The sequence below is a fragment of the Gordonia hydrophobica NBRC 16057 genome (assembly GCF_001592365.1).
Classification (GTDB): domain Bacteria; phylum Actinomycetota; class Actinomycetes; order Mycobacteriales; family Mycobacteriaceae; genus Gordonia; species Gordonia hydrophobica.
On the sequence record NZ_BCWU01000013.1, the window covers coordinates 1 to 113,860 of the forward strand.

Genomic DNA, 113,860 nt, shown 5'->3' on the forward strand with positions numbered 1-113,860 from the left:
GATGTGGCGGTGGTGTGGGCCAACACCGATCTGGAGGAGGGGGCGCGCGGGATTCGCGGGTTCGTCGTGCCGACGGATACGCCGGGGTTCTCGGCGCCGGAGATTCACGCCAAGATGTCGTTGCGGGCGTCGGTGACCTCGGAGTTGGTGTTGCAGGATTTGCGGTTGCCGGAGTCGGCGATGCTGCCGAAGGCGGCGGGGCTGCGGGGGCCGTTGAGCTGTTTGAACGAGGCGCGGTTCGGCATCATCTTCGGTGCGATCGGTGCGGCGCGTGATTGTTTGGAGACGGCGGTGGATTATGCGGCGACGCGGTTGGTGTTCGATAAGCCGTTGGCGTCGTATCAGCTGACGCAGGCCAAGCTGGCCGATATGGCGTTGGAGGTGGGCAAGGGTCACCTGCTGGCATACCAGCTCGGCCGTCGTAAGGATGCCGGTGAGGTGGAGCCGGCTCAGGTGAGTTTGGGCAAGCTGAACAACACGCGTGAGGCGATCAAGATCGCTCGTGAGTGCCGCACGATTCTCGGTGCCAACGGCATCACATTGGAGTACCCGGTCATCCGGCACGCCAACAACCTCGAGTCTGTTCTGACATATGAGGGCACGTCGGAGGTTCACCAGTTGCAGATCGGCCGTGCGCTGACCGGCGAATCCGCCTTCCGGTGAGCGGCGCCCTCGAGGGGCTGGTGATCGCCGACTTCGGTCGAGTGCTCGCCGGCCCGTATGCGACCATGCTGCTCGCCGACCTCGGCGCCGAGGTGATCAAGATCGAGCGGCCCGGCATGGGCGACGACACGCGGTCGTGGGGGCCGCCGTTCGCCGGTGACCAGGCCACCTACTTCCAAGCGGTGAACCGCAACAAGGACTCGGTGGCCTGGGATCTGCGGGACGCCGACGATCTGGTTCAGGCTCGCGCCCTCGCCTCCCGCGCCGACGTAGTGGTCGAGAACTTTCTGCCCGGCACGATGGATCGGCTCGGACTCGGGTACGACGACATCGCCGCCGCGAACCCCGGCGTGGTCTACTGCTCGATCACCGGGTTCGGCGGACACAACGACCTTCCGGGATACGACCTCCTGGTGCAGGCCGTCGGCGGGTTGATGAGCATCACCGGATCGTCGCCCGATGAGCCGACCAAGGTCGGAGTGGCGTTGGTCGACATCGTCACCGGCCTGCATGCCGGCCTGGGGATCCTGGCCGCGCTGCGCCACCGTGACCGGACGGGAGAGGGGCAACGGGTCGAGGTGAACCTGCTGTCGTCGCTGCTGTCGGCTCTCGCGAACCAGGCGTCCGGGTACGTCGGCGCAGGCGTGGTGCCGCGGGCGATGGGCAACCGGCACCCCAGCATCGCGCCGTACGAACTGGTGCCCACCGCCGACCGCGACCTCGCCCTGGCCGTCGGCAACGACCGCCAGTTCGGTTCGCTCGTCGCCGAGCTCGGGGCCGCCGAATTGGCGGACGATCCGCGTTTCGCGACGAACACCGAACGAGTGGCCAACCGGGAGGTGCTGCTGAGCACGTTGACCGAACTGCTCGCCGCAGACACCGCGGATGGCTGGTTCGCCAGACTCACGGCCGTGGGCGTCCCGTGCGGTCCGGTCAACGACATCGGTGAGGCGTTCGCGCTGGCGGAGCGACTGGGTTTGAACCCGGTCGCGCAGATCGACGACCCGCGCCGCGACGGCCCGGTCGCGACCGTCGCCAATCCGATCCGGCTCTCCGCGACGCCGCCGACCTACCGGTCCGCGCCGCCGCGGCTGGGCGAGTAGGCGCTGCCGCACCACTTCTCGTCGTCTCGCACCACTTCCAGTTCCCGCTCTTCGTCGCGACCAAGTGCGGGAGCCACAAGTGGTGCGACTCGGCGGGAAGTGGTGCGGCCTGGTTCAGCGCAGTCTCGCACCCGGGCCAGGACTGGCGCGCACGTCGCGCTGCTGCACGACGTGCCCCTCGTCGCACACGACGGCCGCGCGGACCGGCGCGCCGCAGCCCCGGTGGTGTATCTCGATGGCCGGGCCGTCTGCGCTGGGGCGATGCGCGTCGCCCCAGCGCAGCATGGAGACGAAGATCGGTTGCAGGTCCAGACCCGCGTCGGTGAGCCGGTACTCCTTGCGCCGGCGACTCCCCGGCTCCTGATACTCGCGGGAGACGAGAATCCCGTGTGCGACCAGCTTGCGCAGTCGATCCGAGAGCACGGAGTCGGAGACACCGGTGTGCTCTTTGATCTGGTCGAATCGGCGGACGCCGTTGAAGATCTCGCGCAGCACGATGCCGCTCCAGCGGTCGCCGATCACCTCGATGGTGCGCTGGACCGAGCAGTTGTCGGTGTCGTAGGCGAGCCAATCCATGGCCTGATCGTATCTGACTTCTGTATTGACAGTCAGCGAGTCGACCATCTAACTTTTGAATTAGAAGTCAGTAGGACTGACCAGAGACCACGAGGAGACGGACCATGGCCGACACTGCGAGCATTCCCAAAACCGAGAGCGAGTTCCTGGCGACGCTGGGATTCGAGATCACCGAGGCCACGGGCACGGCCCTCACCGGGTACATCGACCTGAACGAACGTCACTTCACGCCGTGGGGCGTCGTGCACGGCGGCGTGTACGCGACGATCGTCGAGACGGCGGGCAGCATCGCAGGCAGCCTCGCCGTCGCCGATCGCGGTCAGTTCGCCGTCGGACTGAACAATTCCACCGATTTCCTGCGCGCCTCGACCGGCTGCCGGGCGCGGGTGGTCGCCGAGCCGATCATTCAGGGTCGCACCCAGCAACTGTGGCTGGTCGAGATCACTGACGAGGGCACCGGCAAGGACCTCGCGCGAGGTCAACTGCGCCTGCAGAACGTCGCCCTGCCGAAACAGGACTGACGCCGGATCGACGCCTGTGCGACCATCGGTGTCGTGGTCGACTATCTGGTCCCGGACTGGGCCAACGCGGCATTGCTGATCATCGACGTGCAGAACGACTTCGTCGGTGGTCCCGCAGCGGTCGCCGGGACCCGCGAGGTGATCCCGGCGATCGCCGACACCGCCGCCGAATTCCGCAGGCTCGGTCGTCCGATCGTCCACGTGGTGCGGTCGTACCGGCCCGGTGAGAGCGACGTCGACCTGTTGCGGCGGACTGCGATCGAAGCGGGCGACGCCGTCGTCGCGCCGGGAACTCCAGGCGCCGAGATCCCGATCGAGCTGCTGCCCGGCGACGTCGAGTACGACTGGGACTCGCTGCGTTTCGGTGCCGTCCAGGAGATCGGCGACACCGAGTTCATCCTCTATAAGCCGCGGTGGTCGGCGTTCTTCCGCACGCCGCTCGACTCACTCCTCGGCGATCACGACGTCACCACCGTGGTCGTCGTCGGATGCAATCTGCCGAACTGCCCGCGGGCGAGTCTCACCGAGGCCTCCGAACTGGACTACCGCACCGTGCTCGTCACGGATGCGACGTCGCAGGCCACCGCAGAGCGGGTCGCCGACCTCGGCCTCATCGGCGTGCAGATGCGGACATCGGCGCAGACGGTGCAGGCGATGGCGGCGGAGGAACTGCTCGGCGAGGCCGAGTCGCTGTGGGTGTCGGGGCTGGAGTCGCTCGACGATGACTCTCCCGTCGACCTCGACGTTCCCAGCGGATGCGGAGACTGGACGATCCGGGAACTCGTCGACCACGTCGCAGGCGGCGGCGAACGGTATCGGATTCTGCTCGACGGCGGCAGTGCCGAGGACACGGCGGCCACCCGCGGCCTCGATTACGTTGGCGACGATCCGATCGGAACGTTCTGGGAACACGAGCATCGGTTGCGGGAGTCCGCTGAACGCGTCGACCTGTCGAGGCTGGTCGACCACCGCGCGGGCAAGCGCAGCGGAGCCGAGCTGATGGTGCTGCGGATCCTGGAGTTGACCGTCCACAGCAAGGACCTCGCGGACGCGTTGGGGACGCCGTGGCGTCCCGGCGACGAGCTGACCGACTTCCTGCTGCGCGAAGCGGCGGAGGTGGTGGATCAGATGCGGGACCTCGGCCACATCGGTCCGGTGATGCCGACTGGGTCCGAGGCGGCCGCCGCCGACCGGCTCCTCGCCTTCGTCGGTCGTGCCTGACCGATACGCTGACCCGATGTCCTCCGATTCCCAGCCGACGGCTCCCGAGCACCCCGCCGAGCCCACGCGCTTCCGGCTGGCCTACGTCCCCGGCGTCATGCCCGCGAAATGGGTCCGGAAGTGGGAGGAACGCTTCACCGACATCCGCCTCGACCTCACGTCGTGCTCCGTCGCCGACAGCGCTGTGCTCGTGCGGAACCGCGGTGCCGACGCGGTCGTCACCCGGATGCCGCGAGCGCTCGACCTGGGCGATCCCGGGCCGCACCACGTGATCGAGTTGTACGAGGAGACGACGGTGGTCGTCGTCCCGAAGGATCACTACCTCACGCTCGCCGACGACCTCAGCGTCGACGACCTCGCCGACGAGAAGTTTCTCCTGCCCCTCGACGACGTCCTCGACTGGGCGATGCCGCCCGGCACCGTTCTGGAGCATCGTCCCGAGACGGTCGCCGCCGCCGTCGAACTCGTCGCCGCAGGCATGGGCCTGGTGGCCGTGCCGCAGTCGCTCGCACGTTTGCATCATCGCCGCGATCTGGTCTACCGGCCGCTGCGCGATGCCCCGACCAGCCGCGTGGTCCTGCTGTGGCCGTCGCCCACCACCGACCTGGCCGACGAGTTCGTCGGGATCGTCCGCGGTCGGCGCGCGGGCTCATCCCGCGGTCGCGATCAGCAGCAGCCGAAGCGGACCGCAAAGGAGAAGGCGGCGGCGAAGCGCGCCAACCGGGAGGCCGCGGGCAAGGTTCCGGGCAAGAACTTCGGCAAGGGCGCGCGGCGCGGGAGACGGTAGGGCTCTCAGTAGTCGCGCCAGACCAGCGATCCATCGGAATCGGCCTGGCAGGTCGCGATGCTGTCGGTCTGAGCGATCCGCGCCCGCGCACCGGGTTCACTGCATGCGGACCCGCGTTCGACCGCAGGACGAGATTGATGGGTGAGATCAGTCCATGCGCCGTTCATCGCACTGCAGTAGAGCGTGCCCGACGAATTGTGCTGGTTGAACTGATCGGGCCCGCACGGCTGGCCTTCGTACGGTTCCGGCGTGGTCGGAACCGTCGCAGTGACAGGCTCCTCGGTCGGGGTGGTCTCCACTACCTCCGCCTCCACTGCCTCCGTGGGTGTCGGAGTGGGACTGGTTGTCGTCCGCGTGATCGTGGTGGTCCGCTGCGGAGTCGACGAGGCCGCAACCGGCACGGCCGAATCGTTCTTGCCGGAGAGGTAGACCACGCTGCCGGCGATCGCGATCGCGCCGAAGACACAGGCGGCCGTCAGCAACGAGAGCCACAGCGTGCGGTGAGAGCGAGGTTCTTTCGCTCGTTGCTGCGTCGGCGCCTTCAGCGTCTGCGCATACGAGAACGAGGCGGGCGCGACGCCGTTCATCGCGTCCGACAGTGCGGAGACGAATTCGGCGCAGGTCTGATAGCGGTCGTCTGGGTTCTTGGCGAGGACTCGAGCGAATACCGGATCCAACGCAGCGGGCAGTGACGGCAAGACCTGCGAGACGGCGGGCGCCGGGTGGTTCAGATGCCCGGACATCAGTGACGTCATCGACTTCCCGATAAACGGCGCCTGGCCAGTGATGAGGTGAAAGGCGGTGCAGCCGAGCGAGTAGATGTCCGACCGGTTGTCGACGACGTCGCCCTCGATCGCCTCCGGGCTGATGTACGCCATGGTCCCGACAGTCACTCCGGTCGACGTCAGCGAGGTGGCCTCCTCGGCGGCCTTGGCGATCCCGAAATCGGCCAACTTCACCGCTTCGACGACGGGCTCGTCGGCACTCGTGTCGAGCGTGACCAAGAGGTTCGCGGGCTTCACGTCACGGTGCGTGATCTGCTGTTTGCGCCACGCGTGGTCGAGCGCGGATCCGGCGCCCTCAACGAGCGTGAGTGCCAGCGGCAACGGCAGCGGTCCGTTCGACTCGACGAGTTGCCCGGCATCGGTTCCCTCGACGAACTCCATCGTTATCCACAGTCGGTCGTCGTACTCGCCACGGTCGTACAGGGTGACGATGTTCGGGTGCGACAGCTGTGCCAGCAGGTCGGCCTCTCGTTGGAACCGGGCCTTGAAGTCGTCGTTGCGAGACACGCCCGTATCGAGCAGCTTCAGTGCATCGCGACGCGGCAGACGGGGGTGCTCCACCAGGAACACCTGACCCATGCCGCCTGCGCCGAGCTGCCTCATGACTCGGTACCCGGCGATCTCGGTGATGCTCATGAACTGCCCGTTCCTCTTGAACCGAATGTTGGAGACAGTGTTTCACGGGTGGTGGCGGCACTAGCCTGGGGATCGGACAGCTTAGGAGGCGCAGTGAAGATCGCGATCGAACCCATGCCGGACGACGCCCTTGTCGAGGCGGTGACGAATGCGGGGAGCGTCGTCGTTCCGACGGCCGATGCGGATGCGTTGGTCTGGATCGGCGGGCCGGCCGGTTTTCCACCGCTGCCCGACACGGTCCGCTGGGTGGCGCTCGCGACGGCGGGCATCGAGAAGTTCGTCGCCGCCGGAGTCTTCGACGACCGTCGGCTGTGGACCAACGCTTCCGGGTTCTATGCGGCGGGCGTCGCCGAACACGCCCTCGCTCTGCTCTTGGCGGGCCTGCGGCAGATCAACACCGCAGTGCTCGACCACTGGGCCAAAGAGCGGATCGACCCCGCGGTCCGGACCCTGCGCGGTGCGACCGTCGCAATCGTCGGCGCAGGTGGGATCGGCCGCGAGTTGACGCCGCTGCTGACTGCGTGCGGCGCGCGGGTGATCGCGGTGAATCGGAGCGGGCGCAGTGTTCCCGGTGCAGATCAGACCTTGCCCGCCGATCGCACCGACGAGGTGTGGGCGCTCGCCGATCACGTGGTCCTGGCGGCTCCCGCCACCGCAGAGACGCAGCACCTCATCAACAGCGACACTCTCGCGAAACTGCATCCGCACACCTGGATCGTGAACGTGGCGCGCGGCCCGCTGATCGATCAGACTGCACTGCATCGCGCGCTGGTCGACGGCACGATCGCGGGTGCGGCGCTCGACGTGACCGATCCGGAACCGCTGCCGCTCGACGATCCGCTGTGGTCGCTGCCGAACGTCATCATCACGCCGCACGTCGCGAACCCGGCGTCCGGTCTGACCCGCGAGATGGCGCCGTTCCTCGCAGAGAACATCCGACGATTCGAGGCGGGGGAGGAGTTGCTCGCCGTCGTGACTCCGGGTGCCGGGTATTAGCTGGTGCGTGTCTCAGAAGCAGTGACTGAGGGTGGCACTCAGAGATGGAGTGCCAGGCAGTCTCTGCACTCTTTGAGGTGAACGATCGTGCCGGGGTAGTCTTTTGGGCAGTAGACAATGCTCATCGAGAGGAGCTGCCATGACCACTGAATTGCTGCAACGTATCGCTGCTTGGCGCAGCCTCAGTGATGATGAGCAGGTTCGACAGCTACGACAGCGTGTGGTCAGTGAAGTCGTCGGCAACATGCGCATGGAAGGGCAACCTGTCTCGGAAGCGTGGGAGGTTCGTGCGCGACTAAGCGCATGATCTTGAGTTCGCAGTGACTGAACCGGAATCGACGCGCACGTTCGACACGCTTCAGGGCGAAGTTACGTATGACCGGCTCAATGATCTGATCGCTGACCCGTACCGTGTGACGTTGGACGAAGTTTTGGATGGTAGCTTCGATGACCAGCCGCTTTCGGTGGATTTGCTGCGCGAATTGCACCGTCGGTTTGTCGAACCAGTCATGCCGGGGCTCGCGGGGGTCTGGCGTTCTGAACGAGTCGCAGTCGGCTACCACGAGCCGCCGCACGTCCATCCATTCAAGGATTTCAACGGGCGGACCGTCCGACTATTCTGCTGGTTCGTAGCGGTGCGGCACTTCAAGCTCCCCGTGGGGCATACCTGGGTGGAGGCCGGTACTCCCGAAGACACTGCCTACAGAGCTGCGCTAAGGGAATTCGACGACCACCGAAACCCCATTCCAATGAAGGACTTTTGGATCGCGAACCGACTGCAGTAAGACAGTTGGTTGCTCGTGATCTACTACGTCGGCCGCGGCATCGCGCTTGCGGTACTGCCGTTGCTCCTCAGTGCGGACACGACGCCGGGCATCTGGGTGTTCATCCTGTTCTACGGACTGGGTCGCGACCCGGCATTCTTCACCGCGGCCGCACTCTGCGTCCTGGCCGCCGGGTTGTGTCGGGTGGTACCGAGAGCGCGGGTTCAGCCGTCCGTCGCACTCACCCGCGACGAGAGTTCGGCGAGCGCCTCGCCGCGGACCAGCGTGTCCGGTCCAGCCCGCCAGCAGGCGGACAACGTGTCATAGCCGACGGCTCGGACCGCGGCATGGCGAGGCCAGTAGTCACGCGCCCAGGCGGGCTCGTCGTTCGCGCTGTCGGTGGCGGCGAGCTCGGACTCCAGCAGCTGCCACTGCAGATCGCGGCGTCGAGCACGCATCGTCGGCGTGGACGGCACCTGATCGGCCGCGGTCTGCAGCACCTCGACGCAGGCGGTGCGCGCCGCGTCGTCCGCGGCACGGAGCGTGCGACGGTGGATCCGGGCGAACATCAGCGATGCCATCGCGACCGCCAATCCCACCCCCAGCACGGTCTCGGCGGCGCGGGATCCCATCTGCTCGAGCAGCGGACGGTCCGGGGCGCCCATCAGGAGTGCGAGGGGCGTGATGAAGGTGACCGCCAGCGCATAGTTGGTCGTCACCGTCAGCTCGATCATGACGTTCAGCACGGCGAGCACGATGATCAACGCGACGGTGTGCAGATCGAGCGCGTGCAGGACGGCGAAGATCGCGAGCCCGATGAACGTGCCCACCACCCGCTGCGCTCCGCGCACCGCACCGCGGACTCGGTCCGGGCCCATCTGGAGAACCAGCACCGCGCCGAGGATCGCCCAGTCGGGCCGACCCAGGCCCGCGACCACGGAGATGCCGCCTGCCAGGAGTGCGGCGATCGTCGCGCGCATCGCGGTGACCGCCGGATGGCTGTCGAGTCGCGCGGCGGACCGCAACCGATAGCCGATGCCGGGGCGCGGCAACGGAGCGATGAACTCGTCCGACGCGGCGTCGTGCACCTGATTGTGCGACCGCCACAGTCGGTGCGCGAGTTCGCTGTCGGTCTGCGAGGCGTCGTGCAGCACCGACCACGCGGTCAGCGTCGACGCGGCGACACCGTGCCTGCGCGACGGCTCGCGATTGTCGGCGAGGAACTGTTCGATCTCCGCCAGCGCGGCCTCGGTGATGGCGGTCTCCGGCCCGCGCGGGCGCCACAGCGCGGGGGCTATGCTGACGACGAGCGAGGCCACCGCACCTGCGGCGGTGTAGATCACCAGGAGCCCGACGGAGAGCCCGGCGCGTCCGACGAGGACGGCGACGCCGCCGGCCAGGACCAGGAAGAACGGACCGGGCGGGCCGAGGCGCAGGGCGTTGACGACGAACACGCCGACGGCGGCCAGCGCGCCCAACGCGGCGACCGACACCAGTTCGCGCGGCACGGAGGCGTCGGGGCCCACCCAGTGCCCGAGGAGACCGAAGACGGCGACGACGAGGATCAGCAGCACACCCGCGGTCGAGATGGTCTTCCAGCGGATGCGATAGGGGCGGCGTTCGCCGAACAGCACGGCGAAACTGCCGAGTGCGGCGAGCACCGCATTGCTCCGTGCGTCGCAGGCCAGCAGGATCAAGGCGGGGATCAGAAACGCGAGTCCGGCGCGCATCGCGGGCGCCCACCGCCCGCGCACCGACGGGCGTCCCAGCAGCAGAGCCGAGACCGACGGGCGCGCGGGTGGGACGAGCGGATCGTTGCTCATCGGCGCGCCACCAGATGCACCTCGGGAAAACGGTGGTCGGCGTCCGGTCGACTGACGGTCCGCCAGAGTTCCTGGAAACCCGCTGTCGTCACGGCCTCGGCGAGGGCCTGCGGATGCCAGCGCCACGCCTTCGCGACAGTGTGGTCGAACTCGTGGACGCCGGGCTCGTCGGACGATTGCGCGGCGACGAGCAGCGTCGCGCCGATCGGCAGGCGGTTCGCCCACTCGGCGAGGATCTCGCGGACTCGCGCCGGCGGCACGTGAATCAGACTGAAGCGGGCGACGATCCCGCGCACTGCGCCGAGATCGAGTCCGTTCAGCGCCGCGTCGCCGTGGCTCACCGACAGGTGCGGGTACTTGTCACGGGCGATCGCCGCCATGCCCGTGCTCGGCTCCACCCCGCGGACCGTCAGTCCGCGGTCGGCGAGGTGAGCGGCGACGCCGCCGGTGCCGCACCCCACGTCGATCACGAGTGCGGAATGATCCGATGCTGCGACGGCGTCGGCGAAGGCGTCGACGACGCGACGTTCCAGCGGGGTCGTGAACGGGTCGGGAAACGTCCGGTCGTACAGATCGGCGAGGGCGTCGTACCCGGGCTGTGTCGTCACGGGATCTATTGTGCCGAGCGGCGGGCGATTCGGACGAGTTCGGCGGCCGGACCCTGCAGCGTTCGCGGCGGCCGCCACACGGCGCGCAGTTCACGTCGCAGGTTCAGACCGTCGACGTGGACCACGCGCAGTTCGCCGCTCCGCGCCGACTCGGCGACGGCGAGCGTGCTGAGAACGGCCGGACCGACGCCGCCTGCGACGGCGGTGCGGATGGCGGCGCTGCTGCCGAGTTCGAGAACGGGCGTGGCGCGTTCCAGGTCGCCGAGGGCGTTCTCGAGCGTGGTGCGGGTGCCTGATCCGGGTTCGCGTTCCAGCAGCGGTGTGGCAGCGAGTTCGGCGACGTCGATCGGGCGGCGGCGCCGTGCCCACTTGTGTCCCGGTGGGACGATCACGACCAGTTGATCGCGTGCGACCACCGCGCTGTGCAGGCCGCGCGGCACCGTGGGGCTCTCGACGAAGCCGACGTCGCAGGTTCCGGCCGACACGGTCTCGAAGACCTCGGTGGAGTTGCGCATCCGCAGGTGCACGGTGGTGCCCGCGTGCTCGGAACGGAAGGTGCCGAGCCAGAGCGGCATCAGATGTTCGGCGACGGTCATCGACGCGTCGACGGTGATCTCGGCGGCGGTGTCACCGTGCAGGCCTGCCGCGACCGTCAGCATCTCCTGCCCGCTCTCGACGATTCGGCGCGCGAAGTGCACCAACACGGTGCCGTCGGGGGTCAGGCGGGAGCCGGTCGTCACGCGTTCGAGCAGTCGGACGCCGAGTTGGCGTTCCAGGCGACCGATGGCGCGCGACGCGTTCGGTTGCGCGGTCCCGAGTGCGCGGGCGGCCGCGCTGAGGCTGCCATGGTCGTCGACGCCGACGAGCAGCTGCAGCGCACCGAGGTCGAGCGATCGGAGGTCCACTTCGCGAGATTACCCCGTCCGCACTTGTGGTCAGATCAGAACGTCGGTTCGCACGGATATATCCGAATGATATGTCCCCATGTCGGATGTCCGGGTTCTGATCGGGGGTGATCGCGGCGAACCTTGATGCATGACCCAATCGCTGAAGCGCAGGACCCACTCGGACGGCGAGTCGCCGGCTCGCCGCCGGCTCGGTGGCATCGCGCCCGGCCTCGCCGTCTGCGGAGCCATCGCGCTCACCGCGACCGGCATCAACTACCTGGCGCCCGCCGTCAGCCCGCTCCTTCTGGCGATCGTCATCGCGGCGGTCGTCGCGAACCTCGTCCCCGTTCCCGCAGTCTGCGGTCCTGGAGTCACGTTCTCGGCCAAGGTGCTGCTGCGTATCGGCGTCGCACTTCTCGGCTTGCAGCTGGTGCTCGGTGATGTTCTCGGTCTCGGATTCGGCGTGCTGCTGGTGGTCGTCGCGATCGTCGTCGGCGGCATCACCGCTGGTCTGCTGATCGGCAAGGCTCTCGGCATCCCCTATGCGCGGCGATTGTTGATCTCCTGCGGCATGTCGATCTGTGGCGCGGCCGCGGTCGCCGGTGTTGAGGGCGTGACCAAGGCGGATGAGGAGGACACCGCCACCGCTGTCGGCACCGTCGTCCTCTTCGGCACCCTGATGATCCCGGTGATCCCGCTCGCCTCGAATGCGATGGGGCTGTCGGAGGAGACCGCGGGGATGTGGGCCGGCGGCTCGATCCACGAGGTGGCTCAGGTGGTCGCCGCGGGCGGCATGATCGGCACCTCCGCGCTGACCCTCGCGGTGGTCGTGAAACTGGCTCGCGTGATGATGTTGGCGCCGATCGTCACCGTGCTCAGCATCCGGCAGCGTCGGCTCACCGGCGATGCGGGCAAGCGTCCCCCGATCGTTCCGATGTTCGTCATCGGGTTCATCGCCTGCGCGATCCTGCGCTCGGTCGGCATCCTTCCCGACGGGATCATCTCCGCGGGCAAGGTGGCACAGACGGTCCTCCTGACGGTCGCGATGTCCGCCCTTGGGCTCGGTGTCCGACTGCAGGTGATGCGCCGCGTGGGCTGGCGCCCGTTTGTTCAGGCCGCAGCCACCACGGCCGTGGTCGCGGGCATCGCCCTCGGCGGTGTGCTGATCGCCGGCTGACACAGCGAAAAGATCTCGGCTCCCGAACCGCCCTCACAGGGTGGTTCGGGAGCCGAGATCTTTCGGTCAGTCGAAGTCCGCGCCGACCTTCGGTGGCGAGGCGTCGAGCACCTTGGCCTCCTGGTCGGTGAAGACCCGGGAGCGAGACAGGAACCGCACGCCTTCGGGAGCTTCGAGGGAGAACCCGGCGCCACGGCCGGGAACCACGTCGAGGATCAGTTGCGTGTGCTTCCACACTTCGTACTGGTCGCCGTTGATCCAGATGCGCACCGCAGGCAGCGGGTCGGGCAGTCCGACCTCACCGAGGAGCACATCGCGCTGCCCGATCCGGTACTCGCCGACCGGGTAGCACATGGGAGCGGAGCCGTCGCAGCAGCCGCCCGACTGATGGATCATGAGCCCGCCGTGAAGCTCCGACAGCTTGGTCAGGAGCTCCACGGCGGAGTCTTCGGCAACCACGCGAGCGACGGTGCCTTGGTCAGTCATCGCACGCCGGCTTAGAAGAAGCCTTTGGCGCTCTGGGCGTAGCCCACGAGCAGGTTCTTGGTCTGCTGGTAGTGGCTGAGCATCATCAGGTGGTTCTCGCGACCGACACCGGACTGCTTGTAGCCGCCGAACGCTGCGTGCGCCGGGTAGTCGTGGTAGGTGTTCGTCCACACACGACCGGCCTGGATGTCGCGACCGGCGCGGTAGGCGACGGCGCCGTTGCGGCTCCAGACACCGGCACCGAGACCGTAGAGGGTGTCGTTGGCGATGGAGAGTGCGTCGTCGTAGTCGGTGAACGACGTGGTCGCCAGCACCGGTCCGAAGATCTCCTCCTGGAAGATGCGCATGTTGTTGGTGCCGTCGAAGACGGTCGGCTGGATGTAGAAGCCGCCGGAGAGGTCGCCGCCGAGGTCGGCGGGCTCACCGCCGGTCAGCACCTTGGCGCCCTCCTGCTTACCGATCTCCAGGTACGACTTGATCTTCTCCCACTGGTCGCTGCTGGCCTGCGCACCCATCATGGTTTCGGTGTCGAGCGGGTTGCCCTGCTTGATCGCGGCGACGCGGGCGACGGCGCGCTCGAGGAACTCGTCGTAGATGCTGCCCTGGACCAGTGCGCGGCTCGGGCAGGTGCAGACCTCGCCCTGGTTGAGCGCGAACATCGAGAAGCCTTCGAGTGCGCGGTCGAGGAAGCCGTCGTCGCTGGCCATGACGTCCTCGAAGAAGACGTTGGGGCTCTTGCCGCCGAGCTCCAGGGTGACCGGGATCAGGTTCTCCGACGCGTACTGCATGATCAGGCGGCCGGTGGTGGTCTCACCGGTGAACGCGATCTTGCGGATGCGGTTGCTCGACGCGAGCGGCTTGCCCGCCTCGACGCCGAAGCCGTTGACGATGTTGAGGACGCCGTCGGGGAGCAGGTCGCCGATGAGGCTGATCAGGTACAGGATCGACGCCGGGGTCTGCTCGGCGGGCTTCATCACGATCGCGTTGCCCGCGGCGAGAGCGGGGGCCAGCTTCCAGGTGGCCATGAGGATCGGGAAGTTCCACGGGATGATCTGGCCGACGACACCCAGCGGCTCGTGGAAGTGGTAGGCGACGGTGTCCTTGTCGATTTCGGAGATGCCGCCCTCTTGCGCACGGATGGCGCCGGCGAAGTAGCGGAAGTGGTCGATCGCGAGGGGGATGTCGGCGGCGAGGGTCTCGCGGACGGCCTTGCCGTTCTCCCAGCTCTCGGCGACCGCGATCTTCTCGAGGTTCTCCTCCATGCGATCGGCGATCTTGTTCAGTACCGCGGCGCGCTCGGCGACGGAGGTCTTGCCCCAGGCGGGGGCGGCGGCGTGGGCGGCGTCGAGGGCGAGGTCGATGTCCTCGTGGGTCGAGCGGGCGACCTCGCAGAAGGTCTTGCCGTCGATCGGCGACGGGTTCTCGAAGTACTGGCCCTTGACCGGGGCGGTCCACTTGCCGCCGATCCAGTTGTCGTAGCGGGACTGGTAGCTCATCAGCGAGCCGTCGGCTCCGGGCTTGGCGAAGACAGTCATGGTGCGCTCCTTTGCGAGTTCACTTCAATCGGTGAGGTGAATCACACACTAGGGTAAGCGTGGTTGCAGTCACGTTGCATCGGAACTGCGGGGCCTGTCTGCGCCGGTCACACGCTATCTGCGGGGTACTCCGAATCGGCGATCGAGGAGCCGGACGCGGCCCTCGGCGACGGCCCGTTGCGGGTGGCTCGCCGGAAGGCGGTGAGCGAGGGCGTTCCACGCGGTGATGTCGTCGCGGCCGTGGGGCGAGGCGACCCAGATGCTGAGCGCGGCGATGTCGCCTTTGCCGAACATCCGGGAGCGGAGATCTTCGCGCACCTCGTCGAACAATTCGACGACGCCGGGGGCGAGCGACTCGGCCAGGAGACCGCCCCGGCCCAGCGCTCGGATGGTGCCGGAGAGGTCGCCCGCGGCGATGGACTGGCGGAGGTCGTCGAGGTCGGAGCCGAGCTCGACGGTGAGCCGATAGGGGCGCGAGGCCACCACATCGCCGAGATCGCGGCGCAGGCGGGAGATCTCTGCGCGCACCGTCACCGCGCCGAGCCCCTCGTCGGAGAGCATGGTCGCCAGTTGTTCGGTGCCGAGTCCCTCCGGATAACTCTGCAGCAGCAGGAGGATCTCGGCGTGCCGCGGCGACAGCGGTCGGGGAGGGGCGGCGCCGTCGTGCCACTGCGCAGGCCCGTCGCGCAAGACGGTGAGCCGCGTGCCCGATGCCGCAGTGAAGGTCTCCGGTGCTGCGAGGTCGACGGCGCGTGACTGCAGTTCGCGTTCCACCGCGGCCACGACCGACCGGACCGCGGCGAGCGCGAACGGCGCGGCGGCGGCAGGCCCGCCGGTCACATCGATCACGCCGAGGAGTTCGCCCGACGTCGGATCGTGGACGGGGGCCGCGGCACAGTTCCATTTCTGGACGGAGGAGTTGAAGTGCTCGGGGCCGATGATCTGCACGCCCCGATTCATCGCGAGGGCCAGGCCGGGTGCGTTGGTGCCGACGGCGTCCTCGCTCCACACCGAGCCTTCAACGAAGTTGATGCGGGCGGCGGCATCGCGCGCGGTGGTGTCGCCCTCCACCCACAGCAGTCGCCCGCGGTTGTCGGTCATCGCGATCACCGCACCGGTGCCGGAGATGTCGTCGAGCATGAGCGACTGCACCAGTGGACGCACCGACGCGAGCCGATGCCCGGTGCGGTAGACGTCGAAATCGGCATCGGACATCGGGCCGGTCTCGCTACCCTGCTCCACATCCTGCGGATTGACGCCGCGGTTGCGGGAGCGTTCCCACGACTCGCGGACCAGGGAGCGCACGGAATCGTCCTCTGGAATCGTGCCCTCGAGGAACTCCTCATAGGCACGACGAACTTGAGACGACACGGTGGTGCCTGCCCTCATCACGTCCCTCTCGACCCGTTGCGCCCGACCTGATTTCTCGGCCGTACCTCTCGATTGTGCCTGGGTAATGTGACCTGGGCAACGACGGTCCCGGAATGAGCGCGTCCTGTCAGCGGCCGGTCACGAGTGCGCACACCCATGACAGACGTCATGCCCAAGTCGTGACATCCGCTCTGGGCGAGCGGTCCGCTCCGGCGGAAAAGTAATGGACATGACGCAGACAGATCCGACGCGGCGGCGCCGCGCAGCAACTCCGATCACCTCGGTTCCGGCCATCGCACTCACCGATCTCACCAAGTCGTTCCACCCCTCGAAGGGCTCCACCGTCCAGGCCGTCGCCGGGCTGAACCTGCAGGTGGAACCCGGTGAGGTGGTCGCCTTCCTCGGCCCGAACGGCGCCGGAAAGACCACCACCATCGACATGATCCTCGGTCTCACCTCACCGGACTCGGGCAGTGCCACCGTGTTCGGTATGCCGCCGCGCGCCGCGGCCCGCGCCGGCCGGATCGCCGCGGTGATGCAGACCGGCGGTCTGCTCGACGACTTCACCGTCACCGAGACCGTCTCGACCATCGCCGCGATGCACGGACGCACCGCCGACATCCCCGAGGTGATGGCCCGCGCTGACATCGCCGACCTCGGCGACCGGAAGGTCTCCCGGTGCTCCGGCGGCGAGCAGCAGCGGCTGAAGTTCGCGCTCGCACTGCTCCCGGACCCCGACTTGATCGTGCTCGACGAGCCCACCGCGGGCATGGACGTGGAGTCCCGTCGGACGTTCTGGGCGGCGATGCGCGCCGACGCCCAGAACGGTCGGACCGTCCTGTTCGCCACGCACTACTTGGAAGAGGCCGACTCGTTCGCCGACCGCATCGTCATGATGGCGCACGGCGGGGTGGTGGCCGACGGTTCCACCGCCGACATCCGCGCCCGCGCCAGCCGTCGCATCGTCTCCGCGGTGCTCGACGACGACGCCCTCCCCGGACTGCATCGCGTGTTCCCCGAACTGCAGGTCACCGAACGCCGCGGCGGGCGGATCTACCTGTCGCTCGCCGACTCCGACACCCTCGCCCGGCATCTGCTCACCAGCACCCGCGCCCGTGACGTGGAGATCGCCAGTCACAACCTCGAAGACGCCTTCGTGGCGCTCACCACCGACCACTGATCCGACCGGCCCGCTCGGCGAGGCGGTGGCTGCGGTGCTTGCTGCACTGCGTCCCTCGCTCGATCCGCGGGAGTTCTCGAAAGGTACTGCCATGACCATGCATCCCACTCTCAGCGCCGCAGGCGTCTCCACCGTGTATCTCCGCAACGACATCCGCCGCGTCCTTCGCAACCGGCGCGCCATGATCTTCACCATCGCCATGCCTGCCCTGCTGTACCTGGTCTTCGGCGCCACCCAGAACAGCAGCGACCAGGTCGGCGACGGCAACGTCGCGTTCTACGTCCTCGTCGGCATGGCGTTGTACGGCGCCGTGCTCGCCGCCGCGTCGAATGCCGCCGCCGTCTCCATCGAGCAGCAGGCCGGCTGGACTCGGACACTGATGATGACGCCGCTGCGCCCCTCCGGTTACGTCGCGACCAAAGTCGCACTCGCCCTCACCATGAGCGCGCTGCCGGTAGTGCTGCTGGCCGTCGTCGGCCTCCTGTCCGGCGCTCGCGCCACCGCCGGGATCTGGATCGCGTGCCTGCTGCTGGCCTGGCTCGGGTCGGCGTTGTTCGCCGCGCTCGGCCTCGCGCTCGGCAGCGTCCTCAAGTCCGACGGCGCCATGCAGGTCCTCGGCGGCGCGATGGCGCTGCTCGCGTTCGCAGGTAACGTCTTCGTCCCGCTGAACGGCGTCATGCTCCGCATAGCGGAGTTCACCCCGATGTTCGGCGTCGTCTCGTTGGCGCGGTATCCGCTCGACGGCGGCGTCACGGTCTACGGCACCCAGATCTCGCTGTGGGTGATCATCGCGAACACCGCCTTCTGGGCCATCGCCTTCGCGGTTGCGGCAAGCTACTTCTACAACCGCAGCACGCGCAGGCAGTGACTGCGCCCGCCATCTCGGAGGAACCCATGATCCCAGCGCCCGCCCCCACCACGTCGCCGTGGCGAGGCGGGCGCTGGCTGTTCGGTGCGGTGTGGCTGCTGTTCATGGCGTATCCGATCATCGGCGTCGTGACCGCCGACGCAGGCTGGGGCGTGAAGGGGATCCTCCTGGCCCTGCTCGGCATCTTCATCATCGTCTACGTCCTGTTGTGCGTGCACGCGATGTTCACCGCGCCCGTCCGAGCCGCATCGCGCAATCTCGCGATCGCCGCGTTGACGCTGATCGGCGTCGCGCTCCTGCCGGTCCTGCACACCGAGGCCTTCGCGATCTCGCCCTTCGTGATGGCTGCCGTCGCCTTCGCCGCGCCGTGGCGCACCCGCTACGCGCTGGCCGCAGTGGTGGCGATCGTCGCTTCGGCGATCCTCGTTCCCGAATTCTTCGGGTGGGGCATCGACACCGGATTCCTGGTGGTGATGGTCGTCGTGGGTCTCACCATGGGCTTCACCCGGGTGATGCGCGACGGCGAGCGGGAGCGCGATCAGGCGGCGCAACGGCAGCGCGACCTGAACGCGCAGCTGGCGGTGGTTGCCGAACGCGAACGGGTGGCGCGCGACGTCCATGACATCCTCGGGCACTCGTTGACCGTCATCACGGTGAAATCCGAGCTCGCGGGCCGCCTCGTCGACCTGGACCCGGAACGCGCCAAGACCGAGATCGCCGAGCTCAACGCCTTGGCGCGGGAGGCGCTGGCCGAAGTGCGTTCGACGGTCGGCAGCCTGCAGACGCCCGAACTCCCCAGCGTCGTCGCCTCCGCCGCGAGCGCGTTGAGGGCCGCGGGCATCGAGGCGCACCTGCCCGATCCCGACGAGGACGTCGGCGCCAATGCGACGCTCTTCGCGTGGGTGCTGCGCGAGGCGGTCACGAACGTGGTGCGGCACAGCGGTGCCACGCGCTGTGACGTGACGCTGACGCCCGACCGGATCGCCGTCGTCGACGACGGTCACGGCTCACCGCTGCTGACCTACGGCAATGGGCTTCGCGGGTTGGCGGAGCGGGTCGGCGCGTGTGGCGGACGGCTGGCCGTGGAGTCCGACGCCCGCGGAACGACGGTGACCGCGACGGTGTCGTCGTAGTGACGCGGTAGTTTCGAACGACGACAAGGAGGCCCGTGGAAACCATCAAGCTGTTGCTGGCCGACGATCAAGCGCTGGTCCGCGGGGCTCTCGCCGCACTGTTGGATCTGGAGCCCGACCTCAGCGTCGTCGCGCAGGTGGGGCGGGGAGACGAGGTGGTCGACGCCGCCCGGGCCAGCGGCGCGCAGGTCTGCCTCCTGGACATCGAGATGCCGGGGGCCGACGGCATCGACGCCGCCGGACGGGTGTCGCGGGAACTGCCGGGCGTGCGGTCGTTGATCGTCACGACCTTCGGCCGCCCCGGATACCTGCGGCGCGCCGTCGACGCGGGCGCCAGCGGGTTCGTCGTCAAGGACACGCCCGCGGCCGAACTCGCGGACGCCGTCCGACGCGTCCACGCCGGACTCCGTGTCATCGACCCGACGCTGGCCACCGAAAGTCTGACCAGCGGCGACAGCCCGCTGACTCCGCGAGAGGCCGAGGTGCTCGGGGCTGCGCTCTCGGGTGCGACGGTCGCCGCCGTCGCTCGGCAGGTGCATCTGTCGGCGGGAACGGTGCGGAACCACCTGTCGTCGGCCATCGGCAAGACCGGCGCGTCGACCCGAGCCGAGGCCGCCCGCATCGCCCATGAACGGGGCTGGATCTGACCGTGCGCACCGGTGGCCGCGTCCCCGCACTCACCGGCATCCGCACCGTGGCCGCGCTGGCCGTCTGCCTGACGCACGCCGCGTACTGGACCGGCCACTACACGGACGACTATCTCGGGCGTCTGCTGTCGCGGTTCGAGGTCGGCGTCGCGATCTTCTTCGTCCTCTCCGGATACCTGTTGTTCTCGCCGTGGGTCCGTGCCCTGCACGACGCGCGTGGCGACCGTCCCGCCGCGTATCCGCCGCTGCGCCGCTACGCGTGGCATCGCGTCCGCCGCATCGTGCCCGCGTACTGGATCACGGTGATCGGCGTCTACGTGATCTTCCTGTTCCGCGACGACGTCTCCGATTTCGGCCAGGGCTGGGCGGGACTGTTGCGCAATCTCACCTTCACGCAGGTCTATGGGCTCGGGCATCTGCACACCGGGCTCACCCAGATGTGGAGCATGGCGGCCGAGGTCGCGTACTACGTGGCGCTGCCCGCCGTCGCCTGGCCGATCGCCGCCGTCGCCTGCCGCGGCCGGTGGCGGCCCGACCTCCTGCTCGTCTGTCTCGGCGGGCTGCTGCTGGTGTCGCCGATCTGGACGATCGCGGTCCACGGTTCTGCCGGCGTCGACCTCACGGCCCGCTTGTGGCCGCCGGCGTTCGCGAGTTGGTTCGTCGGCGGCATGATCCTCGCCGTGCTGGCGCGGCTGGTCACCCGGTGGCCCGCCTGGCCGAGTGTCGTCGTGGCCGTCGTGGCCTTCCTCATCACCGGCGGCGCCGTCGCAGGCGAGGCGACCATCGTCCCCGACGACGCCGGTGCCGCCGTCGTCAAGCACGGGCTGTACCTGGTGATCGCGGTCGGTCTGGTGGCGCCGCTGACGATCGCGGACGACGATCCGTGGGCACGCCTGTGCGGCAGTCGCCCGATGGTGTGGTTCGGCGAGATCTCCTACGAGTTCTTCCTGGTCCATGTCATGGTGCTCGAGTTGGTGATGGACTTGCTCGGCTACTCCGTCTTCACCGGTTCCACGCTCGCCGCGTTCGCGACCACCACCGCGATCAGCATCCCGGTGGCGTGGGCGTTGCATCGCATCACTGCACCGTTGTGGCGGAATTCTCCAGCGACTTCTGTCGGGACCCGCAGGTAAGATCAGGACATGACCTCACCGCAACGCTCAGTCTCGGCCGCCGACCTTCGGCAGTGGACGACCGACGCGCGGGTACCGGGTCAACCGATCGAGCTGTCCGACACGGCGTGCATCCTCATCGCCGCCGGCTATCTCGCACCGACCGCGCGGGCGACAGTGGTCCGGCGGGTTTCGCAGGGTCTGCCGATGGCGGCGGCGCCGCAGGGGTTCAGTGAACTCCGCCGCGTGCAGCGCGGCATTCTGCACGCCGAGCGCAAGCTCACCTCCACGATGGTTCCGGGGTTCGTCGCACCGATCCTCCGGTCACGACTGAGCGGCCTCACGCGCCGACGCGACGAGGCGCATCGCGCGGTGGTGACCGGCAAGGGCGTCTACCCGTCGGGGCTGCGAGCCGTTCGCCGGGAACGCCGCGAGAACGTCTACCTCGAGATCGGAGAACGCGAACAACTGTTCGCGGGCCTGCTGTGCACGCCCGTCGCCAACCTGTCGACGTCAGGCGCGCGGTGGGCGGGCACCGATGCCTTCGACAAGGTCGCGGGCGTCGTCGACAAGGTCGCCGGACGTGCCAGCCGTCGACAGGTGGAGCACTGGGCCGACGAGGTCTTCGGCACGGCGCCCACCACGCAGGACTCGTCGCGCGGCTCGTCGTTCGCGGACGGCTACGAGACGCTCCTGTTCGTCGCGGGCCACTACTACGAGCGGGTCCGGTCCAATCCCGCATGGTTGTCGGACCACTTCGAGATGCAGCGGGTGCAGGTGAATCTCCACGCCGAACTGGCGGAGATCGCGTCCGACGTGGTCGCGCTGCGAGCACTGCGGGTGGATCTGGACCGAGCGCGCGCCAACGGCGGCTTCGATCCAGGATTCGTCGCGCACATCGCCGAGCGTGAAGAAGCGCTGCGCCCGGTGTGGAGCGAGTTGATCGACCGCGTGCACGCTCTCGTCGAGATCAGCGCGACCGTCGAGTCGGCCGCCGTGGAACTCCAACTGCTCAACGAGTTCGATCGGGCGACCACCATCGACGCCCGCATCGACCACCTGCTCTCGCGCTCGGGCGATCGTGAGCTGTCCGCCGACCACTCGCGACGACTGTCGCAGCAGGTGCGCAGCGGGGAAGAACAGCTCCGGATCTATCGTGACGTGCTGCAGGGAAACATCGCTCAGCTCGGTGCCGCGCCGGCGCAATTGCCGGACAAGTACCAGCCCTGACGGGCGCCGTCAGAGTCGCCGGGCCCCCGGCCCTTCCCGGCCCAGGACGTCGTCCGGATTGGTGTAGGGACACGACGTCAGCGACAGACACCCGCAGCCGATGCAGTTCGAGAGGTTGTCGCGCAACGCGACCAACCGGTCGATGCGAGCGTTGAGGTCCTCGCGCCAGTCTCGCGCCAAACGCGCCCAGTCGTGTTTGTCGGGCGGGTCGTCGTGCGGAAGGTCGTCGAGCGCCGCCTTGATCTGGGTCAATGAGATGCCCAGCGACTGAGAGGCGCGGATGAAGGCGATGAGACGCAGGGTGTCGCGCCGGTATTCGCGACGATCGCCGGACGTGCGGCGGCTCTGGATCAGACCGATCTTCTCGTAGTAGTGCAACGTCGAGACCGCGACGCCGGCGCGCTGTGCGATCTCGCCCGGCTTGAGCCACGGGAGGTCGGCGGGGATCTCGGTCACCGTGCTCCGTCCCCGCGGCTCCACTCCCGCAGGTAGTTCTTCTCGCCGTCGGACAGTCGACGCAGCGTGTGCTTCTCGACGTCGACGACGGCCATCTGGGTGCTCGCGACGCACGCCGGGCGGGAGCCGTGGTCGGCGGTCGCACTGAAGATCTCGTAGCCGATGGTGAAGTCCACCGACCGGAAGGTGGTGATCCACATGCCGACGCGGATCGGGGAGTCCTCGTGCCGCAGCTGCGCGTGATAGCGGATGTCGACGTGGACGATCATCGCGCTCGTGATCAGCGGGGCGTACTCCTCGCCCGCGCTGAGCAGCCACTGGATGCGGGCCTCCTCCATCAGGGTGACCATCCGCGCGTGATTGATGTGGCCGAACGCATCCATGTCCGACCATCGCACGGGCACGTCGGCGACGAACGCGTAGTGGTGGTCGGCGTGCGCTGCGGGCGTGGTCGGCATGTCCCGATCTTAGGGCGACGGCGCACCGGCAGGCCGCAGAGCAGGGCTTTCCGGCGTTCTTTCAGGAAAGTGCGTTCTGTACCGGGGAGTTAACACACCGCACAGCTTCGGGGGCTATCCTTGTCGCCCATGTGGTCTGAACGTATGGCACGCCGGTTGGTGTGGATGGGATCTGCGATGGCGGCAGCGGGGCTGCTGGTATCGACAGTGCAGGCACCGGCCGAGGCTGCTCCGCGCGGCGCCCACGTGGTGGCGGAGAAGGTCCGCAGCATCCATCGAGTCGACCTCATGATCAAATCGCCGGCGATGGCCGACCCGGTGCCGGTCACCGTCCTCTCGCCCGGCGGCACGGCGCCGCGCCCGACCGTCTATCTGCTCGACGGCGCCGACGGTGGCGCCACGGTGAGCGACTGGATCACCAAGGGCGGGGCCGAGCGGTTCTTCGCCGGTCGGAACGTCAACGTGGTCCTGCCCGCAGGCGGAGCCGGCAGCTTCTACACGAACTGGGTCGCGCGCGACCAGAAGCTCGGCAAGCCGCAGTGGGAGACCTTCCTGACTGACGATCTTCCGACGCTGATCGACAGCAGGTTCCACGGGTCGGGCAACAACGCGGTGATGGGCCTGTCGATGGGCGGCCAGTCGGCCTTCGCGCTGGCCACGCGGAACCCGAAGCTGTACCGCGGTGTCGCGTCGATGAGCGGCTGCCCGGACATCACCGGTGACGCCAACGTCGCCTATGTGCGTGCGACGGTCGCCAAGTCCGGCGCCGACCCGAACAAGATGTGGGGCGCCCCGGGCTCGGCCAACTGGCGGGCGCACGATCCGGCCAGCAACTTGAATGCATTGCGCGGCAAGGCGCTGTTCCTCGCGTCCGGCACCGGTGCGGTGGGTCCGCAGGACTTGACGCAGAAGCGCGACCCGAAGGACGGGCCCGAAGACGTGCAGATCGCCGCCGGATCGGGCCTGGAGATGGGTGCGTACCGCTGCTCGGTCGAGTTCGCGGCCCGCCTGCAGTCGAAGAACATCCCGTTCACCAGTGGTTTCCGGTTGATAGGAACTCACTCGTGGACCTACTGGAAGCAGGATCTGCCCAGGGCCTGGGACGCCATCAGCCCGTCGCTGTAGACACGCCGATTCTCGGTTCCTGAACCGACCGGAGAGGGCGGTTCAGGAGCCGAATTTTTTCGGTGTGTTCACCTTCGCTGCGACCACGCCTCAGCGAACGCGAGGAACGCGTCGTTCTCACCCGGATGGGTGATCGTGACGCGGACGCCGTCGCCCGCGAACGGTCGAACGATCACGCCCGCGTCGGCGCAGGCGGCGGCGAACGGTCCGGCGTCGTCGCCGAGCATCAACCACACGAAATTGGCTTGCGAATCCGCCAGGCGGTACCCGAGGTCGCGCAAGCGGGCCGTGACGCGCTCGCGTTCGGCGACGACGGCGTCGGTCCGGGCGAGCAGTTCGTCCCGGGCATGCAGGGAGGCGACGGCGGCGGCCTGGGCCAGGCTGTTCACGGTGAACGGGACGTGGACCTTGTTCAGTGCGGCGATCACCTCGGGGTCGCCGACCGCGTAGCCGACGCGGAGACCTGCGAGACCGTACGCCTTCGAGAAGGTCCGCAGCACCACCACGTTCGCGAACTCGCGGCGCAACTCGACGGCGTCGTACGCGTAGGGCTCGGAGAGCCGCGTGTACTCGATGTAGGCCTCGTCGAGCGCCACGACGATGTCCGACGGCACTGCTCGGAGGAAGTCGCGCAGGGCCTGCGCCTCCACGACCGTGCCGGTGGGGTTGTTGGGGTTGCACACGAAGATCAGGCGCGTGCGGTCGGTGATCGCCGCGGCCATCGCCTTGAGGTCGTGCACGGCGTCGCCGGTGAGCGGAACCTGGACGGGCGTCGCACCCACCACCTGGGTGGCGACCGGATACATCTCGAACGACCGCCAGCCGAACAGCACCTCGTCGCCGGGCCGGGCGGTGACGGTGATCAGGTTCTGACAGAGGATCACCGATCCGCAGCCCACCTGTACCTCCGCGGGCGTCACGCCGAGATTCTTCGCGAGCTCGTCGGTCAGCGCCACCATCCCGTTGTCGGGGTACCGGTTGGCGGTGGCGGCGGCCTCGGCGATCGCGGTCGCCACGCTCGGTAGCGGAGGCTCGGTCACCTCGTTGCTGGCGAGCTTGATCGCGCCCGGGAACGTCTTGCCGGGAACGTAGACGGGCAGGGTGTCCAAGTCGGGACGGATTCGCATGCTCACCCCTACAAATGTACGTCTGACCTGCAGTGCATGGGACATCCGGTCACCGATTTGCATCCTGCTGTTCATGCTGTGTAATGTTTTGCCCCGGCGGTCGAAAAGGACTCCACCAGGGAGGCGTGCCAGAGCGGCCGAATGGGACTCACTGCTAATGAGTTGTCTCATGAAAATGGGACCGGAGGTTCAAATCCTCTCGCCTCCGCCGACCGGGGCACGCACCCGGTATAATTGAAGAAGTGCGGATCGCAAGATCCACTACGCGCCCGTAGCTCAACGGATAGAGCATCTGACTACGGATCAGAAGGTTTGGGGTTCGAATCCCTACGGGCGCACCAGAAGACGCGAGTCAGGAACTTTCCTGACTCGCGTTTCTCGTTGTGTGGTGCGGCTCGACGCGAAGTGGTGCGTCACGGCCTTTAACCCTCACTGCGAGCGTGGTTGTGGTCGCACTGGGCGCGGGCTGAGAGTGTTGCGTGCAGAGGCCAGATCATCACTCGCGGGCGGGCGCGGCAGCAGTTCGTCGCGGCTTCGCTGCCAGCATCAGCGTTGCGGCGCACAGCATGACGGCGACCATCGCCAGCCACGGTGCGGCGCGCCCGAGTGCGGTGTCTCCGGCGGCGTCGACGATGATGCCCAGCAGCGACGAGGCCGGGAGGACCATCATGCCCGCGATGGACGCGTAGACGCCGTAATAGGAGCCGAGGAAGCGCTCGCCGGCGAGGACCGGAACGGCGGCGCGTGCGGTGGGAGACGCGATCATCTGCCCGAGCGCCATCAGCAGGACGAAGCTCGCGGTGCCGATGATGACGGGAACCGCTCCGCCGACCGCGGCGCCGATCGCTGCCGCTGAGAGCCCCACGGCGGAGACCACCAGCCCGGTGGCGAGCGCGACGCGCAGGCGGAGTCGGCCGGCCCAGGAGGCGACGCGCAGCTGCCCCACGACCACCGCGAGCGACGACGCCGCCATGAGCACGCCGAGTGGCGCCTGACTGCCCCATCCGCGCTCCAACTCCAACGGGAGCAGCAGATAGAGCTGGTTGTAGGCCACCAACTGCACGCTCATCACCAGCGCGAAGCCGAGGAAGATCCGGTTGTGGAGGATCTCCGACAGTCCCGCGACGAGCGGCCCACCCGCGTGCGCGGGCGGTTCGGCCGGGAGCCACCGCAGGTGAGCGAGTCCGATGAACACGAAGACGACGGCGCCGGTGACGGCGACGATCGTGAAGTCGGTCTGGAGGAGCACGGCGCCGATCAGCGGGCCGGTGAAGGCGCCGATCTGGCCGAACGCGGTGAACAGCGCGAAGCCGTCGAGGCGGCTCGTCGAACCGTCGGGCGAACCGGTGTTGCGGGCGAGCGCCGCTTCGACGGCAGGGGAGAACAGCGCTCCCGCGAACCCGGTCAGCGCCGCGCCGACGGCGACGCCGGCCACCGATTGGGTGAGGCCGAGCATCAGCAGGCCGACGATGCGGACGGCGCACCCGGCGAGCACGGTCGGCCGGGTGCCGATGCGGTCGGCGATGGTGCCGCCGACGAAGAACAGGCCCTGCTGGGATACCGTCCGCAGGCCGAGGACGGCGCCGACGACCGCCGTCGCCTGGCCGAGATCAGAGCTCAGGTGCACCGACAGGTAGGGCAGCACCATGAAGAAGCCGACGTTGAACGCCAACTGAGTGAGGACGAGGAGTCGGACGACGGGGGTGGCGTCGGAGAACCCCTGGATCAGATGGGGGCGGCGGAACGCCATGCTCAGTTCGCGTCGGCGGGCAGGAATCGGATGGTGAGGCCATCGTCGTCGGTCACCTTGGCACGGACCTGGTAGACATCGGCGATCAGGTCGGGCGTGAGCACCTCGCGCGGCGTGCCCGCAGCGACCAGTCGCCCCTCGCGCATCACCATCACCCGATCACAGAACATCGCGGCCAGATTCAGATCGTGGATTGCGACGATCGACGTCACCGGCAGTCTCGTCACCAACGTCATCAACTCCAACTGGTGGTGGATGTCCAGATGGTTGGTCGGCTCGTCGAGCAGGAGTTCTCGGGGTTCCTGGGCGAGCGCGCGGGCGATTTGGACGCGTTGCCGCTCACCGCCGGACAACTGATGCCACAGGCGCTCGCACTTGTCCGTGAGCCCGGTGTGGGCGAGGGCGGACGCGACGGCCCGGTCGTCGGCGGTGCGGTCGGCGCCGAACGTGCCCCGGTGGGGAATCCTGCCGAGGCGAACCACTTCGGCGACGCTGACGTCGACGTCGGTGTCGGCGTGCTGCGAGACGACGGCGACGGCGCGGGCGACGTCGCGTCGCTTGAGCGAGGCGAGTTCGTCGCCGTCGAGCCCGACCGTGCCGGACGTCGGCTTCGCGAACCCGGCGAGCAGGCGGATCAGCGACGACTTTCCGGACCCGTTGGGGCCCAGCAGTCCGATGGTCTGTCCGGGTTCGGGCTGGACGCTCACACCGTCGACGACGAGGTTGCCGCCACGGTTCCAGGTGACTCGATCAGCGTGGAGCGTCATGCGCGTCCCCTCCTCGAGAACATGATCGCGATGAACGCGGGAACGCCGACCAGCGCCGTCCCGACGCCGAGGGGCAGGGGAGTGGGATGGAACGCGACCCGCGAGAGCGCGTCGACCCAGACCAGGAAGATGGCGCCGAGCAGCGCGCTGACGGGGACCAGTCGGCCGTGGCCGGGGCCGACGAGGAAGCGTGCGGCGTGCGGCAGCACCAGGCCGACGAAGCCGACGGCGCCTGCCACGCTGACGAGTGCGGCGGTGATCAGCGCCGTCAGGACGAGCAGAGCGGCGCGGACGCGCGTGACGGGGATGCCGAGCGACGCGGCCACCTCGTCGCCGAAGGTGAACGCGTCGAGCGCGTGCGCCGACGCCCAGCAGCAGGCGAGGCCGATCACCGCGACGATCGCGGTCAGCCAGGCGTCGTCCCAGCGCACGCCTTCGAGCGAGCCGAGGAGCCAGAACATGACACCGCGGGTCTCGTCGGAATCGGCGAACGCGAAGATGACGAACGAGGTGAGCGCCGAGAACAGCTGGGTCATGGCGACGCCGGCGAGGATCACCCGATCGGTGCTTCCGCCTGCGACCTTCGCCAGGAACAGCACGGCGCCGAAGGCCACCAGCGCGCCGATGAAGGCGCCGCCGGACATGCCGATCGCGGCGCTCCCGAGTCCCAGGACGCCGATGACGACGGCACCGGTCGACGCGCCCGACGAGATGCCGAGCAGGAACGGGTCGGCCAACGGGTTCCGCAGAAGCGACTGCAGGATGACGCCGCACACGGCGAGTCCGCCGCCGACCGCGGCGGCCACCACCGACCGCGGCATGCGGTCCTCCCAGACGATGACGTCCTTGTACGCGAAGACGTCGATGTCGGTGAGGTGCAGGTGGTTGGTGAGGATGTCGCGGACGTTGATCAGCGTGATTCCCTCACCGCCCAGCGATACCGCGGCGAGTGCGGAGACGCACAGTCCCACGATGCCGAGGACGAGCAACGACGCGGTCCGGCCCCGCGACGGGGCCGCGGGGCCGGACTGCGTTGCGGTGACCGTCACGCCGGATTCTGCGAGAGCCACGCGGCGAGCTTCTCGATGCCGTCGACCATGCGGATCGACGGGTTCATCTCGGCACCGTGCAGGGCGACGTACTGCTGCTTCTGCACGGCAGGCATCACCTTGGTGACCGGATCGCTCTCGAGGAAGGTCTTCTTCTCGGCGAGGAGGTCACCGGGGAACCGGGCGCGCTGCAGATCACCGAGGACCAGCACCTGCGGATTGCGCTGTACGACGGCGCTCCACGTGGTGGCGGGCCAGTCGTCGTCGAGGTCGGAGAAGACGTTCTCGGTGCCGACCGTGGTGGCGATGAGCTGCGCGGAGCCGAGCCCGCCCGCGATGTACGGGGTCTTGGTGTCCGCGAACCAGAATGCGACGGTACGGCCGTCCTGCTTCACCTTCTCGGTGGCTGCGGCCGTCCGCGACTTCAGCTCGTCGACCAGTTGCTGTCCGCGCTCGGGAACGTCGAAGATCTGCGACAGCTCGGAGATCTCCTGGTACAGCGAGTCGATAGTCAGCGGCTTGGTGCGGGTACCGCCGCCGTTGATGACATTGGAGCCTTCGCAGTCCGTCGGCGAGAGATAGGTCTCGACGTCGGTCTCGGCGAGCCGCTCGCGGGTGGCGACGCCGCCCTCCTTCTTGAAGTGGCGGCCGAACGATGCGGTCACGAAGTCGGGGTTGGTGCCCATCACCACCTCGTAGGTGGGGGCGTTGTCGGCGAGACGTTTGACAGTCGAGTTGGCCTCGGCGAGGGACTCGAGCACCGGGTCGGTCCACGAAGCGGTGCCCTGGATGCGGTCGGCCAGTCCGAGCGACAGCAGGATCTCGGTGGATCCCTGGTCGAGCGACACCACGCGCTGCGGCGCTTCGGTGAACGTCTGCGAGGTGCCGCAGTTCTCGATCGTCAGGGGGTACGACGTGGTGCCTTCGCCGGCCGCGGCGGCTGCGGAGTCGTCGACCTTCTCCGACTCGCCGCAGGCGGCGAGTGCGCTGACGGCCAACAGGGCGACGACGGCCGAACCGGCCAGACGTGTGCGCAGTGACATGGGGGTCCTAACTGATCGCGAGTGCACCTCGGACGCCGACCGGAGTCCGAATGAGACAAGGCTTACCTATGACTTTGAATGGTAAACCGCGTGAACGCGACTGGCCGAATCCGGGTCGTGCGATCTGCGTGACATCGCGGCGATGGTGTCAGAGCCGCCGCAGCACTGCGACGGCGCGTTCCACCAGCGCGGACGCCGGGCTCGCGATCCATGCGGCCGCCAGCTCGATGGAGGTCTCCGGCAGCAGCGGGACGTAGGCGGCGCCCGGGATGCCGAGGGCGGCGGTCGGTTCGGGCACGATCGCCACGCCGAGTCCGGACGCGACCATCGTGACGAGGGTCGACGTCTCGGCGACCTCGTGGCGGACGTGCGGGGAGAATCCGGCGTCGGCGCACATCTCCATGATCACCCCGTTGAGCATCGATCGACCGTGCCCGGCGTGCACGATGAAATCGTCGCGTCGCAGTGCGCCGACGTCGACGCTGTGGAGTCGGGCGACCGGATGGGTATCGGGCACGAGGGCGATGAGACGATCGCGGCGGACCGGCTCCACGATGACCCGCGGGGCGGTGATCGGCGGGCGCAGGAGGGCGAGGTCGATCGTTCCCGACTCCAGCGCGGCGAGTTGGGCGGGTACCAGCATCTCGCCGCGGATGTGGAAGTCGACATCGGGGAGTTCGTCCCGCAGCGTGCGGATCAGCTGGGGAAAGATGGAGTAGGTCGCCGAGCCGACGCAGCCGATCGAGAGCGACCCGATGGTGCCGTCGGCCACCCGCTGCGCCTGATCGCCTGCGGCGTCGACCGCGTCGAGGATCTCGCGGACCCGCTCCAGGTAGACGGCGCCTGCGGCGGTGAGCTCCACCTGACGCGTGGTGCGCGTGAACAGCTCGACGCCCAACTCCTCCTCGAGTTGCTTGATCTGCGCGGACAGCGGGGGCTGTGCCATCTGCAGGCGTGCCGCCGCGCGACGGAAGTGCAGCTCTTCGGCGACGACGCGAAAGTACCGCAGGTGTCGTAGTTCCACATTGATACTGTATCGGTGTCAGTTGATGTGAAATATGTACTTCCCTGTATAGGTTTTCATTCCTACGCTGAATACATGGCATCTCCCGCAGGCATCTCCGGCTCCGACATCGTCATCTGCTCTCCGCTCCGCACTCCCGTCGGACGCATGGGAGGTGCGTTCTCGAAGCTCACGGTCAACACTCTCGCGACCGACCTGCTCCGTGAACTCGCCAGTCGGACCGGCCTGGGGGAGCACGACATCGACGACGTCATCTTGGGACAGGGCTACGCGAACGGCGAGTCGCCCGCACTCGGTCGGATCGCCGCGCTCGACGCGGGTCTGGGAGTCGGCGTGCCCGGCACCCAGATCGACCGACGGTGCGGATCGGGCCTGCAGGCGATCCTCTCCGGTGCGGCACACGTCGCCAGCGGCGGAGCCGATCTGGTGGTTGCAGGCGGAGCCGAGTCGATGTCGAACGTGGAGCACTACGCACTCGGCCTGCGCACCGGCGTCGGCCAAGGCGCCGTCGAACTGCGCGACCGTCTCGACCGCGGACGCCTGACCGCGGGCGGCGACTCGCATCCCGTCCCCGGCGGGATGATCGAGACCGCAGAGAACCTGCGCGCGAAGTACGGACTGACGCGTGAGGCGCAGGACCGGTTGTCCGCCGAATCGCATCGCCGGGCGCTCGACGCCATCGCCGCTGGTCGGTTCGCCGACGAGATCGTCCCGGTCACCGTGCCCGGTGGGCGCAAGAGCCCCGACGTCGTCGTCGACACCGATGAGCACCCGCGACCGGGCACCACGGTCGAATCCCTGGGCAGACTGCGCGCGATCCGATCGAAGATCGATCCGGACTCGACCGTCACCGCGGGCAACGCCTCCGGTCAGAACGACGGCGCCGCCATGGTCGTCGTCACCACCCTCGCCGAGGCGGAACGCCGGGGACTGGACCCCGTGCTCGCGTTGCGGTCGTGGGCGGTCACCGGCTGCGAACCCGCTCAGATGGGCATCGGACCGGTGTCGGCCACCGCCAAGGCGCTCGATCGTGCTGGGCTGACGCTCGACGACCTGGACCTCATCGAACTCAACGAGGCGTTCGCCGCACAGGTTCTCGCCGTGCTCGCCGAATGGCGGATCGACGCCGACGACCCCCGACTGAATCCCAACGGATCCGGCATCTCCCTGGGGCATCCGATCGGTGCCACCGGCGCCCGCCTCGTCGTCACTGCGGCGCACGAGGCCCGTCGGCGCCAGGCGGCGAACGTGCTCGTCACCATGTGCATCGGCGGCGGGCAGGGCCTCGCGGGCGTCTTCCAGGCCGTCCGATGAGCGCGATCGACGTCCACGCGGTGGTCGCCGGCGACCGCGACAAGCCCGCCGTGGTGCTGTCGAACTCGCTGGGATCCACGCACCGGATGTGGGATGCGCAGGTCGACGCCCTCGCCGAGCACTTCCTGGTGGTCCGCTACGACACCCGCGGGCACGGGAACAGCCCCGTCCCAGCCGGTCCCTACGCGATCGACGACCTCGCCGACGACGTCGTCGACCTGCTCGACGGTCTCGGGATCGAGCGCGCGCACTTCGTCGGACTCTCCCTGGGCGGCATGACGGGCATGCGGCTGGCGGCACGGAACCCGGACCGGGTGAACCGTCTCGGTCTGCTCTGCACCGCTGCCGTGATGGGACCGGCGCAGAACTGGACCGATCGGGCATCCGCGGTCCGCGCGAACGGTGTCTCCGCCATCGCCGAAGCCGTCGTCAGCCGCTGGTTCGCACCCGGTTACCTCGACGCTCGCCCCGACGAGAAGGCCTATTACGAGTCGATGGTCGCGGCCACCCCGGACGAGGGATACGCGGGATGCTGCGAGGCCATCGCGGTCATGGACCAGGTGGCCGATCTTCCGTCCATCACGGCGCCGACCCTCGCGATCGCGGGCGCCGACGATCCGGCGACCGGCCCCGACGTGCTCGCCACGATCGCGGACGGTGTGGTCGACGGCCGCCTGCTCGTGGTGCCCGACGCCGCCCACATGGCGAATGCGCAGCATCCGGAGGTCGTGACTCCCGCGATCCTGGAACACCTCCTGGGCTGAGTGCTGCGGTGCGTCGACGGCGCTGATTCTGGCACCATCGAACCCAAGGCAACTTCTCGGGAGGCAACGTGGTGGACCGGTCAACGCCGTCGACGCCGGACTACCGGCCGCCGCTCGCCGTCGGCCAGGTGTACCCGGCGCTGGGCTACAGCGCTGACGGCGCACCGATGTTCACCTACGACGACCGCGAGCGGGTCCTCGCCGGACCACAACCTGCGCCTCCGCCGCCACCGCCCGTCGCGCCTCCGACCGCTCCTCCGGAGCCGCCGAACCGCTGGAATCTTGCGATCGGCCTCGCGTCGGTCGTCGTCCTGGTGCTTCTGGTGGCGGTCGGTGTCAAGACGTTCGGGGGCCACGACGACGCCCCGGTCAGCCGCGCCGACCCGCCTGCGACGCAATCCACCGACGACCCCTACCTGGAGGGGCTCCCGTCACAGCCGGAGTCGTCGGTTCCGCGTGATCCGGAAGTCGGACAGCGACCGGGACAGACCGGCTCCGCGACGGTGGTCTACCGGGTGGAGTCCGGTCCGGCGACGCTCCTGTACTTCGAGGGCGACCGCATCCGGATGGACAAGAACACTTCCGGGACCTGGACGAAGACGGTCCGCGGCAGCCAGACCACACTGCTGCGAGTGAGCGTGATCCTCTCGACCGACGACCCGGCGAGCTGCTCCATCACCGTCGACGGCAAGACCGTCGTCTCGGAGTCGAGCGAGACCGCGGCCACCTCCGGTCTGCTGACCTGTCAGTTCCGCGGCTGAGCGCCCGCCCGACGATCCACCCCGCCGTCGGCCGGAATTCCGACTACCGTGGTCGTCGTGAACACCTTCGACGCGTCGTCGGTCGATACCGACGTGAAAGCGATGCTCACCTGGCGCAACGCCGACGGTGACCGGCTTGAGCAGGTCCGGCTCAACACCAGCGGCGCGCGTGTGCGCGCCTACGGTCGTATCGTGGCGGCGGCGACTGCCGACTGTGAGGCCTACTCGGCGTCGTACGAGTTCGTCACCACCGACCGGGGCGTCACCCGACGGCTCTCGGTGCGTCTGCTGCGCGCCGGTGGGGAGAGCTCACTCGACATCAGCCGCGACATGGACGGCCGGTGGATGGTGCAGACTCCGACCAGCACCGTCCGCAGTGATTTCGACGGCGCCGAGGTGATCGACCTGGCGCTCTCCCCGTTCTTCAAGGGGGTGCCGATCCGGCGGTTCGGGATCGTCGACGGCGCCGTCCGCGACGACGTCACCGTGGTGACTCTGCGACTTCCGGACTGCGAGATCGACTCGGTGCCGATGAGCTACGCCGGACTCGGCGAGGGCCGCGTCCGCATCACCGATCCCACCGGGTCCGTCGAGTTGACGGTCGACGACGCCGGTGTGGTGCGCGACTACGACGGGATCGCCGCACTCCTCTGAGACGGGTGTTCAGGGCATCCAGACCCGGGCCTGATGCGCCTGGCGGCGCAACTGCTCGGCCCAATCGTCCTCGCCGACGCGTACTCCGGTGATCGGCTCCGGCGCCGCCCCGGCGATCGCCTCGTACTTGAGTCGCGCGCGGTGGCCGGCGTCGACGAGCACCGCGACGCTTCCGTGATCGCGCAACGCATCGCGTGCGGCCACGAGGCGGTCGATGGTCTCGCTCAACGTGTTGAGCAGCGAGATCGAGTTCGCTTCGAGCATGGCGCGCTGCAGATCCGGTGCGGTGCCTGCCACCCGGGTGCCGTCGCGGAAGCTGCCCGCGGCCAGCCGCAGGGCCAGATCACTCTCGCCCGCGCCGACCGCCGCGGTCACCGCAGCGGTCAGGTGCGGATTGTGCGAGATCGCCGCTGCGGCGCGGTCGTGTGCGTCGTTCGCGGCGGGCACGACGTACGCGCCGGTCGAGCGAGCCACGCCGGCGACGGCCAGCCAGTCGTCCGCGTCGGTGTCGTCGTGCGTGGTCACCATCCACATCGCGCCCTCGAACAGTGACGGGTCGGTGGCGGCCCACCCCGACTGCGAGGTGCCCGCCATCGGATGTCCGCCCACGTATCGGCCGGTCGGATGAATCCGGTCGATGAGGACGGCGACCTGTTCTTTGACGCTGACGACATCGGTCAGCAGGCAGGCGGGCGCGGTGTCGCGGACGGCCTCGATCATCGTCTCCAGTGCGGTGAACGGGGTGGCGAGCACGATGATCGCGTCCTGTTCCGCGGCCTGGCGGAGGACGGCGTCGAGGTCGGCGGAGGCGGTGTAGCCGTCGGCCACCGCCGCGTCGACGGTCGCCGTCGAACGGTTGTAGCCGAAGGCCGGGAGCCCGGTGTCGGCGAGTCGCCTCAGGAGCGAGCCGCCGATCAAGCCGAGACCGAGTACGCAGACGGGACGAGATGCTGGAGCAGACACGGATTCAGCGTGGCACATCACGGACTATTCGACTTGGGAGAGTCCCGAAAACCGGCTACCGTGGCGGGCATGGCGAAGCCCGGTGCGCAGAGCGATTACGACGATGTCGATGGTTTTGCAGTCGCGGTGGTCCGCGAGGAGACCGGGTGGCGGGTGACCGCGCTGAAGCCGTCGGCGCTCGACAGTCTGGATGACGCGGAACTCCAACTCCGTGAGTTGCGCGCGGCGGGCGCACTCTTCGGCCTTCTCGACGTGGACGACGAATTCTTCGTGATCGTCCGTCCCTCCCCGTCGGGCGCGCAACTCCTGCTGTCCGATGCGACCGCGGCCATCGACTACGACGTCGCCGCCGACGTCCTGGACGCCCTGCACGTGGAGATCCCGGACATCGATCCCGACGAGCTCGACGACGTCGATCCCTGGGAGGAGGGCGACCTCGCGATCCTCTCCGATCTCGGTCTTCCCGACGCCGTGCTCAGCATCATCGTCGGCGACACCGACCTCTACGCCGACGAGCAGCTCGGCATGATCGCGGCGCGCCTGGGCTTCTCCGACGAGTTGTCCGCGGTGCTCGACAAGCTCGGTCGCTGACACCGCCGATGGCGCGTCCGGATCGCGGTGCCGTCGACCGCGACGCCGAGGCGATGATGACCGTCGCGTTGGAGGCGGCTCGCTCGGCCCCCGTCGACGATGTGCCGATCGGTGCGGTGGTGTTCGGTCCCGACGGGACCGAACTCGCGCGTGGAGCCAATCGGCGCGAGGCCGACGGCGATCCCACCGCGCACGCGGAGATCCTGGCGCTGCGGGCGGCGACCGCGGTGCACGGCGACGGGTGGCGGCTGTCGGGCTGCACTCTCGTCGTGACGGTGGAGCCCTGCACCATGTGCGCGGGCGCGATCGGTCTCGCGCGGGTCTCGCGCGTCGTGTTCGGGGCGTGGGAGCCCAAGACTGGCGCCGTGGGATCGCTGTGGGACGTGCTCCGAGACGACCGTCAGGTGCACCGTCCGGAGGTGCTGGCGGGAGTCCGCGAAGCCGAGTGCGCCGCGCTGGTCCGCGACTTCTTCGCCGGCCGTCGGGGACAACCCTGAACTCTGCCCTGAATCCGCCGATTCCTCCGGCTTCTGCCCTCGCCGGGACGCGCGGACTGTGGCAGCCTCGAAGGGGCAGACGCCGTCTGCCCAGATGCTGCGGGATGAGGGAAGAGCAATGTCGGATCCGATGGAGAAGATCAGCGAAGTGGTCGACACGTTCGCGCGCAAGGTCGACGAGTTCGCCAGCAGCGAGCAGGTCACCGGCGCCGTCGAGAACGCCAAGGCCAAACTGACCGAGATCGCGAACAACGAGAACGTCACCGGCGCCGTCGACACGGCGAAGGGCAAGTTCTCGGAGGTCGCGAACAATGAGCACGTCGCGGGTGTCGTCGGCACCGCGAAGGAGAAGTTGACCGAGTTCACGACCAACGAGAACGTCCAGAAGGCAGTCGGTGCGGCGACCGCCAAGATCGACGAGATCGCCGCCAAGCTGTCCGGTCGCTGAATCACGTTGAAATAAGCGCTGACCTGCCGATTTCGTACTGATGACCCACTGCGGTACAGTTTTCCGCGGTGGCGTGTCCGAGCGGCCGAAGGTGCAGCACTCGAAATGCTGTGTGCGGTGACCCCGTACCGAGGGTTCAAATCCCTCCGCCACCGCCGAGGGCCCCGACCTGCAGTGCAGGTCGGGGCCTTGTCCAATTCTCCGGCGTCCAATTCTCCGGCGTCCAATTCGCCGGCGTCGGCGGTTCGGTCGTTTTCGCGGCGACGTTCGACGAATTCCCGATCATCCGCCGGCCGATCGGGTTTACCGTTGTCGACTATGGACATCCGGAAGCGCGCCATCACGGCCGTCGCCGTCGCCGCGATCGGTCTCCCCCTGCTCGGTGCGTGCTCCGAGAACCCCGGCGAGCCGGCGAGCACGTCGACAGCCACCGTCTCGCAGTCGGAGTCCGCCGCGCCGACCGGTCAAGCGCTCGATCTGGCCACCAACCCGGTCTCGGTGAGCCTGGATCGGGCGATCGCCGTCGCAGGCAGGGAGTTCGCGGGCAAACCGGTCTCGGTCCGGTTGCAGCGGTTGACCGGGGCGCCGCAGTACCAGGTCACCCTGGTCTCCGACACGCAGGAGGCGGAGATCGACATCGACGCCGACACCGGTGAAGTGCGCGGCAACGACGTCGACCCGCTCGAGAAGGACGACTTCTCGGACGGTGCCGAGCCGTTGACGACGAACGGCCTGGTTCATGCCTCCGTCGCCATGGACGCGGCCACGAAAGCGCTGCCGGGCGCCGTCTCCGAATGGGAGTTGAAACGGCGCGGCAACCGGATCGTCTACGAGATCAGCGTCGACACCACGGCGCCGGACGACGACGTGCTCGTCGACGCTCGGTCGGGCAAAGTCCTCACCGTCGACTGATCCTCGGTCCAGCGGAGCGCGCCGGCGCCGTCAGTGCTCGATAGAGAAGGAGCTCCGGCGCCGATGAACCTCGATCGCCAGGGTCACCAGGCGATCGATGAGATCGGGGTACTCGATGCCGGTGGCCTCCCACATCTTCGGGTACATCGACGCGGGCGTGAAGCCGGGAATCGTGTTGACCTCGTTGAGCAGCCAGCCGCGACCGTCCTCCTCGTAGAAGAAGTCGACACGGGCCATGCCGGTGCAGCGGAGTGCGACGAATGCGTCGGCGGCGTACTCGCGGACCTGCGTGATCGCGTCGTCCGACAGTTTGGCGGGGATCATCAGTTCGGCGTTGCCGGTGACGTACTTGTCCTCGTAGTCGTAGAAGTCGCTGCCGGGCTTCACTTCGCCGGGGAGCGACGCGTCGGGCGCGGTGTTTCCCAGCACCGCCACTTCCACCTCGCGGCCGTTCACGGCTTCCTCGATGACGATGACGTCGTCGTACCGCAGGGCCAGGTTGAGGGCGGAGTCGAGCTCGTCGATGGTCGCGGCGCGGCTGACACCGACCGACGAGCCCATGTTCGCGGGTTTGACGAACACCGGGAAGCCCAGGTGATCGGCGACGTCGGTGAGGATCTGGCGGGCGTCGGTGACGCCGTCGCGGAAGGTCAGCCACTTGCACTGCGGGATGTTCGCGCGCGCGGCGATCTCCTTCGCCATCGCCTTGTCCATGCACAGTGCCGACGACAGCACACCGCAGCCGACGTATGGGAGTTTGAACAGCTCGAACATGCCCTGGACGGTGCCGTCCTCGCCGTGCGGACCGTGCAGGAGGGGAAAGACGACGGTCAGATCGTCGGGCTCTCCGCTGAGGACGTCGAGCGGTGCGACGGCGGGCCCGTCGATGTCGAGGCTGTTCGGCAGTTCGGCGCCGGCCGCGAGGGCCTCGGCCATCGCGTCGTTGCGGTGCCACACACCGCGCTTGTCGATGCCGACCGGAATCAGTCGGTACTTGGACCGATCGGCGGCGGCTAAGACATGGGCGGCGCTCACTCGGGAGACATCGTGTTCGGCGGATACACCGCCATAGAGGACTACGAGCCGGATGAGGGGGGTGCTCATGGGTGCAACGATACGTCCTTGCTTGTAGCGTTGTTTGCCGTGCGTCTCCTAGCAAGCCAGATAGCCGCCGCGACCGGCGGAACCCTCCACGGACCGGATGTCTCGGTCGATTCCGCGAGCATCGACTCGCGGACGGTGCGCGAGCGTCAATTGTTCGTGCCGATCGTCGCCGCGCGCGACGGCCACGACTTCATCGCGTCCGCGGTGGCGGCGGGAGCGCCCGTCTACCTGACCGATCGTGCCCCCGATCCGGCGGTCGCGGCGACGGCCGTGCAGGTCGCCGACACCGCCGAGGCGCTCGCCGATCTCGGTCGACACGTGCGCGCCGGGGTGCCGGGCAGCGTCGTCGGCGTCACCGGATCGGTCGGCAAGACCTCCACCAAAGACCTGCTCGCCGGCGTCCTCGCCACCACCTTCCGCACCGCGGCCAGCGAGAAGTCGTTCAACAACGAGCTCGGTCTGCCGCTGACCCTCCTGGGTGCGCCCGGCGATACCGAGGCCGTCGTCCTGGAGATGGGGGCACGCGGCATCGGACACATCGCGCAGTTGTGCTCCATCGCGTCACCGACCGTCGGTGTCCTGACTCGGGTGGAGGCTGTCCACCTGGAGATGTTCGGCAGTCTCGACGACGTCGCACAGGCGAAGGGCGAGTTGGTCGAATCGCTTCCGGCCGACGGTCTGGCCGTGCTGAACGCCGATCACGCGGTCGTCGCGGCGATGGCGTCACGGACGTCGGCGCGCGTGCTGACCTACGGGCTCGCCGGCGGCACCGACGTGCGCGCCACCGAGGTGGTGCTCGACGACGAGCTCCGCGCGAGCTTCGTCCTCCACAGCCCCTGGGGCAGCACCCCCGTCCGGCTCGGCGCCCGCGGCGAGCATCAGGTGGGCAATGCGCTCGCCGCCGCTGCGGCAGGCGGCGGGGTGGGCGTGTCGATCGAGAAGATCGCCGACGGGCTGCTCGGCGCCGACCTGTCCGGGCTACGCATGGAGATGAGCACCACCGCGGGCGGCGCCACCGTGATCAACGATGCGTACAACGCGAATCCCACCTCGATGGGTGCCGGGCTGTCGGCGCTCGCCCGGCTCGACGCGCGTCGCCGGTTCGCGGTGCTCGGGACGATGGCCGAGCTCGGCGCCGACAGCGACGCCGAGCACCGCGGCGTCGCGCAGCAGGCGCGCGAGCTGGGCATCGAGGTGATCGCGGTCGATGAGCCCGCCTACGGCGACGGCGTGCAGCATGTGACCGGCATCGACGGCGCCGTCGACGCCCTCGGGACGCTCGGCGACGGCGACGCCGTCCTCGTCAAGGGAAGCCGGGTCGCAGAACTGGAACGCGTCGTCGACGCGTTGAGCTGAGCCGGCCCGGCCGAGACCTTCCCGCTACTGGACCATGAGGGCGAAGGCCTGACTGCCCTTGGTACAGCGTGCCATCTCGCCCGCGGTGTTCGAGGGGCCGCAGTCCCAGCCGGAGACGGTCTGCGGAGCGCCGGTCGCGATCAGCGGTCCGTACTCCTTGGCGATGCTCTTGGCGACGTCGCAGGTCAGATCACCTTCGACGATGTGGATGTACAGCGCACCGTCGGGGCCCTTGGTGGCGCCGCATGTCTTGTCGCCGTCGCTGGTGGTCGATTCGTCGGTCTGGACGGCGGTCGTGCTGGACCGTGGTTTCGGCCCACCGACGACGGGCACGCTGGAATCGCTCGGCGGTGTCATGACGGCGGGTGTCGAGCCGTCGTTGGACGACGCGGCTTCGTTCTCCGAACCGCAGGCGGTACCGGCGAGGGCGATCGAGGCGCCGAAAAGGACGGTCGCGGCCAGTTTCATCGTGCGAGTCATGGTTCAACGCTAACGAATTTGAGCAGTCCCGCACACTGCTGGGACAATCGCAGCCGTGACTTCCAGCCTTTTCACTCCGCGCGCCACCCTCGACGGCACGGCCGGTCGGACCGGAACCATCACCACCCCGCACGGCGAGATCGCGACGCCTGCATTCGTCCCGGTCGGGACCAAGGCCACCGTCAAGACGGTGCTTCCGGAGTCGGTCGCCGCGCTCGGCGCGCAGGCGGTGCTCGCCAACGCCTATCACCTGTACCTGCAGCCGGGGCCGGAGATCGTCGACGAGGCGGGCGGTCTGGGGCGGTTCATGAACTGGCCGGGACCCACCTACACCGACAGCGGCGGCTTCCAGGTGATGTCGCTGGGCGTGGGATTCAAGAAGGTCATCTCGATGGACGCCGTCGGACCGCAAGACGACGGGAAGATCGCTGACGGCAAGGAGCGGCTGGCCGACGTCGACGACGACGGCGTCACCTTCAAATCGCATCTGGACGGCTCCATGCACCGCTTCACCCCCGAGGTGTCGATGCAGATCCAGCATCAGCTCGGCGCCGACATCATCTTCGCGTTCGACGAACTCACCACGTTGATGAACACCCGCGGCTACCAGGAGTCGTCGCTGGAGCGGACCCGGCAGTGGGCCATCCGGTGCCTGGCCGAGCACAACCGGCTGTCGTGCGAGCGCAGCCACCGGCCGCAGCAGGCGCTGTGGGGTGTCGTGCAGGGAGCGCAGTACGAGGATCTGCGACGTAAGGCCACCCGCGATCTCGTCGAACTGAGCCGCATCGACCGCGAGAACGGCGGCAAGGGTTTCGGTGGCTACGGCATCGGCGGTGCGCTGGAGAAGTCGAATCTGGGTACGATCGTCGGCTGGGTCACCGATGAACTGCCCGACGACGCCCCGCGTCACCTGCTCGGCATCAGCGAGCCCGACGACATCTTCACCGCCATCGAGAACGGCGCCGACACCTTCGACTGCGTCTCGCCGACGCGGGTGGCCCGCAACGGGGCCATCTACTCGTTCGACGGCCGCTACAACATCACCAACCGCAAGTACCGCAACGATTTCGGGCCGCTCGACGCCGAACTCGACAACTACTCGACGCAGTACACCCGCGCATACTTGCATCACCTGTTCAAGGCGAAGGAAGGGCTGGCGTCGACTCTCGCGACGCTGCACAATCTGTCGTTCACGATCACTCTCGTCGACCGCGCCCGCGCCGCGATCGAAGACGGCACCTACTTCGAGTACCGCGACGACTTCCTGGCCCGCTACTACGCGGGGAGCCGATAGCACCGTCGCGACTCCGCGTCGATCAAACAACGGTGTTCCTGGTGACGGACATACCGTCACCAGGAACACTGTTGATAAGTCATCGGATTCGCCGAAATCATCCACATGCGCCCTGACCCTTCACCGCGCGCAGCGGGCCGGCGCCAGACTCGTCTCCATGGGGGCTCCAGACACCGCTTTCGCGCGGTTGCGTTACCTACTCACTAGACAGTCGGGCGTCGTCGCGCGCGAGCAGGTCTTGGCGTGCGGGTTCGATTCCGCGTTCATCCGACGCAGACTCGACCGCCGCGAGTGGCTGCGGATCTACCCGGGCGTCTACATCACGCACACCGGACCGCTCACCTGGACACAGCGCGCGTGGAGCGTCGTTCTTCATGCCGAGCCTGCGGCACTCAGTCACGGGTCGGCGTTGCGGGCGGCCGCAGGCAGGCCGGACGCCTTCGACGACGCCGGCCCGATCCACGTCACCATCGCGTCGGGTCGACGCTTCCTCGCCAAGGAGGGGATGGTGCTGCACCACCGTGCGAATCTGGTCGACGACGCACTGATGAACACTGCGCCGCCGCGCGTGCGCGTGGAGGAGGCCGTCCTCGACCTCGCCGCGGAGGCAACCACCGAACTCGGAATGATCTCGGCGCTGGCCGACCCGGTCCAGGCCCGCCTGACGACGGCCGACCGACTCCTCGGCGCACTCGCCCGACGTTCCCGCATCCGACACCGCAGCGCGATCAGCGACATTCTGATCGACGTCCGCGACGGCTCCTGCTCGACGCTGGAACATCGATTCCTGACGCGTGTGGAACGACCGCACGGACTGCCCGCGCCGGCGCGGCAGACGCCGACCGGAGTCGGCCGCCCAGGACGTCGCGATCTCGAGTACCCCGAGTTCGGGCTGATCGTCGAACTCGACGGGCGACTCTTCCACGACAACGCCCTGGCCCGTGCTCTCGACATGGAGCGTGACCTGGACGCGAACGCCTTCGCAGACAAGGACAGTGTCCGACTCTGCTGGGTCCAAGCCGCCGAACGATCCTGCACGACGGCACTCAAGCTCGGCGTCGTGCTGCGGCGGCACGGATGGACCGGACATCCCCACCCGTGCACATCGCCCGACTGTGCCGTCCGCAATCAACAGTGTTCCCAGTGACGGACATACCGTCACCAGGAACACTGCTGATTCCTAGCTCCGAACACTAGTATTGAAAACATCTTAATAACTGCAAACTAAGTAATTTCCTATTCCTATTCACGGCGATAGTGTGATGCACAACGCACAACTCGACGTGGAAGGGAGAGGTCATGCTCGTGGCGCCGACGGCGGTGGTGCTGGCCACCACTTCGGGAGACCTGCAGCCCGCGCGGACGCAGGCGCAGAACTGGCGGTCGGCCGAGATCGCAGTTGCCCAACGCGACCTGACCGACCTCGCTCTCGACGACCTCGCGACCACCGCAGACCAGACGGGCGAGCACAGCTTCGCCCGCGCGGTCTCCGCGGTTCGCGCGGCGCGCATCGGCGACTTCGCGGCCGTCCCGCACATCGACGCGGGCGTCGAGATCCTGCGGACCTTCCTGCAGCACGAGATGATCGACGGCTGGCTGTACATCCGCGAGTCCGACGGATACCTGCACCCCTACCTGGTGACCGCCATCGTGATGGAGCACGCCGACCGCACCCGCGGCGCGCGGATCAAGATCACCACCGAAGCCGACAATCCGACGGTCAAACGGCCGTCGCGCGCTCCCCGCCTCCTCTACTTCGACGAGACCGAAGTGGTCGGCAAGACTCCTGCCGACATCCTCACCGCGGGCGGTGCGTACAAGGAGACCGCGGCCCTGCGCGCCGAGTACGATGCGCGCCGGGCCGCCTTCCAGACCGCCATCGACGACGGTTTCGGGCAGCAGTACCTGTTCACCGGCCGGGCTCTGCGCACCGACGACTACCGTTCGCCCAACGCCCGCACCGACCGCAAGGTGGTGCACGACGTCGCCCCCGACGAGATCGCACCGCTCCGCGCAGTGGCCGCGTCGGTCCTGTGGCCCGCTGCCGAGTTCGGTCCGATCCCGGTCATCACCGCCGTCCGCGTGTTCGACCTCGCCGCGCAGGACTTCCTCGACGTCAACACCGGCGATCTGCAGCCCTACCGCTACGACCGCGACCTTCAGGACAAGCTGGTCCTGCCGCCCGAACACAGTGAGCTCCTCGACATCCTGACCACCGACATCTCGGTGTTCACCGGCGACATCATCGACGGGAAGTCGGCGGGGAACGTCATCCTCGCCAAAGGGCGCCCCGGCGTCGGCAAGACGCTCACCGCCGAGGTCTACGCCGAAGTGATCGGTCGTCCGCTCTACTCGATCCACTCCGGCTCGCTCGGCATCACACCCGAATCGGTCCGCAAGAACCTGGAGATCATCTTCGACCGCGCCAAGCGCTGGGAAGCGGTCCTCCTCCTCGACGAGGCCGACGTCTTCGTCGCCGAGCGCGGTTTCGAGCTGAGCCAGAACGCCATCGTCGCCGAATTCCTCCGCACCCTCGAGTACTACGACGGCCTGCTGTTCCTCACCACCAACCGCGTCGACGGCGTCGACGAGGCGATCCTCGCGCGCTGCGCCGCCGTCATCGAATATCACGTCCCGGACAGCGCGTCCGCGCGCCGCGTCTGGCAGATCCTGGCCGCGGGCAACGGCATCGAGCTCGACGACGAACTGCTCGACGAGCTGGTCGCGGGCTTCCCGGAGATCACCCCTCGCGACATCAAGATGCTGCTCCGGTTGGCCCTCCGGATGGCTGCGCACCGCGGCGTCGCACTGAGCCCCGAGGTCTTCGCGAGCAGCGCGACGTTCCGCGGAATCACCTTCCTGCCGCCCGACCGGCGGTGACCGACCCCGCCGCGCCGGCAGCCACGTCGCGGCACCTCCCACCAGAGAAAGAAGCACCCCATGACCGACACCAGCTTCCACGCAGAAGTCACGGCCAAGGCCGCCGACTCGGGCGCCAATGCGTCGGCGCAGTTCCGTGAGCGGATGGCCGACGCCGGCGGTCGTTCCGGCGTCGTCGACACCGCCCGCGTCGACTTCCTGGCCTCGAAGGTCGTCAAGTCGCTCAACGACATCGTGCTCGAGGAGAAAGTCAGCTACGACGAGTACAACGCTCTCAAGGCGTGGCTGATCAAGGTCGGCGAGGACGGCGAATGGCCGCTGTTCCTCGACGTGTGGTTGGAGCACTCGGTGGAGGAGGTCGCCAGCGAGCACCGCGAGGGCAGCAAGGGCACCATCGAGGGCCCGTACTACATTCCGAATGCGCCGGAACTGCCGTGGAACGGCACCATCCCCATGCGCGACGGTGAGCCGGGCACCCCGCTGGTCTTCCAAGGTCAGGTGCGCGCCGTCGACGGCCGTCCGCTGGGCGGCGCACGCCTGGAGATGTGGCATGCCGACGACCTGGGCTTCTACTCCCAGTTCGCGCCGGGACTGCCCGAGTGGAATCTGCGCGGCACCTGGATCGCCGACGACCAGGGCCGCTTCGAGATCCACACCATGCGTCCGGCGCCCTACCAGATCCCGACCGAGGGCGCGTGCGGTCAGCTGATCTCCGCCGCGGGTTGGCACGCCTGGCGTCCCGCCCACCTGCACTTCAAGATCTCGGCCCCGGGCCACGAGCTGATCACCGCGCAGCTGTACTTCCCCGGCGACCCGCACAACGACGACGACATCGCGTCCGCGGTCAAGCCGGAGTTGATGCTCGACCCGCGGGAGAACCCGGACGCCGACGGCTTCATCGCGGACTACGACTTCGTCCTCGACCCGGAAAAGTAGTGAGCCGAGTTCATGACTGATCTGGAAATCGCCTCCGTCGAGGCGATCCCGTACTCCATCCCGTACCGAAAGCCGCTGCGCTTCGCGTCGGGTGAAGTGACTCATGCCGAGCACGTGTTGATTCGTGTTCGCACCCGGGGCGGGCTGGTCGGTGTCGCCGACGCCCCGCCGCGGCCGTTCACCTACGGTGAGACGCAGGCCGGGGTGATCGCGGTGGTCGAGTCGCTGTTCGCCCCGCAGATCGTGGGAGTCGACGCCGACCGTCGCGACCTGATTCGTCAGCGACTCCACCGCACCGTCGGGAACCCCGTTGCGAAGGCGGCGATCGACATGGCGTTGTGGGACGTGCTCGGGCAAGCCTGGTCGATGCCGGTGCATCGCCTGCTCGGCGGCTTCACCGACACGCTGCGGGTGAGCCACATGCTCGGCTTCGACACTCCCGAGGCGATGGTCACCGAGGCCAACCGGATGCGCGACGTCTACGGCATCACCACGTTCAAGGTGAAGGTGGGACGCCGCCCGATCGACGCCGACGTCGAGGTGGTCCGTGCCCTGCGACAGACCCTCGGCGACAAGGCTGAACTGTACGTCGACGGCAATCGGGGATGGACGCCGTCGGAGTCGGCGCGAGCACTGGAACAACTCTCCGACGTCGGCCTGACGCTGGCCGAGGAACTCTGTCCGGCCGACGACGTCCTCGGCCGCCGCTGGCTGGTGAACCGCTGTTCGGTTCCGTTCGTCGCCGACGAATCGGTGTCGACACCCGCCGAGGTGACGCGCGAGCTGCTCGGCGGTTCGGCGACGGCGATCTCCATCAAGACGGCACGGACCGGCTTCAGCGGGTCGAAGGAGATTTTGCACCTGGCGACCGGACTGGGCGTGGAAGTGGTGATGGGCAATCAGATCGACGGCCAACTCGGGACCGCCTGCACCGTGGCGTTCGGCGCCGCGCACGAGGCCACGAGCAGCCGTGCCGGAGAGCTCTCGAACTTCTTGGACATGTCCGACGATCTGCTCACCGAGCCGCTCGAGATCATCGACGGTCACCTCACCGCGCGCACCGGCCCGGGCCTCGGCGTCACCGTCGATCCGGACAAGCTCGCGCACTATCGCACCGACAACTGAACCGAAAGGCTGGTCAGCAGACAATGCCCCTGTACGCCGTACGCATGGACGTCGCGATTCCCGACGGCCTCGACCCGCAGCTCGTCGCGGACACCATCGCCCGCGAGAAGGCCTACAGCCAGGAGATCCAGCGCGGCGGGGAGTGGCCGCACATCTGGCGCTGTGTCGGGGAGTACTCGAACATCTCGATCTTCGACGTCGCCGACAACGAACGCCTGCACGAGATCCTGTGGGGCCTCCCGCTGTTCAAGTGGATGACCTGCGAGGTCACGGCACTGGCGACGCACCCGTCAGACATCAACGCTTGACCGAGGCGGGGCGGGGCACGAAGATCCACGGCTCCCTCGGCAGCCGTTCCGGGCTGAACCGCTCCTGCAGGACGGGCATCGTCACGCGCTCGCCCTCCGCCGCCAGTCCCAGCGACGCCGCGATCACCGACAGCACGCCGCCGGCGTCGACGCCCTGCGCAGCGAGGTCGGCCATCGTCACGGCGCCGTCACGTTTGGCCAGGCGCGCACCGTCGCGATTGAGCACCATCGGGACATGCGCGTACTCCGGCGGGCGGTGCCCGAGCAGGGTCGCGAGATAGGCCTGTCGCGGGGCCGAGGTCAGCAGGTCGTCGCCGCGGACCACCTGGTCGATGCCTGCGGCGGCGTCGTCGACCACCACCGCCAGGTTGTACGCGGGCGTGCCGTCGTTCCGGACGAGGACGAAGTCGTCGACGTCGCCGGTGAACTCACCGTGGAGTCGGTCGTGCACGGTGAACGACGCGACGTCCGCCCGCAGCCTGATCGCGGCCGGCCGTTCGGTGTGACGGCGTGCCCGCTGCGCCGCGGTCAATTCGCGACAGGTTCCCGGATACGCACCCTGCGGGGCGTGTGGAGCGCTGGGCGCCTCGAGGATCTCGCGGCGGGTGCAGAAACACTCGAACGTGGTTCCTGCGCTGACCATCTCGTCGATCACCGAGCGGTAGGCGTCGCGACGACGGGACTGGTAGTGGACCGGCTCGTCCCAGGTGAGACCGAGGGCGCGCAGATCGGCGAGTTGGCGGACGTCCGCTCCGGGCTGCACGCGATCGAGATCTTCCATCCGCATCACGAAACCGCGGTCCGTCGCCGTGGCGAACAGCCGGGCGAGGACCGCGGTGCGGAGGTTCCCGATGTGCAGATCGCCCGAGGGCGACGGCGCGAAGCGACCGGAACCAGGCAGCGGAGGCATGCCCTACACGGTAGTGTCGGCAGGCTTCTGGTCGGCGGGCCGGTAGCCGCGTCGGGTGCTTTCGGGGCGCACCATGAACATGACTGCGATCACGCCGACGAGCATGACGGCGGCGGGCAGCAGCAACGACTGCGCCATCGCCGTGGAGAACGGATCCACCAGGAACGACGGGAGAGTCCCCGTGCCGACGGCGTCGGTGCTGCCGCTTCCCGCGGGCATGTTGGCCTCGAGCCGGGACTGCATGGCTGCGGCGATCGCCGCGGATCCGAGGACGGAGCCGATCTGGCGCGTCGTGTTGTAGATGCCTGCCCCGGCGCCGGCCTGTCGCGGGGGCAGGTTGCGGGTCGCGGTCGTGGCCAACGGCCCCCACATTCCTGCGTTCGCGATGCCCATGAGTGCGGCCGGAAGCAGGAACATCCAGATCGGTGTGTCGGCGTTCGTCATCGACGCGTACCAGAACAGCGTGGCGCTGTAGAGCCCCAGCCCGGGGACCAGGAGGTAGCGCGGATCGGTGCGGTCCAGCAGTTTGCCCGCGAGGGGCGCCAGGACGCCGGCGAGGACCGCCATCGGGATCAACAGGAGTGCGGACTCGGTGGGCGTGAGCCCCCGCGCCACTTGAATGAAGAACATCATCGGCAGGGTCATGCTGGTGACGGCGAAACCGACGACGGCGATCCCCGCGTTGGAGAGGGAGAAGTTCCGATCGCGGAACAGTTCCAGCGGGACCAGCGGTTCGCTGGTGGTCCGCGACTGCTGCCAGAGGAAGAACGCCATGACGGCGACGCCGCCGACCACCATCGCCCACACCCAGGTGGACCAGTCGTACTTCTCGCCCTCCTGCAGACCGAAGACGAGGAGGAACATCGCGACCGTGCTCATGGCGACTCCGACCATGTCGAATCGGTGCGGGTGAGTCTCCAGCCGCGGGACCAGTCGCCAGGCGGCGACGAAGCCGATGACGCCGACCGGCACGTTGATGATGAAGATCCATTCCCAGCCCGCGTGATCGACGAGCAGGCCGCCCGCGAGCGGACCGACCAGCATCGCCACGCCGGCGACCGACCCCCACAGTCCCATGGCGGCGCCGCGCTGGTGGGCGGGGAAGGTTCGGGTGATGACAGCCATCGTCTGCGGGGTGACGAGTGCGGCGCCGAGGCCCTGCACCGCGCGGAAGGCGACGAGCATGACCAGGGAGTTCGAGAGCCCGCAGCCCAGTGAGGCGAGGGTGAAGACCGTGATGCCGATCAGGTACATGGTGCGTGGACCGAACCGGTCGCCGAGGCGGCCGGTGATGAGCAGCGGTACCGCATAGGTCAGCAGGTACGCGCTCGTCACCCAGACCACGTTGTCGAGGTTGTTGGTGTCGGGATCGAGCGCGGACTTGATGGCGGGGTTGGCGACCGACACGATCGTCGTGTCGACGAGGACCATGAAGAAGCCGATGACCAGCGCCCAAAGGGCGGGCCAGGGGTTCTTGGGGAGTTCGGGCGCTCCGGTCGGGGGCGCGGAGGAGTCGGAGGTCATGAGCGAGTACCCGTCGGGTCGTCGGTGCGGTGGGCGGTCGGTGGTGCGTCGGAGACACCCCAGACGAAGTCCGGATCGGCCAACCGATCCAGCAGGGCGTCGATCCAGTGCAGGTCGGTGGCGATGAGGTGGCTCTGTCGGTCCACTTCGATGAGAAACTGCTCGGGCACGCCGCGTTCGAGCGCGTCGGCGAGGCCGTCGCGGTGCCGGTCGAGGTCGGCGGCCAGGGCGGTGCGACGCCGGGTGAGGAGTTCGGTCACCTCGTCCCGATCCAGGTTGTGCGCCTCGGCGAGGGCGATGCGGAACTGTGCGGGATGAGTGTCGAGCGGGAGTTGGGTGCGGACCCAGTCGACGACGGCGTCGCGGCCGGCGTCGGTCAGCGTGTACGTGGTGCGTTCTGGACGGTTCCCGTCGCGGTCGACGCCCACCTCGTCGACCAGTTTCTGCTCGTGAAGCCGGCCGACGGTGTGATAGAGGGTCCCGTTGGTGATCGAGACCATGCGGTCGTCGCGCCGTTTCCGCAGCAGTCGCGACATCTCGTAGGGATGCATGTCGCCCTCCCTCAGGAGGGCGAGCACCATCACGCCGAGCGGCGTCAGACGCAGCGAATTAGTCGGCATCAAATACTCCATGTCATATAGTCCATATGGACTATAAGGCCGCCGATTCGACGGGTCAACAGTCGATTCACGCCGTCCCGGACACGATCACCGTGCGCGGCGCACCGGGCTGCTTCGAGTCGGCCGCCCGTTCTCCAATCGACCGGTGAAGTACTGACGCCCGGCGGGCTCGGCAACGGTCACCTCGTACCAGCCGTCCCGCACCGCCGTGGCCGTGATGTCGACGCCGTTCAGCACGACCGTGCGCGCAGAATGGTCGAGCACCAGGCGGGCGCTGGATCCCTCGGGCGCGAACGTGAGGTCACGCAAGAACCGGTCGGGACCGGTCACGACGACGTGGGAGGTGGTCCGCGGCAGCCGAACCTTCGTTCTGTCGGTGACGGTGTAGTGCTCGGCGCGGCCGTCGTAGAAGACGGCGAAGACCGCGGCTCGGGACCCCTCGTTGACCAGGTTCAGGACGCCGGCCGCGACGTGCGCGGAGAGTCGGTACGGCGTGGGCAGTGCCACCGCGGAGCCGGTCTCCTGCTCCGGAAACGGGCCGCCCGGCTGGGCGGTCCAGCGCTCGTCGAACGACGGCGCCGGACCCGGCTGAGCCGGCAGACGGAGGCCGTCGGAACGGTTGAAGTCGAAGGCCGACACCAGATCCCCGCACACTCGGCGACGCCAACGGGAGATGTTGGGACAGCGGACGCCGGTCACGCGCTCCAGGAAGCGGACCACGGACGTGTGGTCGAAGACCTCGGACGAGACGTGTCCGCCGACGGTCCACGGCGAGACGATCGTCATCGGGACGCGGAATCCCAGGCCCATCGGTTTGTCGTCCCACCACTCGTCGGGCTCACCACGCGGCGGCAGCGGCGGCACCACGTGATCGAAGTAGCCGTCGAACTCGTCGTAGTTCAGCAGGACCGCGGTCTTGGCCCACACTCGCGGGTTGGCGGCGAGCGCGTCCAGCAACCGATAGGTCAGCGTCGAGGACTGGACGGGCGACGACGCCGACGGATGCTCGGAATCGGCGGCGGAGGCCACGATCCACGAGACGGTGGGGAGCCGATTGTTCTCGACGTCGTCGCGGAACCGCGAGACCAGGGTGCCGGGTTCGCTGCGGTAGAGGCCGCGCCGATACAGGCTCCGCTCGTGCACGGGCAGGTTCTGGGCCGCCGCATGGACTTCCGCGGCCGCGCGCTGCTGCCAGACGTTGGTGCGGTAGCGACCGGCGTCGACCTGTCCGCGCCGGAGCAGCTTCTCGTAGAACCCGGTCAGATCGGTGCCGGGCTGGTTCGCCATCGTCAGGACCGTCGACCCGATGGTTCGGAAGCGCGCGAAGAAGTCGAGGTTGTTGTCGGTGTAGTTGTCCCATTCCTGATAGACGCGCCAGCTGACGCCCGCGTCCTGCAGGCTCTCCGCATAGCTGGTCCAGGCGAAGCCGGGGTGGGCGGAGTCGTAGGCGTCGTTGCCGACGACCCGCGGCCCGGTCGGCTCGAAGCCGCTGGTCCCGGAGAACAGATAGTTGCGGTTGGGGCACGTGGAGGTGGGGCTCGACGCGAAGTAGCCGTCGCACACGGTGAACGTCTCGGCGAGCGCGAACTGGAAGGCGATGTCGCTGCGGTCGTAGCAGGCCATCGCGGCCGGGCCCTTGGCGTCGATCCAGCGATCGCACCGCCCGTCGTTCAACGCCTCGTGCCCGTCGGGCCACGAGTGGGGGAGGGATGCGATGTACTCGACCGAGAGATCGCCCCGGTTCGCGGCGTCCCGAACCCGGTACGGATGGATGCCGTCCTGGTTGAACACACCCGGCTTCGCCGAGTTGTCGGCGAACCCGCGGACCCCGCGCAGAGTGCCGAAGTAGTGGTCGAACGAGCGGTTCTCCTGCATCAGGATCACCACGTGCTCCACGTCGCGCAGACCGCTCGCCGGGCGTCCCTGCGACACGGCCGACAGCAGCGACGGCGGCAGCAGCGTCACGGCGCCCGCCGTCCCGGCGGCACCGGCGGCGAGGCCGAGGAAGTGCCTGCGGGAGAGCGGAGAGACGTCTCGGGGAGCGGTGGCCATGAGAGGCGAAGATAGGAGCTGAGGGTGTCAGCACAGTTACGCCGGAGTGGCCGCGGCAGGAGGGCTCTGTGAATGCCCCGGCGCATGTCGTGGCGGCGTCTGCCGCGGCCGCAGGAAGACGAGGTCAGCGCGCCGATGCGAGGCGCTCGGCGACGATCAACCGGGCGGCGTCGCCCGCGGTGATGCTCTTCGACGCGGCCGTCTCCAGGACATGACCCGCGCGTTCGCGCAGCGCCTCGACCTTGGCCGTCAACTGCGTGGCGGTCCAGTCCTGCTGTTCGCTGAAGGCCTGGATCACGCCGCCCGCGTTGGCGATGTAGTCCGGAACCCAGACCACGCCGCGGGCACCCAGGACGTGCTCGACGTCGGGCGTCACGAGCTGGTTGTTGGCGGCGCCGCAGATGATCGCTGCGGCGGTCTCGCGTGCGAGGGCGTCGCTGACGGTGCCGCCCATCGCGCACGGGGCGTAGACGTCGAGCGGCGCGCAGCGCACATCGTCGACGATCGTCGCCTGCGGGAAGCGTGCGGCGAAGGCGTCGCGGGCCCGAGCGTACGGATCGGCGGCCAGCACGGTGGCGCCCGCGGCCAGGAGCAGTGCGGTCAATTGCGTGCCGACCTTCCCGACCCCTTCGACGCCGACCACGCGGCCGGACAGATCGGCGGTACCCCAGACGCGTTCGGCGGCGGCGAGCAGCGAGCTGAAGACGCCCAACGCCGTCATCGGCGCGGTGTCGCCGCACCCACCGTTGGCGACGGTCTTCGAGGCGACGTACGCGGTGCCCTCGCCGATCAGATCCATGTCCTCGGAGGTGGTGCCGACGTCGCCCGCGGTGATGTACCGACCGCCGAGGGTGTCGACGAAGCGGCCGTACGCGCGGAGCAGTTCGGGGGTCTTGTCGACGGCGGGGTCGCCGATGATGACGGCCTTGCCGCCGCCCAGATCCAGACCGGCCGCCGCCGATTTGAAGGTCATCCCGCGGGAGAGGCGCAGGACGTCACCGAGGGCGTCCGCCTCGGCCGCATACGGGTAGAACCGGGTGCCGCCGAGCGCCGGACCGAGGGTGGTGTTGTGGATGGCGATGATCGCGCGGAGCCCGGTGTCGGCGTCGCGGCAGAACACCACCTGCTCGTGCGGCGGGTCGATCGTCATGTCGGGGTGTGAGAAGACGCTGGTGAGATCGGCGGCGATGCCGGTGGTGTCTGCGATGGTCATGGGATTCCTCCTTCGGTGAGCGTGGCCGGGCTGATCGAGTGCCCGCGAACGCAGTGACTGGGTGTCGAGAACGGGGATCGAGTCAGCGGATGGGGGTGGTGTCGATGCCGAGCTCGCCGAGGCGGGCGCGGTAGCGGTCGATGTTGCGGAGTTTCACGTCCTCGTAGCCGACCACCAGCTCGGGGGCGCTCGCCACCTCGACCGACCGGGCGTAGCCGGCGTCGCCGAGGTCGTTGAGCAGGCCGTCGATCAGCTCGCGGTAGTGGGCGAGCAGTCGGCGTTCGATCTTGCGGACCTCGGCGCGACCGAACGGGTCGAATGCGGTGCCGCGCAGGAACTTGCCCTTGGCGAGGACCCGGAGGGCGACGTGCGAGCGGGGTCCGAAGCCGATCTTCTTCTCCCGTCCCATCGCTCGCAGCACCGGCGGGTGCAGCTGGTAGGTGAGATTCGACGCGCCCGGTACCTCGGCGGCCACCGAGTCGAGGAACGCCGTGTCGGTCAGCATGCGCGCGACCTCGTACTCGTCCTTGTAGGCGGTCAGGCGGTGCAGGTTCTCCGCGACGGCCTCGGACAGTTCGGTGCTGTCGGTGACGGCGCGCTCGCGGCGCCACACCCGCTCGATGTCGCGGACGTACGCGGCAGCGGCGCGCTCACCCGAGTGTGCCATCAGTTGTGCGGCACGCCGCTCCACGAGATCGCGGACCGTGCCGACCAGCGGACTGCCGACGAACAGATGCGTCGGGACCTCGGAGTCGCTGCGGGTGGCGATGGTGGACGAGACCGTGGCCGCCGCGAACGCGGTCGGATCGGCGACCGCGACGCGGCCCCACCGGAACGCCTCCTGATTGGCGGTGACCGCCACGCCGTTGAGCGCGATCGCCTCTTCGATCGACGCCGCCGGGATCGGCAGCGCCCCGCTCTGGAATGCGGCGCCGACCAGGAGGAAGTTGGCGGTGGCTGTGTGGCCGAAGAGAGCGTCTGCGGCCGCGGCGGCGTCGAACGACACCAGCTGTCGGGCGCGCGCACCCACGCGACTGAGGAGGTCGGCGTCCGCCGGGTAGGCGACGTTGCGGTCGTAGACCATCTCGCCGGTCGCGGTGCGGCTGGTGGAGGCCACGGTGACGGTGCGCTCCGGGTCGGCGACGCCGACATGCTTGCCGTCGGCGGCCGTGAGCAGATCGAAGGCGAGGACGCAGTCGGCTCCCGTGGGGCTGACTCGGTTCGACCCCGCCGCCAGGGAGGAGTCGGCGGTCAACCGCAGGTGTGAGGTGACCGGGCCGGCCTTCTGGCTCAGACCGGTCTGGTCGAGGCCCTCCACGTGCAGGCCGGCGCGGAGTGCGGCGGTGCCGAGCACCTGGTTGACGGTGACGATGCCGGTGCCGCCGATGCCCGCGAGGAAGATGTTGTGGGTGTCGGTCAGCGCGGCGAACTCGGGGTCGTCGACGAGGGGAGCCTTCGGGGCCTCCTTCTTCGGCAACTGCGCGCCCTCCTCGGGGAGTTCCACGGTGACGAACGCGGGGCAGTCGCCGTCCAGGCAGGTGTAGTCGGTGTTGCAGCTGGTCTGGTCGATGCGGGTCTTGCGGCCGAACTCGGTCTCGACGGGCTGGACCGACAGACAGTTCGACTTCACACCGCAGTCCCCGCATCCCTCACACGCGGCTTCGTTGATGATGACGCGGGTGCGACGGGTCGGCAGGGTGCCGCGCTTGCGCTTGCGGCGTGCCTCGGCCGCGCACTGCTGGTCGTAGATGAGCACGGTGACGCCCTCGATGTCGCGCAGCAGGCGCTGGGCCTCGTCGAGGCGGTCGCGGTCCCAGAGCAGGACGCCATCGGCCAGCGAACCCTTCGGGTGCCGCTCGGGCTCCTCGGCGCAGACGATGATCCGGGCGACGCCCTCGGCGGCCAGCTTGTGCGTCAGCTGCGGGACGGTGAGCCCGCCCTCGGCGTCCTGCGCGCCGGTCATGGCGACGGCGGCGTTGAACAGGATCTTGTAGGTGATGTTGACACCCGCGGCCACGCACGCCTGGACGGCCAGCTGACCGGAGTGAAAGTAGGTGCCGTCTCCGACGTTCTGGAAGATGTGCTTGACGTCGGTGTAGGGCGCCTGGCCGATCCACTGCGCGCCTTCCCCGCCCATCTGGGTGAGGCCGGTGACTTGGGAGTCGGTGCGCGAACTCATGGTGACGAGCGTGTGACAGCCGATGCCGCCGCCGGCGAGGGAGCCGTCCGGGACCGCCGTGGATCGGTTGTGCGGGCAGCCCGAGCAGAAGTAGGCGGTGCGCTTGGTCTCGAGGAGGGTGATGGCCGGGGGCGGCGGCTTCGGGATGGCGACGGCGACGCGACCCTCGAGGACGTGGCGCAGGGTGCGCAGCAGCCGTGCGGCGGTCAGCTCGCCGTCGGCGGGGACCAGCGGTCGGCGCTGCTCGTCGCGCTTCCCGAGGATGCGCGGAGCGTTCGCGGTGCCGTACAGCACATCCACCACCTGCGATTCCACGAACGAGGTCTTGTCCTCGATCACCAGGACCGTCTCGACGCCGTCGGCCAGTCGTCGCACCTTCTCGGCACCGAGGGGATACGGCATCCCGACCCGCAGAATGCGGATGCCTGCGCGGAGCAGGTCGTCGTCGTGCAGGCCGAGTTCCGAGAGACTCTGGCGCAGTGAGTCGTAGGCGGTACCGACGGCGACGATGCCGAGCCACGCGTCGTCGGGGTTCACCTCGATGGCGTCGACCTCGCTGAGCGCGGTCATCTGCTGCACCATCTCCCACCGCGGACCGTAGAGATCGGCCTCGGCGAGGACGCTGTCCGGCGGGGCGGCCATCACTCGCTGGCGGTAGGTCCACGGGCGGCCCTCCCACTCGAGGGCGGGGACCTCGACGCGGACGTCGGTGAAGTCACGGTTCAGGGTCCACAGGCCGTCGCACACGTCGGCGACCAGCTTCATCGCCGGCCACGTGCCCGATGCGCGGGACAATTCGATGCCGAAGATGCCGAAGGCGATGACTTCCTCGGCATTGCGCGGGAACAAGACCGGCATCGACAATGCGGCGAGCGAGCGCTCGCTGGCAGCGGGCACGGTGGACGACTTCGCGGCGGGGTCGTCGCCGACCAGGGCCAGCGCGCCGCCCTTCGGGTGCGCGCCGTACATGGCGGCGTGACGGAAGGCGTCGCTGGCGCGGTCCAGACCGGGGCCCTTGCCGTACCAGACGCCGACGACGCCGTCGTGCGTCCGCGCGCCCTTCGGGAGTTCCTGCTGGCTGCCCCAGACCGACGTCGCGCCGAGCTCCTCGTTGAGGCCGGGAACGAAGGTGATGGCATGGGCGGCGAGATCGGGAACCTCGCCGAAGACCTTGTCGACGGCGGCGAGCGGGCTGCCCTGGTACCCCGAGACGAACGACGCGACGTTGCGGCCGATGCGTCGCTCGCGTTCGTGGTTCTCCACCAGCATGCGGGCGACGGCCTGCACGCCGGTCAGCAGAACGGGGCCGGAGTCAGGGCGGTACTTGTCAGTCAGGTCGAACTTCTGCGCCTGCGGGTCGGCGACGGAGGTCATGTGGTCCACCAATCTGTCATCTCGCGGTGTGAGGCTGATCACCGGGTGCTGATGGTTAAATGGTGGCTGTGGGTTGCAAGGTGGTCAATTGAACGCTCTGCAACTGATCAATCTGATCAGTAAGTGACGTGGATCTCTCTGTGGGGTGACGGAAATGCTCAGCATCGACGAGTTGGACGTGGAGTTGTTGACACTGTTGGAGCGTGATGCGCGGCAGGGGGTGGCCGGGCTGGCGTCGACGCTCGGGATCTCTCGCAACACCGTGCAGTCGCGGATTCGCCGACTCGAGGACGGCGGATTGATCTCGGGCTACCGACCGCAGATCGACCTCGCCGAGGCGGGCCTGGTGGTCCAGGCCTTCGTCGCCTTGGAGACCGAGCAGGGATCGCTGCGGACCATCGCCGAGGCGGTCACCGAGATTCCGCAGGTCATCGAAGTGCACACCCTCACTGGTCGAGAGGATCTGCTGGTTCGGGTAGCGACGGCGACGCAGCCCGAGTTGCTCACGCTGATCGAGGGGATCGTCGGCTTCCCCGGGGTCATTCACTCCACCACCTGGCTCACCCTGACCACCCCGCTGCCGCACCGGACGGTGCCTGCGCTCGCCGAGACGGCGAAGGGGACGGGGTGGGGGCGGTCGACGGCACCCGGTGCCGGTGGTGCACGATGACGGAATGTCGGTGATCAATCACGATGAGCGAGACGCGCGATCCTTCGTCCTCCTGTGGTTCTGCAGGCTGATCGTCAAGACTCTGCTGCGCTTCATCCCGATCTCGGAGGGGCTGCTGCGCAGGCTCGCGATGTTCGACGAGTGGGCGGGCCGCGACCGCCGAACGATCCGCGGAGTGACGATCGAGAAGTCGGTGATCGCCGACGCTCCCGTCGAGCGGATCACGCCGACGCTGATCGACGACCCGCGCACGGTGGTGCTGTACCTGCACGGCGGGGCCTTCATCGCCTGCGGACTCAACACGCATCGCGCGGTGGCGAGTGAGGTGGCCCGGGATCTGCGCGCCCCGCTGGTGAACGTCGACTACCGCCAGTGCCCGCAGGCAGGCGTCGGCACCTCGATCCACGATGCCTACGCCGTGTACCGCGAACTCCGCGCGGCAGACGATGTCGACACGGTCGTCGTCGCAGGCGATTCGGCCGGCGGATACCTGGCCGCGAAGATCGTCGACTACGCCGCCCGGGACGGCATCGCCGGGCCGGACGCCTACATCGGTTTCTCGCCGCTGCTGAACCTCGCGCCGGACGCGGAGCGTTCCAGCAGGCACGACGCCATGCTCCCGGTGGAACGGCTGGAAGAGCTTCGTCCGTTCTACGACCGGGGTCCCGAACCGCTCGACGGCGCACTCGACGCCACTGCGGACGTCGTCGCCCAGCACTTCCCGCCCGCGATCCTCGTCTGCGCCGCGGACGAAGCTCTGGAGAAGGACGCTCGGGACCTGAGCGCCGCTCTCGATCGATTCGGCGTCCCCAACGAGATTCACCTGTATGCGGGGCAGATCCACGCCTTCCCCGCTGCCGCAACCGGCTCGCGGCAGGGCAAGAACGCGGTCCGGATCGCCACCGGCTTCGTGCGAAAGTCGTTGGACGCCTCCGGTCAGGCCGACGCCGCCTCGGCGTGAGCCGGGTCGCTGCTGTCGGCGGCTGTCATCGGGAGTTGTGGTGCTCTCCGGGAGCGCGTGATCGCCGGGGTCGTTGCCATCCCGCGGCTGGTCGGGAACGATGAACGGGTGGACCTCCCCGTGAATCCGCCCGTGCAGCCGATGCTCGCCAAGGCAGTCACCGTTGTGCCGGACCAACCCGCGGACGGGCCGGTGTGGTCGTACGAGCCGAAATGGGACGGCTTCCGGGCGTTGATCTTTCGCGACGGCGACGAGGTCGTGATGGCGTCGCGCGGTGGCAAGGATCTGGCGCGCTACTTCCCCGAGTTGGTCGATGCGGCGCGTACATCGTTGCCGGACCGCGTGGTCCTCGACGGTGAGGTGGCGGTCGCGAGGCCGGTCGCCGGTGTGAATCGGCTGGACTGGGACTCGCTGTCGCAGCGCATCCATCCGGCGGCGTCGCGCATCGCGAAGCTGGCAGCGGAGACGCCTGCGGTCTTCATCGGCTTCGATGCGCTCGCGACGGGCACGCTGGATCTGACCGGCGAGACGTTCGACGTGCGTCGCCGCGCGTTGGTCGAGGCGGCCGCGGGCGTCGACGATCCGCGGATTCAGGTCAGTCGGGTCACGCAAGACGCGGAGCAGGCCGTCGCCTGGTTCACCGAGTTCGAGGGGGCCGGACTCGACGGCGTCGTCGGGAAACGGCTCGACGGCCACTATGTCCCCGGCAAGCGGGAGATGGTGAAGATCAAGCACAAGCGGACGGCGGACTGCGTGGTGATCGGCTACCGCGTGCACAAGTCGGGGACCGGCCTCGGGTCCATGCTGCTCGGTCTGTACGCCGACGGCGAGCTGCGAATGGTCGGTGGATCGAGTGCGTTCGCCGATAAGAAGCGGATCGAGTTGCAGGAGATGTTCGAGCCGATGCGCCTCGACCCCGACACCGTGGCGCAGGGTGGGGTGAGTCGGTGGCGAAGTGCCGGCAGCGCGGAATGGATCCCGATCCGGCCCGAGCTCGTCGCGGAGTTCGCGTACGACCAGATGGAGAGCAGCCGGTTCCGGCACACCGTGAAGTTCGTGCGCTGGCGGCCGGACCGTGATCCCGAGAGCTGCGGCTACGACCAGCTCGACGTACCGCTGACCTACGATGTGTACGACGTTCTCGAGACGGGAGAGGCCGACGATGCCTCCTAAGCCCAAGCCGGTGATGCTCGACGTCGACGGCGTGGAGTGCAAGCTCAGCAACCCGGACAAGATCTACTTCCCCGAACTCGGCGAGAACGGCGGGCGTAAGGGCGATCTCGTTGACTACTACCGGACGATGGCGTTGGCAGGGCCGCTGATGCAGGCGCTCGCGGGGCGCCCGACGTTTCTGCAGCGCTTTCCGGACGGGGCCGAGGGTGAGCAGATCTATCAGAAGCATCTGCCGAAGTATCACCCCGATCATGTGCAGTCGACGAAGATCGTCTTCCCCTCGAAGCGGTCGGGGCAGGCGTTCTGCCCGCGGATTCCCGCCGACGTGGTGTGGGCTGCCAATCTCGGGACCTTCACGTTTCACACCTGGCCGACGCTCGCGGGTGAAACCAACGGTCTGGAGACCGACAACGACCATCCGGAGCAGTTGCGGATCGATTTGGATCCGCCGGAGGGGAAGTCGTTCGACGATGTCCGCCGCGTCGCACTGGATCTCCTCAAGCCGTTCCTCGACGAGATCGGCATGACGGGTTTCGCGAAGACGTCGGGGAGTCGTGGGGTGCATGTCTTTGTGCCGATTCGGCCGGAGTGGGATTTCATCGCCACCCGGCGGGCGGTGATCGCGCTCGGCCGTGAGTTGGAGCGGCGCGCCCCGGATGCGGTGACCACCTCGTGGTGGAAGGAGGAACGCGGCGACCGGATCTTCATCGACTACAACCAGAACGCCCGAGATCGGTCGATGGCGTCGCCGTACTCGGCGCGCAAGTCGGCGCGTGCGCGGGTCTCCACGCCGGTGACCTGGGAGGAGCTCGTCGACGTCGACCCGGACGATCTGACGATCGCGACGGTGCCCGGGCTCGTCGAGCGGCGAGGCGATCCGTGGGCCGACATCGATCAGCACCGAGCGGGCCTGGAAGCGCTGTTGGAGATGGTGGAGCGTGACGAGGCGAATGGACTCGGCGATCTGGTGTATCCGCCGAACTACCCGAAGATGCCGGGCGAGCCGCCGCGTGTCCCGCCGAGCAAGATGGTCGCCGAGCACTGGGACGCCGACGGGAATCGAGTGGAGTGAGCGAGCGGGCGCGGTTCACCAGTCGCTCGGTGTGGTCCATCCCGCGACCGTGTCATCGAATCACGCGAACTCCGCTGCGCGGAGCTTCTGCAATGCGCGTGGTGGGTGGCCGGTCAGGTCGGTGAACTCTCGTGACATGTGCGACTGGTCGGCGTAGCCGCACCCGATGGCCACGTCGACGGCGGGTGTGCCTGCGGCCAAGGCGGCGCGTGCCGCGTCGAATCGCATGAGTCGCGCCGCTTGCTTGGGTCCGACGCCGAACTCGGCGGTGAACAGTGTCGTGAGATGCCGCGCGGACCACCCGGATTGTTCGACGAGGTCGGCGATGGTCGCCTTGCCGCGGCGACGTGCCAGGTAGTCCCACGCGGCGAATGCGTCGCCGACGGGGCTGTCGTCGGCCGCGATGTCGGTGAGTGCGGCGGCGCAGACCGCGGCGCGATCCTGCCGGCGTGCCTGCGCCAACCGCTCGTGCAGTCGGCGGGCGAACGGGGCGTCGAGCTGGGACAGTTCGGTCGCGTCGTGCATCAGTTCTCCGGCAGGCACGCCGAAGACGGTGCGGACGGCAGTCGGGGAGAAGGACACTTGCACCCCCACTTGGCTGCCGTCGTGGTGGATCGTGACAGGTCGCAGATGCATGCCCGCGAGAACGCACCGGTACGTGTCTGTGCCACTGCGGTTCTCGGTGCCGAGGACCAGTCCGTCGGCGAGGTCGATGATCAGGGTGGCGGTGGCCGACGGCAGCCCGAGGTGCCGTCCGGGGCTGCCGCCCGAGATGTCGTACGGGGTGATGTCGACGCCAGTCAGCCCGCGTACGTTCCGAAGCTCCATAGGTTGCCCTCCCGATCGGCGATGGAGAAGCCTCGTGATCCATAATCGGCGTCTTCCATCTCGCGGACAAGGGTTGCGTCGAGGGCCTGCGCTCGGGCGTATACGGCGTCGGGATCGGTGACGACGACGTACAGGTTGCCGGAGCCGACGGGTCGGCTGAACGTGTTGTCGGCTTTGCTCGCGGAATGAACCATGACGCGACCGCCATCGGGCCACAGCATCTCCGAGTGCATCACCTCACCGTCGCGGTCGCCCTCGACGAGGATTCCCGGGAGGAAGCCGAGTTGTTCGAGCCAGGCTCGCAGTGCGAGTGGGTCGTCACTGGTGATGCCTGCCCAGATGTTGATGTCTTTTCTCTCAGTCATGACTCCAGTATCGGGAGGCGGACCACGGAATTCTTGAAGAAATCGGCACGACCTCCCGCCTTCGCCCGATCGGAGCCGTAGGTTAGGCTCGGCTTATGAGTAAGCTGTTGCGCCTGATCGTGGTCCTCGTCGCCGGACTGACGGCCGTCTCGCTGACCGCTGTCAGTGCCGCGCCGGCACCGGCCAAGACCTGGAAACCCGCGATCGCGGTGTACCTGGCCGACGGCGGCACCCCGGTCGGCGCCACGCAACTGCATCCCGGCGACACCGTCGTCGTCAAGGGCACCGGCTTCGATCCGGCCGCGAACACCACGGGCGGGCTGCCGGTTCCGGTGCCGCCCGGTGTTCCGCACGGCACGTTCGTGACGTTCGGCGCCTTCTCCCCGCACTGGAAGCCGTCGACGGGAGCGCCCGAATCGGCGCGCACCACCGTCCGCGCCCAGACCAAGTGGGTGCTCTCGCAAGATGCCTTGAACCGTGTTCCCGACGTGCCGTTCGACATGCGCCGCACCGTTCGGCAGCAGTGGGTGGAGCTGAGTCGATCGGGCGCATTCACCGCGCGCATCACCCTGGCGACGCCGAAGGAACTGCCCGCGAACGGCCGCTGGGGCATCTACACTTTCGGTGCCGCGAACGCGGTCAACGCGGCGCAGGAACAGATGGTTCCGCTGAACTACTCCACCGCGCCCGGCCCCAACACCCCGGTCCCGGCGTCGAAGAACCTGGTGTGGGCGTACTCGCCCACGTTCGCCGACACAGTCCGCGGCACCACCGAAGGCGCGCTGTCCGGAAGCGGCGGCGCCGCCGTCGACGACGCAGGGGCGATGTCGTTCGAGCTCACCGCGAACACCGTCCGGAACGGCAAGGGCGAACTCCGGTACCGGGGCACGGTGGTCGCGTCGACCCGCTTCCACCTGCTGGAGATCGCGCTCGCCGACCCGATCATCACGATCAACGGCACCCGCGCAGTCCTGAGCATGCGGACGTCGACGACGGACATGAACGGCGACGACGTGCTCCGGCGTGTCGCGCTCGCCGACCTCACACTCTCCAGCGCGCAGATCGCACGGCTGGAGCGCGGAGACGACGTCACCGGGGTCGCGGCGTCGTTCCGCAGCGCGATCACTCCGGCGTCGCTGGCGGCGTTGTCGCTGGGTGCGGCGTCGCCGGTGAACATCCGGTTCTGACACGGCGGGACCGATGTTGCCGCCTCCGCGGCGCGTTGATGCGTAGGCTCGCCCTGTGAGTTCCGCGCAGGACGACCGACCGGCCCTCGGTGATTCCGCGTGGGTCGAAGCGCAGGTGCATCGCGGCGTCCGGGTGGCCGCCGCCTGGACATGGCGACTCCTGATCATCGGGGCGGGCCTGTTCGTCCTCGGCAAGATCTTCCTGCGTTTCGAAGAAGTGTTCGTCCCCGTCGCGATCGCGATTCTGGTGTCGGCGCTGCTGGCGCCGATGGTGGGGTGGCTGGAGCGTCGTCGCATCCCGCGATCGTTCGGCGTGCTGGTCACCGTCGTGCTCGCGTTGGCGATCGTCGCCGCCGGACTCACCTTCGTGGTGCAGCAATTGATCGACGGCATTCCTCGGATGTCCGGCGACATCGCGGACTCGGTCTCGAAGCTGCGGACGTGGCTGGAAGAGGGGCCGGTGGGACTCAACTCTGACAGCATCCGCCAGGGCAGCAACGACATCATCTCCTGGCTGCAGGAGCACGAGGCGACCATCGCGACCGGCGCGATCGACACCGCCACCGTCGTCACCAAACTCGCGACCGCCGCGCTGCTGACGATCTTCCTGCTGATCTTCTTCCTGTACGACGGCAGGCGGATCTGGGACTTCGTCACCCGCATCGTGCCGCGTGCGCATCGGGTGCAGTTGCGCAGTGCGGGCGAAGCCGGTTTCCGCACGCTGCAGTCGTACGTGCGGGCCACGGTGCTGGTCGCGTTGATCGACGCGATCGGCATCGCCATCGGTCTCGCGATCCTGCGGGTGCCGATGGTTCTGCCGCTGACGGCGCTGATCTTCCTCGGCGCCTTCATCCCGATCGTCGGTTCGGTCGCCGCCGGATCCATCGCAGTCCTCATCGCGCTCGCCACCCAGGGCTGGGTCACGGCGCTGCTGGTGGTCGTGGTGCTGGTGGTCGTCATGCAGGTGGAAAGCCATGTGCTGCAGCCGTTCCTGATGGGACGGTCGGTGAAGCTGCACCCGGTCGCGGTGATCATCGTGATCGCCGTGGGCATCATGTTCGCGGGCATCGTCGGCGGTCTCCTCGCCGTTCCGGTTCTGGCGTTCGTGAACACCGCCGTCGGTCATCGGTCCCAGGGCGAGGCCACCGCCGTGCTGCTCGACGAACCTGTCGACCTGGATCCGCCGCGTGCCGACTGACTTCGACCTGACGACGAGCGAACTCCGCGCCGTCGCGGACTACGCCCTCGCGGCGGCGCGCAGCGTGGCACGCCTGCTCGACGGCGACGATCCGCGGCCGCGTGCTGCGCTCGACGCCGCCGCACAGTTCATCGACGGCGCACCGCGCTCGAAGGTGCAGCGGACGGCCGCCCTCGACGCGCACCGTGCCGCGAAGGGCGCCGATTCCGAATCGGCGGCGTGCGCCGCGCACGCCGCGGGAGACGCCTGCGCGGCGGCATACCTGCATCCGCTGGCACAGGCGACCCAGGTGGGGCACATTCTGCGGGCGAGTGCGTACGGCCGCGGTCGCGACCGAACTCGACGCCGACGATCCCGCCGCGGGCGACCGCGTGATCCATGCCGAGGCGCGGCGCATGCCCGCGGTGGTGCTCGACGTGCTGCGCCGCTACCCGCCCCCACCGACCGGACGCACCCGCGTCGCACAGCGCATGACAATGCTCGACGCGCTGGTACGCGCCGCCGACTGACCCGCGACCGGTCACCGACGTGATTACGCTGGTGACCGGATCGATCTCCGCACACCGGCTGGAAGAGGAGAGCATGAGCTATACCGTCGCCGATCTCATCGTCGAGACCATCGCCGCAGCGGGAGCCGAGCGGATCTACGGGATCCCCGGAGACTCCCTCAACGGGTTCACCGACGTCCTGCGGACCTCCGACTCGCTGTCGTGGGTCCACGTGCGCCACGAAGAGGGCGCGGCCTTCGCGGCGTCCGGCGAAGCGGCGATCACCGGCGGGCTCGCGGTCTGCGCCGGAAGCTGCGGACCCGGAAACCTGCACCTCATCAACGGCCTGTACGACGCACACCGCTCGCGGGTCCCGGTCCTGGCGATCGCTGCGCAGATCCCCGCCGCCAACGTCGGAACCGGGTACTTCCAGGAGACGCATCCCGAACAGATCTTCGCCGAATGCAGCGCCTACTGCGAGACCGTCAACACCGTCGAGCAGTTGCCGCACCTGATCGACATTGCGATCCGGACCGCCGTCGAACAGCGCGACGTCGCCGTCCTGGTGATCCCGGGCGAACTGTTCCTCGCCAAGATCGAGCGCCCGGACCGCGTCAGCCGCATCCGAGCCGCAGCCACCGTGTCGCACCCGGCGACCGAGCCGCTGCGCCTGGCCGCCGTCCGGCTCAACGAGTCCCAGCGTGTGACGATCCTCGCCGGAGCGGGCGCGGCCGGCACACATGCGGAGCTCCTGGCCCTCGCGGAGGCGCTCCAAGCGCCGATCGTGCACGCGCTGCGCGGCAAAGAGCACATCGAGTACGACAACCCGTACGACGTCGGCATGACCGGACTGCTCGGCTTCTCGTCCGGCTACCGGGCGATCGAGCATTGCGACACCCTCCTCATGGTGGGGACCGACTTCCCGTACCCGCAGTTCCTGCCGTCGAAGGCGTACACGATTCAGCTCGACGTCCGCGGCAGTCAGATCGGCCGTCGCTGCCGCGTAGATCTGCCCCTGGTCGGCTCCGCCGCCGACACGCTGCCCCTGCTCACCGCGCTGATCGGCCCCGACCGGGACCGCGAGCACCTCACCACCGCCCGGGACCACTACGCCCGGACGCGCGCCGGTCTCGACGATTTGGCGACACCGTCCGACGCCGGGGACCCGATTCACCCGCAGTATCTGACGAAGCTGCTGTCCGACGCCGCTGCCGACGACGCGGTGTTCGTGCCCGACGTGGGATCACCGGTGGTCTGGGCGGCGCGCTACCTGCGCATGAACGGTCGCAGGCGGCTCATCGGCTCGTTCAGTCACGGCTCGATGGCGAACGCCGTCTCGCAGGCCGTCGGGGCGTCGGCCGTCGACCGGCGCCGTCAGGTGGTCGCGATGGCGGGTGACGGTGGCCTCGCGATGCTGCTCGGCGAACTCCTCACCCTGGTCCAGAACGAACTCCCAGTGAAGGTCGTCGTCTACGACAACTCGTCGCTCAACTTCGTCGAACTCGAGATGAAAGCGGCTGGATTCGTCACCTTCGGCACCGACCTGACGAATCCGGACTTCGCGGCGCTCGCCGAATCCGTCGGGATCTGGGGACGACGGATCACCGAGTCCGCCGACCTGCCCGCGGCAGTCGATGACTTTCTGGCGCACGACGGCCCCGCCCTGCTCGATGTCACTACGGCACGGCAAGAGCTGTCGATCCCGCCGGCGATCTCGATCGCGCAGGCGAAGGGCTTCGCGCTGTACGCGCTCCGCACCGTGATGTCCGGGCGCGGCGACGAACTGGTGGATCTCGCGGAGACCAACCTGTTCAAGCGGCTGTTCTGACCAGCGGGATCCGGTCGCGTGCGGTGAGCCACCGGCTCACCGGTGTGCGCAGGAACAGGTCGACCACCAGCAGGGAGAGCACGAGCACCGCGATCACCAGGGCGGTGCTGCGGATCGTGGCCGAGTGCGGGAACCACGCGAACACCAGCCGCATGAACCCGACGCGGGCCAGCACGTCCAGGATCAACGGATGGACCGCGAAGACGCCGAACGCGCGGATGGTCGCGTACGAGACGAAGCGCGCACCGACCGCGCGGCCGGCGCCACGCAGGTCGTCCCAGGCCATCGCCACCAACCAGAGCAGGACGAGCCCGCTGATCAGCCACGGCAGGAGGAGTGGATTCCACGGTGTGGTGGCACTGAGCGGGACGACGCCGGACGAGGTGCTCATCGCGTAGGCGGTCGCGCTGAACAGTGATCCCAACAGACAGGCGATGATCACCGGGCCGGCGTTGGCGCGCAGCCAGTCCTCCACCGCGGCGTGATGGTGGGCGGCGAGCATGCCGATCGCCACGAAGAGCGCGTACATCGGGAGGGTCTTCCACGCGTGCTCGTACGCCAGCGCCCACATCGGCCCCTGCGGACGCGGCAGGTACTGATAGATGACGAACATCACGATCTGTATCGCGGCGCCGGCGGAGAGCAGCAGCCAAGGTCGGTGTCCGGCACGGTTCAGGATCCACGCGAGCAGGGGAAAGACGAAGTAGATCTGCATCGAGATCAGCAAGAAGTACAGCTGATACTTGGCGTCGCCGGTGACGGTGGCGCGGGCGAGGCTGGTGAAGTACTCACCGGTCGTCGGAAACGGGTTGTCCGCCATCACCAGATGGTCGGTGAGCGAGTAGAGCACCGACCAGACCAGGAACGGCGCGACGATCAAGCCGAAGCGGCGACGCCAGAAGGCCAGGGGCGAGAGCGGCCGCCCCCGCGTGCTCAGGACCAGCACGAACAACGTGACGGCGACGAAGCCGTACCGGGTCAGGTGCAGGAAGGTGGTGAGGAGACTGGCCGATCGCACGACGTCCGGTGCGCTGTTGATCGCGTTGACGCTGTGCGCCACCACCACGCCGGCGAACAGCAGCACGCGGACCAGGTCGGCGGTGCGGGCGCGGCGGGTCCGGGGAGCGACGAGTGGTCCCGGCGACGCCGACACCGCGGCCGCCGGTCGACCCACCTCGGTCGTTGCGCGTTCCGTCTCGTCGACGGTCTGCCCCACCACCGACACCTCCAGAACACGTCGCGGTCACTTGGCCTTCGCACGGAGTGTACGGACCGAACCTGTGTGGTCCGTTCAGGTGACAAGCGGCGGGCGCGTCACTGCCGCCGCACCATCTCGGCGATCCAGTCCGGCGCATACGGCGACGTGCAGTTCGGCGGCGTCGGATAGTCCTTCAGAACCCCGAGGCGCTCACCGATGCCGACGGCTCTGGTGCGTAAGTCGGGATGTGCGATCCCGATCTGGGCGAGTGTCTCGTTCATCGACCACTGCAACCGATCCGGTGCGTCCTTCATCTGCGCCTCGATCACGTCCAACAACGCAGCGAGGTCCAGGCCGTGCGGCTTCTTCGCCGCCCGCACACTCGTCAGATGCCAGCCCGCGCTCGCGACGACGGGATCGTCGTCGGCCATCCACCGCACCCGGAGCTCCTCGCTGTACCGGCTCTTCTTCACCAGATTCGCCAACAGCCAGTCGTGCACCTTTGGCGTGCGCGCATCGCGCAGGAGCGCGTCGAGGTCGTCGGCTGAGTAATCGCGCGGTCGACTGACGAGGATCGCGAGCAGTCGTGCCGACGTGTCCTCCGTCGCCCACAGCTCGCTCGCGAGCGCGGGCTGCGCCTTCAACCGTTTCGCGACAGCCCTCAGCTTGGTCAGGTTCACACCGTGGTCGTCACCGTGCCGCTCATTGACGGCCCGGATCTTCGGGTCGTCGAGCGCGGCGAGCTCAGCGAGGACGTCGGCCAGGAGAGAGGTCATGACGGTCAGAGTAGGGGGTCGGGGAGTGGGGGCGGGAGCCGCTGCAGGTCTGGATTCCGGCGTGAGGCGTCGGGTGTCGCTCATTGTCGGACGTGGCGCGGGAACGGACGCTGCATGCGGGGCTGGGGGCGGGCTTGGCTGCTAGGTGCGGTTGCGGAGGATAGGGGACTCCGTCGCTTCGCTCCTCCTCGAATCGCCCTTTGCGGAGGATAGGGGAGCCGTCGCTTCGCTCCGGTTCCGCTCTGTTCGATGCGCCACAAAAGAAGTGACCCCCTGGCCTCGTTCCTCGGGCAGGGGGTCACTTCTTTTGTGGCGGAGGATAGGGGATTCGAACCCCTGAGGGCTGTTAACCCAACCCGCGTTCCAGGCGAGCGCCATAGGCCACTAGGCGAATCCTCCGAGCAGAAATGATCGTAACGGGTGCGGTGGGTGGATCCCAAAACGACCCGCTACACTGGTCTACGGATCCCGCGCGGCGTGCATCCTGTGAACTCCCCCAGGGCCGGAAGGCAGCAAGGGTCAACGGGCTCTCTCGGGTGCGCGGGGTCCTCATAATTTTTGACGCGTTACAGCTACAGTCGCGCACGCCCGTGTCTGTGGGAGAGGTCCACGTTGAACTTTCACTCCATGAGTGTCGACCAACTCCGAACCACCCAGGAAGACCTGCGCAAGCGCTACGCGACGCTGCAGGCCGCCGGGCTCAAACTCGACCTCACCCGCGGTAAGCCGGCCCCCGACCAGCTCGATCTCTCCAACGCGATGCTGTCGCTGCCGGGCGAGACCTACACCAGCCCCGACGGCGTCGACTGCCGCAACTACGGCGGCGTCACCGGCCTGATGGGCCTGCGCGAGATCTTCGGTGAACTCCTCGGCACCGGAACCGAGCGCACCATCGCCCTCGGCAACGCGAGCCTGCAGGCCATGCACGACATCACCGTGCACTCCCTCCTCGGCGGCAACCCCGACTCCGACCAGCCGTGGTCGGCGCAGCCCATCAAGTTCCTGTGCCCGGCACCCGGCTACGACCGCCACTTCGGCATCACCGAGCGCTACGGCATCGAGATGATCACCGTCCCGATGAACCCCGACGGTCCCGACGTCGACGCCTGCGCGGCCCTGACCGCCGCCGACCCGTCGATCAAGGGCATGTGGCTGGTCCCCACCTACTCCAACCCCACCGGTTACACCGTGTCCGAGGAGGTCGCGCGCAAGCTCGTCGCCATGCCCGCGGCGCCCGACTTCCGGATCTACTGGGACAACGCCTACGCCGTCCACACTCTCGTCGACGAAGCTCCGGCGCCCCTGCCGATCCTCGACCTCGCCGACGAAGCCGGGAACCCGAACCGCGTCTACGTGTTCGGATCCACCTCCAAGATCACGTTCGCGGGCGCAGGCGTCGCGTTCTTCGCGTCGTCCACAACCAACCTCGACTGGTTCACCAAGAATCTCGGCGTCTCGACCATCGGCCCAGACAAGGTCAACCAGCTCCGTCACCTCCTGTTCCTGCGCGACGCCGACGGCGTCCGCGCACTCATGGCGCAGCACCGCGCGCTCATCGCACCCAAGTTCGCCAAGGTCCTCGAAATCCTCGAAGACCGGCTCGCCGACAGCAAGATCGCGTCGTGGACGCACCCCGAAGGCGGCTACTTCATCAGCCTCGACGTGATCGACGGCACCGCCGCGCGCACCATCGCGCTGGCGAAGGAGGCAGGCATCGCGCTCACCGCGGCCGGCTCCACCTTCCCGTACAAGCAGGACCCGCGTGACGAGAACATCCGTCTCGCCCCCACCTTCCCGTCGATCGACGAACTGGCTACCGCGATGGACGGCGTCGCCACGTGCGCGCTGCTCGCCGCGACCGAGGTGTTGTTGGACGCAGAGTAAGCGTGCGGCCATGAAGCTCGATCGGTCGACGCCTGCGCTCATCGGGTTCCTGATTGCCGGAATTCTGGCGGTCTGGGTCCAAGGCGTCCTCATCCCGTACACGCAGCCCTACTGGGGGCTCTTCGGGAACTTCCTCGATCTCGACGTGTACCGCGCAGGGGCCCAGGTGGTGCTCGACGGCGGCGATCTCTACGACGCCAAACTCCTCGGTCAGATGGACTTCACGTACGCGCCGATCTCCGTTCTGCTGTTCGCGCCCTTCGCGTGGCTGTCCGCAGGGTTCGCCCACCTGCTGTGGACGGTCGGCATCTTCGTTGCGCTGTATCTGACCGTGATGATCGGGTTCCGCAGCCTCGGGCACGACGCCACCTGGCAGCTCCGCGTCATCGCCGGATCGATCGTCGCGGTGAGCGCACTCCTCGAACCGGTCCGGTCGACCATCTGGTTCGGCCAGATCAACGTCTTTCTCATGCTGATGATCGTCGCCGACCTGGTGCGCCCGGAGGGCAGTAAACTGCGCGGAGTCGCCTCCGGCATCGCCGCGGGCGTCAAGCTCACGCCGCTGATCTTCGGCGCCTACCTCCTGCTGACTCGGCAGTGGAGGGCCGCGGTCACCATGGCGGCGGCCTTCGCGGGCTCGGTGGCGTTGGGCTTCGCGCTGCTGCCGACGGCGTCGTCGAAGTTCTGGTTCGGCACCATGTTCGACTCCGATCGAGTGTCGTCGCCGCAGACCGTCGGCAACCAGTCCATCCGCGGAGCCATCGCGGTCTTCGGCCGCACCGACCACCCCAGCACCGCGCTGTGGCTGGCCCTCGCGGTACCGCTGGTGCTGGTCGCGGGCTGGGCGGCGGCGCTCGCGCACCGCCGCGGTCAGGAACTGCTCGCGATCTCCCTCGTCGGCATGACGTCGTGCGCCGTGTCGCCGGTCGCGTGGTCGCACCATTGGGTGTGGGTGGTTCCGTTGCTGGTGGTGGTGATCCATCAGGTCTTCGAGAAGCTCACGGGCGTCGGGCGATGGTCGTTGACCCTGCTGGCGATCGGCGCGACGCTCGCCGCGCTCGCGTGGCGCACCCACTTCGGCTTCCCCATGTGGTTCGCCAATCGCACTGTGGAGCAGGCCTACTTCACCGGGCTGTTCTTCAAGCACCCGCGGTGGTTCGACTGGTTCACCACCCAACCGTTCACGCTCATCCTGGTGGTCACCGCCGTCGTCACGATCGGCGCGTACCGGCGAGTGCGTGACGATCAGCCGAGCGCCGACACCGCTGTCACAGGCCGCCGGTAGTCTTGCCAGCGTGGCTCTCTATCGCACCTATCGCCCGGCAACCTTCGCCGAAGTCGTCGGCCAGGAGCACGTCACCGCGCCCCTGAGCCGAGCACTCGATACCGGCCGCATCAACCACGCCTACCTGTTCTCCGGCCCGCGCGGCTGCGGCAAGACGTCGTCGGCCCGCATCTTGGCGCGATCGCTGAACTGCGAGCAGGGGCCCACGTCCACGCCGTGCGGCGTGTGCTCATCGTGCGTCTCGCTGGGGCCGGGCGGTCCCGGCAACCTCGACGTCGTCGAACTCGACGCCGCCAGCCACGGCGGCGTCGACGACACCCGCGATCTGCGCGACCGCGCGTTCTACGCCCCCGCAGAGTCCCGCTACCGCGTCTTCATCATCGACGAGGCGCACATGGTCTCGTCCGCGGGGTTCAACGCACTGCTGAAGATCGTCGAGGAGCCGCCGGAGCACCTGATCTTCATCTTCGCGACCACCGAGCCGGAGAAGGTGCTGACGACCATCAAGTCGCGCACCCACCACTATCCGTTCCGCCTGCTGGCGCCGCCGGTGATGCGCGGTCTGCTCGAGGACATCTGCGCCAAAGAAGGCGTCGTGGTCGCTCCAGAGGTGTACCCGCTGGTGATCCGCGCCGGCGGCGGCTCCCCGCGCGACAGCCTCAGCATTCTGGACCAGCTCCTCGCCGGCGCCGGTGACGAGGGCGTCACATACGAGCGCGCGCTGTCGCTGCTCGGCGTCACCGACTCCGCGCTGATCGACGCCGCCGTCGACGCACTGGCCGCAGGCGACGGATCGGCACTGTTCGGCGTCGTGGAGAGCGTCGTCGACGCCGGTCACGATCCGCGTCGCTTCGCGATCGACCTCCTCGATCGTTTCCGCGACCTGATCCTGGTCCAGGCGGTGCCCGACGCCGCCGACCGCGGACTCGTCGAAGCCCCCGACGATCAACTCGCGAGCATGCACGCGGCGGCGGCGAAGCTCGGCCCGGCCACCCTGACCCGCTACGCCGAGGTGGCGCATGCGGCGCTCGGTGAGATGCGGGGGACCACGTCGCCCCGACTGCTGCTGGAAGTGATGTGCGCCCGACTGCTGCTCCCGGCGGCGACGGCCGACGACGCCGCGCTGCTGCAGCGGATCGAGACGCTGGAGCAACGACCGGCAGGAAGCGGCGGCGTTACGATGCCGACCCCCGCGGCGGTCCCGTCGACGCCCAGTGCGCCCGCTCCGGACGAGCCGGCGCCCCGCTTCGTCCGACCGTCCCAGCGCAAGGCGGCTGAGGAATCGCGGCCCGCGGAAGCGGCAACGCCGACGGCCCCGGAGGCGGCGGCGCCAGCGCCCGCGGCACCTCGGCCGGAACCGACCCCGGCGCCGGAGCCCGAACCGGCCGCGCCGACGCAGGTGACACCGCGGCCGGCCGCTGCAGAGCCGCCGCGCCACCCGGCGACGCCACCCCAGTCACCGCCGGTCGCCGCGCCGGAACAGCCGCGTCAGCCGGAACCGGTCGCCCGACGTCAGCCGACCGAGCCGCACCCGCCGATCGACTCCGACCCGCGCGCGCCCGAGCCGCCCCGTCCGACCCCGGAACCGGAACCGGCACCGGAACCGACGCGCAGTCAGCCGCGTGCACCCGAGCGCACGGCCGCCAGGGCGCCCCAGCGGACGCCGATCCACGACGACGACATCCCGCCCGCCGAACCGCCGATGGATCCCGACTACCTGCCGCCGCCCGACGACGGCTATGCACCGAGGAAAGCGGCGCCGGCGCCCGCACCCGTGGCGGAACCGGAGCCCGAGAAGCCCGCGGGCCTCACGGTGGAGGCGGTGTCGTCGCGATGGCCGGACATCCGGGCTGCCGTACGCAAACAGAGCTCGGTCCTGGAGGCGATGCTCTCGGCCGCCTTCGTCCATCAGGTCGACGGCACCCGGGTGGTCCTCGGACATCCCCACCCGGCCCTCGTCGGCCGCCTGGCCGACGACCGCGGCCTCCGGGTGCTGACCACCGCCGTCGTCGAGGTCTTCGGACCGGGACACACCGTGGGGGTGGTGAACGCACAACCCGGAGCGGCGCCCGCACCGACGGCCGGTCCGGCTCCGGAGAAGGAGCCGCCGCGGAAGCAGACGTTCACCCGACCGAGCCGCCCCCGCGACACACATGTGCCCGAACCGTCGTCGGACTACCCGCCCGAGCCAGAGGAGCCCGCCGAACCGGCGCCGCCGGTGCCCGACGAAGAGCTCACCGACGCCGAACGTGACGAGATGGTGGCGCAAGCCCAATCGGGCTCACCCGACGACCGCTTGGACCCCGACCAGGCGGCGTTGGAACTGCTCAAATCGGAGCTGGGCGCGCGACCGGTGGAACCGTAGCGAACAAGATCGGGCCGCTCACCGCTGTCCGACGGCGTATCGCCGTCGAGCGACCGTGAGCGGCCCGATATCAGTCGTCCGCGACGCTACGGCTCCCACCACGGCCGCAACGGCAGGGTGGTCGTCGAATCGAGCTGCAGTTTGGTCGCCAGCACGTGGTGCAGCTCAACGATGTTGCGCTCGAACCCGATCCGGCATCCCGCCATGTACAGGCCCCACAGTCGCGCGGTGCCTTCGCCGACTTCGGCAACGGCCTCATCCCAGTTCTCGACCAGGTTCTGGTTCCAGTCGCGCAGAGTCATGGCGTAGTGGTGGCGGAAGTTCTCCTCGTGGAGGACCTCCAGCCGCGGCACGTCCTGCATGCGCGAGATGATGGTGCCCGATCCGGTGAGCTCCCCGTCGGGGAACACGTAGCGGTCGATGAACGGCCCGGCCTTGCTGCGGGTTCGGTTGTCGGGGCGCGTGATGGAGTGCGTGAGGATCAGCCCGCCCGCCTTCACCTTGTCGCGCATGAAGGTGAAGTACTTGGGGTAGTTCGCGACGCCGATGTGTTCGGTGAGACCGATCGAGGAGATCGCGTCGAAGTCCGATTCGGCGACGTCGCGGTAGTCGCTGTACCGCACCTCGGCGAACTCCGACAGCCCCTGCTCGCGAATGGCCTGCTGCGCCCATTCGGCCTGCTCGCGGGACAGGGTGACACCGAGCGCGTGAACACCGCGTCGTGCGGCGTACCGCACCATTCCGCCCCACCCGCAGCCCATGTCGAGCAGCCGGTCGCCGGGCTGGAGGTTCAACTTGTCGAAGACCAGGCGGTACTTGTTCTCCTGGGCCTCCTCCAGCGTCGCCTCGGGGGTCGGGTACACCGCGCACGTGTACGTCATCGATTCGCCGAGCACCAACTCGTAGAACCGATTCGAGACGTCGTAGTGGTAGTGGATCACCTCGGCGTCGCGCTCTTTGCTGTGGCGCAGGCCTTCGGCGAACCGTCGCCACCGCGGCAGGCTCTCCTGCGGGGGCGGCGGGATCAGCTTGAAATGCTCCTTGCCGATGGAGCGGGCGATCCTGGCCAGTTCCACCGGGCTCGGCTTGCCGAACTTGAGATCGCCCGCGAGCGCCTGCAGGGCACCGTAGGGATCGCCGGGATGGGCGCCGATCAACTCCAGATCGCCCGCCACGTAGGCGCGGGCCAGACCGAGGTCACCCGGCGCGGTCACCAGGTAGGTGGTTCCGCGCGGCGTCTTCAGGTTGAGGCCGAACTCGGCGTCTTCGGGGCCCGCGGAACTTCCGTCGTACGCGGTGATGCGGACCGCGAGATCGCGTCCAACCAGCGTTTCGAAGATCTGGGCAAGCTTCATGCGCGCTTCACTGCTTTCTCGTAGAGGCCGAGCAGACGACGACGGGGATCGTACCGACGCCTCAGGACGTCGTACTCCTCGCCCCCGTACAGGGCGTCGAATTCTTCCGGGCTGTAGAAGGATTCGGAGTAGAGCGACTTGTGTCCGCCCAGTTCGCTGACCTTGTGTTCGATGATTCGGTTGGTGTGTCCGGGCTTGCCCGGCGTGACCGGGACGCCGGACCAGAAGCCGACGTTGACGTAGAACTTCCCGCGCTGCAGCGGATAGAGGGTCCACGGCTGTCCGGCGGCCGCGACCTCCGGAGTCGGGGCGCCGGTCTCGACCGGCGACGGCTCGGCCAATCGCAACGGGCACAACCAGATCGGTTCGATCGGGATCTCCTCGAGGAACCAGTCGACGAACTCGGCGGTCCGCTCGATCGGCACCTCGATGTCCTGGACCACCCGTTCGCTGGGCGGCAGACCCTTGCGGGCGTTCAGCTTGTCGCCGATGTCCCATCGCTGGTCGTAGCCGATGAGCTTCCAGTAGAAGCTGCTGCGCAGGTATTTGGCAGGCCAGAGTCGACGGATCCGCGGGTTCTGTGCGCCGAAGGCCCGGGAGCACCAGAACCAGTCGGTGTCCCACCGCCACAGGTAGTCGCGGATTGTCAGCCGGTCGCGTTTGGGCGCGGCGTCGTCGTGCTGGATGGACCGGTAGTAGATGTTCATGTCGGTGTAGTCGCTGACGGGTCCCGGCTCGTCGGTCTGTCTGCCGAGCACCGCGTACCCCTCGTCGGCGGTGAACACCACGCCGTCCAGGTAGTCGACGCGCTCGCCGAGGTACTCGCGATCGACGGCGATCTGCGTCATCAGATCCTGCAGTTCCCGGCTGCTGTGGACCCGGACGTGGCGCAGTTCCACGAACGGCGGCACCTTCTCGAGTCTGATCTTGAGACGCACCGAGTAGCCGAGCGTGCCGTACGAGTTCGGGAAGCCGAAGAACAGGTCGCGATACTCGTTGTCGGGCCGGGCCACGACCACCTCGCCGGAACCGGTGAGGATCTCCATCTCCAGCACCGACTCGTGTGGCAGACCGTTGCGGAACGACGTGCTCTCGATGCCGAGCCCGGTCACCGCACCGCCGAGGGTGATCGTCTTCAGCTGCGGAACCACCAGCGGCACAAGGCCGTACGGCAATGTCGCGTCCACCAGATCCTCGTACGTGCACATCCCGGCCACCTGTGCCGTCTGCTCGTGCTGATCCACCGAGATCACGCGGTGCAGTTCCGAGACATCCAGTCCGGGGACGCCGGTGTCGGAGCGCTTGCGGAAGAGATTCGACGTCTTCTTCGCGAGTCGGACGGTTGCCCCGTCGGGGATCGACTGGTAGCTGGCGAGGAGTTTGCGTTTTCCGCGATCGAAGGCGACATCGCCATACTCTTTTGCGTTCAAAGCCACATTCCCACCGTAGCCCGATGCCCAGTACGGTGGGGAATGTCTTCCCCCGCACGGGGCGCACGAGTCGACGCCGACAGCGGCCGCCGACGAATCCAAAAGGAGTCATCACCAGTGGGACAGGTCACAGCCACCACGAACTTCACCTTCAACGCTGCACCGGAGGCGGTGAGCGCCGCGCTGGCCGACTACACCACCGTGCGTCCGGCGATTCTTCCCGAACAGTACCGCGACTACCGCGTGGACGCGGGCGGCACGGGCGCGGGCACCGTCGTCCACTGGATTCTGCAGGCCACCGACAAGCGCCAGCGCGACGTCCTCGCCGACGTGACCGTGAATGGCGACACCATCACCGAGACCGACCGCAACTCGACGATGGTCACCACCTACCGCGTGACCGCGGCGGGCTCGGGCTCGCAGGTCGTCGTCACCACCACGTGGAAGGGCGCGGGCGGCATCGGCGGCTTCTTCGAGAAGACCTTCGCGCCGAAGGGCCTGAACCGCATTTACACCGCGCTGCTGACCAACCTGCAGCAGCGTCTCGACAGCTGAGCCGCGGTCGGCGCCGTCGCGCCAAACCACTGCCCGCCCGGGATGGCGTCGATGCCACCCGGGTGGTTCTGCGTGTGGTCGACGACGGTCGCGGAACGGTGGTCGACTCGTTGCTCGCGACGCCGTCGCTCAGCGGTCTGACCGCCGACGATCTACGACGTCGGGCCGCGGTCGGCGAGCTCGTCGACGCCGACGGCGCCGCGGTCGATCTCGACGCCGTGGTGCGCCGCCCCGTGCCCGTCTATCTGTACCGCGACGTGCCCGTCGAGTTCGACGTGCCGTTCGACATGCCGATCCTGCACCTCGACGACGACCTCGTCGTTGTGGACAAGCCGCATTTCCTGGCCACCATGCCGAGGGGAGCGCATGTGGCGCAGACGGCGCTGGTCCGGTTGCGTCGGCGGCTGGAATCCGACGACGTCGCACCCGCGCACCGGCTCGATCGGCTGACCGCAGGCGTGTTGCTGTTCACGCGGCGGCGTGAGGTGCGCGCCGCCTATCAGGAGCTCTTCGCGCAGCGGCGGGTCCACAAGGAGTACCGCGCACTGGCTCCGGTCGACGAAGCGCTCGCCGCCGGAGTGCACGTGGAGAATCGCATCCTCAAGACCGCGGGCGATCTCCGCGCCCGAGTGGTGCCCGGCGAACCGAACGCGATCAGCGACATCGCGCTGGTCCGCGAGGTGGGCGACGGCATCGGCGAGTATCGCCTGCTGCCCGCTACCGGGCGCACGCATCAGCTGCGGATGCACATGGCGGGTCTGGGGGTGCCGATCCTCGGCGACCCGCTGTATCCCGAGGTCGACACCGAGTTGGCGGCGGCGCCGGAGCGCGGTGATTTCACCGAACCGCTCCGCTTGATCGCGTCGGAGTTGGCGTTCACCGACCCGCTGACCGGGCAGCGTCGACGATTCGTGTCCGACAGAACCGACTGAGCCCTCCCTCGCGGATCAGTGCCCGGTCGGAGTCGGTGCCGCCGTCAGCAGTCCGAATCCTGCGATCAGTTCGCGGATCGGACGGTAGTACCGGGTGCTCACCTGGTAGTCGCCGGACGCCGCGAGCGCTGAGAACGCCGCCACCCAGCTGCGGACCTCGTGTGCCGAACTGCCTGCGGCTGCCGTCATCTCCGCGTGGTGATAGTCGTCGAAGCGTTGCGGATCGCCGGCGGCGCACGTGTCGAGGAATCGGTTGTCCCACTCGGGGTTCAGATCGCGCATGGTGCTGTGCCCGACCACGAATTCCGCGGCCGCGTCCTTGACGCGCTGCTCGCGGGCGGCGCGCGCCTGAGGGGTCGGGTTCTTGCCGTCGAGCAGCAGTCGGCGCTGGACGTCGGTCGCGGTGGCCCACTGCGGGACCGGCGGGTCGTGGGACAGTCCACCCGAACCGATCAGCAGCACCCGCTCGTCCAGGCCGGCGGCGAAGCGGCCGATCGCCTCGCCGAGTCGCCGAACTCGGCGCATCGGTGCGAACGGTTGGGCGAGGCCGTTGACGAACACCGGGATCACAGGGATCGCATCGATCCCGCCGAACAGGATCTCCAGCGGTTGCACGGCACCGTGATCGACGATCATGCGGCGGGAGATCGCCACGTCGACGTCGGCGTCGAGCACCGACTGCGCCAGGCTCGCGGCGAGGTCGCCCGGTACGTCGAGCGGCCCCGTGGGGCTGTCGTAGTCGCCGGTCGATTCGGCGGCGAACCCCACACAGAACGGCGGCATCAGTTCGTGGAAGAAGCCGTTGTAGTGATCGGGGGCGAACGAGATCACCAGGGTCGGATCGAACTCGCGGACGAATGCTCGCGCGGTGTCGAAGGTCTCGGTGAGTTCCCGGTCGATGTCGGCGGGCAACGGCGAGCCGGCTCCCAGCAGTGGACTGTGTGACATGGCGACCAGCGCGACGGTCATCGCGAGCCGCCGATCGTGACCGGTACGTCCGTGGACCCCGTGCGGGTGCGTCCCGTGTCGGTGCGCACCGCATCCGTCGCCGACATCGCGCTCAGCAGAGCGGTCACGGTCTGCGGCGCCTGTTGCGCGAGGCAGGTCGCAGCGATGAAACGGTCGGGACGCAGGAAGACCACGCCGACGGCGCGGTCGTCGAACCACGACTTGAGGCGACCCCGGGTGTCACTGACGATGGTGGTCGAGGAGCCGGCGTATTCGCGCTGCGCCCACTCGAACTGCGATTCCGGGAACACGGCCAGCAGGTGGACGCCGAGACGGTCGAGGACCCGCAGCTCGCGGTCGTCGAAGAGGCGACGGGGATCGTTGCCCCACGCGACGACGGACCACCATGGTCCGCTCACATCGTCGAGCAGCACGTCGTCTGCGGTGACGGTGCTGACGCGCGGTTGAATGAACTGTACGCCGACCGGCGAGACCTTGTTCGGTGCGTCGACCTGCGCGAAGAACCGGTTGCGGACCGTGTCCTCGCAGGTTCCGGGCAGCAGATCGCCCTGGTCGACGACGACTCCGCGTCGATACCGAGGCATCGGTTTGAAGCGCATGTCGGTGAGCCAGTCGCGCAGTGAGGGAACCCTGGTGACCGCTCGCGCTGCCAGATCGCGCACCCGGGCCTTGGCGCCGCGCGCGGTCATCACCGAACCGGCGATCATGTTGAGGTCGATCATCGCTTTGGCGTGATCACGGCGTTCGGCGTCGTAGGTGTCCAGCAGGGTGTCGTCGCACAGACCCCGCAACACGGAGGTCAGTTTCCATGCCAGGTTGGTCGCGTCTCGGATGCCCGAGTTCCACCCTTGGCCGAGCCACACGGGCATCAGGTGGGCAGCGTCGCCTGCGATCAGGATCCGACCGCGGCGGAAGGTGGAGGCGATGCGCCCGTGGTGGGTGAAGACGCGCTGTCCGATGACCTCGAGGCCGTGTGGATTCGGCAGATGCGGACGCAGCAGCGACGCCATGAACGCCTCGTCGTCCACCAGATCGGTCGGCTCGTCGTCGAAGAGCATGAACTCGAAGCGCCGGATGCCGTGCGGGAGGCCGATCGAGACGTAGGGGCGGCGGGGATCGGCGCCCAGGTACACGTTGGGAGTGCCGAGGGGATCGTTCTCGATGTCGACGACCACCCAGCGGGTGGACGGTGACAATCCCTCGAACTCGGCGCCGAGGTGCGACCGCGTGAACGACCGGCCGCCCTCGCAGCCCACCACGTACCGGGTGCGGATCTCGGTCTCCGCCTCACCGGACCGTACGCGGGCGACGACCCCGTCCGGCTGCTCGGTCAGGTCGATCAGTTCCGTGCCCATCCGCACGGTCACCGCGTCGAAGCGATCGAGTCCGGCGAGCAGTTCGCGGTCGACGAGAGGTTGGACGAAACCGTGCTTGCGCGGCCAGCCGAACTCGTCGGTGGCCGGGTCGTTGGTGACCAGCACCTGACCGCGGCCGTTCACCAGACGCATGATGTGGTGCGGGACGGTGTGCTGCGAGACGGTGTCGACCAGGCCCATGGTCTGGATGGTGCGGAACGACTCGTCGTCCATGCCGACGCCGCGCGGGTAGTCGATCAACTCGGTGCGCGCCTCCACGAGGACCACTGAGACGCCGTAGCCGCCGAGCAGGTTGGCCAGCGTGAGCCCGACCGGTCCGGCGCCGACGATCAGGACTTCGGCGGTGTGGTCGATGGTCTTCTCGGACATGACTAGTTGCCGCCGTTCTGCGCGGTGCGATGGCCGTTCCGAAGGAAGTCGAGGTGGATGCGGTTGAACTCGTCGGCGCGCTCGTACTGCGGCCAGTGCCCGGCCTGATCGATCACGGCGAGCCCGCCGTTCGGGATCAGGTCCGCGATACGACGTCCCTCGTCCACGGGACCGGACGGGTCCTTGGTGGTCCAGATGACGAGCGCCTGCGCCTCGATGGCGCGCAGGTCGTCGTCGGAGAGCATGTTGCGCTTGCGAGTGGGGAGGTCTTGCAGCGCCATGTTCATCTCGCAGGCCCGCTTCCACTCCGGCTGCTCGAAGATCGCCTGCCGGGTGCGAATGAGGTCCGGGGTCACCATCGTCGGGTCGGCCATCAACCATTCCAGACGAGCCTGGACGCGCTCCCAACTGGGATCGTCGGCGGCGGCCATCGACAAGGTGTACAGACGTTCCATCACGACGGGGTTGGCCATGGTGCCGCCCATCGTGTTGAGGACGATCCGCTCGGTGCGATCGGGGTGCAGCTGCGCGAAGCGCGCGGTGACCCACCCGCCCAGCGACTCGCCGGTGAAGTACGCCTTCTCGGCGCCGAGGGCGTCCAGGACTCGGTTGACCTGGTCGATGTAGTGGGGGATCTCGAGGGGATGGTCGGGTTTGCTGCTGTAACCGTGGCCGATGAAGTCGAGTGCGTACACGTTGAAGTGCTCCGCGTGGGCGGCGAGGTTCCGGACGTAGGCCTCGGCGTGTCCGGTGATGCCGTGAAGCATGAGCAGAACCGGCTTCGAGTCGTCGCCCGCATGCAGGTAGCGGGTCCGGTACGGGCCCGCATCCAGATAGCCCTGGCTGAAGCTCGTCTGGGCGAGGTCGGACCAGACGCTGGTGTAGTCGGGCATGTGAGTCCTCCTTGGGATCGAAGATCGCGGTGTTGTGAATCACACGATAGACTGTCAATACGTTGACAGTCAATACATTGCAAAAACTCGGTGATAATGTCCGAGACGTTCGGCGGTCCGTGGTCACCCGGATCGCTGCTGCTGACGAAGGGGCGAGATGGCAGGCAAGACCGATTCGGTGTCCAGTGACCCCGATGCGATGACCTCGTCGACGTTCGGCGCCGAGGCCGTGGCGTTGACGCAGGCGCGACTCGGTGGGCTGGACCCCTTATCGGCGCAGGCGGGCGTGCTGCTGTCCCGGGTGGCCATCTCGCACGTTCATGTCTCGGAGCAGTCGGTGCACCGATCCGGAATCGGCAGTTGGAGCTCGTTCCGGGTGCTGTGGATGGTGTGGCTGTTCGGTGAGGTCCAGGCTCGTGATCTCGCGAGGTTGTCCGGAATCAGCAGGCAGGCCACGTCCACGGTGCTGTCGACGCTCGAGTCGAAGGGCTTCGTGGTTCGCAATCGCACGTCGACCACCGACCGGCGGCTGATCGCGGTCACCGTGACCGACGAAGGCGCCCGGCTGGTCGAGGAGTCGTTCCTCGCCCAGAACCGGGTGGATGCTGCCTTCTTCGATGTTCTCAGCGCTCAGGAGCGCCGGCAGTTCGTCGGACTGCTTACGCGCATCCTCCACGCGGCGGACGACGCCGCGCGGGACGGGTGAGTCAAGCCAGGGCTCGAGTGCGCGAGGCTGCGGCCTCGGTCTCCATTGCGTCGAGGGCGTTCGGTCCGCGGTAGGTGCGGTGGAGTGCCAGGACGAGGACTCCGGAGACGGCCAGTGCGATGCCGAAGAGCTTGTACAGATCCGGAGCGTCCAGCCCGCGGCCGAGGAGGAAGGCGGCGAGGTTCGGCGCGAGGAAGGCGACGACGCGGCCCACGCCCATCATCAGGCCGACCGCGGTCGACCGGATGGCGGTGGGGTAGATGCTCGGGCTGATCGCGTAGTACGCGGCGACGCCGCCGTTGGCGGCCAGGCCGACCAGCACCGCCAGACCCAAGGCGATGCCCGAGGAGCCGAAGAAGAAGGCGAACAGCAAGAACGCGACCGTTCCATAGAACATCAGCGCTGCGGTCACGACGCGGGGATTGTGTCTACGAGACAGTCCGGCGAAGACCAGTGCACCGATCACGCCGCCGCCTGCGATCAGGGCCTGGGTGGTGATGCCGATGTCGTCGTTGCCCGTCGACTCGGCGACCAGTTTGGCGGTGAAGCTGTTGGCGAAGTAGAACGATGCGATCAGCAGGCCGTAGGCGAACCAGAGGAGAATGGTGCGGCGCCACAGCAGTCCGTCGGACGCCATGGCGCTCAGCGAGCGTGCATCGGTGCCCGCGGTGGCGGTGGGCAGTTCGTCGACCGGGGCGACGTCGAGCTTGCGGCTGATGGCGTTGTACTGGGCGAGAGCGCCGCGCGGGCGGCGTTCCACCAGGTAGTCGACCGACTCGGGGAGCGCGCGCCAAGCCCAGACGGCGAGCAGGGCGGTGAACAGCGCCGAGGCCTCGAACGGGCCGCGCCAGCCGTAGGCGTCGATCAGCCAGATGGAACCGAACCCGCCGAGGGCGGCGCCCAACGGCAGGCCGACGCCGTAGATTCCCATGACCGTTCCGCGGCGCGCGTCCGACGAGTACTCCGCGACCAGCACGTTGACGCTCGAGACGATGGCGCCGAGGAACAGGCCTGCGGCGAACCGGCAGGCCAGGAACGCCGGGAACGACGTCGCCAGGCCGGTGGCGGCCATGCCGACGACGATCAGCACCAGTGAGATGAGGATGAAGCGGCGGCGTCCGAGGCGATCGGAGAGCGGTGACAGCACAGCGGCGCCGATGCCCATGCCGAGGGTGCCGATCGACGCGACCAGTCCCTGCTCGCCGCGCGTGAGGTCGAAGTGCTCGGTCAGTGTCGACAGGGTGAATGAGGTCACCAGGATCTCGTACCCGTCGATCACCGTGAGCAGGATGCAGATGATGACGACTCGTCGTTGCAGCGGAGCCATTGCGCCGGCTCGGATCGTCTGCCGTAAGTCCATGACGACGCCTTTCCTGAGGTGCTGTGGTGCGTCGCCGGATTGCGATGCTGCTGTGAAGCTAGTCTCATATCCATGGTTATGTCAATACATTGACAGTCATGAGGTTGACGTATTGACGTTGTGTGCGAGTGTTTCACCGGCCGTACTCGGCGCATGGCAGGTCGACGGACTTCTCGCGTGGGTACCCTCGCTTCCATGGCGATCATCGGTTCCTACGAGCGGCATCCGGACCTCGGATGCGAGGCCGTCGTGTTCCTCGATCAGGAGTCCGACGCGTGCTTTCAGTTGCAGCGCGATCTCCCCGGCGGACCGCGGGCGGGCGAGTACTGCATCACGACCGGTGCGAGCGCCCCGATCTATGGAGGAGTACAGGCCTGGCGTCGCGTGGGCGTCGATCGGCTCGAGTTCGCGCTCACCGCGCGGGCTGCCCGACTCTTCGGCGACGAGGTCGTCTCGTTTCAGTTGGCGGCCGACGGCGAGGCCGACGTCGACGAACTCGCCGGGCACGTCGGACGGCTCCTCGGCATGGACCGACTACCCTGATAGCCGTGACTGATGCATTCGATCCCAGCGCGTTGTTCGGCGGCGGAGCCGGCGGCGACAACCCGATGGCGGGTCTGCTCGCGCAAGTTCAGCAGATGCAGACCCAGGTGGAGTCCGCACAGGAGGAGATCGCTGCCGCCGAGGTGACCGGCAGTGCGGGCAACGGCCTGGTGACGGTGAGCGGTAACGGCACCGGTGACATCACCGCCGTCACTATCTCGCCCGAGGTCGTCGACCCGGATGATGTCGAGACCCTGCAGGATCTGATCATCGGTGCGCTCGCCGATCTCGCCGCGCGCCGCGACGCCCTCGTCTCGGAGAAGATGGGACCTCTCGGGGGCGGCCTCCCCGGACTGGGCTGAAGGCGCCCGTCATGTACGAAGGCCCGATTCAGGATCTCATCGACCAACTCGCGAAGCTGCCCGGGCTGGGACCCAAGGGTGCTCAGCGCATCGCGTTTCACCTGCTCGCCGGTGAGAACGTCGAGATCGATCGCTTGATCGCCGCGCTCGGACACGTCCGCGACGACGTCACGTTCTGCACCGAGTGCGGCAACGTCGCGGCCGACACGCTGTGTCGCATCTGCGGCGACGCGCGCCGAGACGTGACCAAGATCTGCGTGGTCGAGGAGCCGAAGGACATCTACGCGATCGAGCGGACCAAGGAGTTCGACGGCCGCTATCACGTGCTCGGCGGCGCGCTGGATCCGCTGTCCGGCATCGGACCGGACCAGTTGCGGATCCGGGAACTGCTGCGCAGGCTGGGCGACCAGCCCGACGGCCAGGACGTCGCGGAGATCATCGTCGCGACCGATCCGAACACCGAGGGCGAGGCCACTGCGACCTACCTGCTGCGCATGCTCAAGGATTTCCCCGGTCTCTCGGTGACACGGCTGGCCTCGGGGCTGCCGATGGGCGGCGACCTCGAGTTCGCCGACGAACTCACCCTCGGCCGCGCACTGTCCGGCCGTCGAATCCTGGTCTGAGTGGTGTCGCCTTTCACCACCGGTGATCCCACACCGCACGACTGGGCGTGGTTGGCCGACGACGTCGCCGTCCGCTGCGGAATCACCGACGGCATGATCGCGATCGACGGACCGTCCGGCGCGGGCAAGAGCACCTTCGCCGCCGAGCTCGTCCGTGCGCTCGCCGACCGCGGTCGTGCCTCGGTCCTGATCAGCACGGACGATTACGCGACGTGGGACGACCCCGCGTCGTGGTGGCCGGAGCTGGAACGCGACGTGATCGGAGCCTACGAGCGTCGGCACGACTACTTCTACCGCCCGCGGATCTGGGTGGACGGACGGCCCGAGACCGGTCCGGAGCAGTGGATGCGCTGGCAGCCGGTGTTGATCGTCGAAGGCGTCACCGCGGCGCGACGCAGCTGCGCCGATCGGTTCACGCACCGCTTCTGGCTCGACGGTCCGCCTGCGCCCGAACGGCTGTCACGCACCGTCGCGCGCGACGGCGAGGCCGATCGGGACCACCTGCTGCGCTGGCAGCACTTCGAGGAGGGCTGGTTCGCGGTCGACGGCACGCGCGCGAGATGCGAGATCCTCGACCCCGGGCAGTAGTGGTCGGCATCGTCCTCCACCGGCCCCGGTGAGCGGGTGATCGATGGACCGGTTAGCGTGATGTCCATCGTTCAGATGACATGCTTTGTCGCAACCGACTCAGGAGTTCGCAGTGGGGCCACGCCGTGCCGTCCAGGGCGCAATCGGAATCGTCGCCGCGGCGACCGCAGTCGGCGGTGTGCTCGCCGTCCCGGCTGTCGCACCGGCGGCACCGACGCTGAACTGGGGTTCGTGCGCTCCGATCCACCAGGCCTCGCCGGACACACAGTGTGCGACGCTCACCGTGCCGCGCGACTATTCGAAGCCGAACGGGCCCACCATCTCGATCACGGTCAGCCGGATCCCGGCTCGCAATCAAGACGGTAAGCGCGGCGTCCTGATCGGCAATCCCGGCGGCCCCGGGGTCGACGGCATCAGCATGTTCACCCTGCTGCGACCGCCGACGCAGGTGCGCGACGAGTGGGATCTGGTCTCGGTGCAGCCGCGCGGGCTGATCGATTCCACGCCGGTGCGCTGCGATGAGCCGTCGGCGTCCGACGACGTGTTCACCAGCCTCGGCAAGGTGAACCGCGACCGGTGCGAGAAGAACACTCCGGGGTACACGCGGACCCTCACCACCGAGAACACCGCCCGCGACATCGAGCGGGTCAGGCAGGCTCTGGGCGTCCAGAAGGTGAGTCTGTACGGCGTCTCGTACGGAACGTGGCTGATGTCGACCTACGCCACGCTGTTTCCGCAGCACACCGATCGCGTGGTGCTGGACTCCGCCGTCGATCCCGCACGCGTCTGGGGATCGGTGCTCGACGACCAGACGTCCGCCTACGAATCGCGGGCGCGGCAGATGATGGCGTGGATCGCCGCCAACGACGACGTCTATCACCTCGGTGAGACGCCGCTCGCGGTCTATCGTCGATGGAGCGATCAGGTCTCCCGTGAAGCCGGAGTGCCGCCGTCCTTGATGGCGCCGCCCGCCCGCGTCGGTGATGTGCCGCCGGGCCTGCAGGCGGTCGCGCAGCAGTACATCGCCGGTGTGAACCTGACCGCGGACGCGCGTGCTCGGCTGGAGAACCTCGTCGCGACGCTGACCAACCCCGGGTCGTCGCAGGCGACGTCGTCGTTGCTCGGCCTGACCCGCGGGGTGGCGCCCGACCGGAACGGTTGGCCGATCGTCGCGCAGCGCATGACCGGACAACTCAAGGCGGAGAAGCCGTCGAAGGCGACGCTCCAGGTGATGAGGAACTTCCAGGACATGCAGGCGGTGATCATCTGCAACGAGGACTGGGCGCCGCACGATTCGACACTGGCACCGGCCGCCCTGATTCAGAACTACCTGATCGGCGACATCTTCACCGCGCCCGGACTGCTCTTCAAATCAGGTCTCGGCTGCGCCGGGACCACACCGGTCACGCGCCGGATTCCGGTGACGAACTCCGGACTCGCCGTACGGCCGCTGCTGATCAACAGCCTCGGCGACCCGCAGACGCCGTATCGGCACGCGCAGGCGCTGAGGCAGACGATGCGCGCTCACCTGATCACCGTCGGCGGTGGCGACCACGGGCAGCTCGGTCGCGGCAACACCCCGCTCGACGCCGCGATCGCCGACTACCTGCGCACCGGGGCAACCGCGGTCACCCGCGTTCCCCAGGGGCCGATCACGACGCCGCTGACAGCGTCGCGCTAGCGAGCTGGGAGCCCCTGGCCGCAGCAGACGTCTTCGTCGTGGAGTGGTGCCAGAGTTCTCGAAGAGAAAAGGCGATCTGAAGCCGCTCTGAGCGGCTTCAGATCGCCATCGTTCTCGCGGCTTGGTCAGCGCGCCGCCGAGATCCGTTCCTTGCGGAGGCGCTCCACCTGCGGGAGGTCGAGCGGTGCCAGCGCGGTGCCAGTCGCCTTCTCCAACAGGTAGTCGGCGAGCTCGGGATTGCGCGCGAGCAGCGGACCGTGCATGTAGGTGCTGAGGACGCTGCCTTGGACGGCGCCTTCCATACCGCTCCCGTCGCCGTTACCGACCCCGTCGCGCACGCGGGCGAGCGGCTTGGCCGCGGCGCCGAGCGTGGTGGCACCGCGATGATTCTCGAAGCCGGACAGCGGCTGCGACAAGCCGTCGAGCTGCGGGGTGGTGACGAGTTCGCCGATGGCTCGGGTCGCTCGCGGCGACGTGGTCAGGTCGAGCATGCTGATGCCCGGTACCCGTTCACCCGCCGACGTCTCGTACCAGTGCCCGAGGATCTGAATCGCCGCGCAGATCGCGAGAACCGGGCGCCCGGCCTCGGCCGCGCGCTGCAGTCCGGGATAGCGCTGCAGGTGTCGGGTGGCGATCCGCTGCGCGTTGTCTTCGGCGCCGCCGAGCGTGTACACGTCGAGCGAATCGGGGACCTCGTCGTCGAGGGTGAGTTCGACGATCTCGGCGTCGATACCGCGCATCCGCGCGCGCTGTCGAAGAATGAGGGCGTTGCCGCCGTCGCCGTAGGTGCCCATCACGTCCGGCAGCACCAGACCGATGCGCAGAGTCGATTCACTCATCGGGCGTTCGCCTCCGAATCTGCCGACGTGGCGCCGGCGCGTTCCAGCGCGACGTTCAGGTCGCGAAATGCGGTGTAGTTGGCCAGGACTTCCACCCGACCGGGCGGGCACGCCGCGATGGCGGCGAACGGATCGTCGATCACTGTGTGCTCGGCGCCCGCGTACAGCAGTCGGACCGAGAGATCGGCGGCTCGTTCACCGGATGCGATGACCTTGGTCTGTTCAAAGGCTTCGAAGCGGACGTCCCACAACCAGGAGAGGTCCTCCCCGTCGGGAACCTGTCCGTTGACGGCGATCACCAGACTGTCCGCGGTGTCGTCGATCATCGACAGGGCCTCCTGCCAGCCTGCCGGGTTCTTCGCCAGCAGGGTGCGGATGCGGTGTCCGTCGAGGTCGACGGTGCCGTACCGGCCCGCCACATTTCCGACGGTGCCGACCGCGTCGACCGCGAACTGCGGATCGACGCCCATGGCGACCGCGGTCGCGACCGCCTGGGTCGCATTGCCGCGGTTGGCGCGTCCCGGCACCTTGAGGGTCATCGGTGCGGTGAAGCCGTCGGGCCCGTAGATCTTCTCGTCGTCGAACCACCACTGCGGCGTCGGTCGCCGGAAGTCGTCGCGGCCGGTGGAATACCAGTCCTCGCCGTTGCGGACCACCGGTTCGCCCGAGCGCGGGCAGCTCACGGAGTCGCCGACCCAACTCGATCCGGCGGCCACCCACACGACGTTCGGGGCGTCGAAGGCGGCGGACGTGACGAGGACGTCGTCGCAGTTGACGACCACGACCGCAGCGGGATGGCGGGCGATGCCGCCGCGCAGGCTCTGCTCGATGATGTTGATCTCGCCGACGCGGTCCAGTTGGTCACGCGAGAGGTTCAGCAGCGTGAGGACTGCGGGCGAGGTGTTGTCGGCGACGTGTGCCATGTGCAGTTCGTCGACCTCGAGCGCGGCGACGCGGGCGTCGAGTTGCAGACTGAGGGTGGCGATGATGCCCGCATCCATGTTGGCGCCGTCGGGCTGCGTGGCGACCTCGCCGAGCTGGGCGAGCGCCGCCGCGGTCATGCGGGTGGTCGTCGACTTGCCGTTGGTGCCGGTGATCAGCGCGGTGGCGCGTCCTGCGGCCAGGCGGGACATGATGCGGGGGTCGATCTTCTCGGCGACGAGGCCGCCGATCATCGATCCCTTGCCTCGTCCGGCGGTGCGCGAGGCCCAGCGGGCCGAGGCGGCGGCGGCGAGCGCCGCGCGGGTGCGGACGGGCAGGCGAGTGGCTTCCGGCATTACACGAGTTTCCCACATCGGCGGACGGGTTCGGTTCTGCCGGTGACCGGGTGCGTCGTCACAGGATGCGTTCATGACGGATGGAAACGGCATCGTAGGCGAACTGCGACTGCTGCCGCGGTGGCGAGTCGCGCAGGTGCACAGAGAGCCTGGTCGGCCGCTTCCCTCACGCATGCCGCGGCAGCGCACGATCGGTGGCGGTCAGCGCGGCGATGCTCACGCCGATCGCGATGGTCGCCCAGCCGACGACGTGGAAGCCCGCGTCGGTGGCGTGATCGCCGAAGGCGCCGCCGATCAGGCTCGCCGAGGCGATGGCGCCGATGTAGGCGAAGGTCCGGTACAGGCCGGACGCCACGCCCATCTGTTCGGCGGGCGACTGCATGAAGAGGGCGGCCTGGTTGGCGAAGCTGTTGAGGCCGCTGGCCAGCCCGATGAGGACCGACATGATCAGCAGCGCCCACATCGGCGCGGTGTGCCGCAGCAGGAGCATCGTCGTCCCCGCCGCGCCGAAGGCGACGCCGGTCGCGAGCAGGGGGACGCGGACCGCGCCGCGCTTGGAGTTGATCGCGGCGGCGACGATGCTGACCGCCGACATCGGCAGCAGCAGGATGCCGACCTGCGTCGGGCGCAGCCCCGCGGCCTCCTCCATCCACTGGCTGACGCCGTACATCGTCGTGTACATGCCCAGCGCGGCCAGTGACTGCCGCAGGTACGTCCGGACCAGCGGATTGTTGGCGAGGAGCATCCGGATGTCGATCAACGGCTCGGCGGCGCGCAACTCCCACACGACGAGCGCCACCAGGAAGGCAAGCGCCGCGACGCCGAGCCAGAGCGTGCCGGCGCCGGGCGACTGCAGGAACTCGAGCGCGGCGACCACGGTGACGGCGAACAAGGCGATCCCTGCCGGATCGATCGATGCCAGAACACTGCGCAGATCGGACGGCCACGCGGTGCGGTCCCGTGGCACGCCGATCAACAGCAGGATCAGCGTGACGGCGGTGGCCGGGATGTTGACGAAGAACACTGCCCGCCACCCGAACACCCCGGTCAGAACGCCGCCGAGTGGAAGACCGATCATCGCGATCACTTGCGCGGTGATGGAGAAGACGCCGAGGACACCGCTGGGAACGCCGGTGCCGTTCTGATCGGCGCGCCGCCGAATCAACGACATCGCCATCGGGTACGCCGCCGACGTGCCGACGCCGAGCAGTGCGCGTGAGGCGACGAGCGCCCCGAAACTCCACCCGGCCGTGCCGATCACGCCGGTGATCAGGATCAGCCCGATGCCGCCGATCATCACCCGGCGCTCCCCGAACAGCGGACCGAGCCTGCCCATCGTCGGCTGGGCGACGGCGCTGCAGAGGTAGAGGATCGAGATCAGGATCGCGGTGTCGGCGGGACCGCGATGGAAGTCGACGCCGATGCCGACCATCGCCGTCGCGATGAGCGAGCTGTTGATCGGATTCAACACCGAGGCCAGGACCAGCGGCGAGGTGAATTGCACGCCGAAGGGCTGCGTGGTCTGGCCGCCGGGTCGACGCGCGGTCATGAGCGTCGCGCGAGCACCGTGAGGATGTCGTCGACGGTCCCGGTCTCGGCAACCCGCGGCAGCACCGATGTGGCGCTGTACTCGTGTCGGACGCCGTCGCTGTCCGAGCAGGCGTCGAGCGCGACGGTGACGTGGTAGCCGAGTTCGTGGCCCTCGCGCGCGGTCATCTCCACGCCGATCGAGGTCGACACCCCGACCACGACGAGCTGGGTCACCCCGCGCGAGCGGAGTTCCTCGTCGAGCGAGGTGGTCGTGAAGACGCCGGGGGACTGCTTGACGACTCGGATCACCTCGGGATCCTCGGCGAACGGGCTGACCGCGGTGTCCCACCCGGTGGGGAATGTGCGGGGTGCGCCGGACAGGTCGGTGCGGCCGGGCGGTGCGGCGTCGACGGTGACGATGACGACCGGGAGGTTGTGGGCGTGGAAGGCCTCGGTCAGTCGCTCGGTGCCCGCGACGACGTCGGCGAGCGACGTCGGTGCGAGTTCGCGGTCGGCGAGTCCTCGCTGCAGGTCGATGACGATCAGGGCGGTGGTCTGGTCGAGACCGGTGACGGTCATGGGATCCCTTTCGGCGGGTTCGGTGTCAGGGCTGGTCGGCGACGCGCTGCAGCAGTGGCAGCACCTCGCCGAGTCGGTTGACCTCGTCGTCGGTCAACGCGCGGCTGACGGCCTGCGACAGCCAGTCGGCGCGCTGCAGTCGTCCGGTGTCGAGTGCGGTGCGGGCCTTCGGAGTCAGGTCGAGGAGGGTGCGACGCCGGTCAGACGGGTCGGGTGAACCTCTGATCAGCTCGGCGTCGGTGAGAGCCGCGACGATCGCGGCCATGGACTGCTGTCGCATGCCGTGCGCGCGGGCGAGATCGGCGGTGGAGGTGGGGCCGAGTCGGTCGAGCGCACTGATGACGGCGGATTGCGACCTGGTCAGGTCCATCACCGCCGAGTGCGCGCGGAGCTTCCGATTGAGTTCGGCGACCAGCAGGCGGAGTTGGTCACCGACGTCGACGGGCGTGTGTGCCATACGCCCAGCCTAGACCCAGTAGACAGATAACTGTGCAGTTAACTGTGGGATTGTGGCCACGAGTGACTGTTGCAACGCTCGGTGATAAGTTCGGCGCTGTGAGTCGTGCAACATCGGTGAAGCTGCCCATTCCGTTCAAGATCCAGCGTTCCCTCCTCAAAGGTGCGGGCCGGATCCCGGCGCCGTTGCGCGCGGCGATGGCGCGGTTGACCACGGTCAACGCGGACGGTGATCGGCTGGATCCGTCACTGGCGCTGGTCGCGACCGCGTCGGCCTACATCCCGTCGCTGGCGCTGGTCGGCAAGAGCGTCGATTCCTCGCGGACGGGCATCGAGCTCAACAGCGCGATGATGGCCCAGACCTTCCCGCCGTTCGCCGTCGAAGAGGACCTCGTCATCGACACCGAGGCCGGCCCGGTGCCCGCCACCCGCTACAGCGTCGACGGCGCGGGTCGCGGCCTCATCGTCTTCTATCACGGTGGCGGATTCGTCCTCGGGAGTCGCGCGAGCCACGACTCCGCGGTCCGCGCCCTGGCCGTCTCGTCGGGCGCCGACGTCCTGTCGGTGGACTACCGGCTGGCGCCCGAGCACCAGTTCCCCGCGGCCGTCGACGACTCTCTCGCGGCGTTCCGTTTCGCGGTCGAGAAGGCCCCGGCATGGGGGCTGGATCCGCGGCAGATCGTCGTCGCGGGGGACTCCGCAGGCGGAAATCTGAGCGCTGTCGTCGCGCAGCAGGTGCGCGGTGAGCCGGTGGCGCCCTGTCTGCAGTTGCTGATCTACCCGGTGGTCGACATGTCCCGGAAACGCGAATCGGTCCGCGAGTTCCGGACCGGCTACTTCCTCACCGAGGAACAGATCGACTATTTTTCCGACACCTACCTGGCCTCCCGGGACCAGCTGCTGGATCCGCGGGTGTCGCCCCTGCTCGCCGACGATCTGTCCGGGTTGGCGCCCGCCCACGTGGTCGTCGCCGGGTTCGATCCGTTGCGCGACGAGGGGCTGGAGTACGCCGAAGCGCTCACGAAGGCGGGTGTTCCGACGACCGTCGAACGTGCGGCGGGCATGATTCACGGCTTCCTCAACATGGCGTTGGTGAGTCCAGCCGCGCAGGCCTCGGTCACGCGCATGGGCGAAGCCGCGGCGAAGGCGATCGCCACCGTCGAGTGAGGCAGTTCTCGGCGGTGTCGGAGCCTCAGTGCGGTGCCGCAACCGTCTGCTTCGGCATCGCCTGAGCGATCACGCCGCCCGCGACCACCAGGCCGATCATCGCCACCATTGCGACGCGGTAACCGTCGGCGAGGCCCTGGGATGTCGAAACCGTCGAATACACCGTGCCGAGGACCGCGGCGCCGACGGCCACCGACAGCGCCTGCATGGTGTTGAAGACCCCGGACGCAGCGCCCGCGAGCGACACCGGGACGTCGTTGAGGACCAGCAGGCCGGCGGCGCCGACGATCAGTCCGAACCCTGCGCCTGCGACGACCAGTGCGACGGTGAACCACAGCGCGGGATGAGCGGAGGTGTCCGCGCTGATCATCGTGGTCATGCCGACGACGAACACCCATCCGCCGACCTGCAGGACACGCTTGCCGAACCGTCCGGCGAGGACGGTCGCAGACAGTCCGGCGAAGATCGGAACCGTGAGCGAGAACGGGATCCACATCAGCCCGGTGTGCAGCACGGACCAGCCGTGCGCCGCCTGCACGTGCAGCGACTGGATCAGGAAGAACCCGCCGGTGGGAATGCTCAGCGCGGTGAACGCGGCGAGGCCGGTGGTGAACGACCGCGTCTGGAAGACTGCGGGCGGAACCAGCGGCTCCAGGCCGGTGCGTGCGGTGAGAATCTGTTGCCGTGCAAACAGCCCGAGACCCGCGACGCCTGCGGCCATCAGACCGAATCCCCAGGCGGGCCAATCGTGTTCCGGGCCCAGCGTCACCGGCGCCGTCACCGCAGCGAGCGAACCGCCGAGCAGTAGGACCGAGATCGGTGTGATCGGCGCGGGACGCTCCGCGCGGGTCTCCGGGAGGAACGCGCGAGCGGCGACGACCGCGATGACGGCAACCGGCACATTGATGAGAAAGACCGGGCGCCAGGAGAGTCCGAACCAGTCGCCGTCGGTGATCACCGCGCCGAGGACGGGGCCGGCGACGGCGGCGACGCCGATGATCGAGGTGAACAGGCCCATCGCCCGGCCTCGTTCGGCCGGCGGATACAGCACCTGGATGTTGGTCAGGACCTGCGGAATCATCAAGGCCGCCGCGCCGCCCTGCAGAATTCGGAAGACGACGAGCGCTGTCGGGGTGGCGGCGAGTCCGCAGGCGAGCGAGGTGGCTCCGAAGGCGACCAAGCCGATCACGAACAGACGCCGTCGACCGAAACTGTCGCCGAGTCTGGCGCCGAGGAGCAGCCCCGTGGCGTAGGCCAGCGGATAGCCTGCGACCACCCACGACATCGCGGTCGCGGAGGCGCCGAGGTGTTCGCTCATCGTCCGGAGCGCGACGTTGACGACGGTCGCGTCCATGAGCTCCATGAACGACGCCGCCAGCAGACAGACGAGTGCGATGGTCCGAGATCGGGCGCTGATGGACGGAACGGCGGTGTCGGGCGAGTTCGGGGTCGGTGGTGAGGATTCGGCAGTGACGGTCATGACGTGCTCCCTGCTGTGGCTGGTTGTGGGAACGACGTTAGAAACTCATGTGGACGGAATCCGTCCGCTACCGAGTCCGTGATTTCCGGTCAGAATCTGTCCGGTGAATGCGGCATCATGCAGGTATGGCCGATACGACGACGCGGACGCTGAAGCTCCTCGCGCTGCTGCAGGCACACCGCCTGTGGTCGGCGCTCGAGCTGGCCGACCGCCTGGAGACCACCGAGCGGACGGTGCGCCGCGACGTCGAACGACTCCGCGAGCTCGGCTATCCGGTGGAGTCCGTGCGGGGCACCGGCGGCGGCTATCAGCTCGCGCCGGGTGGTTCGCTGCCTCCGTTGGTGGTCGACGAGGAGGAGGCCGTCGCGATCGTCAGCGCGTTGCGGACCGCGGCCTACGGGTCGGCGGCAGGCCTCGCCGAGGCATCGGTGCGCGCGCTCGCCAAAGTGACGCAGGTCCTGCCGCCGCGGCTGCGCAAGCGGGCCGACGCGCTCCGGTCGATGAGCGTGGTGATGCCCGGTGATCAGCAGGCGCCGCCGATCGACGCCGAGACGTTGACGACCGTCGCCCTGGCCTGCCGCGACGCCACCGAACTGACCTTCGCCTATGCGCCGGGCGCCCGCTCAGGAAGCTCTCCGGGCGCGCGGCGCGTCGAACCGTTGCGACTGGTTCCGGTGGGACGGCGCTGGTACCTCCTGGCCTACGACCTCGACCGGCAGGACTGGCGCACCTTTCGCCTCGACCGACTACGAGACGCCACACCGCAGAAACGACGTTTCGCGCCGCGCACCGTTCCCGGCGGCGACCCCGCCGCCTATGTGCACGCGAGCCTGCGCCACGGGCGTGATCAGCACTCGGTGCGCGCCGTCGTCGATGCCGACGCGGAGTCGGTGCGGCAGAAGATCGGCCGATGGGCGCAGGTGGAGCCGACCGAGAGCGACGGCGGACGGCCGAGCGCACTCGTCACCATGCAGGCCGACGACCCCGGCTGGATCGCCCTTGCGTTGGGCGGCCTCGACGCCGACTATCGGTTCGTCGAGATCCCGGACGCGCTGCTCCGGGAACTCCGCGGCCGGAACGCCCGCGAGGCGCGGGCGCTGTACTCGCCCGATCGTCCTCAGGAATGAAGAAGACTGTCGTTCGGTGCCACCAGGTGACACCGAACGACAGTCATCGGTTCGGAAGTTGTCCACAGGCGCGGGAATCTACGTTGATCACACCGGCCCGTTGACCTGGCGGCAACGGGCATGGGCCGCGGTCCTCGACGCGGCTCCCGCTGCCCTTTGCCATGAATCCGCACTGCCCGACGCGGCGGGCAGGATCATCCACATCGCGGTCGACTCGGATCGGAAGGTGACGCCGCGACCTGATGTACGGGTTCACCGTCGGCCGCGGCTGATGGACGACGTCGCCTGGCATGTACGACCTCCGCGGGTGCGGATCCACGACACGGTCCTGGATTTGGCGGACGGTGCTCGGACCGAGATGGATGCGGTCGCCGTGCTGACCGACGCAGTCGGCGCGCGGATCACGACGGCTGCTCATCTGCTCGACGTTCTCGCTCAGCGGAGACGGATGCATCGACGTCGGCTACTCGTCGGGGTGTTGCACGACATCGCGCAGGGCACCAGCTCGGTGCTCGAGCACCGCTACCTCGTCGAGGTGGAACGTGCTCACGGACTTCCGACGCCGATCCGACAAGCCCCGACGCAGGTCGGGCGGACCGGCTTCCGCGACCTCGACTACCCGGACTTCGGCGTCGTCGTCGAACTGGACGGTTGGCGCTTCCACGACGACGCCGCGGCTCGCGACCGTGATCTGCAGCGGGACTTCGACGCCGCGGTCGATGCCGACCGGACCACGTTCAGATTAGGGCTGGGACAGGCCACGGTCCGAGCGTGCGCGACGGCACGGCAGATCGGTCGGGCCCTCGCCGAGCGCGGCTGGACCGGCGAAGTACATCCGTGCCCGCGCTGCAGGGGCCGGAGATGAAACAAGACTGTCGTTCGGTGCCACCAGGTGACACCGAACGACAGTCTTCTCAGGATTGGATTCCTACGGGGCCCAGGTCCTCGCGCCCTCCGCGGCCTCTTCGACGACCACCGGCGTGCGGTAGGCGCGGTTCACCGCGGAGACGACGGCGCGCAGGCTGGCCGTGGTGATCGAGGCGGCGATGCCGACGCCCCACACGGTCTCGCCGTTGATCTCGGCTTCCACATAGCTGGCGGCCTCGGCGTCGTCGCCCGCGGTCATCGCGTGCTCGTAGTAGTCGAGGACGCGGACGTTGTAGTCGATCGTGGACAGTGCGTCGACGAATGCCGCGAGCGGGCCGTTGCCGGTTCCGGAGATCTCCTTCTCGACCCCGTCGACCAGGACGACGGCGGTCACCGAGTCCTCGCCCTCATCGGTCTCGGCGGCGTCGACACGCTGACGCATCCGCTCCAGCGGGGTGATCGGCTCCAGGTACTCCTGGGCGAACACGTCCCACATGGCCTTCGGGTTCACCTCGCCGCCCTCGCCGTCGGTGATCTTCTGGATCTCGCGGCTGAACTCGATCTGCAGGCGTCGCGGCAAGTCCAGGCCGTGGTCGGCCTTCATGATGTACGTGACGCCGCCCTTGCCGGACTGGCTGTTGACGCGGATGACGGCCTCGTAGTTGCGGCCGACGTCCTTCGGGTCGATCGGCAGGTACGGAACCTGCCACAGGATGTCGTCGACGTCGGAGTCGGCTTCGTCGGCGTCGATCTTCATCTGATCCAGGCCCTTGTTGATGGCGTCCTGGTGGCTTCCGGAGAAGGCGGTGTAGACCAGGTCGCCGCCGTAGGGGTGACGCTCGGGAACGTTCAACTGGTTGCAGTACTCGACGGTGCGACGGATTTCGTCGATGTCCGCGAAGTTGATCTGCGGGTCGATGCCGCGGCTGAACATGTTCATGCCCAGGGTCACCAGGCATACATTGCCGGTGCGCTCACCGTTGCCGAACAGGCAGCCCTCGATGCGGTCGGCACCCGCCAGGTAGCCCAGTTCGGCGGCGGCGACGCCCTCGCCGCGGTCGTTGTGGGGGTGCAGGCTCAAGATGATGGAGTCGCGCCGGGCCAGGTTGCGGTGCATCCATTCGATGGAGTCCGCGTACACGTTCGGCGTCGCCATCTCAACAGTGGCGGGCAGATTGATGATCAGCGGCTTGTCCGGCGTCGGAGCGATGACCTCGGAGACGGCGTCGCACACGGCCTTCGCGTAGCTGAGCTCGGTGCCGGTGTAGCTCTCCGGCGAGTACTCGTAGCGCCAGTTGGTGTCCGGGTACTTCTTCTCCTCCTCCAGGCACAGCGTCGCGGCGTCGGTGGCGATCTTGGTGATCGCGTCCTTGTCGGCGCGGAAGACGACGCGGCGCTGCAGGATCGAGGTGGAGTTGTAGAAGTGCACGATCACGTTCTGGGCGCCGGCGCAGGCCTCGTACGTGCGGGCGATCAGTTCGGGACGGGCCTGGGTCAGCACCTGGATGGTGACGTCGTCGGGGATCGCACCCTCGTCGATGATCTCGCGGACGAAGTCGAAGTCGGTCTGGCTGGCCGACGGGAACCCGACCTCGATCTCCTTGTAGCCCATGCGGACCAGGAGGTCGAACATGCGGCGCTTGCGGGCCGGACTCATCGGGTCGATCAACGCCTGATTGCCGTCGCGGAGGTCGACGGCGCACCACATGGGTGCGCGTTCGGCGACTTTGTCGGGCCAGGTGCGGTCCGGCAGCGAGACCTTCTCGACCTCGGCCTCGAAGCTGCGGTACCGGTGGACGGGCATCGCGGAGTTGCGCTGCGGATTCCAGCTGGGCTGGCCGTCGGGGATGGGACCGGAGGGCTCGACGATGCGGCTTGCTCCGGAAGTGAATGCGTCTGCTGGTGCCATGACGGGTCAATCTCCTAAATGAAAAAGGATGGGGTTGACCGGCGCGTCGAGAGGCCCGCGACGGAGGGCCGGTCGGATCAGACCCCGCCGCGGCAACCGAGAAGGAGCGCGCGCTGCATGCATTCAACGGTAGCACTTGATCGCGTCGCCGTTGCCTCGGAGCCGGGTGCCGGTGGTCGAGGGCGTTGCGTTTCGCTCTTTCGATCGACACGTCAGATCACGACGACTCATACGGCGACGTCGACGGACGGCGCTCGCGGACGGCGTCGCATCGCGACGAAGACGACCAGCGCCAACACCAGTAAGGTGCCGCCGCCGGCGACGGCGGCCACGTGCATGCCGTCGACGAACGCGGCCTTCGCGGCGTCGGCGGTCGCCTCGCCCGCGGCGCCCAAATGTTCGGTCTGCTTGAGGGTCTCGCCGAGCGAGTCGGCGAACCCGTGGCCGGCGTCGTCCGAGAGGAAGACTGCAGTCGCCAACGACCCGAGCAGCGCGAGGCCGAGCGCGGTGCCCAACTCGAAACTGGTCTCGGAGATGGCCGACGCCGCCCCGGACTGTTCCGGTGGAGCCGAGCCGACGACGATGTCGGTCACCAGCGAGAACACCACGCCGTAGCCGACACCGGCCACCGCGCTGAGCGTCATGAAGATCCACAGCGGCGACGACGTGCCGAGGGCGAGGAAACCGATGTTCGAGACCCCGGCCAGTGTCACCGACCCGGCCAGCGCGAGGCGCGGTCCCAGCAGGCGTGCGACGCGGTCGGCGACGATCGAGAAGGTCGCGACGGTGACCGCCATCGGCAGGCCGGCGAGCGCTGCCGCGAGGACGTCGTGCCCGAGAACCGACTGGAGATACGTGTTCGAGAGGTACGCGATGCCGCCCTCGGCCATCATGCCGACGAGCGCGACCGCGACGCAGGCGCTGAACGTGGGGTTCCGGAACAGTCGGAGATTCACCAGCGGCGCCGTCGCACGCGACTCGTGCCAGAGGAAGACCACGAGCATGGCGAGCCCGAACAGTCCGGCGAGGACGGCCTGCGGGGAGACGCCGGCCGTCGCGAACGCCTTCACCGCATACACGCCGGGCAGGATGCCGAGCAGCGACAGGACGACGCCGGGGACGTCGAACGGGTCGGTGCTCGTCGCGCGGAACTCGGGGAGGATGAACGGTCCGGCCGCGAACAGAATCGCGAGGACCGGAACGTTGATCAGGAAGACGATGCCCCACCAGTAGTGGTGGAGCAGGAGACCGCCCAGGACCGGCCCGATGGCGGCGCCGCCTGCGAAGGCCGACGTCCAGATTCCGATCGCGCGAGCACGCTGCCGAGGGTCGGTGAACATGTTGGCGATCAGCGCCAGGCTGGCGGGCATCAGCGTCGCGCCGCCGACCCCCATCAGTGCGCGGGCGGCGATCAGCGCTTCCGGTCCGGGAGCGAACGCGGCGAGCACCGACGCGCCGCCGAAGACCGCGGCCCCCACCAGAAGGATGCGTCGTCGGCCGATCCGATCGCCGATGTTGCCCATCGTGATCAGCAGTCCGGCGATCATGAAGCCGTAGATGTCGAGAATCCAGAGCTGTTGCGTCGCCGTCGAATCCAACGAGTCGACGATCGTCGGCATCGCGAGGTACAGGACCGAGAAGTCCATGGAGACGAGGAGCACCGGCAACATGAGCACGGCCAACCCGAACCACGTCCGGCGGGCGGCCGGCGACGGCGCGGCGATGTCCGGTGGCATCAGACGACGACGGACAGCCCGTGACCCAGCGGCCACCGATGCTCGGGCGGCGCGGCGAAATCGCCGGGGGTCGCGAGCGGCGAAGTGGTCACGATGATCCGGTCCTCGGCGTTCACGAGCGAGGCGGTGCCCGCCACTGCGGCGAGGGTGCGGGTGAGCCGACGTTCGAGCGCGGAGACGGTCACGTCGACCCCGGCGACGCCCACCGGCCCCTCGGGCCGACTCCATCCGACCGGGGCGGTGTAGGTGAGGGCGAACGAATCAGTGCACAGCAGGTCGACGTACGGACCGGTCACGGTCAGGCGACCGGACTCGACCGGGTTGCGATACCAGTCAGCGTCGCGATAGCGCGCCTCGGGCGACGTCGACAGATTGGCGAGCGCGTCCACCCGTTCGATGTCCGGTCCCTGCCACCAGGCCATGAAGTCGGTGTTACCGCTGACCAGGCCCGCTGCCGAGACGAACCCGGCTCCGGCGATCTCCGAGCCTGCGTCGGCCAGCATGGTCTCGACCGCGGGCTTGACGATGCGTTCGACGGCCACTGCGGTCAGCACGCCGCGATGTGCGGCGAGCGCATAGTCGAGGGCGACGGTCCACCGTTCCACGCGGTCGGAGAGGTCGGTCAACTCCCGTGCCACCTTCGCCACCTCGGGCGGGGTCTGGTGCAGCGCTGCCATGAGGAGTCCTTCGATGAATCAGATGAGCGTGGCGTGCCGGGTCAGCAGCCACGACGTGGTGTGCCCGACCAGGGCGCGGACGGTGTCCTCCGACGCGGACTCGCTGCGCGATTCGATGGCGTTGATCACGAGCAGACGATGGTCGGCGGCTCCGTGCCGGTACGTGGCATCGGTGTTCGGGAGAAAGCTGAGCACCCCGAACTCCGACTGCGTCTGCAGCAGCGCACGAGCCAGTCGCGCGATGCGTCCGGCGGCGGCCACTTCGACGAGGAACTCGGTCTCCAGGCGTCGCCAGAGGGCGGGATCGTCGTCGTCGGCGGCGACATGGGTGCGCAGGACGTCGAGGTCCCGCGGTCCGGCACGACGTGCGGCCGCGCGGGCGCAACCGGTCGCGAGCGCTTCCAGGTGCGCGCTGATCTCGGTCAACTGCACACGTGTGGTGTCGCGGAGCCGTTCTTCGGCGCGGGCGACGGACGGTTCGGACTCCGGCGAGATGAAACTGCCACCGTTGCGGCCGCGGGTGGTCACCACCACCTTCGCGCTTCGCAGCCGGGCCAACGCCTCGCGGATGGTGAGCGGGGAGACCCCGACCGCGGCGGCGAACTCGGTCTCGTTGGGCAGGCGCTGACCGGGTTGCAGGAGCCCGGACTCCGCGGCCTCGGCGACACGCTCGCTGATCTGATCGACGAGTGAACCGGAGCGGAGGGGAGTGAACACGGCCGACATGCTGGGTGTCGGTGCGGCGACCATGCCTGCTGTCGTCCTCTCCCTCGTCAGTGCGTCACGGCAAACATACCCGCGCCGGTCGTCACCGTGTCGATCGGACGGATCAGATGGCGTACTCGAACACGGTGAGCATGTAGCCGCCGAACCAACCGGAGAAGACTGCGGCGACGCCGAGGAACGCGATGATCTCGCTGCGCGGGCGTCGCGCGATGCGCAGGGCGACGGGGATCAGCAGGACGAAGGCGGGCAGGAGCAGTCGTGCGCGACTCATCATCAGTCCGTCGGACAACAGGATCGACGCGACGACGCCCGCGCCGTACAGCAGCACCGGCCACGGAATGCGGTCGGCGACCGACCAGACCGCCAGCACGATGATCGCAATGATGATCAGCGCCGTCGCGATCGCCGAGAACTCCGAACCGTGCCCCAGTTCGGCGGTGAGGAATCGCCACGTCGCCGCGCCGCCGTCGAACTTGGTGTTCCACCCGGTGGTCTGGATCTGGAACCAGCCGTCGACGCTGCCCGTCTTGGCGCCGACCAACAGCAGGTAGGCGAGGAAGCCGAGGGGTGCGACGGCGAACGCGAACCAGGCGCGGACGCCGTCGCGCCGGGCGAGGAGCGCTGCCAGCATCACCGTGCCGATCACGGCGGCGCCGGTCGGGCGGACCAGCCCGGCACCGAGCGCGGCGATCCCGGCCAGCAACCACTGGCGCTCCAGAACCCCGACCAGCGCCCACGCGGCGGTCGCGCAGAACAGGGCCTCGGTGTAGGCCATGTTCAGCACCACCGACATCGGTGTGGCCGCGAACAATCCGACGAGCACCAGCCCGGCGGTCGAGGTGCTCGCCGGTCGGAGCGAGTCGCGGACCCGCTGCGCGCAGAGCCGTCCGACGTGTCCGACCGCGACCGCGGCGAACAATCCCGCGACCACATTCACGATCATTGCCGCCGCGAGCGGCGACAGTCCCGGAAGCAGGGCGATCGTCCGCACCGTCATCGGGTAGCCGGGAAAGAAGGCGTACCCGGTGAACTCGGTGTGGATCCCGTTCGCATCGGCGAAGTTCAGCGGGATTCCGCCGTAGCCGTAGCGGGCGATGCCGAGCATCCACTCGCCGTCCCACATCGACACGACATGTCCCATCGACAGCCCGTGCTGGGCCGCGAATGCGGTGAGGATCACGATTCCGATCAGACGGATCACCACGTAGACCGCCATGCACCGGAGTGCGAACGCGTGTGCTGCGGCGAAACGCGCAACGGAGGGCATCGTGGGCGCGGTACTCATCGGAGGCGATCCTACGGGCGATGCCGAGGCGGCTTCGTCGGAATGTGTCGTGTTCGGCGTGGCGGGTAAGGTAAACCCGGCGCAAGTCCCGCAGACGGATAGATGCAGACAGACAGATGAAGTAAGGAAGGTTGCACGACGTGGCACTGGTCGTCCAGAAGTACGGCGGTTCCTCCGTGTCGGATGCCGAACGCATTCGCAGGGTCGCCGAACGCATCGTCGAGACCAAGCGGGCGGGCAACGACGTCGTCGTGGTCGCATCGGCGATGGGTGACACCACCGATGAACTCCTCGACCTCGCTGAGCAGGTCAACCCGAACCCGCCCGACCGTGAGATGGACATGCTCCTGACCTCCGGCGAGCGCATCTCGAACGCGTTGCTCGCGATGGCGATCGAGGCCCACGGCGAACACGCGCAGTCGTTCACCGGTTCGCAGGCCGGCGTCATCACCACCAGCATGCACGGCAAAGCCAAGATCATCGACGTGACGCCGGGCCGAGTGCGCAGCGCGCTCGACGAGGGCACCATCGTCCTGGTGGCAGGCTTCCAGGGTGTCTCCCAAGACACCAAGGACGTGACCACGCTCGGTCGTGGAGGCTCGGACACCACCGCCGTCGCGCTCGCCGCCGCACTCGACGCCGACGTCTGCGAGATCTACACCGACGTCGACGGCATCTACACCGCCGATCCGCGGATCGTGCACAACGCGCAGCACCTCGACAAGGTCTCCTTCGAGGAGATGCTGGAGATGGCTGCATGCGGAGCCAAGATCCTCATGCTGCGCTGCGTGGAATACGCCCGCCGCTACAACGTTCCTGTACATGTGCGCTCGTCGTACTCGAATAAGCCCGGAACGATGGTGTCCGGCTCAATGGAGGACATCCCCGTGGAAGACGCAATCCTCACCGGTGTCGCCCATGACCGCAGCGAAGCTCAGGTCACCGTGGTCGGCATCGAAGACAAGCCCGGTTACGCGGCCAAGGTGTTCCGCGCCGTCGCCGACGCCGAGATCAACATCGACATGGTCCTGCAGGGCGTGTCGGCGGTCGAGACCGGCAAGACCGACATCACCTTCACCATGCCCCGAGAACTCGGCGACCTCGCTGTCGAAGAACTCGGCAAGCTGAAGGACGAGATCGGCTTCACCGAAGTCGTCCTCGACGACAGCATCGGCAAGGTCTCGCTCGTCGGTGCGGGCATGAAGAGCCATCCCGGCGTCACCGCCACCTTCTGTGAGTCGCTCAGCGACGCTGGCATCAACATCGAACTCATCTCCACCTCGGAGATCCGCATCTCGGTGCTGCTGCGCGAATCAGATCTCGACCGCGCCGTGCAGGTCCTGCACGAGGCCTTCGACCTCGGCTCCGAAGAAGACGCCGTGGTCTACGGCGGAACCGGACGATAGGAGAAACCGATATGGGCATCCGACTCGGAGTAGTAGGCGCCACCGGCCAGGTCGGCGGCGTTATGCGTCAGCTCCTCGAAGACCGTGACTTCCCGGCCGATGAGGTCCGCTTCTTCGCGTCGTCGCGCTCCGCGGGCAAGACCCTGCAGTGGCGCGACCGCGACATCGTCATCGAAGACGCGACCACCGCCGACCCGACCGGACTCGACATCGCGCTCTTCTCGGCAGGCGGCACCATGTCGAAGGTCCAGGCCCCGCGCTTCGCGGCGGCCGGCGTCACCGTCATCGACAACTCGTCGGCCTGGCGCAAGGACGCCGACGTGCCGCTGATCGTCGCCGAGGTCAACGGACACCTCGCGAAGAGTGCAGCCAAGGGCATCATCGCGAACCCGAACTGCACCACCATGGCGGCCATGCCGGTCCTCAAGCCGCTGCACGACGCCAAGGTCCTCAAGCGCCTCGTCATCTCCAGCTACCAGGCCGTCTCCGGCAGCGGACTGTCCGGGGTGAAGGAACTCGCCGGGCAGGTTCGCGTCGGCGCCGACGACGCCGAGAAGCTCGTCTACGACGGCCACGCCGTCGACCTCGGTGAGAAGGTGAACTACGTCGCGCCCATTGCGTTCAACGTGATCCCGCTTGCCGGCAACCTCGTCGACGACGGCAGCGGCGAGACCGACGAGGACCAGAAGCTGCGCAACGAATCGCGTCGCATCCTCGACGTCCCGGATCTGCTCGTCAGCGGAACCTGCGTCCGCGTGCCCGTCTTCACCGGGCACTCGCTCTCGATCAACGCCGAGTTCGCCGACGCCGTGACCCCGGAACAGGCCCGCGAAATCCTCGCCGGTGCGGCGGGCGTCGAACTCGCCGACGTGCCCAACCCGCTCGACGCCGCGGGCGGAGACGTCTCCCTCGTCGGCCGCATCCGGCAGGACGAAGGGGTGCCCGAAGGGCGCGGACTGGCGCTCTTCGTGTCGGGCGACAACCTGCGTAAAGGTGCGGCGCTCAACACTATTCAGATCGCTGAATTGTTGGTCTAGTTTCTGCCGTAACGGCCGCGGACGCGCGGCACGTTCGGTGAGTCCGCTGCCTCGGCAGTCCTCGCTTCTCGGCTATCGCCTCGGCGCTGCGGAGAGCTCGGCAACAGACTCACCGAACGTGCCGCGCGTCCGTCTTCTGTCTGGTCCCAGCTCGTTGCGCGATCTGGACGTGGTGTTCTTTGCTTCGTGTTGCGTTCCAGCGATCGGCGCCTTGCGTTTCATCAGGTGTGGTGCGCATCACGGCGTCCGAGAAGATCCAGGATACTCATCAGTAAGTTTGTGGCGTACATTACCTTCGTGAGAAAAATTCGGGGCTTCGTCTCATTCGGTCGAGAATCCATCGGTGGTTTCGCTCAGCGGGCTGCCACTGTCGCCGTCGTCGGCGCCGTCGCGGGGAGCGGGGTGGTCGCTGCGACGGGCACGGCGGAAGCGGCGAGTTTCTACACGCCGCCCGCGAAGTTCGCGAGCGCGCCGGGGTCGGTCATCAAGACCCAATCGACGGAACTGCTGTTACAGATTCCGGGCATCCGCGGGCAGTGGCCGGGAACCGCCACCAAGATCATGTACACCTCGACCAAGCAGAACGGACAGCCCGCCGCGGTCACCGGCACCGTCGTCGAACCGACGGCGCCGTGGCGTGGCAAGGGTGTGCGGCCCACGGTCGTCCTCGCCCCCGGCACCGTGGGGCAGGGCGATCAGTGCGCCGGATCCAAGATGCTGTCGCTCCCGATGTCGATCGACCCGACCAAGCCGAGTCTCGGCGTCAACTACTCGGGCCTGGAGATGAACCTCTTCCTGCTCAACGGCGTCCGCGTCGTCATGACCGACTACATCGGCATGGGCACCCCGGGCATCCACACCTACGTCAACCGGCTCGAATCGGGCCACGCCGTGCTCGACGCCGCCCGCGCAGCGTTGACAGTCGCCAAGGCACCGAAGAACTCGCCGGTCGCGTTCTCCGGCTACTCGCAGGGCGGTGGCGCCGCAGCCTCGGCCGCCGAGCTCGCGTCCACGTACGGGGCCGACCTCAACGTCAAAGCCACCTATGCGGGTGCGCCGCCCGCCGACCTCAGCAAGGTCATCGGCAAGATCGACGGCACGTTCATCAGCGGAGCCATCGGCTACGCCATCAACGGACTGGCCGCCCGCTATCCGGAACTCGGCCCGATCCTGAAGAAGGAGACCAACGCGCACGGCAAGCAGGTTCTGCGCACGGTCGCCACGCAGTGCATCGGCGACACCGGCCTCTCCTACGGCTTCCAGCGGACCAACGGGTGGACGCGCGACGGCAAATCCCTGGCCTCGGTGATCAAGCGCTACCCGGAGGTGGGTTCGATCCTCGCCGATCAGCGCATCGGAACACTGAAGCCGAACGCTCCGGTGCTGATCTCGACCGGCGTCAACGACGACGTGATCCCGCACGGCCAGGTGGTGACGCTGTATCGGGATTGGCAGAAGCAGGGCGCGAACGTTCACCTCGCCAACGACTACACACCGCCGATCTTCCCCGGTTTGGTCGTCAACCATGCGATGCCGATGCTGTTCAACCTGCTCCCGGCGACGAATTTCATTCTCACGCAGTTCAATCGCTGACCTGCGAGAACTCACCAAACCCCATGCCCTGTAGTTGATCACGTGATCAACTACAGGGCATGGGTCTTTCTCAGCGCACACTGACCGCCGCAGCGGCGATCCTCGGGACAGCCGTCCTCGGCCTCGCCACGGCATCCTCGGGGATCGCCGGGGCGAGCCCGTCCGCGCCCGACGTCGGACCGACGTCGACGTCGTTGATGCACGGCGACCCGGAATCCACCGACACCACCGGACATCCCGGTCCCGGTCGCACGGGACACCTCGCCGCGTCGAGCATCCCCGGCGGTGTCTGCGCGGCCACCTTCATCGGGAGCGACGGCTATCCGCTCGCGCTGTGCACGGCCTACGTGGCAGGCAGTCCGCCGCAGTTCGCGACTCCGGTCGTGACGATGTTCCATCCGAGGACCGCGCGCGTGCTCGCACGACTTCCGCTGGCCAAGGGACAACTGCTCGGCGGCGTGTACGGATTCCTGGACGCGAAGAACCGCGTCGTCGTCGCCGACGGCTCCGGGCGCATCCTGCGCGTCGGCCATCATCGGACCGCGCGCGGCTGGCAGTTGCGGATCGACGAGGCCACCGACGTCGCGCGGTATCTCGGCGGCGACGGAATCACCGGACTCGCACCGGACTATGCCGGGCGTACCTGGTTCGCGACGACGGCGGGCGTCATCGGCACGGTGCTCCCGGACGGTCGCGTCGGCGTAACCCGTCTACCCCGCGGCGAGCAACTCGGCAACGGCCTCACCATCCGACGCGGCGGTGCGTCAGTCCTGACGACGCACGCGCTGTACGAGATGAAAGCCGACGCCGACGGTGTGCCACGCACCGTGTGGCGACGCTCCTACGACCGCGGCGTCGCCCGGAAACCCGGGCAGCTGACCTGGGGCTCGGGCACCACACCCACCTACTTCGGCCCCGGCGGCGACGGCTGGGTGGCGATCGTCGACAGCGCCGCCGTGCCCGAACTGATCGTCTACCGGTCCGACGACGGCTCGCAGGTCTGCCGGATGCGGGCGTTCGCCGCCCGGAACCAGGGCACCGAGAACTCACTGATGGCGTGGGGCACGAGCCTGGTGATTCCCAGCACGTACGGATTCGGGTACCCGCCGATGGCGGTCACCGGGCCCAGCGTCCCGGCCGGCGCGCCGTTCCGCGGCGGTATGACACGCGTCGACGTCTTCGACGGCGGCTGCCATCGCGTCTGGGAGACGACCACCGATCGGATGGCGACGCTGCCGCGACTCTCCCGTGCCGACGGTCTGATCCACGGACTGGCATACGGACCCTACCGACCGGGACCGCAGCAGCTCGGGCCGGTGAACTACGCGGCCGTCGACTTCCAGACCGGCCGACGGGTGGTCACCCGGCAGGTCGGGACGGCGCCGTTCGACGAGCCGCTGCAGTTGACCGGGATGATCGCTCCGGACGGCGTGCTGTGGCAGGGCACCGCGACCCGCATGCTGAAGATCGCGCCGTAAGCCGAGCCCGCGACCGAGTCGGCTCCCACCGGGGTCTGTCATCATCGAGGAATGACCACACCTTCACCGTCCGACGACGCCGATCGGCCACGCATCCCCACGCAGGCCGAGCTCGACGCGGAGGACATGGCGGAGATCGCCCGACGGTCGAAGGACAACGACCACACCAACCGCTATCCGGCGCGGCCCGTCGACCCGGGCGCCGCGCCGACCGCATTGACCCGCGACGCCCGAATCGTCTGGTACCTCGGAGCAGCGGCCTGCCTGGCCTGGATGATCTACGGGCTGACGAACCTGTCGTGGCTCGAGCAGCTGATGGCACAGCGGCTGTTGCCCGGACTGGAGAGCGTCCCCGACGTGGACCCCAACACCGAATCGGCATCGATGGCGGGCTTCTGGACGCCGGGCCTGCTCATCGGGATCCCGGTGTTCACCGCGCTCGGGTATCCGTTGCTGGTCGGCATCGCGAAGACGCACAGCCGCAACATGCGCAGCATCTACCTGGCGCTGATCGTCGTCACCGTGCTGTTCACCGTCGTCGGCGCCGACCTGCTGTTCGGGTACGACGAGGTCAGCGTCGTCGTGCGGGTCCTCGCCTGGGTGCACTGCGGCGCGCTGGTGCTGTCCGGACTCCTCACGCTCCGCAAACAGGTCAACGAATGGCTGCCGCAGTCAATGGCCGCGAAACCCTTCCGCCGCTCGCGCGGCGAGTAGGTTGGGAAGCGGGCTCCGACGATGCATGACTGCGCACCGCGGAGCCCGACCATGCCAGAGAACCGATAGGAGAATGCAATGACCGTGAGCCCCGTGTACCACGTCTCGTCGACCTCTACCGGAGGCGGCCGCGACAGCGAGGTGGTCTCGGAGTCCGGCCGCATCGATCTTGAACTGGCTCCGCCGGTCGAGATGGGCGGCAAGGGCGACGGCAGCAACCCGGAGGAGCTCTTCTCCGCCGGCTACGCCGCCTGCTTCATGGGCGCACTGCGCCACGTCGCAAGCACCAAGGGCGCCACGCTGACCGACGAGACCGCCGTCAAGGTGACCATCGGCATCGGCAAGGACGACGCCGACGGCGGCTTCGGACTGACCGCCGACATCGACGTCTACCTGCCCGGACTCGACACCGCGGCAGCGGCCGACCTCGCGCAGGCGGCGCACGGCTTCTGCCCGTACTCGAAGGCGACCCGCGGCAACATCGCCGCAACTGTGACGTCGCGGGTGTGATTGCGGGCACGTGGCCCGGTACGGTGAATCCTCGTGAGTAACTGGGCCATCGTCGCCGCCATCGCAGTCCTGGCGGCCACCGTCGCGACCATCGCCTACGTTCGGTACCGCCAGCACGAGACGTCGGTGTTGCGGAACGACGCCGACCTCGCTGTGCGGTTGCGGGAGTTGGCGGGCACGGACGCTGTTCGGCTGGCCGCCGTCGACGAGTTCGAGACCGCCGTCTACGAGCGACTGTTCTACACCCGTGCCGTCGGGCCGCGCTTCCGGGCCGCGGCGTGGGCGCTGCTGGGTGCCGTCCTGTCGACAGCGGGTGTCCTGCTGCTCGACGGGAACTCCAGCACCGCCAGCGTCGTGGCCTGGGCCGCGGCCATCGTGCTGGCCATCGGCTTCGGCGTGGCCGCCGTGGTGTTTCTGGCGCTCGCCGGTTACGCCGCCCTGACGACCCCGCGCGTCTCGTTCGCGGAGTCGTACGAGTCCGCGGAGGCAGACCAGGAGTGACCCGCAGGCACCGCTACCCGGTGCGCGTCCGGTGGATCTCGACAGCCGTCATCGGCATCCTCGTGATCGCACTGGTCGCTGCATCGGCCGTTTCCGTGGTCGCCGTACCCCGGCAGGTGAGCGTGCTCCCCGCGGCGTCGGTCGATTCCATCGACGATGCCGACGTGCCCGATGCCGTGCTGGCGAGTCGGACGCTGTTCGACTCGGCGCCCGTCGCGGTGGTCGTCGCCCAGTCGGCGGATTCGTCCACGACAGCCGACGCCGCCGACCTCGCGATCGACAATCGCGTGCCGATGTTCCGCATCGCGCCCGACACGGCGGAGGCCGTCTCGACGGAACTGCGCCGCCTCGGCGTCGCGCGTGCCGTCCGCGTCGGCGACGACGTCGGTGACCTGGGCGTCGCGGTCACCGACGACCCGAGCGCCTTGGCGGGTGAAGCCGCCGCGGGGAAGGGAACCGGCGCCATCGTGCTGGTGTCGGCGGCAGGCCCCGATGCGATTGCGACCGCGAAAGCGTCGGGTGCCGCTACCGTCGCGATGCCCGCGCCCGATCCGCGGGTGTCCGGCGAGGCGATCCGACTGCTGAAAGAACGTCCCGACGCTCCGGTCCGGGTGTTCGGCGCGGGATTCGGCGATCGCGCGCAGGTGATGCGACGCATCGAGTTGGCCCGCACCGTCCCGGAACTGCCCGGCGGCGGCCAGGTGATGTTCCCCGGGCGTCGGGTGATCGCGCTCTACGGTTCGCCCGGCGCGCCCGAGCTCGGACCCGTGGGGCGCCAGAGCATCCCGGCGTCGATTGCGCGCGTCAAGAAGCTCGCCGCCCGCTACGACCGGCTGTCGCCGGTACCGGTGGTGCCGGGGTTCGAGATCATCGTGTCGGTCGCGTCGGCTGCACCGGGACCGAGCGGCGACTACTCGTCGGTGCTCGACGTCGACGCCGTCCGTCCCTGGGTCGACGCCGCCCGCAAGGCCGGGGTGTACGTGACGCTCGACCTGCAACCCGGGCGGATGGACTTCCTCACTCAGGCCAAGATGTTTCGCGACCTCCTGCGTCAGCCGCACGTCGGTCTGGCGTTGGATCCGGAGTGGCGGTTGAAGCCGAACCAGGTCCACCTCACGCAGATCGGCTCGGTCGCGCCCGCGGAGGTCAATCGGACGTCGTCCTGGCTGGCCGATCTGGTGGCGAAGCACCGGTTGCCGCAGAAGGCGTTCGTCCTGCATCAGTTCGACGCCGACATGCTCGGCGACCGATCCAAGATCGACACGCGGCGCGACGAGCTGGCGTTCGTGATCCATGCGGACGGTCACGGCATTCCGAGCGTCAAGATGTTCACCTGGAACCGCATCGTGGAGGGTTTGCCGTCGCGAACGTGGTTGGGGTGGAAGAATTTCTTCACCGAGGACAAGCCGATGTTCTCGCCGAAGCGGACCATGCGCGTCGCCCCGACGCCCTGGTTCATCTCGTACCAGTAGAGGGAGCGACATGGCACTGCCCGTCGATCAACTGGCTGCGGTCCCCGAGAGTGCGGACCGGACCGATGCACTGACGATCCTGGGCGATCAGGACCGGACCCGGCTGGCCGAGCTGGTGCCCGTGCGCCATGACCGGATGGCGGCGACCGCCTTCACCTTCTTCCGCGGTGCCGCTGCGGTGATGGCCTCGGATCTCGCGGCCACTCCGAACAGCGGGATCGTGACCACGCTGTGCGGTGATGCGCACCTGAGCAATTTCGGACTGTTCCGGTCGCCCGAGCGCACCATGGTCTTCGACCTCAACGACTTCGACGAGACTCACCCCGGGCCCTTCGAATGGGACGTGAAGCGGTTGGCGGCCAGCATGACCATCGCCTCGCAGGCCAACGGCTTCGACGAGAAGTCGGTCCGCACCGCCGCCCGGCACGCGGCGAAGAACTACCGCAAGACGATGGTGGCGAGCGCGGAGAAGACCGCCCTCGAATGCTGGTATGCACGGGTGGACGCCGACGCGGTGGTCGCCGAGATCGGCGACCGCTTCGACACCGCATCCTCGGCCGCGACGCAGAAGAACCTGGAGAAGGCGAGGCACCGCGACAGCGTGCAGGCGCTGGAGAAGCTCTGCGACTTCGACCTGACCGGTGCGCACATCAAGAGCGACCCGCCGCTCCTGGTGCCCGCGGCCGAGATCATGCCGGACATGGGCGCCGATCAGCTCGCCGCGGCCTTCACCGCAGGTTTCGAACGCTATCGCGAGACGCTTCCCAGTCATGTCGCCGCGCTGTTCTCGCAGTACTCGTTCATCGAGGCCGCACGAAAGGTCGTCGGGGTCGGCAGCGTCGGCACCCGATGCTGGATTGCGCTGTTCGGCGGTAGTCACGTCGGCGACCCGTTGTTCCTTCAGATGAAGGAGGCCTCGGCGTCGGTCCTCGCGCAGTACGTGCCGGGCTACGAGTACGAGAACCAGGCCGTGCGGGTCATCGACGGGCAGCGACTGCTGCAGGCCTCCAGTGACATCCTCCTCGGCTGGGTGCAGCAACTGGCCTTCGAAGGGCAGCAGAACACCGACTTCTACGTCCGGCAGCTCCGTGACGGCAAGGGGTCGGTGGTCGTGGAGGCGCTGGCCCCGGAAGGCATGAAGTACTACGGGCGGCTGTGCGGCGAGGTCCTGGCGCAGGCGCACGCGCGGACAGGGGCCCGCGCCGAGATCGCCGCGTACCTCGCCGACGCGGGCAAATCGTTCGACAACGCGATCGCCGACTTCGCCGTCGAATACAGCCGAATCAACGAAGGCGACCATTCGCGCC

108 protein-coding genes, 4 tRNA genes, 1 other RNA gene and 2 pseudogenes (1 of these 115 cut by a window edge) are annotated in these 113,860 nt (G+C 68.3%); 68 read left to right on the plus strand and 47 right to left on the minus strand.

Annotation, left to right across the window (positions count from 1 at the left end; genetic code table 11):
• Both GH2_RS18065 and GH2_RS18070 read left to right on the plus strand, forming a co-directional pair.
• A partial coding sequence (locus GH2_RS18065; protein WP_280513293.1) for an acyl-CoA dehydrogenase family protein occupies positions 1-663 on the plus strand: 663 nt, incomplete at its 5' end.
• Positions 660-1,766, plus strand: a complete 1,107-nt coding sequence (locus tag GH2_RS18070; RefSeq protein ID WP_066171370.1) for a CaiB/BaiF CoA transferase family protein — start codon at positions 660-662, stop codon at positions 1,764-1,766. The genes GH2_RS18065 and GH2_RS18070, both read left to right, overlap by 4 nt.
• Before the next feature lie 114 nt (positions 1,767-1,880).
• On the opposite strand, the gene GH2_RS18075 is transcribed toward GH2_RS18070, so the two are convergent.
• Positions 1,881-2,342, minus strand: coding sequence for a winged helix-turn-helix transcriptional regulator (locus tag GH2_RS18075; protein WP_066171669.1), 462 nt, complete (start codon positions 2,340-2,342; stop codon positions 1,881-1,883).
• A gap of 104 nt (positions 2,343-2,446) precedes the next feature.
• On the opposite strand from GH2_RS18075, the gene GH2_RS18080 reads away from it, so the two are divergent.
• From GH2_RS18080 to GH2_RS18090, 4 genes and pseudogenes are all read left to right on the plus strand, one after another.
• Positions 2,447-2,863 (plus strand): PaaI family thioesterase, encoded by a 417-nt coding sequence (locus GH2_RS18080; protein WP_066171373.1) that lies wholly within the window; start codon positions 2,447-2,449, stop codon positions 2,861-2,863.
• Between the two features lie 33 nt (positions 2,864-2,896).
• Positions 2,897-3,490, plus strand: a pseudogene (locus tag GH2_RS22045) (cysteine hydrolase family protein); the annotation flags it as partial.
• 27 nt (positions 3,491-3,517) lie between these two features.
• On the plus strand, positions 3,518-4,084 hold the full coding sequence (locus GH2_RS22050; protein WP_239588957.1) for a TIGR03086 family metal-binding protein: 567 nt from the start codon (positions 3,518-3,520) through the stop codon (positions 4,082-4,084).
• Between the two features lie 16 nt (positions 4,085-4,100).
• Positions 4,101-4,871: a substrate-binding domain-containing protein gene (locus GH2_RS18090; protein WP_066171379.1), complete on the plus strand. Its 771-nt coding sequence runs from the start codon at positions 4,101-4,103 to the stop codon at positions 4,869-4,871.
• Between the two features lie 5 nt (positions 4,872-4,876).
• Here GH2_RS18090 and GH2_RS18095 read toward each other — a convergent pair whose 3' ends face one another.
• Positions 4,877-6,292: a serine/threonine-protein kinase gene (locus GH2_RS18095; RefSeq protein WP_066171382.1), complete on the minus strand. Its 1,416-nt coding sequence runs from the start codon at positions 6,290-6,292 to the stop codon at positions 4,877-4,879.
• 114 nt (positions 6,293-6,406) lie between these two features.
• On the opposite strand from GH2_RS18095, the gene GH2_RS18100 reads away from it, so the two are divergent.
• The 3 genes from GH2_RS18100 to GH2_RS18105 all read left to right on the plus strand — a co-directional run bounded on the left by GH2_RS18100 (position 6,407) and on the right by GH2_RS18105 (position 8,073).
• Entirely contained in the window at positions 6,407-7,288 is an 882-nt protein-coding gene (locus tag GH2_RS18100; RefSeq protein WP_066171672.1) for a D-isomer specific 2-hydroxyacid dehydrogenase family protein, read from the plus strand.
• A 139-nt stretch (positions 7,289-7,427) separates the two neighbouring features.
• Positions 7,428-7,595, plus strand: a complete 168-nt coding sequence (locus GH2_RS21695; RefSeq protein WP_157086142.1) for a hypothetical protein — start codon at positions 7,428-7,430, stop codon at positions 7,593-7,595.
• A gap of 13 nt (positions 7,596-7,608) precedes the next feature.
• Entirely contained in the window at positions 7,609-8,073 is a 465-nt protein-coding gene (locus GH2_RS18105) for a Fic family protein (RefSeq protein ID WP_066171385.1), read from the plus strand.
• A gap of 203 nt (positions 8,074-8,276) precedes the next feature.
• Here GH2_RS18105 and GH2_RS18110 read toward each other — a convergent pair whose 3' ends face one another.
• Genes GH2_RS18110 through GH2_RS18120 form a run of 3 tightly spaced genes read right to left on the minus strand, consistent with a single transcriptional unit; the run spans position 8,277 to position 11,388 of the window.
• Positions 8,277-9,875 carry an FUSC family protein gene (locus GH2_RS18110; protein ID WP_066171388.1) on the minus strand — a complete coding sequence of 533 codons (1,599 nt, stop codon included), beginning with the start codon at positions 9,873-9,875 and terminating at the stop codon, positions 8,277-8,279.
• Complete coding sequence (locus GH2_RS18115) at positions 9,872-10,483, minus strand: class I SAM-dependent methyltransferase (protein WP_066171391.1); 612 nt, start codon at positions 10,481-10,483, stop codon at positions 9,872-9,874. The genes GH2_RS18110 and GH2_RS18115 overlap by 4 nt, the downstream gene beginning before the upstream one ends.
• A 5-nt stretch (positions 10,484-10,488) precedes the next feature.
• The gene (locus GH2_RS18120; protein ID WP_066171394.1) at positions 10,489-11,388 is read right to left on the minus strand and encodes a LysR family transcriptional regulator; all 900 of its coding nucleotides are present in this window, start codon (positions 11,386-11,388) and stop codon (positions 10,489-10,491) included.
• A gap of 130 nt (positions 11,389-11,518) precedes the next feature.
• Here GH2_RS18120 and GH2_RS18125 point away from each other — a divergent pair, with 130 nt between their 5' ends.
• Complete coding sequence (locus tag GH2_RS18125) at positions 11,519-12,547, plus strand: YeiH family protein (RefSeq protein WP_066171397.1); 1,029 nt, start codon at positions 11,519-11,521, stop codon at positions 12,545-12,547.
• A 66-nt stretch (positions 12,548-12,613) separates the two neighbouring features.
• On the opposite strand, the gene GH2_RS18130 is transcribed toward GH2_RS18125, so the two are convergent.
• The 3 genes from GH2_RS18130 to GH2_RS18140 form a co-directional block, all read right to left on the minus strand.
• Entirely contained in the window at positions 12,614-13,033 is a 420-nt protein-coding gene (locus GH2_RS18130) for a DUF779 domain-containing protein (protein ID WP_066171400.1), read from the minus strand.
• An 11-nt stretch (positions 13,034-13,044) separates the two neighbouring features.
• Positions 13,045-14,568 carry an acetaldehyde dehydrogenase ExaC gene (exaC, locus tag GH2_RS18135; protein WP_066171403.1) on the minus strand — a complete coding sequence of 508 codons (1,524 nt, stop codon included), beginning with the start codon at positions 14,566-14,568 and terminating at the stop codon, positions 13,045-13,047.
• Positions 14,569-14,682: 114 nt separating this feature from the next.
• On the minus strand, positions 14,683-15,957 hold the full coding sequence (locus GH2_RS18140) for a sigma-54-dependent transcriptional regulator family protein (protein ID WP_066171406.1): 1,275 nt from the start codon (positions 15,955-15,957) through the stop codon (positions 14,683-14,685).
• Positions 15,958-16,168: 211 nt separating this feature from the next.
• On the opposite strand from GH2_RS18140, the gene GH2_RS18145 reads away from it, so the two are divergent.
• The 6 genes from GH2_RS18145 (at position 16,169) to GH2_RS18170 (ending at position 22,109) form a co-directional block, all read left to right on the plus strand.
• On the plus strand, positions 16,169-17,119 hold the full coding sequence (locus tag GH2_RS18145) for an ABC transporter ATP-binding protein (RefSeq protein ID WP_066171674.1): 951 nt from the start codon (positions 16,169-16,171) through the stop codon (positions 17,117-17,119).
• Positions 17,120-17,210: 91 nt separating this feature from the next.
• Positions 17,211-17,987, plus strand: a complete 777-nt coding sequence (locus GH2_RS18150; protein WP_066171409.1) for an ABC transporter permease — start codon at positions 17,211-17,213, stop codon at positions 17,985-17,987.
• 26 nt (positions 17,988-18,013) lie between these two features.
• A complete protein-coding gene (locus tag GH2_RS18155) occupies positions 18,014-19,120 on the plus strand; it encodes a sensor histidine kinase (RefSeq protein WP_066171413.1) in 1,107 nt (368 codons plus the stop codon).
• A 35-nt stretch (positions 19,121-19,155) separates the two neighbouring features.
• A complete protein-coding gene (locus tag GH2_RS18160) occupies positions 19,156-19,767 on the plus strand; it encodes a response regulator transcription factor (RefSeq protein ID WP_066171416.1) in 612 nt (203 codons plus the stop codon).
• A 2-nt stretch (positions 19,768-19,769) separates the two neighbouring features.
• Positions 19,770-20,900: an acyltransferase family protein gene (locus GH2_RS18165; protein ID WP_066171419.1), complete on the plus strand. Its 1,131-nt coding sequence runs from the start codon at positions 19,770-19,772 to the stop codon at positions 20,898-20,900.
• Positions 20,901-20,909: 9 nt separating this feature from the next.
• A complete protein-coding gene (locus GH2_RS18170; RefSeq protein ID WP_066171422.1) occupies positions 20,910-22,109 on the plus strand; it encodes a hypothetical protein in 1,200 nt (399 codons plus the stop codon).
• 9 nt (positions 22,110-22,118) lie between these two features.
• On the opposite strand, the gene soxR is transcribed toward GH2_RS18170, so the two are convergent.
• A complete protein-coding gene (soxR, locus tag GH2_RS18175; protein WP_066171677.1) occupies positions 22,119-22,565 on the minus strand; it encodes a redox-sensitive transcriptional activator SoxR in 447 nt (148 codons plus the stop codon).
• On the minus strand, positions 22,562-23,023 hold the full coding sequence (locus GH2_RS18180; RefSeq protein ID WP_066171425.1) for an acyl-CoA thioesterase: 462 nt from the start codon (positions 23,021-23,023) through the stop codon (positions 22,562-22,564). Before GH2_RS18180 ends, soxR begins: the two co-directional genes overlap by 4 nt.
• Before the next feature lie 129 nt (positions 23,024-23,152).
• Between GH2_RS18180 and GH2_RS18185 the strand changes: the two genes are divergently transcribed.
• On the plus strand, positions 23,153-24,148 hold the full coding sequence (locus tag GH2_RS18185) for an alpha/beta hydrolase (RefSeq protein ID WP_084247614.1): 996 nt from the start codon (positions 23,153-23,155) through the stop codon (positions 24,146-24,148).
• A gap of 68 nt (positions 24,149-24,216) precedes the next feature.
• Here the strand turns inward: GH2_RS18185 and hisC are convergent, their stop codons facing one another.
• Positions 24,217-25,281 carry a histidinol-phosphate transaminase gene (gene hisC, locus GH2_RS18190; protein WP_066171431.1) on the minus strand — a complete coding sequence of 355 codons (1,065 nt, stop codon included), beginning with the start codon at positions 25,279-25,281 and terminating at the stop codon, positions 24,217-24,219.
• A gap of 113 nt (positions 25,282-25,394) precedes the next feature.
• On the opposite strand from hisC, the gene GH2_RS18195 reads away from it, so the two are divergent.
• A tRNA-Ser gene (locus GH2_RS18195) sits at positions 25,395-25,483 on the plus strand.
• Positions 25,484-25,540: 57 nt separating this feature from the next.
• A tRNA-Arg gene (locus tag GH2_RS18200) sits at positions 25,541-25,616 on the plus strand.
• A 155-nt stretch (positions 25,617-25,771) separates the two neighbouring features.
• Here the strand turns inward: GH2_RS18200 and GH2_RS18205 are convergent.
• The 5 genes from GH2_RS18205 to GH2_RS18225 form a co-directional block, all read right to left on the minus strand.
• Positions 25,772-27,025: an MFS transporter gene (locus tag GH2_RS18205; RefSeq protein WP_084247615.1), complete on the minus strand. Its 1,254-nt coding sequence runs from the start codon at positions 27,023-27,025 to the stop codon at positions 25,772-25,774.
• Positions 27,026-27,027: 2 nt separating this feature from the next.
• Positions 27,028-27,792: an ABC transporter ATP-binding protein gene (locus GH2_RS18210; RefSeq protein WP_066171437.1), complete on the minus strand. Its 765-nt coding sequence runs from the start codon at positions 27,790-27,792 to the stop codon at positions 27,028-27,030.
• Positions 27,789-28,781: a FecCD family ABC transporter permease gene (locus GH2_RS18215; protein WP_204701002.1), complete on the minus strand. Its 993-nt coding sequence runs from the start codon at positions 28,779-28,781 to the stop codon at positions 27,789-27,791. The genes GH2_RS18210 and GH2_RS18215 overlap by 4 nt, the downstream gene beginning before the upstream one ends.
• Positions 28,782-28,837: 56 nt before the next feature.
• The gene (locus GH2_RS18220; protein ID WP_066171442.1) at positions 28,838-29,884 is read right to left on the minus strand and encodes an ABC transporter substrate-binding protein; all 1,047 of its coding nucleotides are present in this window, start codon (positions 29,882-29,884) and stop codon (positions 28,838-28,840) included.
• 148 nt (positions 29,885-30,032) lie between these two features.
• Positions 30,033-30,908: a LysR substrate-binding domain-containing protein gene (locus tag GH2_RS18225; protein WP_066171445.1), complete on the minus strand. Its 876-nt coding sequence runs from the start codon at positions 30,906-30,908 to the stop codon at positions 30,033-30,035.
• Between the two features lie 75 nt (positions 30,909-30,983).
• Here GH2_RS18225 and GH2_RS18230 point away from each other — a divergent pair, with 75 nt between their 5' ends.
• The 4 genes from GH2_RS18230 to GH2_RS18245 all read left to right on the plus strand — a co-directional run bounded on the left by GH2_RS18230 (position 30,984) and on the right by GH2_RS18245 (position 34,401).
• Positions 30,984-32,222, plus strand: coding sequence for an acetyl-CoA C-acetyltransferase (locus GH2_RS18230; RefSeq protein ID WP_066171448.1), 1,239 nt, complete (start codon positions 30,984-30,986; stop codon positions 32,220-32,222).
• Positions 32,219-32,986: a 3-oxoadipate enol-lactonase gene (gene pcaD / locus GH2_RS18235; protein WP_066171451.1), complete on the plus strand. Its 768-nt coding sequence runs from the start codon at positions 32,219-32,221 to the stop codon at positions 32,984-32,986. The genes GH2_RS18230 and pcaD overlap by 4 nt, the downstream gene beginning before the upstream one ends.
• Before the next feature lie 68 nt (positions 32,987-33,054).
• The gene (locus tag GH2_RS18240) at positions 33,055-33,747 is read left to right on the plus strand and encodes a hypothetical protein (RefSeq protein WP_239588930.1); all 693 of its coding nucleotides are present in this window, start codon (positions 33,055-33,057) and stop codon (positions 33,745-33,747) included.
• A 57-nt stretch (positions 33,748-33,804) separates the two neighbouring features.
• Positions 33,805-34,401, plus strand: coding sequence for a putative glycolipid-binding domain-containing protein (locus GH2_RS18245; protein WP_066171680.1), 597 nt, complete (start codon positions 33,805-33,807; stop codon positions 34,399-34,401).
• Positions 34,402-34,410: 9 nt separating this feature from the next.
• Here GH2_RS18245 and GH2_RS18250 read toward each other — a convergent pair whose 3' ends face one another.
• Positions 34,411-35,382, minus strand: a complete 972-nt coding sequence (locus tag GH2_RS18250; protein ID WP_066171457.1) for a prephenate dehydrogenase — start codon at positions 35,380-35,382, stop codon at positions 34,411-34,413.
• 51 nt (positions 35,383-35,433) lie between these two features.
• Between GH2_RS18250 and GH2_RS18255 the strand changes: the two genes are divergently transcribed.
• The 5 genes from GH2_RS18255 (at position 35,434) to GH2_RS21805 (ending at position 37,812) form a co-directional block, all read left to right on the plus strand.
• Positions 35,434-35,955 carry a tRNA adenosine deaminase-associated protein gene (locus tag GH2_RS18255; RefSeq protein ID WP_066171460.1) on the plus strand — a complete coding sequence of 174 codons (522 nt, stop codon included), beginning with the start codon at positions 35,434-35,436 and terminating at the stop codon, positions 35,953-35,955.
• An 8-nt stretch (positions 35,956-35,963) separates the two neighbouring features.
• Positions 35,964-36,452, plus strand: a complete 489-nt coding sequence (locus GH2_RS18260) for a nucleoside deaminase (RefSeq protein WP_066171462.1) — start codon at positions 35,964-35,966, stop codon at positions 36,450-36,452.
• Between the two features lie 118 nt (positions 36,453-36,570).
• Positions 36,571-36,900: a mannosyltransferase gene (locus GH2_RS18265; RefSeq protein ID WP_066171465.1), complete on the plus strand. Its 330-nt coding sequence runs from the start codon at positions 36,571-36,573 to the stop codon at positions 36,898-36,900.
• Positions 36,901-36,967: 67 nt separating this feature from the next.
• Positions 36,968-37,055, plus strand: a tRNA-Ser gene (locus GH2_RS18270).
• A gap of 163 nt (positions 37,056-37,218) precedes the next feature.
• Positions 37,219-37,812: a PepSY domain-containing protein gene (locus GH2_RS21805; protein WP_066171468.1), complete on the plus strand. Its 594-nt coding sequence runs from the start codon at positions 37,219-37,221 to the stop codon at positions 37,810-37,812.
• A gap of 30 nt (positions 37,813-37,842) precedes the next feature.
• Here GH2_RS21805 and GH2_RS18280 read toward each other — a convergent pair whose 3' ends face one another.
• A complete protein-coding gene (locus GH2_RS18280; RefSeq protein ID WP_066171470.1) occupies positions 37,843-38,916 on the minus strand; it encodes a D-alanine--D-alanine ligase family protein in 1,074 nt (357 codons plus the stop codon).
• Positions 38,917-38,955: 39 nt separating this feature from the next.
• On the opposite strand from GH2_RS18280, the gene GH2_RS18285 reads away from it, so the two are divergent.
• Positions 38,956-40,272, plus strand: a complete 1,317-nt coding sequence (locus GH2_RS18285) for a UDP-N-acetylmuramoyl-tripeptide--D-alanyl-D-alanine ligase (protein ID WP_066171472.1) — start codon at positions 38,956-38,958, stop codon at positions 40,270-40,272.
• 24 nt (positions 40,273-40,296) lie between these two features.
• Here GH2_RS18285 and GH2_RS18290 read toward each other — a convergent pair whose 3' ends face one another.
• Positions 40,297-40,752, minus strand: coding sequence for a hypothetical protein (locus GH2_RS18290; protein WP_066171474.1), 456 nt, complete (start codon positions 40,750-40,752; stop codon positions 40,297-40,299).
• Between the two features lie 55 nt (positions 40,753-40,807).
• Between GH2_RS18290 and tgt the strand changes: the two genes are divergently transcribed.
• The 6 genes from tgt (at position 40,808) to GH2_RS18320 (ending at position 47,295) form a co-directional block, all read left to right on the plus strand.
• Complete coding sequence (gene tgt, locus GH2_RS18295; protein WP_157086143.1) at positions 40,808-42,046, plus strand: tRNA guanosine(34) transglycosylase Tgt; 1,239 nt, start codon at positions 40,808-40,810, stop codon at positions 42,044-42,046.
• A gap of 157 nt (positions 42,047-42,203) precedes the next feature.
• Positions 42,204-43,193, plus strand: coding sequence for a type IV toxin-antitoxin system AbiEi family antitoxin domain-containing protein (locus GH2_RS18300; protein WP_066171479.1), 990 nt, complete (start codon positions 42,204-42,206; stop codon positions 43,191-43,193).
• Between the two features lie 152 nt (positions 43,194-43,345).
• Positions 43,346-44,926 carry an AAA family ATPase gene (locus tag GH2_RS18305; protein ID WP_066171482.1) on the plus strand — a complete coding sequence of 527 codons (1,581 nt, stop codon included), beginning with the start codon at positions 43,346-43,348 and terminating at the stop codon, positions 44,924-44,926.
• A gap of 60 nt (positions 44,927-44,986) precedes the next feature.
• Positions 44,987-45,862, plus strand: a complete 876-nt coding sequence (gene catA, locus GH2_RS18310) for a catechol 1,2-dioxygenase (protein WP_066171484.1) — start codon at positions 44,987-44,989, stop codon at positions 45,860-45,862.
• Positions 45,863-45,874: 12 nt separating this feature from the next.
• Positions 45,875-46,987, plus strand: coding sequence for a mandelate racemase/muconate lactonizing enzyme family protein (locus GH2_RS18315; RefSeq protein WP_372434576.1), 1,113 nt, complete (start codon positions 45,875-45,877; stop codon positions 46,985-46,987).
• Positions 46,988-47,010: 23 nt separating this feature from the next.
• Positions 47,011-47,295 (plus strand): muconolactone Delta-isomerase family protein, encoded by a 285-nt coding sequence (locus GH2_RS18320; protein ID WP_204701000.1) that lies wholly within the window; start codon positions 47,011-47,013, stop codon positions 47,293-47,295.
• Here the strand turns inward: GH2_RS18320 and gluQRS are convergent.
• The 6 genes from gluQRS to GH2_RS18350 form a co-directional block, all read right to left on the minus strand.
• Positions 47,285-48,205 carry a tRNA glutamyl-Q(34) synthetase GluQRS gene (gene gluQRS, locus GH2_RS18325; RefSeq protein WP_066171487.1) on the minus strand — a complete coding sequence of 307 codons (921 nt, stop codon included), beginning with the start codon at positions 48,203-48,205 and terminating at the stop codon, positions 47,285-47,287. The two genes, GH2_RS18320 and gluQRS, sit on opposite strands and share 11 nt — an antisense overlap.
• 3 nt (positions 48,206-48,208) lie before the next feature.
• Complete coding sequence (locus tag GH2_RS18330) at positions 48,209-49,729, minus strand: DHA2 family efflux MFS transporter permease subunit (protein WP_066171490.1); 1,521 nt, start codon at positions 49,727-49,729, stop codon at positions 48,209-48,211.
• Complete coding sequence (locus tag GH2_RS18335) at positions 49,726-50,349, minus strand: PadR family transcriptional regulator (protein WP_066171691.1); 624 nt, start codon at positions 50,347-50,349, stop codon at positions 49,726-49,728. Before GH2_RS18335 ends, GH2_RS18330 begins: the two co-directional genes overlap by 4 nt.
• Before the next feature lie 87 nt (positions 50,350-50,436).
• Positions 50,437-52,401: an alkaline phosphatase family protein gene (locus GH2_RS18340; RefSeq protein WP_066171493.1), complete on the minus strand. Its 1,965-nt coding sequence runs from the start codon at positions 52,399-52,401 to the stop codon at positions 50,437-50,439.
• A 124-nt stretch (positions 52,402-52,525) separates the two neighbouring features.
• Positions 52,526-53,614: a Glu/Leu/Phe/Val dehydrogenase dimerization domain-containing protein gene (locus GH2_RS18345; RefSeq protein ID WP_066171496.1), complete on the minus strand. Its 1,089-nt coding sequence runs from the start codon at positions 53,612-53,614 to the stop codon at positions 52,526-52,528.
• Between the two features lie 82 nt (positions 53,615-53,696).
• Positions 53,697-57,167 (minus strand): indolepyruvate ferredoxin oxidoreductase family protein, encoded by a 3,471-nt coding sequence (locus tag GH2_RS18350; protein WP_084247626.1) that lies wholly within the window; start codon positions 57,165-57,167, stop codon positions 53,697-53,699.
• Positions 57,168-57,321: 154 nt separating this feature from the next.
• On the opposite strand from GH2_RS18350, the gene GH2_RS18355 reads away from it, so the two are divergent.
• The 4 genes from GH2_RS18355 to GH2_RS18370 all read left to right on the plus strand — a co-directional run bounded on the left by GH2_RS18355 (position 57,322) and on the right by GH2_RS18370 (position 61,043).
• Positions 57,322-57,837 carry an Lrp/AsnC family transcriptional regulator gene (locus GH2_RS18355; protein ID WP_066171505.1) on the plus strand — a complete coding sequence of 172 codons (516 nt, stop codon included), beginning with the start codon at positions 57,322-57,324 and terminating at the stop codon, positions 57,835-57,837.
• A 4-nt stretch (positions 57,838-57,841) separates the two neighbouring features.
• The gene (locus GH2_RS18360) at positions 57,842-58,798 is read left to right on the plus strand and encodes an alpha/beta hydrolase (RefSeq protein ID WP_066171694.1); all 957 of its coding nucleotides are present in this window, start codon (positions 57,842-57,844) and stop codon (positions 58,796-58,798) included.
• A gap of 108 nt (positions 58,799-58,906) precedes the next feature.
• Positions 58,907-59,971, plus strand: coding sequence for an ATP-dependent DNA ligase (locus GH2_RS18365; RefSeq protein ID WP_084247627.1), 1,065 nt, complete (start codon positions 58,907-58,909; stop codon positions 59,969-59,971).
• Positions 59,961-61,043, plus strand: a complete 1,083-nt coding sequence (locus tag GH2_RS18370; RefSeq protein ID WP_066171507.1) for a DNA polymerase domain-containing protein — start codon at positions 59,961-59,963, stop codon at positions 61,041-61,043. The genes GH2_RS18365 and GH2_RS18370 overlap by 11 nt, the downstream gene beginning before the upstream one ends.
• 60 nt (positions 61,044-61,103) lie before the next feature.
• On the opposite strand, the gene GH2_RS18375 is transcribed toward GH2_RS18370, so the two are convergent.
• Together GH2_RS18375 and GH2_RS18380 are read right to left on the minus strand one after the other, a co-directional pair.
• Positions 61,104-61,871, minus strand: a complete 768-nt coding sequence (locus GH2_RS18375; protein WP_066171511.1) for a helix-turn-helix domain-containing protein — start codon at positions 61,869-61,871, stop codon at positions 61,104-61,106.
• Entirely contained in the window at positions 61,844-62,236 is a 393-nt protein-coding gene (locus tag GH2_RS18380) for a VOC family protein (RefSeq protein ID WP_066171514.1), read from the minus strand. The genes GH2_RS18375 and GH2_RS18380 overlap by 28 nt, the downstream gene beginning before the upstream one ends.
• A 95-nt stretch (positions 62,237-62,331) precedes the next feature.
• Between GH2_RS18380 and GH2_RS18385 the strand changes: the two genes are divergently transcribed.
• The 5 genes and pseudogenes from GH2_RS18385 to poxB all read left to right on the plus strand — a co-directional run bounded on the left by GH2_RS18385 (position 62,332) and on the right by poxB (position 66,937).
• A complete protein-coding gene (locus GH2_RS18385) occupies positions 62,332-63,423 on the plus strand; it encodes an HtaA domain-containing protein (protein ID WP_066171516.1) in 1,092 nt (363 codons plus the stop codon).
• A 55-nt stretch (positions 63,424-63,478) separates the two neighbouring features.
• A complete protein-coding gene (locus tag GH2_RS18390) occupies positions 63,479-64,621 on the plus strand; it encodes an AI-2E family transporter (protein ID WP_066171519.1) in 1,143 nt (380 codons plus the stop codon).
• A 64-nt stretch (positions 64,622-64,685) separates the two neighbouring features.
• Positions 64,686-64,826 (plus strand): annotated as a pseudogene (locus tag GH2_RS22215) (putative immunity protein); the annotation flags it as partial.
• Between the two features lie 106 nt (positions 64,827-64,932).
• Positions 64,933-65,130 carry a hypothetical protein gene (locus tag GH2_RS22220; RefSeq protein ID WP_307825441.1) on the plus strand — a complete coding sequence of 66 codons (198 nt, stop codon included), beginning with the start codon at positions 64,933-64,935 and terminating at the stop codon, positions 65,128-65,130.
• Between the two features lie 73 nt (positions 65,131-65,203).
• Positions 65,204-66,937, plus strand: coding sequence for a ubiquinone-dependent pyruvate dehydrogenase (gene poxB / locus GH2_RS18400; protein ID WP_066171704.1), 1,734 nt, complete (start codon positions 65,204-65,206; stop codon positions 66,935-66,937).
• Here poxB and GH2_RS18405 read toward each other — a convergent pair.
• The 3 genes from GH2_RS18405 to GH2_RS18415 all read right to left on the minus strand — a co-directional run bounded on the left by GH2_RS18405 (position 66,921) and on the right by GH2_RS18415 (position 69,310).
• Complete coding sequence (locus GH2_RS18405) at positions 66,921-68,153, minus strand: acyltransferase (RefSeq protein ID WP_372434577.1); 1,233 nt, start codon at positions 68,151-68,153, stop codon at positions 66,921-66,923. The two genes, poxB and GH2_RS18405, sit on opposite strands and share 17 nt — an antisense overlap.
• Positions 68,154-68,251: 98 nt before the next feature.
• Positions 68,252-68,911: a DNA alkylation repair protein gene (locus GH2_RS18410; protein WP_066171522.1), complete on the minus strand. Its 660-nt coding sequence runs from the start codon at positions 68,909-68,911 to the stop codon at positions 68,252-68,254.
• A 310-nt stretch (positions 68,912-69,221) separates the two neighbouring features.
• Positions 69,222-69,310, minus strand: a tRNA-Ser gene (locus tag GH2_RS18415).
• 61 nt (positions 69,311-69,371) lie between these two features.
• Between GH2_RS18415 and ffs the strand changes: the two genes are divergently transcribed.
• From ffs to GH2_RS18435, 4 genes are all read left to right on the plus strand, one after another.
• Positions 69,372-69,466: signal recognition particle sRNA small type (gene ffs, locus GH2_RS18420), an RNA gene on the plus strand.
• A gap of 57 nt (positions 69,467-69,523) precedes the next feature.
• Positions 69,524-70,795 (plus strand): aspartate aminotransferase type Ic, encoded by a 1,272-nt coding sequence (locus GH2_RS18425; protein WP_066171524.1) that lies wholly within the window; start codon positions 69,524-69,526, stop codon positions 70,793-70,795.
• Between the two features lie 10 nt (positions 70,796-70,805).
• A complete protein-coding gene (locus GH2_RS18430) occupies positions 70,806-72,080 on the plus strand; it encodes a glycosyltransferase 87 family protein (protein ID WP_066171527.1) in 1,275 nt (424 codons plus the stop codon).
• Between the two features lie 10 nt (positions 72,081-72,090).
• Positions 72,091-74,445 (plus strand): DNA polymerase III subunit gamma and tau, encoded by a 2,355-nt coding sequence (locus tag GH2_RS18435; protein ID WP_066171712.1) that lies wholly within the window; start codon positions 72,091-72,093, stop codon positions 74,443-74,445.
• Between the two features lie 86 nt (positions 74,446-74,531).
• Here GH2_RS18435 and GH2_RS18440 read toward each other — a convergent pair whose 3' ends face one another.
• Both GH2_RS18440 and GH2_RS18445 read right to left on the minus strand, forming a co-directional pair.
• Complete coding sequence (locus GH2_RS18440) at positions 74,532-75,800, minus strand: class I SAM-dependent methyltransferase (protein ID WP_066171530.1); 1,269 nt, start codon at positions 75,798-75,800, stop codon at positions 74,532-74,534.
• Positions 75,797-77,236, minus strand: a complete 1,440-nt coding sequence (locus tag GH2_RS18445) for an FAD-binding protein (protein WP_372434578.1) — start codon at positions 77,234-77,236, stop codon at positions 75,797-75,799. Before GH2_RS18445 ends, GH2_RS18440 begins: the two co-directional genes overlap by 4 nt.
• A gap of 111 nt (positions 77,237-77,347) precedes the next feature.
• Between GH2_RS18445 and GH2_RS18450 the strand changes: the two genes are divergently transcribed.
• On the plus strand, positions 77,348-77,785 hold the full coding sequence (locus GH2_RS18450) for an SRPBCC family protein (protein WP_066171533.1): 438 nt from the start codon (positions 77,348-77,350) through the stop codon (positions 77,783-77,785).
• 62 nt (positions 77,786-77,847) lie between these two features.
• Positions 77,848-78,717, plus strand: a complete 870-nt coding sequence (locus GH2_RS18455) for a pseudouridine synthase (protein ID WP_066171536.1) — start codon at positions 77,848-77,850, stop codon at positions 78,715-78,717.
• A 15-nt stretch (positions 78,718-78,732) separates the two neighbouring features.
• Here the strand turns inward: GH2_RS18455 and GH2_RS18460 are convergent, their stop codons facing one another.
• From GH2_RS18460 to GH2_RS18470, 3 genes are read right to left on the minus strand one after another with little or no spacing between them, the layout of a single operon-like run.
• The gene (locus GH2_RS18460; RefSeq protein WP_066171539.1) at positions 78,733-79,686 is read right to left on the minus strand and encodes a 3-carboxyethylcatechol 2,3-dioxygenase; all 954 of its coding nucleotides are present in this window, start codon (positions 79,684-79,686) and stop codon (positions 78,733-78,735) included.
• Positions 79,683-81,431, minus strand: coding sequence for a bifunctional 3-(3-hydroxy-phenyl)propionate/3-hydroxycinnamic acid hydroxylase MhpA (gene mhpA / locus GH2_RS18465; RefSeq protein ID WP_084247618.1), 1,749 nt, complete (start codon positions 81,429-81,431; stop codon positions 79,683-79,685). Before mhpA ends, GH2_RS18460 begins: the two co-directional genes overlap by 4 nt.
• A gap of 2 nt (positions 81,432-81,433) precedes the next feature.
• Positions 81,434-82,324 (minus strand): alpha/beta fold hydrolase, encoded by an 891-nt coding sequence (locus GH2_RS18470; protein WP_066171542.1) that lies wholly within the window; start codon positions 82,322-82,324, stop codon positions 81,434-81,436.
• Positions 82,325-82,481: 157 nt separating this feature from the next.
• Between GH2_RS18470 and GH2_RS18475 the strand changes: the two genes are divergently transcribed.
• Complete coding sequence (locus GH2_RS18475; RefSeq protein ID WP_066171545.1) at positions 82,482-83,030, plus strand: MarR family winged helix-turn-helix transcriptional regulator; 549 nt, start codon at positions 82,482-82,484, stop codon at positions 83,028-83,030.
• Position 83,031: 1 nt separating this feature from the next.
• Here the strand turns inward: GH2_RS18475 and GH2_RS18480 are convergent, their stop codons facing one another.
• The gene (locus GH2_RS18480; protein ID WP_084247619.1) at positions 83,032-84,390 is read right to left on the minus strand and encodes an MFS transporter; all 1,359 of its coding nucleotides are present in this window, start codon (positions 84,388-84,390) and stop codon (positions 83,032-83,034) included.
• Positions 84,391-84,585: 195 nt separating this feature from the next.
• Between GH2_RS18480 and GH2_RS18485 the strand changes: the two genes are divergently transcribed.
• The 5 genes from GH2_RS18485 to GH2_RS18505 all read left to right on the plus strand — a co-directional run bounded on the left by GH2_RS18485 (position 84,586) and on the right by GH2_RS18505 (position 88,187).
• A complete protein-coding gene (locus GH2_RS18485) occupies positions 84,586-84,933 on the plus strand; it encodes a hypothetical protein (RefSeq protein WP_066171548.1) in 348 nt (115 codons plus the stop codon).
• A gap of 5 nt (positions 84,934-84,938) precedes the next feature.
• Positions 84,939-85,295: a YbaB/EbfC family nucleoid-associated protein gene (locus GH2_RS18490; protein ID WP_066171551.1), complete on the plus strand. Its 357-nt coding sequence runs from the start codon at positions 84,939-84,941 to the stop codon at positions 85,293-85,295.
• An 11-nt stretch (positions 85,296-85,306) separates the two neighbouring features.
• On the plus strand, positions 85,307-85,918 hold the full coding sequence (gene recR, locus GH2_RS18495) for a recombination mediator RecR (RefSeq protein WP_066171554.1): 612 nt from the start codon (positions 85,307-85,309) through the stop codon (positions 85,916-85,918).
• Between the two features lie 93 nt (positions 85,919-86,011).
• A complete protein-coding gene (locus GH2_RS18500; protein WP_157086151.1) occupies positions 86,012-86,506 on the plus strand; it encodes a uridine kinase family protein in 495 nt (164 codons plus the stop codon).
• Between the two features lie 112 nt (positions 86,507-86,618).
• Positions 86,619-88,187 (plus strand): alpha/beta fold hydrolase, encoded by a 1,569-nt coding sequence (locus GH2_RS18505; protein WP_084247620.1) that lies wholly within the window; start codon positions 86,619-86,621, stop codon positions 88,185-88,187.
• 125 nt (positions 88,188-88,312) lie between these two features.
• On the opposite strand, the gene GH2_RS18510 is transcribed toward GH2_RS18505, so the two are convergent.
• From GH2_RS18510 to GH2_RS18530, 5 genes are all read right to left on the minus strand, one after another.
• Positions 88,313-89,026 (minus strand): type 1 glutamine amidotransferase, encoded by a 714-nt coding sequence (locus GH2_RS18510; protein WP_066171556.1) that lies wholly within the window; start codon positions 89,024-89,026, stop codon positions 88,313-88,315.
• On the minus strand, positions 89,023-90,303 hold the full coding sequence (locus GH2_RS18515; protein WP_066171559.1) for a Mur ligase family protein: 1,281 nt from the start codon (positions 90,301-90,303) through the stop codon (positions 89,023-89,025). Before GH2_RS18515 ends, GH2_RS18510 begins: the two co-directional genes overlap by 4 nt.
• Before the next feature lie 166 nt (positions 90,304-90,469).
• Positions 90,470-91,852, minus strand: a complete 1,383-nt coding sequence (locus tag GH2_RS18520; RefSeq protein ID WP_066171561.1) for an MFS transporter — start codon at positions 91,850-91,852, stop codon at positions 90,470-90,472.
• Complete coding sequence (locus tag GH2_RS18525) at positions 91,849-92,412, minus strand: isochorismatase family protein (protein WP_066171564.1); 564 nt, start codon at positions 92,410-92,412, stop codon at positions 91,849-91,851. Before GH2_RS18525 ends, GH2_RS18520 begins: the two co-directional genes overlap by 4 nt.
• Before the next feature lie 25 nt (positions 92,413-92,437).
• A complete protein-coding gene (locus GH2_RS18530) occupies positions 92,438-92,869 on the minus strand; it encodes a MarR family winged helix-turn-helix transcriptional regulator (protein WP_066171567.1) in 432 nt (143 codons plus the stop codon).
• Positions 92,870-92,967: 98 nt separating this feature from the next.
• Here GH2_RS18530 and GH2_RS18535 point away from each other — a divergent pair, with 98 nt between their 5' ends.
• Positions 92,968-94,035, plus strand: a complete 1,068-nt coding sequence (locus GH2_RS18535; protein ID WP_066171570.1) for an alpha/beta hydrolase — start codon at positions 92,968-92,970, stop codon at positions 94,033-94,035.
• 25 nt (positions 94,036-94,060) lie between these two features.
• Here GH2_RS18535 and GH2_RS18540 read toward each other — a convergent pair whose 3' ends face one another.
• Positions 94,061-95,515, minus strand: coding sequence for an MFS transporter (locus GH2_RS18540; RefSeq protein ID WP_066171574.1), 1,455 nt, complete (start codon positions 95,513-95,515; stop codon positions 94,061-94,063).
• A gap of 125 nt (positions 95,516-95,640) precedes the next feature.
• Here GH2_RS18540 and GH2_RS18545 point away from each other — a divergent pair, with 125 nt between their 5' ends.
• Together GH2_RS18545 and GH2_RS18550 are read left to right on the plus strand one after the other, a co-directional pair.
• Positions 95,641-96,642, plus strand: coding sequence for a helix-turn-helix transcriptional regulator (locus GH2_RS18545; RefSeq protein WP_066171579.1), 1,002 nt, complete (start codon positions 95,641-95,643; stop codon positions 96,640-96,642).
• A gap of 58 nt (positions 96,643-96,700) precedes the next feature.
• The gene (locus GH2_RS18550; protein ID WP_157086144.1) at positions 96,701-97,507 is read left to right on the plus strand and encodes a putative endonuclease domain-containing protein; all 807 of its coding nucleotides are present in this window, start codon (positions 96,701-96,703) and stop codon (positions 97,505-97,507) included.
• Between the two features lie 63 nt (positions 97,508-97,570).
• On the opposite strand, the gene leuA is transcribed toward GH2_RS18550, so the two are convergent.
• The 5 genes from leuA to GH2_RS18575 all read right to left on the minus strand — a co-directional run bounded on the left by leuA (position 97,571) and on the right by GH2_RS18575 (position 103,842).
• Positions 97,571-99,418, minus strand: a complete 1,848-nt coding sequence (gene leuA / locus GH2_RS18555) for a 2-isopropylmalate synthase (protein ID WP_066171585.1) — start codon at positions 99,416-99,418, stop codon at positions 97,571-97,573.
• Between the two features lie 227 nt (positions 99,419-99,645).
• Complete coding sequence (locus tag GH2_RS18560) at positions 99,646-101,154, minus strand: MFS transporter (RefSeq protein WP_066171588.1); 1,509 nt, start codon at positions 101,152-101,154, stop codon at positions 99,646-99,648.
• Entirely contained in the window at positions 101,154-101,831 is a 678-nt protein-coding gene (locus GH2_RS18565) for a cache domain-containing protein (RefSeq protein ID WP_066171591.1), read from the minus strand. The genes GH2_RS18560 and GH2_RS18565 overlap by 1 nt, the downstream gene beginning before the upstream one ends.
• 18 nt (positions 101,832-101,849) lie before the next feature.
• Positions 101,850-102,548 carry a FadR/GntR family transcriptional regulator gene (locus tag GH2_RS18570; RefSeq protein WP_169802481.1) on the minus strand — a complete coding sequence of 233 codons (699 nt, stop codon included), beginning with the start codon at positions 102,546-102,548 and terminating at the stop codon, positions 101,850-101,852.
• Positions 102,549-102,660: 112 nt separating this feature from the next.
• On the minus strand, positions 102,661-103,842 hold the full coding sequence (locus GH2_RS18575) for a hypothetical protein (RefSeq protein ID WP_066171597.1): 1,182 nt from the start codon (positions 103,840-103,842) through the stop codon (positions 102,661-102,663).
• Positions 103,843-103,982: 140 nt separating this feature from the next.
• Here GH2_RS18575 and GH2_RS18580 point away from each other — a divergent pair, with 140 nt between their 5' ends.
• From GH2_RS18580 to GH2_RS18620, 9 genes are all read left to right on the plus strand, one after another.
• Positions 103,983-105,248 (plus strand): aspartate kinase, encoded by a 1,266-nt coding sequence (locus tag GH2_RS18580; RefSeq protein WP_066171600.1) that lies wholly within the window; start codon positions 103,983-103,985, stop codon positions 105,246-105,248.
• A gap of 11 nt (positions 105,249-105,259) precedes the next feature.
• The gene (locus GH2_RS18585) at positions 105,260-106,285 is read left to right on the plus strand and encodes an aspartate-semialdehyde dehydrogenase (protein ID WP_066171603.1); all 1,026 of its coding nucleotides are present in this window, start codon (positions 105,260-105,262) and stop codon (positions 106,283-106,285) included.
• Positions 106,286-106,582: 297 nt separating this feature from the next.
• Positions 106,583-107,878: a lipase family protein gene (locus GH2_RS18590; RefSeq protein ID WP_084247629.1), complete on the plus strand. Its 1,296-nt coding sequence runs from the start codon at positions 106,583-106,585 to the stop codon at positions 107,876-107,878.
• Positions 107,879-107,937: 59 nt separating this feature from the next.
• A complete protein-coding gene (locus GH2_RS18595) occupies positions 107,938-109,356 on the plus strand; it encodes a hypothetical protein (RefSeq protein ID WP_066171606.1) in 1,419 nt (472 codons plus the stop codon).
• A 51-nt stretch (positions 109,357-109,407) separates the two neighbouring features.
• On the plus strand, positions 109,408-110,070 hold the full coding sequence (locus tag GH2_RS18600) for a hypothetical protein (protein ID WP_066171609.1): 663 nt from the start codon (positions 109,408-109,410) through the stop codon (positions 110,068-110,070).
• A gap of 78 nt (positions 110,071-110,148) precedes the next feature.
• Complete coding sequence (locus GH2_RS18605) at positions 110,149-110,580, plus strand: Ohr family peroxiredoxin (protein WP_066171611.1); 432 nt, start codon at positions 110,149-110,151, stop codon at positions 110,578-110,580.
• A gap of 33 nt (positions 110,581-110,613) precedes the next feature.
• Positions 110,614-111,081, plus strand: coding sequence for a hypothetical protein (locus tag GH2_RS18610; protein WP_066171616.1), 468 nt, complete (start codon positions 110,614-110,616; stop codon positions 111,079-111,081).
• Complete coding sequence (locus GH2_RS18615; protein WP_244885427.1) at positions 111,078-112,553, plus strand: hypothetical protein; 1,476 nt, start codon at positions 111,078-111,080, stop codon at positions 112,551-112,553. The genes GH2_RS18610 and GH2_RS18615 overlap by 4 nt, the downstream gene beginning before the upstream one ends.
• A gap of 10 nt (positions 112,554-112,563) precedes the next feature.
• Positions 112,564-113,860, plus strand: partial view of a DUF2252 domain-containing protein gene (locus GH2_RS18620; protein WP_066171617.1) — the 5' portion only. Its footprint extends 59 nt past the window's final position; only the first 1,297 of its 1,356 coding nucleotides appear in the window; it begins with the start codon at positions 112,564-112,566; the stop codon falls past the right edge of the window.

What these genes read in the sequence shown, in the direction of transcription:
- GH2_RS18170 (WP_066171422.1), top strand. Translation starts at nt 20,910, where the DNA reads ATGACCTCACCGCAACGCTCAGTCTCGGCCGCCGACCTTCGGCAGTGG.
- GH2_RS18220 (WP_066171442.1), bottom strand. Translation starts at nt 29,884, where the DNA reads ATGTCACTGCGCACACGTCTGGCCGGTTCGGCCGTCGTCGCCCTGTTG.
- GH2_RS18230 (WP_066171448.1), top strand. Translation starts at nt 30,984, where the DNA reads ATGGCATCTCCCGCAGGCATCTCCGGCTCCGACATCGTCATCTGCTCT.
- GH2_RS18315 (WP_372434576.1), top strand. Translation starts at nt 45,875, where the DNA reads ATGACTGATCTGGAAATCGCCTCCGTCGAGGCGATCCCGTACTCCATC.
- GH2_RS18345 (WP_066171496.1), bottom strand. Translation starts at nt 53,614, where the DNA reads ATGACCATCGCAGACACCACCGGCATCGCCGCCGATCTCACCAGCGTC.
- GH2_RS18370 (WP_066171507.1), top strand. Translation starts at nt 59,961, where the DNA reads ATGCCTCCTAAGCCCAAGCCGGTGATGCTCGACGTCGACGGCGTGGAG.
- GH2_RS18320 (WP_204701000.1), top strand. Translation starts at nt 47,011, where the DNA reads ATGCCCCTGTACGCCGTACGCATGGACGTCGCGATTCCCGACGGCCTC.
- GH2_RS18355 (WP_066171505.1), top strand. Translation starts at nt 57,322, where the DNA reads ATGCTCAGCATCGACGAGTTGGACGTGGAGTTGTTGACACTGTTGGAG.
- GH2_RS18155 (WP_066171413.1), top strand. Translation starts at nt 18,014, where the DNA reads ATGATCCCAGCGCCCGCCCCCACCACGTCGCCGTGGCGAGGCGGGCGC.
- GH2_RS18100 (WP_066171672.1), top strand. Translation starts at nt 6,407, where the DNA reads ATGCCGGACGACGCCCTTGTCGAGGCGGTGACGAATGCGGGGAGCGTC.
- GH2_RS21805 (WP_066171468.1), top strand. Translation starts at nt 37,219, where the DNA reads ATGGACATCCGGAAGCGCGCCATCACGGCCGTCGCCGTCGCCGCGATC.
- GH2_RS18575 (WP_066171597.1), bottom strand. Translation starts at nt 103,842, where the DNA reads ATGAGTACCGCGCCCACGATGCCCTCCGTTGCGCGTTTCGCCGCAGCA.
- GH2_RS18335 (WP_066171691.1), bottom strand. Translation starts at nt 50,349, where the DNA reads ATGCCGACTAATTCGCTGCGTCTGACGCCGCTCGGCGTGATGGTGCTC.
- GH2_RS18250 (WP_066171457.1), bottom strand. Translation starts at nt 35,382, where the DNA reads ATGTGCCACGCTGAATCCGTGTCTGCTCCAGCATCTCGTCCCGTCTGC.
- GH2_RS21695 (WP_157086142.1), top strand. Translation starts at nt 7,428, where the DNA reads ATGACCACTGAATTGCTGCAACGTATCGCTGCTTGGCGCAGCCTCAGT.
- GH2_RS18080 (WP_066171373.1), top strand. Translation starts at nt 2,447, where the DNA reads ATGGCCGACACTGCGAGCATTCCCAAAACCGAGAGCGAGTTCCTGGCG.
- GH2_RS22050 (WP_239588957.1), top strand. Translation starts at nt 3,518, where the DNA reads ATGGCGGCGGAGGAACTGCTCGGCGAGGCCGAGTCGCTGTGGGTGTCG.
- GH2_RS18585 (WP_066171603.1), top strand. Translation starts at nt 105,260, where the DNA reads ATGGGCATCCGACTCGGAGTAGTAGGCGCCACCGGCCAGGTCGGCGGC.
- GH2_RS18265 (WP_066171465.1), top strand. Translation starts at nt 36,571, where the DNA reads ATGTCGGATCCGATGGAGAAGATCAGCGAAGTGGTCGACACGTTCGCG.
- GH2_RS18075 (WP_066171669.1), bottom strand. Translation starts at nt 2,342, where the DNA reads ATGGATTGGCTCGCCTACGACACCGACAACTGCTCGGTCCAGCGCACC.
- exaC (WP_066171403.1), bottom strand. Translation starts at nt 14,568, where the DNA reads ATGACTGTCTTCGCCAAGCCCGGAGCCGACGGCTCGCTGATGAGCTAC.
- poxB (WP_066171704.1), top strand. Translation starts at nt 65,204, where the DNA reads ATGAGCTATACCGTCGCCGATCTCATCGTCGAGACCATCGCCGCAGCG.
- GH2_RS18360 (WP_066171694.1), top strand. Translation starts at nt 57,842, where the DNA reads ATGTCGGTGATCAATCACGATGAGCGAGACGCGCGATCCTTCGTCCTC.
- GH2_RS18470 (WP_066171542.1), bottom strand. Translation starts at nt 82,324, where the DNA reads ATGCCCGACTACACCAGCGTCTGGTCCGACCTCGCCCAGACGAGCTTC.
- GH2_RS18460 (WP_066171539.1), bottom strand. Translation starts at nt 79,686, where the DNA reads ATGACCGTCGCGCTGGTCGCCATGTCACACAGTCCACTGCTGGGAGCC.
- GH2_RS18545 (WP_066171579.1), top strand. Translation starts at nt 95,641, where the DNA reads ATGGCCGATACGACGACGCGGACGCTGAAGCTCCTCGCGCTGCTGCAG.
- pcaD (WP_066171451.1), top strand. Translation starts at nt 32,219, where the DNA reads ATGAGCGCGATCGACGTCCACGCGGTGGTCGCCGGCGACCGCGACAAG.
- GH2_RS18125 (WP_066171397.1), top strand. Translation starts at nt 11,519, where the DNA reads ATGACCCAATCGCTGAAGCGCAGGACCCACTCGGACGGCGAGTCGCCG.
- GH2_RS18180 (WP_066171425.1), bottom strand. Translation starts at nt 23,023, where the DNA reads ATGCCGACCACGCCCGCAGCGCACGCCGACCACCACTACGCGTTCGTC.
- GH2_RS18515 (WP_066171559.1), bottom strand. Translation starts at nt 90,303, where the DNA reads ATGCCGGAAGCCACTCGCCTGCCCGTCCGCACCCGCGCGGCGCTCGCC.
- GH2_RS18255 (WP_066171460.1), top strand. Translation starts at nt 35,434, where the DNA reads ATGGCGAAGCCCGGTGCGCAGAGCGATTACGACGATGTCGATGGTTTT.
- GH2_RS18440 (WP_066171530.1), bottom strand. Translation starts at nt 75,800, where the DNA reads ATGAAGCTTGCCCAGATCTTCGAAACGCTGGTTGGACGCGATCTCGCG.
- GH2_RS18290 (WP_066171474.1), bottom strand. Translation starts at nt 40,752, where the DNA reads ATGACTCGCACGATGAAACTGGCCGCGACCGTCCTTTTCGGCGCCTCG.
- GH2_RS18280 (WP_066171470.1), bottom strand. Translation starts at nt 38,916, where the DNA reads ATGAGCACCCCCCTCATCCGGCTCGTAGTCCTCTATGGCGGTGTATCC.
- GH2_RS18500 (WP_157086151.1), top strand. Translation starts at nt 86,012, where the DNA reads ATGATCGCGATCGACGGACCGTCCGGCGCGGGCAAGAGCACCTTCGCC.
- GH2_RS18210 (WP_066171437.1), bottom strand. Translation starts at nt 27,792, where the DNA reads ATGACGCTCCACGCTGATCGAGTCACCTGGAACCGTGGCGGCAACCTC.
- GH2_RS18110 (WP_066171388.1), bottom strand. Translation starts at nt 9,875, where the DNA reads ATGAGCAACGATCCGCTCGTCCCACCCGCGCGCCCGTCGGTCTCGGCT.
- GH2_RS18480 (WP_084247619.1), bottom strand. Translation starts at nt 84,390, where the DNA reads ATGGACTTACGGCAGACGATCCGAGCCGGCGCAATGGCTCCGCTGCAA.
- GH2_RS18380 (WP_066171514.1), bottom strand. Translation starts at nt 62,236, where the DNA reads ATGACTGAGAGAAAAGACATCAACATCTGGGCAGGCATCACCAGTGAC.
- GH2_RS18375 (WP_066171511.1), bottom strand. Translation starts at nt 61,871, where the DNA reads ATGGAGCTTCGGAACGTACGCGGGCTGACTGGCGTCGACATCACCCCG.
- mhpA (WP_084247618.1), bottom strand. Translation starts at nt 81,431, where the DNA reads ATGTCCGAGAAGACCATCGACCACACCGCCGAAGTCCTGATCGTCGGC.
- GH2_RS18090 (WP_066171379.1), top strand. Translation starts at nt 4,101, where the DNA reads ATGTCCTCCGATTCCCAGCCGACGGCTCCCGAGCACCCCGCCGAGCCC.
- GH2_RS18340 (WP_066171493.1), bottom strand. Translation starts at nt 52,401, where the DNA reads ATGGCCACCGCTCCCCGAGACGTCTCTCCGCTCTCCCGCAGGCACTTC.
- GH2_RS18485 (WP_066171548.1), top strand. Translation starts at nt 84,586, where the DNA reads ATGGCGATCATCGGTTCCTACGAGCGGCATCCGGACCTCGGATGCGAG.
- GH2_RS18140 (WP_066171406.1), bottom strand. Translation starts at nt 15,957, where the DNA reads ATGAGGGCAGGCACCACCGTGTCGTCTCAAGTTCGTCGTGCCTATGAG.
- GH2_RS18565 (WP_066171591.1), bottom strand. Translation starts at nt 101,831, where the DNA reads ATGGCAGCGCTGCACCAGACCCCGCCCGAGGTGGCGAAGGTGGCACGG.
- GH2_RS18150 (WP_066171409.1), top strand. Translation starts at nt 17,211, where the DNA reads ATGACCATGCATCCCACTCTCAGCGCCGCAGGCGTCTCCACCGTGTAT.
- GH2_RS18600 (WP_066171609.1), top strand. Translation starts at nt 109,408, where the DNA reads ATGACCACACCTTCACCGTCCGACGACGCCGATCGGCCACGCATCCCC.
- GH2_RS18130 (WP_066171400.1), bottom strand. Translation starts at nt 13,033, where the DNA reads ATGACTGACCAAGGCACCGTCGCTCGCGTGGTTGCCGAAGACTCCGCC.
- GH2_RS18305 (WP_066171482.1), top strand. Translation starts at nt 43,346, where the DNA reads ATGCTCGTGGCGCCGACGGCGGTGGTGCTGGCCACCACTTCGGGAGAC.
- GH2_RS18530 (WP_066171567.1), bottom strand. Translation starts at nt 92,869, where the DNA reads ATGGCACACACGCCCGTCGACGTCGGTGACCAACTCCGCCTGCTGGTC.
- recR (WP_066171554.1), top strand. Translation starts at nt 85,307, where the DNA reads ATGTACGAAGGCCCGATTCAGGATCTCATCGACCAACTCGCGAAGCTG.
- GH2_RS18430 (WP_066171527.1), top strand. Translation starts at nt 70,806, where the DNA reads ATGAAGCTCGATCGGTCGACGCCTGCGCTCATCGGGTTCCTGATTGCC.
- GH2_RS18095 (WP_066171382.1), bottom strand. Translation starts at nt 6,292, where the DNA reads ATGAGCATCACCGAGATCGCCGGGTACCGAGTCATGAGGCAGCTCGGC.
- GH2_RS18260 (WP_066171462.1), top strand. Translation starts at nt 35,964, where the DNA reads ATGGCGCGTCCGGATCGCGGTGCCGTCGACCGCGACGCCGAGGCGATG.
- GH2_RS18595 (WP_066171606.1), top strand. Translation starts at nt 107,938, where the DNA reads ATGGGTCTTTCTCAGCGCACACTGACCGCCGCAGCGGCGATCCTCGGG.
- gluQRS (WP_066171487.1), bottom strand. Translation starts at nt 48,205, where the DNA reads ATGCCTCCGCTGCCTGGTTCCGGTCGCTTCGCGCCGTCGCCCTCGGGC.
- GH2_RS18475 (WP_066171545.1), top strand. Translation starts at nt 82,482, where the DNA reads ATGGCAGGCAAGACCGATTCGGTGTCCAGTGACCCCGATGCGATGACC.
- leuA (WP_066171585.1), bottom strand. Translation starts at nt 99,418, where the DNA reads ATGGCACCAGCAGACGCATTCACTTCCGGAGCAAGCCGCATCGTCGAG.
- GH2_RS18330 (WP_066171490.1), bottom strand. Translation starts at nt 49,729, where the DNA reads ATGACCTCCGACTCCTCCGCGCCCCCGACCGGAGCGCCCGAACTCCCC.
- GH2_RS18145 (WP_066171674.1), top strand. Translation starts at nt 16,169, where the DNA reads ATGACGCAGACAGATCCGACGCGGCGGCGCCGCGCAGCAACTCCGATC.
- catA (WP_066171484.1), top strand. Translation starts at nt 44,987, where the DNA reads ATGACCGACACCAGCTTCCACGCAGAAGTCACGGCCAAGGCCGCCGAC.
- GH2_RS18510 (WP_066171556.1), bottom strand. Translation starts at nt 89,026, where the DNA reads ATGAGTGAATCGACTCTGCGCATCGGTCTGGTGCTGCCGGACGTGATG.
- GH2_RS18410 (WP_066171522.1), bottom strand. Translation starts at nt 68,911, where the DNA reads ATGACCTCTCTCCTGGCCGACGTCCTCGCTGAGCTCGCCGCGCTCGAC.
- GH2_RS18540 (WP_066171574.1), bottom strand. Translation starts at nt 95,515, where the DNA reads ATGACCGTCACTGCCGAATCCTCACCACCGACCCCGAACTCGCCCGAC.
- GH2_RS18350 (WP_084247626.1), bottom strand. Translation starts at nt 57,167, where the DNA reads ATGACCTCCGTCGCCGACCCGCAGGCGCAGAAGTTCGACCTGACTGAC.
- GH2_RS18205 (WP_084247615.1), bottom strand. Translation starts at nt 27,025, where the DNA reads ATGGCGTTCCGCCGCCCCCATCTGATCCAGGGGTTCTCCGACGCCACC.
- GH2_RS18385 (WP_066171516.1), top strand. Translation starts at nt 62,332, where the DNA reads ATGAGTAAGCTGTTGCGCCTGATCGTGGTCCTCGTCGCCGGACTGACG.
- GH2_RS18560 (WP_066171588.1), bottom strand. Translation starts at nt 101,154, where the DNA reads ATGCCACCGGACATCGCCGCGCCGTCGCCGGCCGCCCGCCGGACGTGG.
- GH2_RS18185 (WP_084247614.1), top strand. Translation starts at nt 23,153, where the DNA reads ATGTGGTCTGAACGTATGGCACGCCGGTTGGTGTGGATGGGATCTGCG.
- GH2_RS18300 (WP_066171479.1), top strand. Translation starts at nt 42,204, where the DNA reads ATGGGGGCTCCAGACACCGCTTTCGCGCGGTTGCGTTACCTACTCACT.
- GH2_RS18520 (WP_066171561.1), bottom strand. Translation starts at nt 91,852, where the DNA reads ATGACCGCGCGTCGACCCGGCGGCCAGACCACGCAGCCCTTCGGCGTG.
- GH2_RS18605 (WP_066171611.1), top strand. Translation starts at nt 110,149, where the DNA reads ATGACCGTGAGCCCCGTGTACCACGTCTCGTCGACCTCTACCGGAGGC.
- GH2_RS18525 (WP_066171564.1), bottom strand. Translation starts at nt 92,412, where the DNA reads ATGACCGTCACCGGTCTCGACCAGACCACCGCCCTGATCGTCATCGAC.